Annotated in this window: 98 protein-coding genes, 1 tRNA gene, 1 pseudogene and 1 riboswitch (2 of these 101 only partly in view); of the genes and pseudogenes, 39 read left to right on the forward strand and 61 right to left on the reverse strand. The window is 68.9% G+C overall.

Annotated features, from left to right (window positions below; translation table 11 throughout):
* From ileS to murJ, 3 genes are all read right to left on the reverse strand, one after another.
* Nucleotides 1–1719, reverse strand: partial view of an isoleucine--tRNA ligase gene (gene ileS / locus VGU65_RS14045; RefSeq protein ID WP_327476720.1) — the 5' portion only. Its footprint begins 1143 nt before the window's first position; only the first 1719 of its 2862 coding nucleotides appear in the window; the start codon lies at nucleotides 1717–1719; its stop codon lies off the left edge, out of view.
* A gap of 136 nt (nucleotides 1720–1855) precedes the next feature.
* Entirely contained in the window at nucleotides 1856–2809 is a 954-nt protein-coding gene (locus VGU65_RS14050; RefSeq protein ID WP_327476721.1) for a bifunctional riboflavin kinase/FAD synthetase, read from the reverse strand.
* Between the two features lie 66 nt (nucleotides 2810–2875).
* Nucleotides 2876–4483: a murein biosynthesis integral membrane protein MurJ gene (murJ, locus tag VGU65_RS14055; protein WP_327476723.1), complete on the reverse strand. Its 1608-nt coding sequence runs from the start codon at nucleotides 4481–4483 to the stop codon at nucleotides 2876–2878.
* Nucleotides 4484–4678: 195 nt separating this feature from the next.
* Between murJ and rpsT the strand changes: the two genes are divergently transcribed.
* Nucleotides 4679–4942 carry a 30S ribosomal protein S20 gene (gene rpsT, locus VGU65_RS14060; RefSeq protein ID WP_017460878.1) on the forward strand — a complete coding sequence of 88 codons (264 nt, stop codon included), beginning with the start codon at nucleotides 4679–4681 and terminating at the stop codon, nucleotides 4940–4942.
* Nucleotides 4943–5045: 103 nt separating this feature from the next.
* On the opposite strand, the gene VGU65_RS14065 is transcribed toward rpsT, so the two are convergent.
* From VGU65_RS14065 to VGU65_RS14085, 5 genes are all read right to left on the reverse strand, one after another.
* The gene (locus VGU65_RS14065) at nucleotides 5046–6086 is read right to left on the reverse strand and encodes a glycosylasparaginase (RefSeq protein ID WP_327476731.1); all 1041 of its coding nucleotides are present in this window, start codon (nucleotides 6084–6086) and stop codon (nucleotides 5046–5048) included.
* 143 nt (nucleotides 6087–6229) lie between these two features.
* Nucleotides 6230–7300 carry an Obg family GTPase CgtA gene (cgtA, locus tag VGU65_RS14070; RefSeq protein WP_327476733.1) on the reverse strand — a complete coding sequence of 357 codons (1071 nt, stop codon included), beginning with the start codon at nucleotides 7298–7300 and terminating at the stop codon, nucleotides 6230–6232.
* Between the two features lie 165 nt (nucleotides 7301–7465).
* The gene (gene rpmA, locus VGU65_RS14075) at nucleotides 7466–7723 is read right to left on the reverse strand and encodes a 50S ribosomal protein L27 (RefSeq protein WP_091336927.1); all 258 of its coding nucleotides are present in this window, start codon (nucleotides 7721–7723) and stop codon (nucleotides 7466–7468) included.
* Nucleotides 7724–7746: 23 nt separating this feature from the next.
* Nucleotides 7747–8061, reverse strand: a complete 315-nt coding sequence (gene rplU / locus VGU65_RS14080) for a 50S ribosomal protein L21 (protein ID WP_327476740.1) — start codon at nucleotides 8059–8061, stop codon at nucleotides 7747–7749.
* A gap of 114 nt (nucleotides 8062–8175) precedes the next feature.
* Nucleotides 8176–8754, reverse strand: coding sequence for a DUF2059 domain-containing protein (locus VGU65_RS14085; RefSeq protein ID WP_327476742.1), 579 nt, complete (start codon nucleotides 8752–8754; stop codon nucleotides 8176–8178).
* A gap of 130 nt (nucleotides 8755–8884) precedes the next feature.
* Between VGU65_RS14085 and uvrA the strand changes: the two genes are divergently transcribed.
* From uvrA to VGU65_RS14100, 3 genes are read left to right on the forward strand one after another with little or no spacing between them, the layout of a single operon-like run.
* The gene (gene uvrA / locus VGU65_RS14090; RefSeq protein WP_327476744.1) at nucleotides 8885–11821 is read left to right on the forward strand and encodes an excinuclease ABC subunit UvrA; all 2937 of its coding nucleotides are present in this window, start codon (nucleotides 8885–8887) and stop codon (nucleotides 11819–11821) included.
* Nucleotides 11818–12282: an acyl-CoA thioesterase gene (locus VGU65_RS14095; RefSeq protein ID WP_327476745.1), complete on the forward strand. Its 465-nt coding sequence runs from the start codon at nucleotides 11818–11820 to the stop codon at nucleotides 12280–12282. Before uvrA ends, VGU65_RS14095 begins: the two co-directional genes overlap by 4 nt.
* Before the next feature lie 7 nt (nucleotides 12283–12289).
* Nucleotides 12290–12919: an AraC family transcriptional regulator gene (locus tag VGU65_RS14100; protein WP_327476746.1), complete on the forward strand. Its 630-nt coding sequence runs from the start codon at nucleotides 12290–12292 to the stop codon at nucleotides 12917–12919.
* On the opposite strand, the gene VGU65_RS14105 is transcribed toward VGU65_RS14100, so the two are convergent.
* The gene (locus VGU65_RS14105) at nucleotides 12905–13420 is read right to left on the reverse strand and encodes a GNAT family N-acetyltransferase (RefSeq protein WP_327476747.1); all 516 of its coding nucleotides are present in this window, start codon (nucleotides 13418–13420) and stop codon (nucleotides 12905–12907) included. The two genes, VGU65_RS14100 and VGU65_RS14105, sit on opposite strands and share 15 nt — an antisense overlap.
* Before the next feature lie 137 nt (nucleotides 13421–13557).
* On the opposite strand from VGU65_RS14105, the gene VGU65_RS14110 reads away from it, so the two are divergent.
* Both VGU65_RS14110 and VGU65_RS14115 read left to right on the forward strand, forming a co-directional pair.
* Nucleotides 13558–14997: a DUF4139 domain-containing protein gene (locus VGU65_RS14110; RefSeq protein WP_327476748.1), complete on the forward strand. Its 1440-nt coding sequence runs from the start codon at nucleotides 13558–13560 to the stop codon at nucleotides 14995–14997.
* Between the two features lie 121 nt (nucleotides 14998–15118).
* Entirely contained in the window at nucleotides 15119–15883 is a 765-nt protein-coding gene (locus VGU65_RS14115) for an enoyl-CoA hydratase/isomerase family protein (protein WP_327476749.1), read from the forward strand.
* 13 nt (nucleotides 15884–15896) lie between these two features.
* Here VGU65_RS14115 and VGU65_RS14120 read toward each other — a convergent pair whose 3' ends face one another.
* From VGU65_RS14120 to VGU65_RS14135, 3 genes and pseudogenes are all read right to left on the reverse strand, one after another.
* Entirely contained in the window at nucleotides 15897–16760 is an 864-nt protein-coding gene (locus VGU65_RS14120; protein ID WP_327476750.1) for a sulfurtransferase, read from the reverse strand.
* Nucleotides 16757–17571 (reverse strand): annotated as a pseudogene (locus tag VGU65_RS14125) (DUF1289 domain-containing protein). Before VGU65_RS14125 ends, VGU65_RS14120 begins: the two are co-directional and overlap by 4 nt.
* A gap of 61 nt (nucleotides 17572–17632) precedes the next feature.
* Entirely contained in the window at nucleotides 17633–18340 is a 708-nt protein-coding gene (locus VGU65_RS14135; protein WP_327476755.1) for an FKBP-type peptidyl-prolyl cis-trans isomerase, read from the reverse strand.
* Between the two features lie 146 nt (nucleotides 18341–18486).
* On the opposite strand from VGU65_RS14135, the gene VGU65_RS14140 reads away from it, so the two are divergent.
* The gene (locus VGU65_RS14140) at nucleotides 18487–19269 is read left to right on the forward strand and encodes an enoyl-CoA hydratase/isomerase family protein (RefSeq protein ID WP_327476756.1); all 783 of its coding nucleotides are present in this window, start codon (nucleotides 18487–18489) and stop codon (nucleotides 19267–19269) included.
* 21 nt (nucleotides 19270–19290) lie between these two features.
* Here the strand turns inward: VGU65_RS14140 and VGU65_RS14145 are convergent, their stop codons facing one another.
* From VGU65_RS14145 to VGU65_RS14165, 5 genes are all read right to left on the reverse strand, one after another.
* Nucleotides 19291–20214, reverse strand: a complete 924-nt coding sequence (locus tag VGU65_RS14145) for a DUF1684 domain-containing protein (protein WP_327476757.1) — start codon at nucleotides 20212–20214, stop codon at nucleotides 19291–19293.
* A 77-nt stretch (nucleotides 20215–20291) separates the two neighbouring features.
* Nucleotides 20292–22115, reverse strand: coding sequence for a DNA mismatch repair endonuclease MutL (mutL, locus tag VGU65_RS14150; protein ID WP_327476758.1), 1824 nt, complete (start codon nucleotides 22113–22115; stop codon nucleotides 20292–20294).
* Between the two features lie 135 nt (nucleotides 22116–22250).
* Nucleotides 22251–23744 (reverse strand): N-acetylmuramoyl-L-alanine amidase, encoded by a 1494-nt coding sequence (locus tag VGU65_RS14155; RefSeq protein ID WP_327476760.1) that lies wholly within the window; start codon nucleotides 23742–23744, stop codon nucleotides 22251–22253.
* A 154-nt stretch (nucleotides 23745–23898) separates the two neighbouring features.
* On the reverse strand, nucleotides 23899–24366 hold the full coding sequence (gene tsaE / locus VGU65_RS14160; protein WP_327476762.1) for a tRNA (adenosine(37)-N6)-threonylcarbamoyltransferase complex ATPase subunit type 1 TsaE: 468 nt from the start codon (nucleotides 24364–24366) through the stop codon (nucleotides 23899–23901).
* Nucleotides 24363–25853 carry an NAD(P)H-hydrate dehydratase gene (locus VGU65_RS14165; RefSeq protein ID WP_327476764.1) on the reverse strand — a complete coding sequence of 497 codons (1491 nt, stop codon included), beginning with the start codon at nucleotides 25851–25853 and terminating at the stop codon, nucleotides 24363–24365. Before VGU65_RS14165 ends, tsaE begins: the two co-directional genes overlap by 4 nt.
* A gap of 53 nt (nucleotides 25854–25906) precedes the next feature.
* On the opposite strand from VGU65_RS14165, the gene queG reads away from it, so the two are divergent.
* Nucleotides 25907–26980 (forward strand): tRNA epoxyqueuosine(34) reductase QueG, encoded by a 1074-nt coding sequence (gene queG / locus VGU65_RS14170; RefSeq protein WP_327476766.1) that lies wholly within the window; start codon nucleotides 25907–25909, stop codon nucleotides 26978–26980.
* 75 nt (nucleotides 26981–27055) lie between these two features.
* Here queG and pgi read toward each other — a convergent pair whose 3' ends face one another.
* Nucleotides 27056–28687, reverse strand: coding sequence for a glucose-6-phosphate isomerase (gene pgi / locus VGU65_RS14175; protein ID WP_327476768.1), 1632 nt, complete (start codon nucleotides 28685–28687; stop codon nucleotides 27056–27058).
* Nucleotides 28688–29078: 391 nt separating this feature from the next.
* Nucleotides 29079–29465 (reverse strand): aspartate 1-decarboxylase, encoded by a 387-nt coding sequence (panD, locus tag VGU65_RS14180; protein ID WP_327476771.1) that lies wholly within the window; start codon nucleotides 29463–29465, stop codon nucleotides 29079–29081.
* Nucleotides 29466–29685: 220 nt separating this feature from the next.
* Between panD and metG the strand changes: the two genes are divergently transcribed.
* From metG to nth, 3 genes are read left to right on the forward strand one after another with little or no spacing between them, the layout of a single operon-like run.
* Nucleotides 29686–31773 carry a methionine--tRNA ligase gene (gene metG / locus VGU65_RS14185; protein WP_327476773.1) on the forward strand — a complete coding sequence of 696 codons (2088 nt, stop codon included), beginning with the start codon at nucleotides 29686–29688 and terminating at the stop codon, nucleotides 31771–31773.
* Between the two features lie 24 nt (nucleotides 31774–31797).
* The gene (rsxB, locus tag VGU65_RS14190; protein WP_327476775.1) at nucleotides 31798–32415 is read left to right on the forward strand and encodes an electron transport complex subunit RsxB; all 618 of its coding nucleotides are present in this window, start codon (nucleotides 31798–31800) and stop codon (nucleotides 32413–32415) included.
* Nucleotides 32412–33053, forward strand: a complete 642-nt coding sequence (nth, locus tag VGU65_RS14195; protein WP_327476777.1) for an endonuclease III — start codon at nucleotides 32412–32414, stop codon at nucleotides 33051–33053. The genes rsxB and nth overlap by 4 nt, the downstream gene beginning before the upstream one ends.
* Nucleotides 33054–33075: 22 nt before the next feature.
* On the opposite strand, the gene VGU65_RS14200 is transcribed toward nth, so the two are convergent.
* From VGU65_RS14200 to VGU65_RS14210, 3 genes are all read right to left on the reverse strand, one after another.
* A complete protein-coding gene (locus tag VGU65_RS14200; RefSeq protein ID WP_327476778.1) occupies nucleotides 33076–33864 on the reverse strand; it encodes a sulfite exporter TauE/SafE family protein in 789 nt (262 codons plus the stop codon).
* A gap of 46 nt (nucleotides 33865–33910) precedes the next feature.
* The gene (locus VGU65_RS14205) at nucleotides 33911–34336 is read right to left on the reverse strand and encodes a protein tyrosine phosphatase family protein (protein ID WP_327476779.1); all 426 of its coding nucleotides are present in this window, start codon (nucleotides 34334–34336) and stop codon (nucleotides 33911–33913) included.
* Nucleotides 34337–34563: 227 nt separating this feature from the next.
* Nucleotides 34564–35820 (reverse strand): porin, encoded by a 1257-nt coding sequence (locus VGU65_RS14210; RefSeq protein ID WP_327476781.1) that lies wholly within the window; start codon nucleotides 35818–35820, stop codon nucleotides 34564–34566.
* A gap of 420 nt (nucleotides 35821–36240) precedes the next feature.
* Here VGU65_RS14210 and rnt point away from each other — a divergent pair, with 420 nt between their 5' ends.
* The 6 genes from rnt to phoU all read left to right on the forward strand — a co-directional run bounded on the left by rnt (nucleotide 36241) and on the right by phoU (nucleotide 41760).
* Nucleotides 36241–36900, forward strand: a complete 660-nt coding sequence (gene rnt, locus VGU65_RS14215) for a ribonuclease T (RefSeq protein ID WP_327476783.1) — start codon at nucleotides 36241–36243, stop codon at nucleotides 36898–36900.
* 136 nt (nucleotides 36901–37036) lie between these two features.
* On the forward strand, nucleotides 37037–38071 hold the full coding sequence (gene pstS / locus VGU65_RS14220) for a phosphate ABC transporter substrate-binding protein PstS (RefSeq protein ID WP_327476785.1): 1035 nt from the start codon (nucleotides 37037–37039) through the stop codon (nucleotides 38069–38071).
* A gap of 145 nt (nucleotides 38072–38216) precedes the next feature.
* Nucleotides 38217–39224, forward strand: a complete 1008-nt coding sequence (pstC, locus tag VGU65_RS14225; RefSeq protein WP_327476786.1) for a phosphate ABC transporter permease subunit PstC — start codon at nucleotides 38217–38219, stop codon at nucleotides 39222–39224.
* Nucleotides 39224–40087, forward strand: a complete 864-nt coding sequence (pstA, locus tag VGU65_RS14230) for a phosphate ABC transporter permease PstA (protein ID WP_327476788.1) — start codon at nucleotides 39224–39226, stop codon at nucleotides 40085–40087. The genes pstC and pstA overlap by 1 nt, the downstream gene beginning before the upstream one ends.
* 7 nt (nucleotides 40088–40094) lie before the next feature.
* Nucleotides 40095–40898 carry a phosphate ABC transporter ATP-binding protein PstB gene (pstB, locus tag VGU65_RS14235; protein WP_414655828.1) on the forward strand — a complete coding sequence of 268 codons (804 nt, stop codon included), beginning with the start codon at nucleotides 40095–40097 and terminating at the stop codon, nucleotides 40896–40898.
* Nucleotides 40899–41040: 142 nt separating this feature from the next.
* Nucleotides 41041–41760: a phosphate signaling complex protein PhoU gene (phoU, locus tag VGU65_RS14240; RefSeq protein ID WP_327476790.1), complete on the forward strand. Its 720-nt coding sequence runs from the start codon at nucleotides 41041–41043 to the stop codon at nucleotides 41758–41760.
* A 146-nt stretch (nucleotides 41761–41906) separates the two neighbouring features.
* Here the strand turns inward: phoU and VGU65_RS14245 are convergent, their stop codons facing one another.
* The 3 genes from VGU65_RS14245 to rnr are packed head-to-tail and all read right to left on the reverse strand — an operon-like array spanning nucleotide 41907 to nucleotide 45756.
* On the reverse strand, nucleotides 41907–42176 hold the full coding sequence (locus VGU65_RS14245; protein WP_327476792.1) for a CBU_0592 family membrane protein: 270 nt from the start codon (nucleotides 42174–42176) through the stop codon (nucleotides 41907–41909).
* Complete coding sequence (gene rlmB / locus VGU65_RS14250; RefSeq protein ID WP_327476794.1) at nucleotides 42173–42925, reverse strand: 23S rRNA (guanosine(2251)-2'-O)-methyltransferase RlmB; 753 nt, start codon at nucleotides 42923–42925, stop codon at nucleotides 42173–42175. Before rlmB ends, VGU65_RS14245 begins: the two co-directional genes overlap by 4 nt.
* Nucleotides 42922–45756 (reverse strand): ribonuclease R, encoded by a 2835-nt coding sequence (gene rnr / locus VGU65_RS14255; RefSeq protein ID WP_414655829.1) that lies wholly within the window; start codon nucleotides 45754–45756, stop codon nucleotides 42922–42924. The genes rlmB and rnr overlap by 4 nt, the downstream gene beginning before the upstream one ends.
* Before the next feature lie 136 nt (nucleotides 45757–45892).
* Here rnr and VGU65_RS14260 point away from each other — a divergent pair.
* Nucleotides 45893–45977, forward strand: a tRNA-Leu gene (locus VGU65_RS14260).
* Nucleotides 45978–46050: 73 nt separating this feature from the next.
* Here the strand turns inward: VGU65_RS14260 and VGU65_RS14265 are convergent.
* Nucleotides 46051–46470, reverse strand: a complete 420-nt coding sequence (locus VGU65_RS14265; protein WP_327476796.1) for a VOC family protein — start codon at nucleotides 46468–46470, stop codon at nucleotides 46051–46053.
* A 204-nt stretch (nucleotides 46471–46674) separates the two neighbouring features.
* A riboswitch (glycine riboswitch) is annotated at nucleotides 46675–46782 on the forward strand.
* Between the two features lie 38 nt (nucleotides 46783–46820).
* On the opposite strand from VGU65_RS14265, the gene gcvP reads away from it, so the two are divergent.
* The 3 genes from gcvP to VGU65_RS14280 all read left to right on the forward strand — a co-directional run bounded on the left by gcvP (nucleotide 46821) and on the right by VGU65_RS14280 (nucleotide 54111).
* Nucleotides 46821–49709 (forward strand): aminomethyl-transferring glycine dehydrogenase, encoded by a 2889-nt coding sequence (gene gcvP, locus VGU65_RS14270; RefSeq protein ID WP_327476798.1) that lies wholly within the window; start codon nucleotides 46821–46823, stop codon nucleotides 49707–49709.
* Nucleotides 49710–49940: 231 nt separating this feature from the next.
* Complete coding sequence (locus tag VGU65_RS14275; protein ID WP_327476800.1) at nucleotides 49941–51473, forward strand: ShlB/FhaC/HecB family hemolysin secretion/activation protein; 1533 nt, start codon at nucleotides 49941–49943, stop codon at nucleotides 51471–51473.
* 145 nt (nucleotides 51474–51618) lie between these two features.
* Nucleotides 51619–54111: a beta strand repeat-containing protein gene (locus VGU65_RS14280; protein ID WP_327476802.1), complete on the forward strand. Its 2493-nt coding sequence runs from the start codon at nucleotides 51619–51621 to the stop codon at nucleotides 54109–54111.
* On the opposite strand, the gene VGU65_RS14285 is transcribed toward VGU65_RS14280, so the two are convergent.
* From VGU65_RS14285 to VGU65_RS14340, 12 genes are all read right to left on the reverse strand, one after another.
* The gene (locus VGU65_RS14285; protein WP_327476804.1) at nucleotides 54108–54845 is read right to left on the reverse strand and encodes a response regulator; all 738 of its coding nucleotides are present in this window, start codon (nucleotides 54843–54845) and stop codon (nucleotides 54108–54110) included. The genes VGU65_RS14280 and VGU65_RS14285 overlap by 4 nt on opposite strands.
* Complete coding sequence (locus VGU65_RS14290) at nucleotides 54842–57535, reverse strand: ATP-binding protein (protein WP_327477256.1); 2694 nt, start codon at nucleotides 57533–57535, stop codon at nucleotides 54842–54844. Before VGU65_RS14290 ends, VGU65_RS14285 begins: the two co-directional genes overlap by 4 nt.
* Before the next feature lie 90 nt (nucleotides 57536–57625).
* Complete coding sequence (gene kdpC, locus VGU65_RS14295; protein ID WP_327476806.1) at nucleotides 57626–58204, reverse strand: potassium-transporting ATPase subunit KdpC; 579 nt, start codon at nucleotides 58202–58204, stop codon at nucleotides 57626–57628.
* A 10-nt stretch (nucleotides 58205–58214) separates the two neighbouring features.
* Nucleotides 58215–59534, reverse strand: a complete 1320-nt coding sequence (locus VGU65_RS14300) for an outer membrane beta-barrel protein (RefSeq protein WP_327476808.1) — start codon at nucleotides 59532–59534, stop codon at nucleotides 58215–58217.
* 208 nt (nucleotides 59535–59742) lie between these two features.
* Nucleotides 59743–61815, reverse strand: coding sequence for a potassium-transporting ATPase subunit KdpB (kdpB, locus tag VGU65_RS14305; protein WP_327476810.1), 2073 nt, complete (start codon nucleotides 61813–61815; stop codon nucleotides 59743–59745).
* Between the two features lie 3 nt (nucleotides 61816–61818).
* The gene (kdpA, locus tag VGU65_RS14310) at nucleotides 61819–63600 is read right to left on the reverse strand and encodes a potassium-transporting ATPase subunit KdpA (protein WP_327476812.1); all 1782 of its coding nucleotides are present in this window, start codon (nucleotides 63598–63600) and stop codon (nucleotides 61819–61821) included.
* Nucleotides 63597–63689, reverse strand: a complete 93-nt coding sequence (gene kdpF / locus VGU65_RS14315; RefSeq protein WP_327476814.1) for a K(+)-transporting ATPase subunit F — start codon at nucleotides 63687–63689, stop codon at nucleotides 63597–63599. The genes kdpA and kdpF overlap by 4 nt, the downstream gene beginning before the upstream one ends.
* Nucleotides 63686–63817, reverse strand: coding sequence for a hypothetical protein (locus VGU65_RS14320; protein ID WP_327476815.1), 132 nt, complete (start codon nucleotides 63815–63817; stop codon nucleotides 63686–63688). Before VGU65_RS14320 ends, kdpF begins: the two co-directional genes overlap by 4 nt.
* A 119-nt stretch (nucleotides 63818–63936) precedes the next feature.
* Nucleotides 63937–65814 (reverse strand): potassium transporter Kup, encoded by a 1878-nt coding sequence (locus VGU65_RS14325; RefSeq protein WP_327476817.1) that lies wholly within the window; start codon nucleotides 65812–65814, stop codon nucleotides 63937–63939.
* Between the two features lie 225 nt (nucleotides 65815–66039).
* Nucleotides 66040–68112 carry a putative bifunctional diguanylate cyclase/phosphodiesterase gene (locus VGU65_RS14330; RefSeq protein ID WP_327476819.1) on the reverse strand — a complete coding sequence of 691 codons (2073 nt, stop codon included), beginning with the start codon at nucleotides 68110–68112 and terminating at the stop codon, nucleotides 66040–66042.
* Nucleotides 68113–68215: 103 nt separating this feature from the next.
* Nucleotides 68216–69091 carry an SDR family oxidoreductase gene (locus tag VGU65_RS14335; protein WP_327477258.1) on the reverse strand — a complete coding sequence of 292 codons (876 nt, stop codon included), beginning with the start codon at nucleotides 69089–69091 and terminating at the stop codon, nucleotides 68216–68218.
* A 395-nt stretch (nucleotides 69092–69486) separates the two neighbouring features.
* Nucleotides 69487–70068 carry a hypothetical protein gene (locus tag VGU65_RS14340; protein WP_327476821.1) on the reverse strand — a complete coding sequence of 194 codons (582 nt, stop codon included), beginning with the start codon at nucleotides 70066–70068 and terminating at the stop codon, nucleotides 69487–69489.
* Here VGU65_RS14340 and VGU65_RS14345 point away from each other — a divergent pair.
* On the forward strand, nucleotides 70067–70573 hold the full coding sequence (locus VGU65_RS14345) for a cupin domain-containing protein (protein WP_327476823.1): 507 nt from the start codon (nucleotides 70067–70069) through the stop codon (nucleotides 70571–70573). The genes VGU65_RS14340 and VGU65_RS14345 overlap by 2 nt on opposite strands.
* Nucleotides 70574–70591: 18 nt before the next feature.
* Here the strand turns inward: VGU65_RS14345 and VGU65_RS14350 are convergent, their stop codons facing one another.
* On the reverse strand, nucleotides 70592–71410 hold the full coding sequence (locus VGU65_RS14350; RefSeq protein WP_327477260.1) for an NAD(P)H-hydrate dehydratase: 819 nt from the start codon (nucleotides 71408–71410) through the stop codon (nucleotides 70592–70594).
* Between the two features lie 47 nt (nucleotides 71411–71457).
* Nucleotides 71458–72231 (reverse strand): histidine phosphatase family protein, encoded by a 774-nt coding sequence (locus tag VGU65_RS14355; RefSeq protein WP_327476825.1) that lies wholly within the window; start codon nucleotides 72229–72231, stop codon nucleotides 71458–71460.
* 308 nt (nucleotides 72232–72539) lie between these two features.
* On the opposite strand from VGU65_RS14355, the gene VGU65_RS14360 reads away from it, so the two are divergent.
* A complete protein-coding gene (locus tag VGU65_RS14360; protein WP_327476826.1) occupies nucleotides 72540–72728 on the forward strand; it encodes a hypothetical protein in 189 nt (62 codons plus the stop codon).
* A 21-nt stretch (nucleotides 72729–72749) separates the two neighbouring features.
* Here VGU65_RS14360 and VGU65_RS14365 read toward each other — a convergent pair whose 3' ends face one another.
* Together VGU65_RS14365 and VGU65_RS14370 are read right to left on the reverse strand one after the other, a co-directional pair.
* The gene (locus VGU65_RS14365) at nucleotides 72750–73481 is read right to left on the reverse strand and encodes an anti-sigma factor (protein ID WP_327476827.1); all 732 of its coding nucleotides are present in this window, start codon (nucleotides 73479–73481) and stop codon (nucleotides 72750–72752) included.
* Nucleotides 73478–73969 (reverse strand): RNA polymerase sigma factor, encoded by a 492-nt coding sequence (locus tag VGU65_RS14370; RefSeq protein WP_327476828.1) that lies wholly within the window; start codon nucleotides 73967–73969, stop codon nucleotides 73478–73480. Before VGU65_RS14370 ends, VGU65_RS14365 begins: the two co-directional genes overlap by 4 nt.
* Before the next feature lie 118 nt (nucleotides 73970–74087).
* On the opposite strand from VGU65_RS14370, the gene VGU65_RS14375 reads away from it, so the two are divergent.
* Nucleotides 74088–75326, forward strand: coding sequence for a S8 family serine peptidase (locus VGU65_RS14375; protein ID WP_327476829.1), 1239 nt, complete (start codon nucleotides 74088–74090; stop codon nucleotides 75324–75326).
* 105 nt (nucleotides 75327–75431) lie between these two features.
* Nucleotides 75432–76457, forward strand: a complete 1026-nt coding sequence (locus tag VGU65_RS14380) for a hypothetical protein (protein ID WP_327476831.1) — start codon at nucleotides 75432–75434, stop codon at nucleotides 76455–76457.
* Nucleotides 76458–76562: 105 nt separating this feature from the next.
* On the opposite strand, the gene VGU65_RS14385 is transcribed toward VGU65_RS14380, so the two are convergent.
* The 7 genes from VGU65_RS14385 to miaA form a co-directional block, all read right to left on the reverse strand.
* On the reverse strand, nucleotides 76563–77855 hold the full coding sequence (locus tag VGU65_RS14385) for an adenylosuccinate synthase (protein WP_327476833.1): 1293 nt from the start codon (nucleotides 77853–77855) through the stop codon (nucleotides 76563–76565).
* A gap of 53 nt (nucleotides 77856–77908) precedes the next feature.
* A complete protein-coding gene (locus VGU65_RS14390; RefSeq protein WP_327476835.1) occupies nucleotides 77909–78094 on the reverse strand; it encodes a DUF2065 family protein in 186 nt (61 codons plus the stop codon).
* A 5-nt stretch (nucleotides 78095–78099) separates the two neighbouring features.
* Entirely contained in the window at nucleotides 78100–78966 is an 867-nt protein-coding gene (hflC, locus tag VGU65_RS14395; RefSeq protein WP_327476837.1) for a protease modulator HflC, read from the reverse strand.
* A complete protein-coding gene (gene hflK, locus VGU65_RS14400; protein ID WP_327476839.1) occupies nucleotides 78963–80003 on the reverse strand; it encodes an FtsH protease activity modulator HflK in 1041 nt (346 codons plus the stop codon). Before hflK ends, hflC begins: the two co-directional genes overlap by 4 nt.
* Before the next feature lie 304 nt (nucleotides 80004–80307).
* Nucleotides 80308–81615 (reverse strand): ribosome rescue GTPase HflX, encoded by a 1308-nt coding sequence (hflX, locus tag VGU65_RS14405; protein ID WP_327476841.1) that lies wholly within the window; start codon nucleotides 81613–81615, stop codon nucleotides 80308–80310.
* A 168-nt stretch (nucleotides 81616–81783) separates the two neighbouring features.
* On the reverse strand, nucleotides 81784–82053 hold the full coding sequence (gene hfq / locus VGU65_RS14410) for an RNA chaperone Hfq (RefSeq protein WP_327476843.1): 270 nt from the start codon (nucleotides 82051–82053) through the stop codon (nucleotides 81784–81786).
* A 141-nt stretch (nucleotides 82054–82194) separates the two neighbouring features.
* Nucleotides 82195–83133, reverse strand: a complete 939-nt coding sequence (gene miaA, locus VGU65_RS14415; protein ID WP_327476845.1) for a tRNA (adenosine(37)-N6)-dimethylallyltransferase MiaA — start codon at nucleotides 83131–83133, stop codon at nucleotides 82195–82197.
* A 180-nt stretch (nucleotides 83134–83313) separates the two neighbouring features.
* Between miaA and VGU65_RS14420 the strand changes: the two genes are divergently transcribed.
* The 3 genes from VGU65_RS14420 to kbl all read left to right on the forward strand — a co-directional run bounded on the left by VGU65_RS14420 (nucleotide 83314) and on the right by kbl (nucleotide 86068).
* A complete protein-coding gene (locus tag VGU65_RS14420; protein WP_327476847.1) occupies nucleotides 83314–83565 on the forward strand; it encodes a hypothetical protein in 252 nt (83 codons plus the stop codon).
* Between the two features lie 173 nt (nucleotides 83566–83738).
* Nucleotides 83739–84773, forward strand: a complete 1035-nt coding sequence (gene tdh / locus VGU65_RS14425) for an L-threonine 3-dehydrogenase, zinc-binding type (RefSeq protein WP_327476849.1) — start codon at nucleotides 83739–83741, stop codon at nucleotides 84771–84773.
* Nucleotides 84774–84874: 101 nt separating this feature from the next.
* A complete protein-coding gene (gene kbl / locus VGU65_RS14430; RefSeq protein ID WP_327476851.1) occupies nucleotides 84875–86068 on the forward strand; it encodes a glycine C-acetyltransferase in 1194 nt (397 codons plus the stop codon).
* Between the two features lie 45 nt (nucleotides 86069–86113).
* Here the strand turns inward: kbl and VGU65_RS14435 are convergent, their stop codons facing one another.
* The 3 genes from VGU65_RS14435 to VGU65_RS14445 form a co-directional block, all read right to left on the reverse strand.
* On the reverse strand, nucleotides 86114–86875 hold the full coding sequence (locus VGU65_RS14435) for a pseudouridine synthase (RefSeq protein ID WP_327476853.1): 762 nt from the start codon (nucleotides 86873–86875) through the stop codon (nucleotides 86114–86116).
* 135 nt (nucleotides 86876–87010) lie between these two features.
* Nucleotides 87011–88159: an OmpA family protein gene (locus tag VGU65_RS14440; RefSeq protein WP_327476855.1), complete on the reverse strand. Its 1149-nt coding sequence runs from the start codon at nucleotides 88157–88159 to the stop codon at nucleotides 87011–87013.
* Between the two features lie 332 nt (nucleotides 88160–88491).
* Nucleotides 88492–89943, reverse strand: a complete 1452-nt coding sequence (locus VGU65_RS14445; protein ID WP_327476857.1) for a bifunctional 2-methylcitrate dehydratase/aconitate hydratase — start codon at nucleotides 89941–89943, stop codon at nucleotides 88492–88494.
* 345 nt (nucleotides 89944–90288) lie between these two features.
* Here VGU65_RS14445 and VGU65_RS14450 point away from each other — a divergent pair, with 345 nt between their 5' ends.
* The gene (locus VGU65_RS14450; RefSeq protein WP_327476859.1) at nucleotides 90289–90969 is read left to right on the forward strand and encodes a TerC family protein; all 681 of its coding nucleotides are present in this window, start codon (nucleotides 90289–90291) and stop codon (nucleotides 90967–90969) included.
* Between the two features lie 130 nt (nucleotides 90970–91099).
* Here the strand turns inward: VGU65_RS14450 and prpC are convergent, their stop codons facing one another.
* Nucleotides 91100–92245, reverse strand: coding sequence for a bifunctional 2-methylcitrate synthase/citrate synthase (gene prpC / locus VGU65_RS14455; protein WP_327476860.1), 1146 nt, complete (start codon nucleotides 92243–92245; stop codon nucleotides 91100–91102).
* A 97-nt stretch (nucleotides 92246–92342) separates the two neighbouring features.
* Nucleotides 92343–93230, reverse strand: a complete 888-nt coding sequence (prpB, locus tag VGU65_RS14460; protein WP_327476862.1) for a methylisocitrate lyase — start codon at nucleotides 93228–93230, stop codon at nucleotides 92343–92345.
* Nucleotides 93231–93512: 282 nt separating this feature from the next.
* On the opposite strand from prpB, the gene ahpC reads away from it, so the two are divergent.
* On the forward strand, nucleotides 93513–94076 hold the full coding sequence (ahpC, locus tag VGU65_RS14465) for an alkyl hydroperoxide reductase subunit C (protein WP_327476864.1): 564 nt from the start codon (nucleotides 93513–93515) through the stop codon (nucleotides 94074–94076).
* A 225-nt stretch (nucleotides 94077–94301) separates the two neighbouring features.
* Complete coding sequence (gene ahpF, locus VGU65_RS14470) at nucleotides 94302–95882, forward strand: alkyl hydroperoxide reductase subunit F (RefSeq protein WP_327476866.1); 1581 nt, start codon at nucleotides 94302–94304, stop codon at nucleotides 95880–95882.
* A 53-nt stretch (nucleotides 95883–95935) separates the two neighbouring features.
* Here ahpF and VGU65_RS14475 read toward each other — a convergent pair whose 3' ends face one another.
* The 4 genes from VGU65_RS14475 to VGU65_RS14490 all read right to left on the reverse strand — a co-directional run bounded on the left by VGU65_RS14475 (nucleotide 95936) and on the right by VGU65_RS14490 (nucleotide 103227).
* On the reverse strand, nucleotides 95936–97594 hold the full coding sequence (locus tag VGU65_RS14475) for a M28 family metallopeptidase (protein WP_414655830.1): 1659 nt from the start codon (nucleotides 97592–97594) through the stop codon (nucleotides 95936–95938).
* A gap of 79 nt (nucleotides 97595–97673) precedes the next feature.
* Nucleotides 97674–100460, reverse strand: coding sequence for a PAS domain-containing hybrid sensor histidine kinase/response regulator (locus VGU65_RS14480; protein WP_327476867.1), 2787 nt, complete (start codon nucleotides 100458–100460; stop codon nucleotides 97674–97676).
* 122 nt (nucleotides 100461–100582) lie between these two features.
* On the reverse strand, nucleotides 100583–102532 hold the full coding sequence (locus VGU65_RS14485) for a hybrid sensor histidine kinase/response regulator (RefSeq protein ID WP_327476869.1): 1950 nt from the start codon (nucleotides 102530–102532) through the stop codon (nucleotides 100583–100585).
* A gap of 86 nt (nucleotides 102533–102618) precedes the next feature.
* Nucleotides 102619–103227 carry a class I SAM-dependent DNA methyltransferase gene (locus tag VGU65_RS14490; protein WP_327476870.1) on the reverse strand — a complete coding sequence of 203 codons (609 nt, stop codon included), beginning with the start codon at nucleotides 103225–103227 and terminating at the stop codon, nucleotides 102619–102621.
* Nucleotides 103228–103356: 129 nt separating this feature from the next.
* Here VGU65_RS14490 and VGU65_RS14495 point away from each other — a divergent pair, with 129 nt between their 5' ends.
* Entirely contained in the window at nucleotides 103357–103650 is a 294-nt protein-coding gene (locus tag VGU65_RS14495) for a hypothetical protein (protein WP_327476871.1), read from the forward strand.
* Between the two features lie 21 nt (nucleotides 103651–103671).
* Here the strand turns inward: VGU65_RS14495 and VGU65_RS14500 are convergent, their stop codons facing one another.
* Both VGU65_RS14500 and VGU65_RS14505 read right to left on the reverse strand, forming a co-directional pair.
* Nucleotides 103672–104589, reverse strand: a complete 918-nt coding sequence (locus tag VGU65_RS14500) for a sensor domain-containing protein (protein WP_327476873.1) — start codon at nucleotides 104587–104589, stop codon at nucleotides 103672–103674.
* Nucleotides 104589–104951 (reverse strand): PadR family transcriptional regulator, encoded by a 363-nt coding sequence (locus VGU65_RS14505; protein ID WP_231324850.1) that lies wholly within the window; start codon nucleotides 104949–104951, stop codon nucleotides 104589–104591. The genes VGU65_RS14500 and VGU65_RS14505 overlap by 1 nt, the downstream gene beginning before the upstream one ends.
* A gap of 232 nt (nucleotides 104952–105183) precedes the next feature.
* On the opposite strand from VGU65_RS14505, the gene VGU65_RS14510 reads away from it, so the two are divergent.
* Nucleotides 105184–106518 carry a carbohydrate porin gene (locus tag VGU65_RS14510; protein WP_327476880.1) on the forward strand — a complete coding sequence of 445 codons (1335 nt, stop codon included), beginning with the start codon at nucleotides 105184–105186 and terminating at the stop codon, nucleotides 106516–106518.
* Between the two features lie 77 nt (nucleotides 106519–106595).
* Nucleotides 106596–107882, forward strand: a complete 1287-nt coding sequence (locus VGU65_RS14515) for an NRAMP family divalent metal transporter (RefSeq protein ID WP_327476882.1) — start codon at nucleotides 106596–106598, stop codon at nucleotides 107880–107882.
* Here VGU65_RS14515 and VGU65_RS14520 read toward each other — a convergent pair.
* The gene (locus VGU65_RS14520; protein ID WP_327476884.1) at nucleotides 107857–108450 is read right to left on the reverse strand and encodes a phosphatase PAP2 family protein; all 594 of its coding nucleotides are present in this window, start codon (nucleotides 108448–108450) and stop codon (nucleotides 107857–107859) included. The two genes, VGU65_RS14515 and VGU65_RS14520, sit on opposite strands and share 26 nt — an antisense overlap.
* 264 nt (nucleotides 108451–108714) lie before the next feature.
* Between VGU65_RS14520 and VGU65_RS14525 the strand changes: the two genes are divergently transcribed.
* The 5 genes in view from VGU65_RS14525 to VGU65_RS14545 are tightly spaced (at most 27 nt apart) and all read left to right on the forward strand, a layout consistent with a single transcriptional unit that may run on beyond the window.
* Nucleotides 108715–109392: a response regulator gene (locus tag VGU65_RS14525; RefSeq protein ID WP_327476886.1), complete on the forward strand. Its 678-nt coding sequence runs from the start codon at nucleotides 108715–108717 to the stop codon at nucleotides 109390–109392.
* Nucleotides 109385–110791, forward strand: a complete 1407-nt coding sequence (locus VGU65_RS14530) for a sensor histidine kinase (protein ID WP_327476888.1) — start codon at nucleotides 109385–109387, stop codon at nucleotides 110789–110791. Before VGU65_RS14525 ends, VGU65_RS14530 begins: the two co-directional genes overlap by 8 nt.
* 27 nt (nucleotides 110792–110818) lie before the next feature.
* Complete coding sequence (locus tag VGU65_RS14535) at nucleotides 110819–112261, forward strand: efflux transporter outer membrane subunit (protein ID WP_327476890.1); 1443 nt, start codon at nucleotides 110819–110821, stop codon at nucleotides 112259–112261.
* On the forward strand, nucleotides 112261–113394 hold the full coding sequence (locus tag VGU65_RS14540; RefSeq protein ID WP_327476892.1) for an ABC transporter permease: 1134 nt from the start codon (nucleotides 112261–112263) through the stop codon (nucleotides 113392–113394). The genes VGU65_RS14535 and VGU65_RS14540 overlap by 1 nt, the downstream gene beginning before the upstream one ends.
* On the forward strand, nucleotides 113391–114097 hold the 5' portion of the coding sequence (locus VGU65_RS14545) for an ABC transporter ATP-binding protein (protein ID WP_327476894.1). It continues 43 nt past the right edge of the window; only the first 707 of its 750 coding nucleotides appear in the window; the start codon lies at nucleotides 113391–113393; its stop codon lies beyond the right edge, outside the window. Before VGU65_RS14540 ends, VGU65_RS14545 begins: the two co-directional genes overlap by 4 nt.

Below are 114097 nucleotides of genomic sequence, written 5' to 3' on the forward strand. Positions count from 1 at the left end.
CATCACCTTGTACTGCTCGGCATCGCCCTGCTGCAGCTCCGGCCGCTGACCGATCACGCAGAAATGGGTGACGCCCGAGTCGAACCAGACGTCGAGGATGTCGGTGACCTTCTCGTAGTCGCCGGCCTGGTCACCCAGCAGCTCGGCCGCGTCCAGCTCGTACCAGGCGTCGACGCCGCCCTGCTCCACTTTCTTCGCCACCTGTTCCAGCAGCGCGACGGAATCCGGATGCGGCTCCTGGCTGCCCTTGTGCACGAACAGCGCGATCGGCACGCCCCAGGTGCGCTGGCGGCTGATGCACCAGTCCGGGCGCCCGGCGACCATGCCGGCGATGCGCTCCTCGCCCCAGGTCGGCACCCAGCGCACATCCTTGATCGCCTTGAGCGCGGTCGCGCGCAGGTCCGCCTGCTCCATGCCGATGAACCACTGCGGCGTGGCGCGGAAGATCACCGGCGTCTTGTGGCGCCAGCAGTTGGGATAGCTGTGCTCGATCTTCGCGTGCGCCAGCAGCACGCCGCGGCCGCGCAGCAGTTCGACGATGGCGTCGTTGGCCTTCCAGATGTGCATGCCGGCCAGCGCGAGGCCGTCGGCCGCCGGCACGTCCTCGCGGTAGGCGCCGCGGGAACCGACATAGTTGAGCGTGCCGATGCCGTTGTCGCGGCCGACGATGAAGTCCTCCATGCCGTGGTCGGGCGCGGTGTGCACGGCACCCGTGCCGTCCTCGGCGGACACGTGCTCGCCGAGCAGGATCGGGACTTCGCGCGGGTAGAACGGGTGATGCAGCTTCAGGCCATTGAGGTCGGCCCCCTTGGCGTGGCCGAGCACGCTCGCGTTATCGACGCCATAGCGCTTGAGCGCCGGCTCGACCAGCGCGCTGGCGATTGCCAGCAGCACGCGCCGCCCCTCGCGTGCCGGGCCTTCGACCAGCGCATATTCCAGCTCGGCGCCCAACGCTACCGCCTGACTCGAGGGCAGCGTCCAAGGCGTGGTGGTCCAGATCGGCACAGCGACGATGGCATCGCCCGCGTCGACGCCGAACTTGCCCGCCAGCGCCTTCGGATCGATCGCGTCGTAGGCGACATCCACCGCGGGCGAGACCTTGTCGCCGTATTCGATCTCCGCCTCGGCCAGCGCCGAACCGCAGTCGAAGCACCAGTACACCGGCTTGGCGCCGCGCACCACGTGGCCGTTGGCGACGATGCGCGCCAGCGCGCGCAGCATGTCGGCCTCGTAGCGGAAGTCCATCGTCCTGTACGGATGCGACCAGTCACCCAGCACGCCCAGCCGCTTGAAGTCGGCGCGCTGGGCGTCGATCTGCTCCTGCGCATACTCGCGGCACTTCTGGCGGAACGCTCGCGCGTCGAGCTTCTCGCCCGGCTTGCCATACTTCTTCTCCACCGCGATCTCGATCGGCAGGCCGTGGCAATCCCAGCCGGGCACGTACGGCGAGCGATAGCCGGCCAGCAGCTTGGACTTGACCACCATGTCCTTGAGGATCTTGTTGACCGCATGGCCGATGTGGATCGCGCCGTTGGCGTAGGGTGGGCCATCGTGCAGCACGAAGGTCTGGTCGCGCCCGGCGGCGTGCTGCTGGATCTGAGCGTAACGGCCGGCCTGCTCCCATTCGGCCAGCCAGTGCGGCTCGCGCTTGGGCAGGTCGCCGCGCATCGGGAATTCCGTCTGCGGCAGGTTGATCGTGCTCTTGTAGTCGTGCGTCATGGTGGGTGTCCGTGGGTCGCGCGAGGCGCGACACGCGCTGGCGAACCATTAAAACTAGTGGAAATTGCTGCGCTGCGGTAGCAGCAGGCGAGACCCGAGGGCCTGGCCGCGCCCGAAGCGCACCGATCAAAGCGCGTCAGGCTTCGGCCAGCCGCGGGTTCATGCCCAGCAACTCGCGCGCCAGGCGGGCGTCGGCATGCATCTGCGAAGTGAGCGCCGTCAGGTCATCGAACTTCTGCTCGTCACGCAACTTGGCCACGAACTCGACCGCCATGCGACGGCCGTAGAGATCGCCCTCGAAATCGAACAGATGTACTTCCAGCAACGGTTGCGCGACCTGATTGACCGTGGGCCGCAAGCCCAGCGAAGCGACACCGGGCCAACTGCACGGGGCGTCCCCCAGGCCCACGCGCACGGCGAAGATCCCCTGCACCGGGCTCGCGCGCCCGCGCAGGTGGATGTTTGCGGTGGGAAACCCCAGCGTTCGCCCGAGCTGGTTGCCGCGCTCGACCCGGCCGTCGATCACGAACGGCCGCCCGAGCAGCGGCGCGGCGCCGGTGAACTCGCCCGCAGCCAGCAGTGCGCGCACGCGCGTGGCCGAAACGCGGGTGCCCTCGAGCAGCACCGGCGGCATCACCCGCACGCCGAAACCCAGCTCGACGCCCATGCGCTCGAGCAGGGCGACGTCGCCGGCCCGCTTGTGGCCGAAGCGGAAGTCCTCGCCCACCCAGACCTCGCGCGCGGCCAGCCGTTCGACCAGCACGCGGCGCACGAAATCCTCAGCCGATAGCGAAGTCAGCGCCGCGTTGAAGCGCAACAGCAGCACCCGTGCCATGCCGGCGGCGGCGAAGCCAGCGAGCTTCTCGCGCAGGCTGGACAGCCGCGGCACCGGTTCGCGCGAGAAAAAGGCCCGCGGCAGCGGCTCGAAGCTGATCACCGCCGGTGTCGCCTCCAGCGCCTGCGCACGGATGCGCACCTCGGCCAACAGGGCCTGGTGGCCCCGATGCAGTCCGTCGAAGGCGCCGATGGCCACCACGCTGCCCGCGGGGGCCAGGCAGGGGCCCATGAGGTCCCGGGAAAGTGTCGTCATCCGGCGAGTATACGAAAGCCGTGCCGTTGTCCTTGCGCCCATGCGCCCGCAGACGGGCCGCGAGCCTCAGACTCCGCGCAGCTCGCCGAGCCGGAAACCCATGGCGAACAGCGAAGCCACGTAGGCCAGCCCTCCCGCTCCGACCAGCACGGCCAGGTGCCAGACACGCGTGAAGGTCGATACCGTCGTCCAGTCGGGCCACAGCCAGCGCCCGAGCAGCAGCACCACGACCATCGCCAGGCAGGCGACCGCCAGGCGCACCGCATGACGCGTCCAGCCCGGCTGGCGTTCGTACACCCCGGCCCGGCGCAGCCAGTGCCACAGCAGGCCCAGGTTGATGTAGCTGGCCAGGGCGCTGGCCATGCCCAGCGCCATGTGCAGGCCGGGCACCTGCGCCAGCGCCTGCAGCCACGGCGCCTGCTTCTGCGCCGGGGTGGCCCACAGCGCGAACAGCAGCGTCACGAACAGCAGGTTGAAAACCATATTGGTGATGAGCGAAGCCACGCCGGCGCGCACCGGCGTGCGCGTGTCCTGCCGCGCGTAGAACGCCGGCAGCAGCACCTTGACCAGGGCGAAGGCCGGCAGTCCGAAGCTCAGCGCGGTGATCGACAGGGTGGCCATCCGCGTGTCGAACGCGTTGAAATGCCCGTGCTGGAACAGGGTGGCCACCAGCGGCTCGGCCAGCAGCATCAGCCCGAACATCGCCGGCACCGCGATCAGCAGCGTGGTGCGCAAGCCCCAGTCGAGCGCCTTGGAAAACCCCGCGTGGTCGGTCGCCACGTGGTGGCGCGACAGCGACGGCAGAATCACCGTGCCCAGCGCCACGCCGAACACGCCCAATGGCAGCTCGAGGAACCGATCCGCCTGCGACAGCCAGCTCTGCGACCCGGCGATCAGCAGCGAGGCGATCACCGTGTCCAGCAGCAGGTTGATCTGCGCCACCGAAGAGCCGAACAGCGTGGGTACCATCAGGCGCATGATCCGGCGCACCTGCGGATGGCTCCAGCCCCAGCGCGGCAGCGTGAGCAGGTCCAGCCCGCGCAGCGCCGGCAGCTGGAAGAGCAACTGCAGGATGCCAGCGACCAGGATCGCCCAGCCCATCGCCAGGATCGGCGTCTGCAGGCGCCGGGACAGCCACAACGCACCGGTGATCATGCACAGGTTGAGGATCACCGGCGTCAGCGCCGGCAGGCCGAATCGGTGGAAGCTGTTGAGCGCGCCGCCGCACAGCGCCGTCAGCGAGACGAACAGCAGGAACGGGAAGGTCAGCCGCAGCAGTTCGACCGTCAGCTGGAACTTCCTCGGCTCGTCGATCGCGCCTGGCGAGAACAGCGTGGTGACCTGCGGCGCGAAGATCAGGCCCAGCGCCGTCACCACCAGCAACACGCCGCCCAGCGTGCCGGAAACGCGGGACATCAGGTCCTTCAGCTGCGCGTGGCTGCCCTTCTCCTTGACCTCGGTGAACACCGGCACGAAGGCGGTGGAGAAAGAGCCCTCGGCGAACAGCCGGCGCATGAAGTTGGGGATGCGAAACGCCACCCAGAATGCGTCGGTCGCGGCATTCGCGCCGAAGGCGGCGTTGATCGCCATGTCGCGCACCAGCCCGAGCACGCGCGAAACCATCGTCATGCTGCTGAAGGAGAGCAGCCCGCGGAACATGCTGGGGGACTTCATGCGTGGAACGGAACCCGGGCGCGGCCAAAGCGCGTAGTGTGACAGCCTGCCGGGGCGCGCAGGTAGCGGCCGCGTGGCGGCGTGGTGGCTGGCGCGCCCTTGCCGCGGCGGAGGCCCTAAACAGTTGACCGGCCAACGCATTGGGCCCATAATTGCCCGTCTTTTTCCAACCCAAGCCTTCTCTGGAGTTCTACCTTGGCCAACATCAAGTCCGCGAAGAAGCGCGCGCGCCAGTCCGAGCAGCGCCGCCTGCGCAACGTCAGCGCCCGTTCCATGGTGCGCACCGCCCTGAAGAAGGTCGTCAAGGCCATCGAGGCGAAGGACAAGGCCGCCGCCGTGGAAGCCTTCGCCGCCGCGCAGCCGGTCATGGACCGCTACGCCGCGCGTGGCCTGATCCACAAGAACAAGGCCGCTCGCCACAAGAGCCGCCTGAACGCGAAGATCCGCGAGCTGGCGTAAGCCAGCGCCCCGTCCGGGTTGGTGGAAAGGCCGGCGCAAGCCGGCCTTTTCGTTTGCCCGGCAGAAAGGCAGGCGGCCCGACCGTGCCGCAGAGCCGGGGACTTCAGGAGAAGCTGGTCGTGTATACGCTGGGTGACGCGAACAGGCCGTCCTGCTTGCCCGCATCGCACACGGCGTAGGTGAAGCCGCGCTGGATCGCATGGGCGCCCACCGCGCCGTCGCGCCGCAGCGCAAGAAAACCGACCTGGATTTCCTTGGCCCCGTCGGGCCGCTTCTTGACGATGCGCCGCACGGCCTCCTCGCAGGCCTCCTGCGGGCTGCGCCCCTGGCGCATCAGTTCGACCACCAGGAAGCTGCCGGCGTTGCGGATCACCTCTTCGCCCACGCCGGTCGACGTGGCGCCGCCGACCTCGCCGTCCACGTAGAGTCCGGCGCCTATGATCGGGCTGTCGCCGACACGCCCGTGCATCTTCCACGCCATGCCGCTGGTGGTGCAGGCGCCAGCCAGGTGGCCGTGCGCGTCCACGGCGAGCATGCCGATGGTGTCGTGGTTGTGCCTGCCGCCCGGCAGCATGCTGCGGTGATAATCGAGGTTTTCGCTGTTGGCCACCGGCTTGTACTTCGCCGTCTTGAGCCATTCGTGCCAGGCCTGCTCGGCCTCGGGCGTGAGCAGGTTCTCCTCGTGGAAGCCTTGCTCGCGGGCGAACTGCAGCGCGCCGTCGCCGACCAGCAGCACGTGCGGCGTGGCCTCCATCACCCGGCGCGCCACGCGGATCGGATGTGCGATGTGTTCCAGGCAGGCCACCGCGCCGCAACGACCGTCACCGTCCATGATGCTGGCGTCCAGCGTGACGTGGCCGTCCCGGTCCGGATAGCCGCCCTTGCCGACGCTGTGGTTGTTGAGGTCGGACTCCGGCACCTGCGCGCCCCGCTCCACCGCATCCAGCGCCTTGCCGCCGGCGGCGAGCACGGTCCATGCCGCCCGGTTGGCCGGGATGCCGAAATCCCAGGTGGAGACCACGCGGGCGCCGCCCGCGCCCGGCAGGGCGCCCTTCGATGGTGCGGCGGCGGCCGCGAAGCGCGGCGCAGCGAGCGCACCGGCAGCCAGCACGGAGGTTTTCAGGAACTCACGGCGGGAGGGCATGGGCGGAGAACTCCTCGGACAGAGACCCGCATGATGCGCGATTGGGACTGGGCAGGCGAGCTTGGGGGTCCCTGCAAGGCTTCCCCGGCCGCCTGTCGGCACCTTCGCCCGTGGGACGGGGAAAGGCTCGCCAGAGAAGCCGCCTACGGCTCGCCACGCAGCCGCACGTCTCCCGGCAGCATGTCCGTGCGCTCCTCGCGCGCCTGGTGCTGCGCCTCGAAGAAGCGTTGCACCTGCTGGCACACCGCCATCGTGTTCTCGCGCGCGATCGCCGACACCAGGAACCAAGGTTCCTGCCAGCCGAGCCGCGTGACGATCTCCTGGGCCACCGCCTCCCGCTCGTCCTGCGGCAGCACGTCGGCCTTGTTGAGCACCAGCCAGCGCGGACGCTCCAGCAACTGCGGGTCGAACTTGGCCAGCTCCTGCTCGATGGCCCGCACCTGCTCCACCGGATCGGTGCCGTCGATCGGCGCGATGTCCACCAGGTGCAGGAGCAGCCGCGTGCGCGAAACGTGGCGCAGGAACTGGATACCCAATCCCGCACCCTCGGCGGCGCCCTCGATCAGGCCGGGAATGTCGGCGATCACGAAGCTTTGGTCGGTGCCCAGGCTCACCACGCCCAGGTTCGGGTGCAGCGTGGTGAAGGGGTAGTCGGCCACGCGCGGCGTCGCGGCCGATACGGCGCGGATGAAGGTCGACTTGCCCGCATTGGGAAAGCCTAGCAGCCCCACGTCCGCCAGCAGCTTGAGCTCGAGCTTGAGCTCGCGCACCTCGCCCGGCGTGCCCGGCGTGGACTTGCGCGGCGCACGGTTGACCGAACTCTTGAAATGGATGTTGCCCAGGCCGCCCTTGCCGCCCTCGGCCACCAGCAGCCGCTGGCCATGCTGGGTGAGGTCGCCGATGGTCTCGTCGGTATCCACGTTGGTGACCACGGTACCGACCGGCACGCGGATGGTGGTGTCATCGCCGCCCTTGCCGTACATGTCCGAGCCCATGCCGTTCTCGCCGCGCTGGGCCTTGAAGCTGCGCTGGTGGCGGAAATCGATCAGCGTATTGAGGCCCTCGTCGGCAACCAGCCAGACCGAGCCACCGCTGCCGCCGTCGCCGCCGTTGGGGCCGCCGAACGGAATGAACTTCTCGCGGCGGAAGCTGACGCAACCGTTGCCGCCGTCGCCGGCCTGGACTTTGATGATCGCTTCGTCGACGAATTTCATGGCGTTGGGGACCGGAAACAGGAATGGGGAGCTGGGAACGGGAAGAGCGTGAAAGCCAAGGTTAACCGGGAAGCTGCATGTTCCCCGTCCCTGCTCCCGCTTTTGCCGCCTTGCAAAACAAAAGCCCCGCCGAAGCGGGGCTTTCGCTGCAGCGTCGGGGGGCGATCAGCCCTTGACGACGCTGACGAACTTGCGGTTGTTCTCGCCGCGGGTCTTGAATTCGACCACGCCGTCGGTCAGCGCGAACAGGGTGTGGTCACGGCCCAGACCCACGCCGGTGCCGGCATGGAACTTGGTGCCGCGCTGGCGGACGATGATGTTGCCGGCCTCGATGGCCTGGCCACCGTAGATCTTCACGCCCAGGTATTTCGGGTTCGAGTCGCGACCGTTGCGGGACGAACCTACGCCTTTTTTGTGTGCCATGACTTAAATCCTCCGGCTCTGTATCAGGCGTTGATGCCCGTGATCTCGACTTCGGTGAAATGCTGCCGGTGCCCCATCTGCTTCTTGTGGTGCTTGCGGCGGCGGAACTTGATGATGCGGATCTTGTCCGCACGGCCGTGGCGGCGCACGGTGGCCGAGACGGTGGCGCCGGCAACGGTCGGCGCGCCGACGTTGACCGAATCGCCCGAGCCGACCAGCAGCACCTGGTCGAAGCTCACGTTGGCGCCTTCCTCGGCGTCCAGCAGCTCCACGCGCAGCACGTCGCCCTGCTGGACGCGGTACTGCTTGCCGCCGGTCTTGATGACTGCATAACTCATGGGAATGTCCCTTCTGTCGTTATTCTCTTGGGTTCCACCACGCGCGAACCGGCCGCGGTGAACGGCGGATTATAACGAGCCGGTCAACGCCTGGTCAATCTTTGAGCAGGCGGTTCACTGCCTGGCCGACGAGCTGCCCGCTGCGGGCGCGGCCAGCTTGGGCTCCGTACCGGCAGCCGGCGCCGCCGGGCAGCGACCCTGGGCGTCGATACGGCCGCTCTTGTGCAGGTCGGCCAGCATCGCCTGGGCCCGCTGGCGACCCCATTCCTGGCCCAGTTGCATGCCTTCGGCCATGGTCGCGGGCATTTCGGTGATCACCTTGCGGCCCAGCGGCGAGCGGTAGAACTTGAGCAGGCCCTGGATGTCGGCCGCGCTGAAGTGCCGCTGGTAGATCGGCACCATGCGCTCGGTCAGCTCCCGCACGCCGTTGGCGTCGATGAAGTTCTGCCAGTAGCTGGCCGGCACGCATGGGACCTGCTGCTGCATCATGGCCGCCATCTGCTTGTTCATCTGGCCGAGCATGCGATCGACGCCGGACGCTTCGATCAACTGGCGCACCTGCGCTTCGCTGGCTTCAGCCTGGATAGCCGGCTTGTGGGTGGCCGCCTTGTGGTGCTTGTGGGTGGCCGCCACGACGCTGCCGGCGCCTGCCGCCAGCAGCAGGCCCAGGCCCGCTCCGATCCACTTGCGCATCTGATCTCCGCCGCTTCGCGGCCCTTCGTACGAACAGCGCATTTAGCCACAGCGCGATGGCCGGCGGAATCTCAATTTCTGATCCGGCCAGGTTGCTATAGTGGCCGGTCTCCCCCATATCCCTGCGCGCATGGAAACCATACGCATCCGCGGCGCCCGCACGCACAACCTCAAGAACATCGACCTGGACCTGCCGCGCGATCGCCTGATCGTGATCACGGGCCTGTCCGGCTCGGGCAAATCCTCGCTCGCCTTCGACACGATCTACGCCGAAGGACAGCGCCGCTACGTCGAATCGCTCTCGGCATACGCGCGCCAGTTCCTTTCGATGATGGAGAAGCCCGATGTCGACCATATCGAGGGCCTCTCCCCGGCGATCTCGATCGAGCAGAAGTCGACCTCGCACAACCCGCGCTCCACGGTCGGCACGATAACCGAGGTCTACGATTACCTGCGCCTGCTCTACGCCCGCGTCGGCACGCCGCGCTGCCCGGACCACGGCATTCCACTGGAGGCGCAGACGATCAGCCAGATGGTGGACGCCACGCTGGCGCTGGACGCCGACAAGCGCTGGATGCTGCTCGCGCCGGTGGTCCGCGAGCGCAAGGGCGAGCACGTGCAGGTGTTCGACCAGCTGCGCGCGCAGGGTTTCGTGCGCGCCCGCGTCGACGGCGTGGTGTACGAGCTCGACGCCGTGCCTCCGCTGACCCTGCGCCAGAAACACACCATCGAGGTGGTGATCGACCGCTTCCGTCCCCGCGAGGACCTTAAGCAGCGCCTGGCCGAGTCGTTCGAAACCGCGCTGCGACTGGGCGACGGACTTGCGATCGTGGTCGACATGGACGACGACAAGGCGCCGGAACAGCTTTATTCCTCGCGTTACTCCTGCCCGGTCTGCGACTACTCGCTGCCGGAGCTGGAGCCGCGCCTGTTCTCGTTCAACTCGCCGATCGGCGCCTGCCCGAGCTGCGACGGCCTCGGCGTGACCCAGGTATTCGACCCCGCGCGCGTGGTCGGCCACCCGGAACTGCCGCTGTCCAACGGCGCGATCCGTGGCTGGGACCGGCGCAACCCGCACTACTTCCAGATGCTGCAGTCGCTGGCCGCGCACTACGGCTTCGACGCGGACACGCGCTGGCGCGACCTGCCGCCGCACATCCAGCAGGCGATCCTGCACGGCAGCGGCAAGGAAAAGATCGCCTTCCGCTACCTCACCGAGCGCGGCGGCCGGGTGACCCGCGAGCATGCGTTCGAGGGCATCCTTCCCAACCTCGAGCGGCGCTACAAGGAAACCGAATCGACCGCGGTGCGCGAGGAGCTGTCCAAGTACATCAGCGACCATCCCTGTCCCACCTGCGAGGGCCAGCGGCTGAACCGCTCGGCGCGCAACGTGTTCGTCGCCGACCACGCGCTGCCGGCGCTGACCAACCGCTCGATCGACGATGCGCTGGCGTTCTTCGACGAGCTCAAGCTCACCGGCTGGCGCGGCGACATCGCCGCGAAGATCGTCAAGGAGATCCGCGAGCGGCTGACCTTCCTGAACGACGTGGGCCTCAACTACCTCACGCTCGATCGCCAGGCCGACACGCTCTCCGGCGGCGAGGCCCAGCGCATCCGCCTGGCCAGCCAGATCGGCGCCGGCCTGGTCGGCGTGATGTACGTGCTGGACGAGCCCTCGATCGGCCTGCACCAGCGCGACAACGAGCGTCTGCTGGGCACGCTCACGCGCCTGCGTGACCTCGGCAACACGGTGATCGTGGTCGAGCACGACGAGGACGCCATCCGCATGGCCGACCACGTGCTCGACATCGGCCCCGGCGCAGGCGTGCACGGCGGCGAGGTGGTGGCGCAGGGCACGCTGAAGGACATCCTGGGCTCCGAGCGCTCGCTCACCGGCCAGTACCTGTCGGGCACCCGCAGCATCGAGGTGCCCACCGAGCGGCGCAAGCCGCTCGACGAGGACTCCTGGCTGCGCCTGAAGGGCGCGCGCGGCAACAACCTGAAGAACGTCGACCTGGCCATCCCGGCCAAGCTGTTCACCTGCGTCACCGGCGTGTCCGGCTCGGGCAAGTCCACGCTGGTCAACGACACGCTGTTCCGCCTGGCGGCTTCCGAGCTCAACGGCGCCAGCGCGCAGCCGGCACCGTTCGAATCCGTGCAGGGCATGGACCTGTTCGACAAGGTGGTCGACATCGACCAGTCGCCGATCGGTCGTACGCCGCGCTCGAATCCGGCAACCTACACGGGCCTGTTCACGCCGCTGCGCGAACTGTTCGCGCAGGTGCCCGAGGCACGCGCGCGCGGCTACACGCCGGGCCGCTTCAGCTTCAACGTGCGCGGTGGCCGCTGCGAGGCCTGCGAAGGCGACGGCATGATCAAGGTGGAGATGCATTTCCTCCCCGACGTGTACGTGCCCTGCGACGTCTGCCACGGCAAACGCTACAACCGGGAGACGCTGGAGATCCACTACAAGGGCAACACGATTGCCGACGTGCTCGACATGACGGTGGAGGATGCGCTCAAGCTGTTCGAGAACGTGCCGACCATCGCGCGCAAGCTCGACACCCTGCGCGCGGTGGGCCTGGACTACATCAAGCTCGGCCAGAGCGCGACCACGCTCTCCGGCGGCGAGGCACAGCGCGTGAAGCTCTCCAAGGAGCTGTCCAAGCGCGACACCGGCCGCACGCTCTACATCCTGGACGAGCCCACCACCGGCCTGCACTTCCACGACATCGAGCAGCTGCTGGACGTGCTGCACCAGCTGGTCGACCAGGGCAACACCGTGGTGGTGATCGAGCACAACCTCGACGTGATCAAGACCGCGGACTGGATCGTCGACCTAGGCCCCGAGGGCGGCGCCGGCGGTGGCCGCATCCTGGTCGCCGGCACGCCGGAGGAAGTCGCCGCCACGTCCGAATCGCACACCGGGCGCTTCCTGTTGCCGCACCTGAAGGCCCCGGCGCCGGTGCAGGAGAAGCCAGCGGCCAAGCGTGCGAAGAACACGCTCAAGCACATCGCCTCGGCCGACAAGCACCGGCCCATGCCGCGCAAGAAGAAAACCCCATGAGCCCGCGCAAATCGACCAGGAAGGCCCAGGCCGAAGCGCCTGCGGAGCAGCTTGCGCCGGCCCCGCCCGCGCCGCTTTTCACCGCGACGATCGACGTGCGCTGGCGCGACCTGGACGCGTTCAACCACGTCAACAACTCCAACTATCTCACCTACCTGGAAGACGCCCGGCTGCAATGGCTCAGCCACGTGCCGGGCCCCTGGTTCGACGACCACGCGATGCCTGTGATGGCGGCCGTCCAGCTCAATTACCGCCGCCCGATCGAATGGCCGGCGCAGCTGCGCGTCGAGCTCTTCTGCGAGCGGCTGGGTACCAGCTCGATGACCATCGGCCACCGCATCCTCGACGCGGGAGACCACGAACGCCTGTACGCCGACGGCCACGTCGTGATGGTCTGGATGGACCCGGCCAGCGGCAAGCCAGTACCCCTGCCCGACGCGATCCGCGCCGCCGCCGCGTAACTTCGCCATGCGTGCCCCGCTCGCCCGCACTTCGTTCGCCGTCTTGCCGACCGCTGCCAGGCCCGTCGAAACGATTGCCGGCGAATGCCGCTCCTGGCGCTTCCGGCCGCATTTCCATGCGGGCGACGAGGTCGTCGACATCCATGCCGGACGGGCACGCCTGCGCCTGCCGCAAAGCCAGCTGGAGGTCGCCGCCGGCGACACGGTCGTGGTGCCGGCCGGTACCGTCCACCGCTTCGAGCCGATCGATGGCAGCGGCTGGGCGTTCACGTCGCGCTTCGTGCCACCGGCTACGTGCAAGACGCCAACCGAACGGCCGTTCGGCGCGCGCGTGAAGGCCATGCTGATCGAGCGGGCCACGCTGCACACCGACATGGAGGCGCTGGCGCGGGCCTGCGCGGTATCCGTGGGCCACCTGGGGCGCATTTTCCGGCGCGAGACCGGCACCGGCCTGCACAACTTTCACGTCCTGCTCGCCCTGCATCGGGCCAAGGCGCTGTTGCGCGATCAGGCCGGGATCGCGGAAGCGGCGCTCGATGCAGGCTTCTACGACCAGGCGCACCTCAACCGCGAATTCGTCCGCACCTTCGGTATGACACCGGCGGCTTTCCGCGCCGGCTGGTCAGTCGCCGCCTAGTGCACCGCCCGCCTTGGTAAGCTCCAGCGCCATGTAGGCCGTGCCTGGCACCGGATTCTCGTAGTACGGCGCGACCGGCTGGAAGCCGAGCGCAGCATAGAGCTGGCGCGCGGCCTGCATCGAGGGAAGCGTATCGAGCAGCATGCGCTCGTAGCCGGCATGGGCGGCCCAGGTGATCACCGCTTCGGCAAGCTGGCGTCCCAGTGCGCGGCCGCGGGCCCTGGGCCGCACGTAGAGGCGCTTGATCTCGCATACCCCCGGCTGCCGCCAGGGCCGCAGCGCCACGCAGCCGACGCCGAGCGCAGCTCCATCGCGCGCCAGCAGGATCACCCCACGCGGCGACGCGTACTTACCCGGCAGGTGCGCCAGTTCGGCATCGACGTCCTGAAAGGACAGATCGACGCTTACCTGGCCGATGTACTCGGCAAACAGCGCGCGCACGGTCGCGAGGTCATCCGGCAGGCGGGCCGGGGCGATGTCGATGGCTAGGGACGCAGGCATGTGGGCAGCTCGAGGATCAGGCCCCAAGATAGCCGCCGGCAAAGCCCTGCGCTTGGATGAATCGAACCTCATGCGGTCTCGCGGGACGCTTCGCCCGAGCCTCTATGATCGCCTGACCACCCAAAGGAGCTCCGCCCATGCCCCTGCCCGCCCGAAGCACCTTCGCCTGCGCCGGCCTCATGCTGCTGTGCGCCGTGCCGCTGGCCCGCGCGAGCGATGCCGCGGAGCTGACGCTGTACCGCAGCGACAGTCCCGCGCTGTACGCCGCCTCCGGCGACGGCAGCGTCGGCGAGGGCTACGCCGTGGCGCGCGAACAGCGCACGCTGGCACTCAAATCCGGCATGCAGGACCTCACGCTGGGCGATCTGCCGCTGTATCTGGATCCGGAGGCGATCGCGCTGGCCCTCCCCGCCGGCCAGGCCAGGGTGGTTTCGCAGCGCCTGCTGCTTGGCCAGGGCAACGAGGCCGCGCTCACCGGCCTGGTCGGCCGCGAGGTGGACGTGCTCGGCGGCAGCGGCCAGTCGCTGGCCAACGGCACGCTGCTGCGCGCCGGCAACGGGTTGCTGGTCAGGAGTGCGCTCGGCACCACGCTGGTGCGCGACTATGCGGCGGTGCGCTCGTCCGGCGGCGAATTCCCCACCGGCGCCAGCCTGCGCCTGCGCGTGGATGCGGCCAGGGCCGGTCAGGCGGCCGCCACCCTGAGCTATCCCACCGCCGGCCTCGGCTGGCGCGCCGCCTACGTGGCCACGCTCGAGGCGGGGCAGGCCTGCCGCATGCGGTTCGAGTCACGCGCCAGCATCGCCAACCGCAGCGGGCGCGACTGGAACGGCGTCACGCTAAAGCTGGTCGCCGGCGAGCCCCGCTTCGCCAAGCCTTCGGGCCCGCAGCCGATGATGGCGCGCGCCTTCTCGGCCAAGGCCGAAGGCGCCATGCCTGAGCAGTCCTCGCTTGCCGATTACCGCCTGTACACCCTGCCGCACGCGGTCGACCTCCCTGACGGCAGCGTCAGCCAGGTGCCGCTGTATGCCGAGCGCGGCCTGGCGTGCGAGCGCACCGCGCTGTACGAGAACGGCAACCGCTGGACGCCGCCGCAACCGATGCTCGCGCCCGACTTCGATACCGGCGGCGGCAACGCCGTCGAGAGCACGCTGCGCTTCACCGCCTTCGACAGCCTGCCGGCCGGCTACCTGCGCGTGCTGGGCAGCGACAACGCCGGCACGCCGCAATTCCTCGGCGAAGGCCGCATCGACGACACGCCCAAGGGCAGCGATGCCTCGCTCACCCTGGGCACCGCGTTCGATCTGCGCGGCGAGCGCGAGCGCACGTCGTTCAAGCTGGACAAGGCCGCGCGCACCATGGACGAGGCCTTCCGCATCGCACTCACCAACGCCGGCCCGTCCGCGCGCGTGGTGACCGTGCGCGAGCATCCCAGTCGCTGGCGGGAGTGGGCGCTGGCGTCCTCATCGATCAAGCCCGCCAAACAATCGCCGGACCTGCTGGAGTTCAAGGTGAACGTGCCGGCCGGCGGCCAGGCGACGCTGGACTATGCAGTGCATTACCGCTGGAACGCGGAATAGGCTGCGCGCACGCTCCCTCCGCCATTCCGGCTTCCCGCAAACGGTGAAGGCGCTGGCGGCCAGTTGGGGCAAACTTGCAGCTGCGCCCGCCGCTCGCGCAATGACAACCAAGGACCCCGCCATGCTCGACATCCTTCCCCACGACGGTGACATCGCCGAGATCCGCCTGGCGCGGCCCCCGGTCAACGCGCTGAGCTTCGAGTTGCTCACGATGTTGCGCAACGCCATCGAACAGGCCCCGCGCAACGGCGCGCGCGGCCTGGTGCTGTCCGGCGCGCAGGGCATGTTCTCGGCGGGCGTGGACGTGCCGGCGCTGCTGCAGCGCGATCGAGCCGGCGTGCGCGAGTACTGGCACCAGTTCTTTTCCGTCGGTTGCGCGCTCGCGACTTCGCCGATCCCTGCCGTGGCGGCGATTACCGGCCACAGCCCGGCGGGCGGCGCGGTGCTTTCACTGTTCTGCGACTACCGCGTGATGGCCCAGGGGCCGTTCCGCATCGGCCTGAACGAGGTGCAGGTGGGACTGGTCGTGCCCGATTGCATCCAGATGGCGTTGCGCCGCGTGGTCGGACCCTACCGTGCCGAGCGGTTGATGGTGGGCGGCACCATGATCGAATCGGAACAGGCGCTGGCCTGCGGCTTCGTCGACGAACTGACCGGCGTGGACCAGGTGGTCACCCGGGCGCTGCACTGGCTCGGCGACCTGCTCGCGCTGCCGTCGCACGCCATGCTCAACACCCGCGAACTGGCCCGTGCCGACCTGCGCGCCACCTGGCGGGACGTCGATGCGCTGCCGCTCGATCAGTTCGTGGACGCCTATTTCCACCCGCAGACGCAGGCGACGCTGCAGCAGCTGGTCGCACGCCTCAAGGCGAAGAGCAGCGGCTGAGGCCGACGCCTCCTCAGCCAGTGGCCACCGGCCGCGAGGGGTCGCTCACCCAGCCGCTCCACGAGGGCGCGTACAGCCGCGATCCGTGCAGCCCGGCATGCTCCATCGCCAGCAGGTTGTGGCAGGCGGTGACGCCGGAGCCGCACATGTGCACTACCTTGTCCGGTGGCGTGTCGCCGAGCACCGCGGCGAACTCCGCGCGCAGTTGCGCGGGCGTCTTGAAGCGGCCCCCGGCGTCCAGGTTGTCGGTGTAGGGACGGTTCAAGGCGCCAGGCACGTGGCCGGCGGCACGGTCCAGCGGCTCGGTGTCGCCGCGGTAGCGCGCCGCCGCGCGCGCATCGACCAGCACCGGCGCCGACGCCGCATGCAGCGCGGCATGGTCGGTGATCGCCCCTGCGGCATCGAAACGCAGATCCACCTGCGTCGGCGTGCGCTCCACCGTGCCCGTTTCCAGCGGCAATCCGGCCGCGCGCCAGGCGGCAAGGCCGCCATCGAGCACGGCCACGTCACGCACGCCCGCCAGGCGCAACAGCCACCACAGTCGCGCTGCGGCCAGCGCGCTACTGCCCGCGTCATAGGCGACCACCTGCAGGCCGGGGCGCCAGCCCCAGCGGCCGAGCGTCGCCGAGAAGGCCTGCTCCAGCGGCAGCGGATGGCGGCCCAGACCCAGGCCCTGGCGGCCCAGGTCAGAGAGGTCATGTTCCAGGCTGGCATGCACGGCGCCGGGAATGTGGCCCTCGCGGTACTCACGCTCGGGCTTGCCCGGATCGGCGGCGCCGGCGCCCGCCGGATCGGCGCGGCAATCGACGATCAGCAGCTGGTCCGGCGGCAGCGCGGCCAGTGCGGCCGCATCGATCAGCGTGGTGTGCAGGCTCATGCGTATCCCATCCGTTCGAGCAGGTTGAGCAGCATCGCGGCGGTGGCGCCCCAGATACGGTGGCCGCCGTGGACGAACTCCACCATCGGGCGGCGATGGCCGCGATAGTCCATCACGTAGCGGCGCAGGTTCGAAGGTTCAAGGAAGAATGCGAACGGCACCTCGAAGACTTCCGCCACCTCGGCCGGCGTCGGATACAGCACCGCCGGTTCGGCGATGCGCGCCACCACCGGGGTCACGCAGTAGCCGCTGATGGTTTCGAAACAATCGAGGAACCCCAGCGGCGCCACGTGCGCGGGCGCCAGGCCGATCTCCTCTTCGCTCTCGCGCAGCGCAGTCGCGACGGCGTCGGTGTCTTCCGGGTCCTGCCGGCCGCCGGGGAATGCCACCTGTCCCGCGTGTGATTGCAGGTGCGCGGTACGCACGGTGAACACCAGCCGCGGCTGTACGCCCTCACGCACGCCGATCAGCACCGCGGCCGGCCGGCGGGGGGCGTCGCCGAGCAGATCGGCCATCTGGGCATGGTTCCAGCCCGGTCCTGCGGGCGGATCGGTGAGCGGCCGCAGCACGCCATGCAGCGCGTCGAACAGGCGCCCGGCCGGGCGGTCCGCCACGCCGTCCATCACGGCCTCGCGCGCGCGGGCAGGATCTCGCGCATGTAGCGCAGGCGTTCGGCTTCGTCCATGCCGCGCCAGCGCGCGATCTCCTCGCCGGTGCGCAGGCAGCCCTCGCACCAGCCGCGCGCGTCCAGCCGGCAGATGCCGATACAGGGCGTGAGGGGAGCGACGGTGGCGGGATCGTACGTGGGCATCGGCGGAATGGTAGCCGATGCCTGTCCCGGCGCCGTGGAGGATGCGTCGATCGGCAGCAGGCTACGGCTTGACGTCGAGCAGCTCGATCTCGAACACCAGCGCTTCGTTCGGCCCGATGCGCGGCAACTGCCCGCGCTCGCCATAGGCCAGTTGCGGCGGAATCACCACTTTCCAGCGGTCGCCCACGTGCATGCGCGGGATCACGTCCTGCCAACCAGGGATCACCTTGTCGACCTGAAAGGTCACCGGCGCACCATGCGCCCAGGAGCTGTCGAACTCGGTGCCGTCGACCAGCATGCCGCGATAGTTGACCGTCACCGTGCTGGTGACGGTCGGACTGGCCTTGCCCTTGCCCTGCGCCAGCACGGCGTACTGGATGCCCGACGGCAACTGCACGACGCCTGCGCGCTGGCGGTTGCGCGCCATGTAGTCCGCGCTCTTGCGCGCATTGGTGGCGGCGATGCGCTTGAACTCGGCCACTGCATCGGCGTGCATCTGCTGCTCCAGGTGCTGGAGCTGGTCGTGCATGTCCTGCATCGAGACGGCCGGATGGCGCTTGGCATAGGCGTCGGCCATCGCCTTCTGCACGGTGGCCAGGTCCACGTCCGGGTCGCCGCCGGCGAACTGGCTGCCGATCTGGTAGCCGATCGCGTAGGAAAGCTTGTGCTTGTCCAGCCTGACCTGCGAGGCGGGCGCGGCGCGGTCCTGCGCGTGTACGGCGCTTCCCAGCACCAACATGCCTAGCGCCAGCCCACCCAGTCGTGTCATGCCTTGCCTCCATCATGGACGGAACCGACATGCTAAGCGCAACGGCGGCTCCCTGCAGCGCCGCGGCCGGCGCGTGGCTTGGAAACCCGGATGCGGCAAAGGTTCCCGCTGCTACCATGCGCGTCTTCCCTTTCCGGAGCGCCTGTATGGCCTATCGCAACCTGGAAGTCGCCAACCGCGGCGCGGTGCGCATCATCACCGTCAACCGGCCCGACAAGCTCAACGCGCTCAACCGCGACACCCTCAACGAGCTGACCCTCGCCTTCACGCAGGCGGCCCAGGACGACGCGGTGCGCGCGGTGGTGCTCACCGGCGCGGGCGAGAAGGCCTTCGTCGCCGGTGCCGACATCGCCGAGATGAACGGCTACTCGAGCGTGCAGGCGCAGTCCTTTTCGCGCACCGGGCAGCGCCTGATGAGCACGATCGAACGGCTGGGCAAGCCGGTGGTCGCGCGCATCCAGGGTTTCGCGCTGGGCGGCGGCATGGAGCTGGCGATGGCCTGCCACCTGCGCGTGGCCAGCGAGAAGGCCAGGTTCGGCCAGCCGGAAATCAATCTGGGCCTGATCCCCGGCTTCGGCGGCACCCAGCGCCTGCTGCGCCTGGCCGGCCGCGGTGCGGCGCTGGAGCTGTGCCTTACCGGCGCGCCGATCGGCGCGCAGCGCGCCTACGAGTTGGGGCTGGTCAACCGCGTGGTGGCGCCCGAGGCGCTGGACGAAACCGTCGATGCGCTGGCCGACCAGTTGGCCGCCGCCGCGCCGCTGGCGGCCGCCGCCATTCTCGACGCGGTGCTGCAAGGTGGCGAAACCGCGCTCGACCAGGGCCTGGAGTTCGAGACCCAGGGCTTCGCGCTGATGTTCGCCACCGAGGACATGCGCGAAGGCACCCGCGCGTTCCTGGAAAAACGCAAGGCGGCGTTCAAGGGCACCTGAGCGGCGCGGAACTCCAGGCCTTCAGTGATGCCCGCCGGCGTACTTTTTCTCGCCGGCGGTCACCGCCACGTCCAGCCGGTTCTCCGGCGGCGCCAGCGGGCAGGTGGCGAACGGGGTGAAGGCGCAGGGCGGGTTGTAGGCCTGGTTGAAATCCAGCACCAGCTTGCCCGGCTTGTCCAGCCCACCCGCCGGCAGCGTGGCGTAGAGGAAGCGCGCGGCACCGTAAGTCTCCCTGCCGGAGGTGCGGTCGGCCAGCACGAAGAACAGTTCGCCGCCCGGCTCCTCCTGGTAGGGCAGCAGCTCGAGCGTGTGGCCGTCACGGTGGAACACCGCCTTGCCCGGCACCTTCACCGTGTCGATGGTGCCGATCACCGAGCCGATCTGAAGCTCGTGCGCCGGCACGAAGGGCACCCAGTCGGCCTCGATGCGCCAGGACGGATCGATCGGGAAATAATCGATGCCGGAGAACTCGCGGCGCGGCTCGGCGTCGGCGTCCTTCACGCGCAGCGCCTTGCGGCCGTCGCGCTCGATCATGTAGAAGCCGGCCTGGCCGAAGCGCACCGTGGTCGGCGCGGCGCCGGGGGCGGCATGCATGTCGTCGATCAGCGCGGCGCTCTCGACCGGCTTGCCATCGACGGTGGCGCCGCTGCCGCTGGCCAACACGATCTGCGTGGAGCCGTCCGCCGCCAGCGTCACCGTGCCAAGGTGCGCGGGGCCCGCCTTGAGCACGATGTCGTTGTCCGCCGCGCTGCCGACGCGGTTGGCGCCCTCCTTCAGCCACTCCAGGCCGATCAGGCTGAGCCAGCCGTCCGGCGCGGTCAGCAGCGCCACGCGGTCGGCGCGCCACTGCTCGATCTCATGGGTGTAGGACACGGGGGTTCGGGCGACGGACACGGTAGCGACTCCGGAAAGCGTGGCAAGGAGGAAAGCGGCGACTCGCAACATGGGGACGGTCCGCGCAGAGGGAAGCATCGACGAGTATGGGCGGCCAAACGCGCAGCCGGCAAGCGGCCGGCGGAGACTCAGCGGCCGCGCAGGAACAGCCTGTCCAACTCGCCCAGCGACAGTTGCGTCCAGGTCGGCCGGCCGTGGTTGCACTGGCCGGAGCGCTCGGTCGCTTCCATCTCGCGCAGCAGCGCGTTCATTTCCGGCAGGGTCAGCCGTCGCCCGGCGCGCACCGAGCCGTGGCAGGCCATGGTGGAGAGCAGCTCGTTCTCCAGTTCCTGCAGGCGGCGCGAGCTGCCGTGCTGCGCGAGTTCGGCCAGCACGTCGGTGGTGAGTCGGCCCACGTCGGCGCCTTCCAGCAGCGCAGGAATGCGCCGTACCACCACGGTCGAGGGTCCGCTGCGCGAAAGCTCCAGGCCCCAGTCGGCCAGCGCCTCGGCGTGCTCCTCCGCGGCAGCCGCCTCCTTCGCGCTCACGGACAGATTGAGCGGCACCAGCAGCAACTGCGAGCGCAGGTTGCTGCAGGCGCGCCCGGCCTTGAGCTTTTCGTAGGTGATGCGCTCGTGCGCGGCGTGCATGTCCACCAGCACCAGGCCGTGCGCATTCTCGGCCAGGATGTAGATGCTCTTGAGCTGGGCGATGGCGAAACCCAGCGGCGGAGCCTCGCCCTCATCCGCCGCGGGCATGGCCACCGGCATCGCCACGGCGGCTGCGGCACCGCGCGGCTCGCCCAGCAGCGTTGCGTACTCCGCCAGCGGCTCGTCGCGCACGCCGAGCGCCAGCCGGTTCTGCTCGGCGCGCAACGGCCACGAGGCGGCATGGGCGAGCGCCGGCGCGCCGGGCGCGGCGCCCATGGTCAGGCGGCCTTCCTCGGCATGCGCATGCGACTCCACCTGCCCCGCCCGCGTCTGCGCCAGCGCCTCGTGCAGGCTGCGGAACAGGAAATCGTGCACCAGCCGCTGCTCGCGGAAACGCACCTCGTGCTTGGCCGGATGCACGTTCACGTCGACCCCGGCCGGGTCCAGCTCCAGGTACAGCGCGAAGGCCGGATGGCGGCCGTGGAACAGCACGTCGGCGTAGGCCTGGCGCACCGCATGCGCCACGACGCGGTCGCGCACCAGCCGTCCGTTGACGTAGAAGAACTGGCCGTCCGCCTGCGCGCGCGAGGCGGTGGGAAGGCCGACCCAGCCCGAGAGCTGCATGCCGGCGGCCGCATGGGCGATCTTGAGGCTCTGCGCGGGGAAGTTCTCGCCCAGCACCTCGGCCACGCGCGCCAGCGCGGAGGCATCGTCGCGGCAGGCCTTGAACAGGCGCAGCGGCTTGCCGTTGTGGCTCAGACGGAACTCCACCGTGCGTCGAGCCAGCGAGAGCGACTTGAGCAGGTCGTCGATGTGCGCGAATTCGGTGCGCTCCGCGCGCAGGAATTTCCGCCGAGCGGGCACGTTGAAGAACAGGTCGCGCACCTCGACGCTGGTGCCGACCGGATGCTGCGCCGGCCTTGCCGGCTGCATGCGTCCGCCGTCGACCTCCAGCCGGAACGCGCTGTGGGCATCGCGTGTGCGCGAGGTCAGTGCGAAGCGTGCGACCGAGGCCACCGAGGCCAGCGCCTCGCCGCGGAAACCCATGCTGGCCACATGCTCCAGGTCATCGAAGCTGCCGATCTTGCTGGTGGCGTGCGAGGCCACCGCCAGCGGCAGTTCGTCCGGCGCGATGCCGCCGCCGTCGTCGCGCACGCGGATCAGTCGCGCGCCGCCCTGTTCGATGTCCACCTCGATGCGTGTGGCGCCGGCGTCGAGGCTGTTCTCGACCAGCTCCTTGACCACCGAGGAAGGCCGCTCGATCACCTCGCCGGCGGCGATCTGGTTGACGAGGTCGGGAGGAAGCTGGCGGATGACGGGCATCGCGCAAGCTTAAAGCGTGCAGCCGGCGATGCCCACCGATGCATCCCTGGAAATACCGACAACACGCGGGGTAACGGTTCTCCTTCTCCCGCGCGGCGGGAGAAGGCTCACGGACGAGGGCTTGCGGAGTGGCTGTCAGCCGGCCGGAATGGCCAGCACCATGCCCGTCTGCACCGAATCGCCGTTCATGCGATTGGCGCTCTTGATCGCGCGCACGCTCACGCCGTACTGGCGGGCGATGCTGCCGAGGCTTTCGCCGCGCGCGACCCGGTGCAGGTCGCGCACGTCGGCATCCGCACGCTCGGCGTCCGCGGCCTTGGCCGGCGTGGCGGGCCTGGCGGCTTCGGCCAGCATGCCGTTGCGACGCATCGCCTGTGCCGCGAACCAGGTACCCGGCGGCGGCGTGGATTCGAAGTAGTTGCGCACGCCGCCGGTCACCGCCGCCGCCAGCTGGCGCTGGTGCGCGGGATCGCGCAGCTTGCGCTCCTCGGCCGGGTTGCTGATGAAGGCGGTCTCGACCAGGATCGAAGGCACGTCCGGCGAGCGCAGCACGACGAAGTTGGCGTGCTCGACATAGCCACGATGGGTCGGCCCAAGCTGGCCCAGCGCCTTGAGCACGTTGCCGGCGATCGATTCGCTGGCCTGGATGGCGTAGCCCTGCTGCAGGTCCAGCAGCACCGCGGCGAGGCTGTCGTCCTTGTCGTCCAGCGTGACGCCGCCGATCAGGTCCGCGCGGTTCTCGCGATCGGCCAGCCAGCGCGCCGCCTCGGAGGTCTTGCCGCGCGGCGACAGCACCCATACCGACGAGCCGCGCGCGTCGCCGCTGGTGAAAGCGTCGGCGTGCACGGAAACGAACAGGTCCGCGTTCTGCTCGCGTGCGATCTGGTAGCGGCGCTTGAGCGGGATGAAATAGTCGCCGTCGCGGGTCAGCACCGCCTTCATGCCCGGCTGCTTGTTGATCTCCGCGGCGAGCGCCTTGGCGACGGCCAGCGTGACGTTCTTTTCCAGCGTGCCGCCCGGACCGTGCGAGCCGGGGTCCTTGCCGCCATGGCCGGCATCGATCGCGACGATCACCTTGCGCTCGCCGCCCAGCAGCATGGCCGCCTGCCTGGCGCCCTTGCCCACGCTGCCGGTCGGCTTGATCGCGGCCAGGGCGGTGGCGCGGCCGTCGTCCTCATCATCGGCCGGTTTTGCCGTGACCGTGGCCGTGACCGGCGCCGGCTTGTCGGCGCCCGCACCGGGGTAAAGGTCGAGCACCAGCCGGTAACCACGGTCGCCCTCGGGCTTGAGCAGGAAGGTCTTGGGCTGCGCGCCGGCCGCGGCATGCGCCACCAGTTGCAGCGCCTCGCCGTCGCGGCGGCTGTCCAGGCCCTTGAGCAAGCCCCGCGCCGCGGGCCGTTCGAAATCGCTGGCCAGGCTGCCCTTGCGCAGATCGAGCGTGACGGTGTCGCCGTCACGTCCGAGCTTGTAGTCGACCGGCCCGGACAGGTCGAACACCACGCGGGTGTAGGTGGGGCCGGCCCAGACGCGCGCCGACTCGACGTCGGCCGCGTGGGCGAGGCGCAGGGGCAGCATGGCGGCGAAGGCCACCAGACCGAGCGTTCCCAGGCGCGCGAGCGGACGTGTCATGGCGCCGCATTGAAACCCAGCAAAACCGCGATTGCAAGGGTTTTTCCCTTGGATTTCCATAACCTGCGCCGCATTCATCAGGATCGATCAAGGTCTTGCCAGCGAGCAGTGCCGTAGCGCGGCCTTGGCAGCGACAAGCTTTTTTCCTTTTGCGCTAGTGACTTAGGCCCGCACCCAGGCGCGCCAGCACCGCCTCTCCGCGGGCGTTGCGCACCTCCGCGCGAGCACGCCGTCCCAGGCCGGCGTGCTCCAGATGCAGCACCAGGTCTGCCGCCGGCAGGGCACCCGCGCCGCGCTCGGGCCATTCCACCAGCACCAGTGCGCTGGGGTCGCCCAGCGCATCCAGCCCCAGCCATTCCAGCTCGCCCGGATCGGCGATGCGGTAGAGGTCCAGGTGCCAGGCGGTCAGCGGGCCGGCACGGTACGACTCCACCAGGCTGTAGGTCGGGCTCTTGACCCGCTCGCCCACGCCCAGCGTGGTGAGCAGCGCGCGGGCGAAGCTGGTCTTGCCGGCGCCGAGGTCGCCATGCAGATAGATCACCAGGCCGCCGTCGATGGCGGCGGCGAAGCGTTGCGCCAACGCCGCGGTGGCGGTTTCGTCGGGAAGGGTCCAGTCGCTCATGCGTCCAGTCCGTTGAGCAGGCGGCGCAGTGGCGCCAGGAGATCGCTGGCGAGCAGGCCGCGCTCGCCTCCACGTGCGGCATGGTCGCCGGCACGCGCATGCAGGCCGACGCCCAGGCGGGCGGCGTCCCGGGCCGTGCAGCCCTGCGCCAGCAACGCCGCGACCAGGCCGGTGAGCAGGTCGCCCATGCCGCCGGAGGCCATGCCGGGATTGCCCCATGGACAGACGTCCAGACGTCCGTCCGGATCGGCGACCAGCGAGCCCGCGCCCTTGAGCACCGCCACGGCACCGAACCGCCGTGCCAATGCGCGGACGGCGGCAAAACGATCGCGCTCGATCTGGTCGATGGAGCAGCCGAGCAACCGTGCGGCCTCGCCCGGATGCGGCGTGAGGACCACCTGCCGCGCCGCATCGAAACGGCGCGGCTCGGCGGCCAGTAGGTTCAGGCCATCGGCATCGAGCACCAGCGGCAGAGGGGTGTCCAGCGCGGTCAGCCACAGCGCGTGGCCCCAGGCGCCCTGCCCCAGGCCCGGTCCGACCGCGAGCACGCTGGCGCGTTCCAGCAACGGTTCCAGCGCCTGCGGACCGTTGACCGCATGCGCCATCAGTTCGGGGCGTGCCGCGTTGAGCGCCACCAGGTGTTCCGGCTCGGTGGCCACGCTGACCAGGCCGGCGCCGCCGCGCAGCGCCGCTTCCCCGCACAGTCGGATCGCCCCGGCGGTGCCATGGTCGCCGCCGATGGCGAGCACATGGCCATTGCGCCCCTTATGTGCGTCGCGCGGACGCGGCGGCAGGCCGGCCGCCTTGAGCAGGCTCGCGTCGGGCAGCGAGTCCTGCCAGAGGCTATCGGGCAACCCCAGCGTGGCGAGCTCGATCCGCCCCGTGCAGGCGGCGGCCTGGCCGGTATGCAGCCCACGCTTGGCGGCGATGAACGTCACCGTGAGGTCGGCCCGCACCGCGGCGCCGGGACAATGGCCGGTATCGGCGTTCAGGCCCGAGGGCACGTCCAGCGCCAGCACGGGCACGCCGCTGGCGTTGATGCGCTCGATCAGGGCCGCTGCCGCCGCTTGCGGCGGGCGGTCCAGGCCCGTGCCGTAGAGCGCGTCGACGTATACGTCCGCCGCCGGCAGCGTGCCGTTTGCCTCCCAGTGCAGCAGCGGTACGCCGCCCTGCTCGCACGCCGCGCGTGCGCGCGACGCGTCGCCGCCATCCCCGCGGGCCTCGGCCAGCGCGAAGGCCATAGCGTCCAACCCCGCCTCCCGGGCGAGCAGCGCCAGCAGGAAACCGTCACCACCGTTGTTGCCCGGACCGCAGAACACGGCGACGCGCCGCGCCTGCGGCCAGCATCGCCGCAAACCGGCAAGTGCGGCCTCCGCCGCCCTGCGCATCAATTCGTAGCCGGGAACACCCAGCGCTTCGATCGCGTGCCGGTCGAGCGCCCGCACCTGGGCGACGGTATAGAGGGCCTGGCTGTGCGTCGAAGTCATCGGGGCGATTATAGGGTCGCGTCCGGACGCACGGCCGCACCTACAATGGGGCCATGTCCGTCCCCTCCCCCGACTACGCCGCGCTTGCCCGCGACATCAAGCAATGGGCGCGCGAACTGGGCTTCGCACAGACGGCCATCAGTGGCGTCGAACTGGGCGAGGACGAGGCGCACCTGGAACACTGGCTGGGCGAAGGCCACCACGGCGAGATGGAATACATGGCGCGCCATGGCACCCGCCGCAGCCGCCCGGCCGAACTCGAGCCGGGCACGCTCAGGGTGGTCTCGGTCCGCATGGACTACCTCGCGCCCGGCACCCGCCATGCCTGGGACGTGCTGGCCGACGGCGAGTCCGGCTACGTTGCCCGCTACGCCCTTGGCCGCGACTACCACAAGCTCATGCGCAACCGGCTGCAGAAGCTGGCCGAGCGCATCCGCGCGGCCATCGGCGACTTCGGCCACCGCGCCTACGTGGACTCCGCGCCGGTGCTGGAGAAGGCGCTGGCGCGCAACGCGGGGCTGGGCTGGATCGGCAAGCACACCGTGCTGATCAACCGCGATGCCGGCTCCTACTTTTTCCTCGGCGAGCTCTACACCGACCTCCCGCTCCCCGTCGACGTGCCGGCCAGCGCGCATTGCGGCAGCTGCAGCCGCTGCATCGACGTGTGCCCGACCCAGGCCATCCTCGGACCCTACCGGCTCGACGCGCGCCGCTGCATCTCCTACCTCACGATCGAACTGAAAGGCTCGATTCCCGAAGAGCTGCGCGCACCCATGGGCAATCGCATCTTCGGCTGCGACGATTGCCAGCTGGTCTGCCCCTGGAACAAGTTCGCGCAGGGCGCCGTCGAGCCGGATTTCGCGCCGCGCCATAGCCTGGACGGCGCGAAGCTAGTGGAGCTGTTCGCCTGGAGCGAGGAGGAATTCCTGCGCCGCACCGAGGGCATGGCGATCCGCCGCACCGGCTACGAGGGCTGGCTGCGCAACATCGCCGTGGCGCTGGGCAATGCGCCGTCGTCGGTGCAGGTGATCGCCGCGCTGGAGGAGCGGGCCGGCGATCCGTCGGCCGTCGTGCGCGAGCACGTCGCCTGGGCGCTCGCGCGCCACCATGAACGAGCCCACCGCTGAGTCGCTTCTCGCTCCTTTCCCCGCAGTGCGGGGAAAGGTATCCGACCTTGGCGAGAACTCCCGGATGCGCCGGCCTCAGCTGCGGCGGCGCTCGCGGATCGCACCGATCAACGCGCGGGTAGCCGCGTCCAGGGGCGGCACGTCCGAGGACTCGCCGCGCAGCGCCGGCAGGATCTGCCGCGCGATGCTCTTGCCCAGCTCCACGCCCCATTGGTCGAACGCGTTGATGCCCCACAGGTGACCGAGCAGGAACACCTTGTGCTCGTACAGCGCGATCAGCGCGCCCAGGCTCTCGGGCGTGAGCGCATCGAGCAGGATCACCGAGCTGGGACGATCGCCCGGGAAGGTGCGCTGCGCGGCAAGCGCGCGGCCACCGGCAGGCTGTTCGGCCAGCGCCTCGTCGGTGGTCTTGCCCAGCGCCAGCGCCGCCGCCTGCGCGAGCAGGTTGGACAAGAGCGCGTCGTGGTTACCGTGCAGCGGATGCGCCGGGTTGACGACGCCGATCAGGTCCAGCGGCACCACCTCGGTACCCTGGTGCAGTGCCTGGAAATAGGCGTGTTGCGCGTTGGTGCCGACGCTGCCCCACACCACCGGCACGGTCGGCTGGCCGACCGGCACGCCCTGCGGCGTCACCGACTTGCCCAGGCTTTCCATCTCCAGCTGCTGCAGGTAGCTCGGCAGGTCGGCGAGCAGGTCCGCGTACGGCACCACCGCGCGCGAGGGAAAACCCAGCACGTCGCGGTTCCAGATCTCGGTGAGCGCCAGCAGCGCCGGCAGGTTCTCCTGCCAGGGCGCGCTGCGGAAATGGTCGTCCATGCCTGCGCCGCCGGCCAGCACCGCGCGGAAACCCTCCATGCCGATCGCCAGCGCCAGCGACAGTCCCACCGCCGACCACAGCGAGTAGCGCCCGCCGACGAAATCCCACATCGGAAGGATCTGCTTCAGCGGCAAGCCCCAGCTGCCGGCCACCTCGGCGTTGGCGCTGACCGCCAGGAAATGGCGCGCCACCATGCGCTCGTCGCCGTTGCAGGCCTCGGAGATCCAGCCGCGCAGCACGTTGCCGTTGAGCAGCGTCTCCTGCGTGGTGAAGGTCTTGGACACCATCACCACCAGCGTGGTCTTCGGGTCCAGCCGGCTGATCAGGTCGTAGGCGGCCTGACCATCGACATTGGTCAGGAAGTGGCTGCTTACCCGTCGCGTGCGGAACGGCGCCAGCGCGGCGACGGCCAGGCGCGGTCCCAGATCCGAACCGCCGATGCCGATGTTGACGATGTCGGTCACGGCGTCGGGCAGGCCAAGGGCCGCCTGCTTGCCGGCGTGGACCGCGTCGACCAGCTCGCCGATGCGCTCCAGCGTCGCCTCGATCTCGCGCCGCGCCTCGGCCGGCGCGGGCGACGCCAGGGATGAGCCGCCGGCGCGCAGGGCCGTGTGCAGCACCGCGCGGTCCTCGGAGGTATTGATCGCCTCGCCGGCGAACATCGCATCGCGCGCCGCCTGCCAGCCGCTTGCCTCCAGCTGCGCGCCCAGCGCATCGAGCGCCTGGGCGTCGAGCTTCTGCCGGCTCAGGTCCAGCAGCAGCGGCCCTGCGCGATGGCGCAGCCGCTCGCCGCGCGCCGGATCGGCGATCAGCGTGCGCAGGTGCGTCTGCGCAAGGCGGCGGTGATGGTCGGCGAACAGCGAGGCATACGTCGGGACGTTGGCGGGCATGGGCTGGCGCGTCGGCTGGGGAAGCCTTGCATCTTAAGCCGAGCGGACGTTAGGAACACGTCGGGTAGCCACACGGGAAAGGCGGTCACCGAGCGCTCCCTGCGCCGCAGGAGGGTGAACAGAGGACGGGCCCTCGCCACGCAAGCCCCATCGCACGTACTTCCCCCGCGAACGCGGGGGGAAGGTGCCGACAGGCGGATGGGGCACTCTTGGGCGGGATATGCGGGTGGGCCTTTCGCGAGACCTCCCATTCGCCCCTTCGTGCCCGGTTTCGCCGTTCCGCCGGCGCTCCCGCACCGGCAAGTCGGGCACCTTGCCCCGTGAACGGGGAAGAATCGGTACCGCGTGGCCCCGTCGGCCCTCTCCCGCGAACGCGGGAGAGGGATCTGGATCAGGCCGCCGCCATCTGCTTGGGGATCGAGCGGTTGGTGTGCGAGATGCGGTTGGCCGCGTCCACGTACACCAGCGTGGGCTGGAACTTCTCCAGCTCCGCTTCGTTCAGCTGGGCGAAGGCAGCGATGATGATCAGGTCGCCCTTCTGCACGCTGCGCGCGGCGCTGCCGTTGACGGAGATGATCCCCGAGCCTTCCTCGGCACGCAGCGCGTAGGTGACGAAGCGCTGTCCGTTGTTGATGTCCCAGGCGTGGATCTGCTCGTACTCGCGGATGCCCGCGGCATCCAGCAACAGGCCGTCGATCGCGATCGAGCCCTCGTAGTGCAGCTCGGCATGGGTGACCGTAGCGCGGTGGATCTTGGCCTTGAGCATGTTCAGGTGCATGACGGATGTATTTCCAGCAGGAACAGCCTGCGAGCGCCAATTATCGAGCCGGCGACGCTGCATCGCAACATCGAGCGCTGTGACCGCGTTGGTCCTCACTTCGGATCGGGTGTCCCGGTCGCCGCAGCGCGGTCGCGGCCTTGCGTTTCGGCCATCCAAACACCGGGCGGCACGGTGCCGCATGCCATAATGTGCGATCCCGTCGCAACGCCCGCCTCCCATGACCCGCCGTCTCCTCGTCACCAACGCCCTGCCCTACGCCAACGGCCCGCTGCACCTGGGCCACCTGCTGGGCTACATCCAGGCCGACGTCTGGGTGCGGGCGCAGCGCATGGCGGGCAGCGAGGTGGCCTACGTCTGCGCGGACGACGCCCACGGCACGCCGATCATGCTGGCGGCGGAAAAGGCGGGCATGACGCCCGAAGCCTTCATCGAGGGCGTGCGCGCCGGCCACGAGGCCGACTTCGCGGCCTTCGGCGTGGCCTTCGACCACTACCACTCGACCCATTCGCCGGAGAACCGCGAGCTCGCCACGCTGATCTACACGCGCCTGCGCGATGGCGGCTTCATCGCGCGGCGCAACATCAAGCAGCTGTTCGATCCGGAAAAGGAAATGTTCCTGCCGGACCGCTACATCAAGGGCACCTGCCCCCGCTGCGGCACGCCCGACCAGTACGGCGACAATTGCGAGAACTGCGGCGCCACCTACGCACCCACCGACCTGATCGAGCCCTATTCGGTGGTCTCGGGCGCGGCACCCGTGCTGAGCGATTCGGAGCACTACTTCTTCGAACTGTCGAAGTTCGAGGCGCTGCTGCGCGACTGGTTCGCCGGCCGCTACACCGAAGGCCGGCCGGTGGCCAACGCAGGCGTGGCCGCCAAGCTGCGCGAATGGCTGGACGGTGGCCTGAAGGACTGGGACATCTCGCGCGACGCGCCCTACTTCGGCTTCCCGATCCCCGACGCGCCAGGCAAGTTCTTCTACGTGTGGCTGGACGCGCCGGTCGGCTACCTGGCCAGCTTCAAGGCGCTGTGCGACCGCACGAGCCTGAAGTTCGACGACTTCCTGGCGCCGTCCAGCCGCGCCGAGATGCACCACTTCATCGGCAAGGACATCATCAACTTCCATGGGCTCTTCTGGCCGGCGATGCTGCACGGCGCGGGCTTGCGCACGCCCTCGGCGCTGCACGTCAACGGCTACCTGACGGTCAACGGCGCCAAGATGTCCAAGTCGCGCGGCACCTTCATCCAGGCGCGCACCTACCTCGATGCCGGCCTGAATCCGGAATTCCTGCGCTACTACTTCGCCTGCATGCTGGACGACGCGCCGGTGGACGTGGACCTGGATCTGAAGGCCTTCGAGGAACGGGTCAACTCGCACCTGGTCGGCAAGTGGGTGAACATCGCCAGCCGCACGGCGGGCTTCGTCCACAAGTTCTTCGAGGGCCGCCTGGCCGAGCGCTTCGGCGCCGCCGAGCAGGCGCTTTGGCACACGCTGCTGGGACACTACGACGGCGTCGATGCGCTCTATGACGCTGGCGACTTCGCCGAGGTCAGCCGCCGTTTCGTGCTGATGGCCGACCTGGTCAACGGCCACATCGCCGCCACCGCGCCGTGGGCTATGGCCAAGGACGAGTCGCGCCGCCAGGAGCTGCACCAGGTGTGCTCCTTCGCCATCGCCGCTTTCCGCCTGCTGGCCGGCCTGCTCAAACCGGTGCTGCCGACCACCGTCGCCGCGGCCGAAGCCTTCCTCGACGCGCCCATCGCCAGCTTCGACGATGCGCGCGCCGAACTGCACAACCACGCGATCGGCGTCTTCGAGCCTCTGCTCGGCCGCATCGATCCCAAGCGCATCGAGGCGATGATCGAGGCCTCGAAGGAATCGCTCGCGCCCGCCCCGGCGGCCGCTCCCAAATCCATCAAGGAAACCCGCAAGCCCATGACCGAACCCGTCCTGCCTGCAGCCGATGCCACCGCCACCGTTTCCATCGACGACTTCGCCAGGCTCGACCTGCGCGTCGGCAAGGTGACCGCCTGCGAGTTCGTGGAAGGCTCGGACAAGCTGCTGCGCTTCGAGCTGGACGCCGGCCCGCTGGGCACGCGGCAGATCTTTTCCGGCATACGCGCCGCCTACGGCGAGCCGGACAAGCTGCTCGGCCGCAACGTGGTGTTCATCGCCAACCTGGCGCCGCGCAAGATGCGCTTCGGCCTGTCCGAGGGCATGATCCTGTCCGCCGGCGAAGGCGGCAGCGACCTGTTCCTGCTCGATGCCGACCAGGGCGCCAGGCCCGGCGCCACGGTGCGCTGAGCCGGCTAACCCCGCGACGTTCCAGTGGCCGATCGCTCCACCCTCGCCGACCGCATCGACGCGCTGCTGCCGCAGACGCAATGCGAGCAGTGCGGCTTTCGTGGCTGCCGCCCCTATGCCGAAGCCATGGCGCGCGGCGAGGCGCCGATCAACCGTTGCCCGCCGGGCGGCGCGGCAGGCATCGCGAAGCTGGCCGCGTTGCTGGGCACCCCGGTGCTTGCGCTCGATCCGGCCCATGGGGTGGAAAAGCCGCGCATGCTGGCGCGCATCGTCGAAGCCGACTGCATCGGCTGCACCAAGTGCATCCAGGCCTGCCCGGTGGACGCCATCGTCGGTGCGGCCAAGCTGATGCACACCGTCGTGCCCGACGACTGCACCGGCTGCGAGCTGTGCGTGCCGGCCTGCCCAGTGGATTGCATCGTGCTCGAGCCGATGCCCGCCGAGCAGGTTCAGAGCGCGGCGCACGCCGACGCGGCCCGCGCGCACTTCCAGCGCCGCGAGGCGCGCCTTGCACGCGAGCGTGCCGAACGCGAAGCGGAGCTGTCCGCGCGCAAGGCGGCGGTCGACGCGCCGGCCTCGCCGCAGAATCCGGTGCTGGCCGCGCTGGCCCGCGCGCGCGCCAGGCAAGGCGCCGGGACATGAAGCGCGCCGACGTCGTCGAGCTGTTCACGCGCCTGCGCGAGCTCAACCCGAATCCGACCACCGAACTCGAATACCGCACGCCGTTCGAGCTGCTGGTCGCCGTGGTGCTCTCCGCGCAGGCCACCGACGTCGGCGTCAACAAGGCCACGCGCAAGCTCTATCCGGTCGCCAACACGCCGCAGGCGATCCTCGCGCTGGGCGAGCAAGGCCTCAAGCACTACATCAGCACGATCGGCCTGTACAACGCCAAGGCCAAGAACGTGATCGCGCTCTGCCGCATCCTCGTCGAGCAGCATGGCGGACGGGTGCCGCGTACGCGCGAGGCGCTGGAGTCGCTCCCCGGCGTGGGCCGCAAGACCGCCAACGTGGTGCTCAACACCGCCTTCGGCGAACCCACCATCGCGGTGGACACGCACATCTTCCGGGTCTCCAACCGCACCAGCCTGGCACCCGGCAAGGACGTGCGCGCGGTGGAAGACAAGCTGGAGAAGGTGGTGCCGGCGGAGTTCAAGAAGGATGCGCACCACTGGCTGATCCTGCACGGCCGCTACGTGTGCAAGGCGCGCAAGCCGGACTGCCCGATCTGCCCGATACGTGACCTGTGCCAGTACAAGCACAAGACGCCGCCCACGCCCTAGCACGTCCCTTCCTCGGTCCCGCCTACCCCCGCAAGGCCTGCGCCGAGCGGTAGAGCATGTAGATCGCCACCAGCACGATCACGCCGGCGAACACCACGTTGAGCGCACCACGCGTGCGCGACAGGCGGTGCGCCCCCAGCGCGCCGAGCCAGCCGCCGATCACCCCGCCGCCGATGAACTCGGCCGCGATGCGCCATTCGACCAGGCCGGAGGCCGCGTAGTTGCCGGCCGTGGTCAACGCGAACGCCCCCACCGAGAACAGCGAGGTGCCGATCGCATTGATGATCTCCATGCCACTGGCGAACATCAGCCCCGGCACGATAAGAAAGCCGCCGCCGATGCCGAAGAAGCCCGACAATCCGCCCGCGGCGAGACCCACCGCGCCCAGCCGCGGTACGGCGTGTGGCAAGGGATAACGATCCGGGCCACCACCGCGGCGCCCGCGCAGCATCAGGAACGCCACCAGCAGCATCAGCAGCGCGAACAGCGCCAGCAGTCGGTGGCCGTCGATCGCCTTGCCCACGCTGGAGCCCACCCAGGCACCGACCACGCCTGCGGCGGCGAATACGAACGCCGCGCGCCAGCGCACATGGCCCGAGCGCGCGTGCGGCCACAGATTGGCGAAGGCATTGGCCGACACCGCCAGCGCGCTGGTGCCGATGGCCATGTGCGGATCCCGCACGCCCACCACGTAGAGCAGCAGCGGCGTGGCCAGGATCGAGCCACCGCCGCCGATCAACGCGAGCGAGAAGCCCACGGCCGAGCCGCACACCACCGCCAGCAGTTCGCCGGCGCCGGGGGAAAGGATCATGCCGCCACCCTTGCTCGACCCGATGCGCAGGCGAGGGCCAGGGTGGTCAAGCGCCCTGCTCCGCGTGCAGCTGCGGCATGAGACCGGCAAGGTCGTATCCCGCTTCGCCCGCGATACGCACCAGGTCGTCCACCGGGGCGTGCCGGGCGGCCTGCAGGGCCCACAACGACGTCGAGCGCGTGCCGGTGCGGCAGAAGGTCAGCACCGGTGGCGGCATCTCTCCTATCGCCTGCGCCATGGCGTCGATGGCGGCCAGGTCGTACCGGCCTGGCACGACGGGAATGTAGCGATAGGCCAAACCCTGCCGGGAGGCGGCTTCGGCCAGCGCAGCGTGCGTGGGCTGGTCGTCCGCTTCATGGTCGGGGCGATTGTTGATCACGCTGCGGAAACCGGCGGCGGCGATGGCCGGCAGTTCCTCGGGCCGGATCTGCGGCGCGACACTGACCTGGGCGGTGAGCTGGCGAATGGGCATGGCGGCGGCCTCGGACGGGACCGTCCGGACGATAGCAGTACTGCCGTGCGCGCCGCATGCGAAATCCCGAGCCGTGGCGGCGGGCAAAAAAATAACGGCGGGCTTGTGGCCCGCCGTCGTCCCTCCCTGGGTAGAACTCCATTCCGATAACCGCTCCTTGACGCGAAGCGAATGATCCACGCTCCGCGTGAAGGTTTGCTCAAGACTCGGCAGACGGCCGGCCCTGCTTAGAACGCGACCTCGCCGTAAACGCCGATCTCGTTGGTCTTGACGTTCTGTACATGCGGCGGCACCGGCGTGGTGACCGAGTGGTCCGCCTTCTCGTGCTTCCACACGCCGGCCAGCTTGAAGCCCTTGGTCACCTGGTACTGCAGGCCGAGGTTGTAGTAGACGTCCTTGGACTGGCGATCGATGTCGCGGCTCAGCTTGGCGTAGTCGTAGCGGGCGAAAAGCGCCAGGTCGTCGGTGAGCGCCACCGAACCCCACAGCGAGTAGCCGTCTGCCTTGTCCGCCACCGGGCTCAGCACCAGGTTGCCCCAGTTCTTGGCGGTGAAGTACTCGGCACCCACGCGCACGGTCTTGTCGGCGTAGGCAACCATCACGTCGCCGCGCTGCGCGGTATGCGGCGCGCTGATGTTCTGGGTTTCCTTGCCGAGGTGGCCGCTGTAGCCGCCGACCGCGACGATCATGCCCTCGAAGGGCACGAAGCCGACGCGGCCTTCGACGTCCACGCCCTTGCTGCGGCTGGGGTTCTTGTAGCCGCCGCCGTTGACCACGGACACCGCATAGTTGGCGTACTTGCTCTCACCGATGTCGCCGCCCAGGTGCAGACCCCAGTCGGCCGAGTTGGCGTACTTCAGGCGGTCGGTGATGGTGTTCTCGACGTAGCGGAAGCCGTAGTAGTTCTCCACGAACGGGATCCAGGGCATGTCCGCCGAACCGATGCGCAGCACCGCGGCCTGGTCGAACTTGCCCTGCACGTAGGCCTTCTTGACGAACAGGTTGGTCTCGCCGTCGTTGGCCACGTAGTTGAAGTCGGTGGTGAGGTTGGCCGACCAGATGTCGTTGAACTTGTGGTCCACGCCCAGGTAGAAGCGCTTGACGTCGATGCCGGTGCCCGAAGCGTCGGTCTTGCCGGTGTCGCTGTTCTTCTGGTTGATGTTGGAGAAGTCGAAGAACATCTTGCCGGAGAAGGTGGTGTTGGCCAGCGCCTTGTCCAGCGAGGAGGAAGCGGTGGTCTGCGCCTTCTGGATCGCCTCGATGTTCTGCCCCGTGCTCACATTGATGTCGGACTGCGCATCGGTGCGCTGCTCCAGTTCAGCCACCTTGGCCTGCAACGCGGCCAGCTGGGCCTTGAGCTGCTCGACCTCGGCGTTGCGCGCAGCCGACGACTGCGCATTCTGCGGGGCCGGTGCCGCATGCACACCGGCGCCTGCCAGGCCCAAACCGGCGGCGATCGCCACCACGAGCATCTTCGAACGCATGTTAATTCTCTCCACTGTTGGTAGAAATCACTCGACCGCCCCCTTCGATCCTGGATGGCCAAGCAGGGACGGGCGGCAGGATGCGGCACGCTCTTTACGGTTCGATGCCGTTTGCATTACAGGAATTTGACACCCTGTCATGGGCGGCCATGCCACCGGCCGGCAACGCCGGAGCGCTGAGCGGCTACACGTTCTGCTTCATCGGCACCCGCCCGCGAATGGCTGGCCATGCCCGGTCAAGAGAAACCTGCCGACGACGCCCGGGGGCCGCCGCGGATATGCCGGTAGGGACCCTGATGCGTCGGCGCAAATCCATGCGCTTGGCGTGAGGCCGGGCCCGCTTGGGCACACGCGGGCGCTTCGGCCGAGGATACGGATGCCAGGCGACGCTTACGTCAATACCGCTGTTATCCTTCCCGGATGGATTTTCCCAGCAACAGTATGGCCGCCCGCATGTGCGAGCGGTTTCGCGGCTTTCTGCCGGCCATCGTGGATGTGGAGACCGGCGGCTTCGATGCCGAGCAGGACGCGTTGCTGGAGATTGCGGTAGTGACGCTGGCGATGGATGGCGAGGGCTATCTGCACCCCTGCCCGGCGGTGTTCACCCATGTCGAGCCCTTTCCCGGCGCACGCATCGACCCGCGCTCGCTGGAGATCACCGGCATCGACCCGGACAACCCCCTGCGCGGAGCCCTTTCAGAGCGCCAGGCGCTGGATCACGTGTTCGCGCCTGTGCGCCGGGCAATGCGCGAGAGCGGATGCCAGCGCGCAGTGCTGGTCGGCCACAATGCCGCCTTCGACCTCGCCTTTCTAAATGCAGCAGTCCGCCGTTGCGACTACAAGCGAAATCCGTTCCATCCTTTCAGTTGCTTCGACACGGCAACGCTGGGCGGCCTGGCCTACGGCCAGACCGTGCTGAGCAAGGCGGTGCAGGCCGCCGGCCACTACTTCGATGGCCGCGAGGCGCACTCGGCCGTTTACGACGCCGAGCGGACCGCCGAGCTGTTCTGCTCCATCGTCAACCGCTGGCGCCGACTGGAAACGCTCGAGCGCGCCCAAGCCGGAGTGACGTTGCCTTGACGGGCGCCGGATGACGCTTGCAGGCGGCGTGTCATCAGGCTGAAACATTCATCTCATTTCATTGCAACACGCCTGACCTCAAATGCGCTCGCCGGGAATCCGCCCGCGACGCATACCTTCGAGAGGACCGACCGTGTTGAACGCAACCACTACCGTTACCCGCCTCGGCACGGCCGCCGTGCTGGCGGCCGCCACGCTGCTTGGCGCCAACGCCGCGCAGGCCACCGACATCACCGGCGCCGGTTCGAGCTTCGTTTACCCGGTGCTGTCCCGCTGGTCGGCGCAGTACGCGCAGGCCACCGGCAACCAGCTCAACTACCAGTCGGTGGGCTCGGGCGCCGGCATCGCGCAGATCAAGGAAGGCACCATCGACTTCGGCGCCTCCGACGCGCCGCTGAAGGCCGAGGACCTGGCCAAGTTTGGCTTGGGCCAGTTTCCGGTGGTGGTCGGCGGCATCGTGCCGGTGGTCAACATCGCCGGCGTGCAGGCCGGCCAGATCAAGCTCGACGGCGCCACGCTCGCCGACATTTTCCTGGGCAAGATCAAGAACTGGAACGACCCGAAGATCGCCGCGCTTAACAGCGGCCTGGCCCTGCCGGCCGGCAAGATCACGGTCGTGCACCGCTCCGACGGCTCGGGCACCTCGTTCAACTTCACCAACTACCTGTCCAAGGTGAGCCCGGAGTGGGCTTCGAAGGTCAAGTTCGGTACCGCCGTGGACTGGCCGGCCGGCGTGGGCGGCAAGGGCAACGAGGGCGTGTCGCAGTACGTCAAGCAGATCAAGGGCTCGATCGGCTACGTCGAATACGCCTACGCGGTGAAGAACAAGATCAGCTGGGTGGACCTGAAGAACGCCGCCGGCAACGTCGTGGCGCCCAGTGCCGAGAGCTTCGCTGCGGCCGCCAGCACCGCCGACTGGGCCAGCGCCAAGGACTTCAACCTGATCATGACCAACGCCCCGGGCGCTAAGGCCTGGCCGATCACCGCCACCACCTGGGTGATCATGTACAAGAAGCCCAAGAATGCCGAGCACAGCAAGGTCGCCTTCGACTTCTTCAAGTGGGCGCTGGAGAAAGGCCAGAGCCAGGCCAGCGCGCTCGACTACGTGCCGCTGCCGAACGAGCTGGTGCAGAAGATCGAAGCCTACTGGGCCTCGGAATACAAGCACTGACACCTCAACAACAGCAACGTGCAGACCGACCCTTCCCCCGCTCCGTGGGGGAAGGTGCTGTCGGACGGATGGGGGCGCCTCTCGCCGAGGGCCCCCATCCGTCCTTCGTACAGCATGAGCCCAGTTCCCTCACGCGAACCCATTGATGTCCACCATCCCAGCCGCCGACGTCCCTGAACAACGCGCCGCGCGCGACGCACGCCACGACCGCCTGTTCGCCGGCCTGCTGAAGACCTGCGCGCTGATCGTGCTGGCGGCGCTGCTGGGCGCCGCGTTCGCCACGCTGTGGGGCGGCCGCCATGCCTTCGGCACCTTCGGCTGGCATTTCCTGACCAGTTCCGCCTGGGATCCGGGCAACCAGAACTACGGCGCGCTGGTGCCGGTCTACGGCACCCTGGCCACCTCCTTCATCGCGTTGCTGATCGCCGTGCCGGTGAGTTTCGGCATCGCGCTCTACCTTTCGGAAGTCGCGCCGCGCTGGCTGCGCACGCCGGTGGCCTCGGCGATCGAGCTGCTGGCCGGCATTCCCTCGATCATCTACGGCATGTGGGGCCTTTTCATCTTCGCCCCGTTCTTCGCCGACCACATCAAGCCCTGGTTGACCAACTACCTGGGCAACAGCCCGGACGACGGCCACCCGTCGTGGGTGGCCATGCACGTGCCGTTCGTAGGCAAGCTGTTCGCCAGCGACTATCCCTTCGGCGCCAGCATCCTCACCGCCGGCATCGTGCTGGCGGTCATGATCATCCCCTTCATCTCCTCGGTGATGCGCGAGGTGTTCCAGACGGTGCCCACGCGCCTGAAGGAGTCGGCCTATGCGCTGGGCTCGAGCACCTGGGAGGTGGTCTGGGACATCGTGCTGCCCTACACGCGCTCGGCGGTGATCGGCGGCATCTTCCTGGGGCTGGGCCGCGCGCTGGGCGAAACCATGGCGGTGACCTTCGTGCTGGGCAACGCCATGGAGCTGTCCGCCTCGTTGCTCGATCCGGGCGCATCGATCGCCTCGACCATCGCCAACCAGTTCAGCGAAGCGGTGGGGCTGCAGAAATCCGCGCTGATGGCACTGGCCTTCCTGCTGTTCGTGGTGACCTTCATCGTGCTGCTGATCGCGCGGCTGATGCTGCGCCAGCTGGCCAGCCGGGAGGGCCGCTGATGAACACGCTGTACCTGCGCCGCCGGCTCACCAACGCCATCGCTTTGGCGCTCGGCACCGCCGCCACCTTGTTCGGGCTGGCCTTCCTGGCCTGGATCCTGTGGGCGACCCTGCGCCAGGGCATCGCGGCGCTGGATTTGAAGCTGTTCACCAAGATAACCGCCTACGGCGACCAGGGCGGCCTGTCCAACGCGATGGTCGGCAGTCTGATCATCAACCTGCTCGGCATCGCCATCGCCACACCGATCGGCGTGCTGGCAGGCACCTGGCTGGCCGAGTACGCCAACCGCACCAGGCTGGGCGAGAGCATCCGTTTCTTGAACGACATCCTGCTGTCGGCGCCCTCGATCGTGATGGGTCTGTTCGTCTACACCATCATCGTGCTGCCGAGCACGGCGCTGACCCACGGCAACACCACTTTCTCAGGCTTAGCCGGCGGCGTGGCGCTGGCGCTGATCGCGCTGCCGGTGATCGTGCGCACAACCGACGAGATGCTGCGGCTGGTGCCCTCGACCTTGCGCGAGGCGGCGCTGTCGTTGGGCGTGCCGCAGTGGAAGCTGACCTCGCAGGTGCTGCTGCGCGCGGCGCGCTCGGGGATAGTCACCGGCGTGCTGCTGGCGCTGGCCCGCATCAGCGGCGAAACCGCGCCGCTGCTGTTCACCGCCTTCGGCAACAACTTCATGACGCTCAACCCGCTGGACAAGATGTCCAGCCTGCCCCAGGTGATCTACCAGTACGCCAACGATCCGGGCGAGACCATGCACGCGCTGGCCTGGGCCGGTGCCTTCGTGGTCACGCTGTTCGTGCTGCTGCTTAGCCTAGCCTCCCGCCTGCTGCTGTCCCGCAAGGTGTCCCATGATTGACCGTTCCATGAATGCAGCCGCCCTCGCCCTGGCGCCGTCGATGGCTCCGCCCGCCACCGAGCCCAAGCTCAAGGTGCGCGACCTGCACTTCCACTACGACGGTTTCCATGCGCTCAAGGGCATCGGCATGGACGTGCCCGAGAAACAGGTGACTGCGATCATCGGCCCCTCCGGCTGTGGCAAGTCGACGCTGCTGCGCGTGTTCAACCGCATCTACGCGATCTACCCCAAGATGAAGGCCACCGGATCGATCGAGCTGGACGGCGAGAACATCCTCGATCCGGGCTACTCGCTCAACCGCTTGCGCAGCAAGGTCGGCATGGTGTTCCAGAAGCCGGTGCCGTTCCCGATGACCATCTTCGAGAACGTGGCCTACGGCATCCGCCACCACGAGCGCCTGTCCAAGGCGGACATGGAGGCCCGTGTGGAGCAGGCGCTGCGCGGCGCCGCGCTGTGGGACGAGGTGAAGGACAAGCTGAGGCAGAACGCGCTGGGCCTGTCCGGCGGCCAGCAGCAGCGCCTGTGCATCGCACGGGCGATCGCGCTCAAGCCTGAAGTGCTGCTGCTGGACGAGCCCACCTCCGCGCTCGACCCGATCGCCACCGGACGCATCGAACAGCTGATCGAGGATCTCAAGAGCCAGTTCACCATCGTGATCGTCACCCACAACATGCAGCAGGCGGCGCGCGTGTCTGACCGCACCGCCTTCATGTACCTGGGCGAGCTGATCGAGTTCGACGACACCGAGAAGATCTTCACCAAGCCAGGCAAGAAGCAGACCGAGGACTACATCACAGGGCGGTTCGGCTGATGCCCGGACCCGACTGCCTGCCTGGGGCGTCGTTCCCGCGAAAGCGGAATCCATCTTCTTCCTGCTGGCGAAAGCCACAGGGAATCCCGCGTTAGGCTAATGACGCCCAAGCAATGCCAAGCCGATACGAATTGAGGCACCCATGAGCGCCAAAGATCACATCATCAAGAGCTACGACAGCGAACTGGCACGCCTGACCGGCGAAATCGTTCGCATGGGCGAACTGGCGGCCACGCAGCTGGAAGCGGCCATCGACGTGGTCGAGCGGCGTGACGACCGCGCTGCACAGCGGGTGGTCGCCAACGACGATGCCATCGATGCGCTGGAGCAGGAGATCAGCCATGACGTAGTGCGCCTGCTGGCACTGCGCGCGCCGATGGCCGGCGACCTGCGCAACGTGTTCGCGGCTCTGCGCATCGCCTCGGACATCGAGCGCATCGGCGACTATGCCGCCAACGTGGCCAAGCGTTCGATCCCGCTCTCCATGGTCGCCCCGGTCGGCCCCACCACCGGGCTGGGCTACCTGGCCAAGCTGGCGGCGGCGGAGGTGCGCGAGGTGCTGGCCGCCTATGCCGCGCAGGACGCAGAACGCGGCTACAACGTGTGGAAGGGCGACGCGGAGCTGGACGAGGCCTATACGGGCTACTTCCGCCAGCTGCTGACCTACATGATGGAAGACCCGCGCAACATCACGCCGTGCACGCACCTGCTGTTCATGGCCAAGAACATCGAGCGCATCGGCGACCACGCCACCAACATCGCCGAGAACCTGTGGTTCCAGGTGTATGGCGAGCCGATGGACAAACAGCGCACAAAACGGGATTTCACGGCGAATCCGGAAATGCCCAAGCTGGGGGACTGAAGCCAGGGCGTTTCCAAGCGCCAGTCGGCATCCTTCCCCGTGAACGGGGAAGGCTCGAACGCGGAGCTTGGTTCCTGAGGGACGAGCGCCATGCGCCATGGACGAGGCAAGTGGATGCGGATGGAGGGCCCCGTGGCTACCTCTACCTACACGTCCTGCCGCATCGTCCGTCGCTTCATGCCGCGCACGATGCCGAAGATGCCGATCGCCATCCACGCCACCTCCAGCGCGAACGCCGAGACGTTGAAGCTGCCGAACAGCAGCGACAGCGTCACGCCGAAGGCACCGAGAACGTTCATCAACTGGTAGGTCAGCCCATTGCCGTGCAACCGGTGCGCCTGCAGCAGCAGGAACGCCAGCAGCACCAGCAGCACGCCGATGAAGCCGGCCCAGTCGTACCAGAACAAATGGCTCATCGCTTCCCCCCCCGTTGGCGCAGAGCCTCGAACAGCACCACTCCCGTGGCAACCGAGACGTTGAGGCTTTCCATCGCCCCCGGCATCGGAATCTTCGCCACGAAATCGCACAGCTCGCGGGTGAGCCGGCGCATGCCCTCGCCTTCGCTGCCGAGGACCAGCGCCACCGGGCCGCGGAAGTCGACCTCGTAGACGGACGTCTCGGTGTCGCCGGCCAGGCCGGTGATCCACACGCCGGCGTCCTTGAGCTCGCGCAGCGTGCGCGCGAGGTTGGTCACCGCGACCAGCGGCACGCGGTCCGCGCCGCCGGCCGAGGCGCGGCGCACCACCGGCGTCAGGCCGACTGCGCGGTCCTTCGGTACCACCACCGCGGTCGCCTTGGCAGCCGCCGCCGAGCGCAGGCAGGCGCCGAGGTTGTGCGGATCGGTCACGCCGTCGAGCACCAGCACCAGCGTTTCCATGCCGTCGCGCTCGATCAGGCCGGCCAGCTCGTCCTCGTGCGTCATCGGCGGCGGCTCGTACAGCGCCACGATGCCCTGGTGACGCGCCTGCCCGGCGAGCTTGTCCAACTGCTCGCGCGGTCGGTGGTGCACCGGGATGTGGCGGGCACGGGCCTGGTCGATGAGCTCCTTGATGCGCGCGTTGCGCTGCGCGGTGGCAATGTCCACCAGCAACTCGCGCACGCGCGAGGCATCGTTGGCCAGTGCACCCTCGACCGGGTTGATGCCGACGATCCAGCTTTCGCTCATGCCTTGCCCTTCGGTTTGCGTCGCCGGCCCGGCCGCTTGGCAGCGGCGGACGCGGCCTCCGGTGCCTTGCGCTTGCCGCCGCTCTCGGCCGGCCCGCTCGGGTTGTTCTTCGCGCGGCTGCCCTTCCGGTTGCCCGCCTGGACGCCGCGGGCCTGGTCACTCCGGGCGGGCGACCTCATTTCGGGCGGGATGGCCGGCCGGCCGATCGCTTCGGAAGCCGTCTTGCTTGCCTTGCTGCGCAGTTCCGGCAAGCCGGATCCCGAGGGAACCGCGGGCCGCCCTGCGGCCTCGGAAACTACCTTGGCCTTCCCACGAAGCGCGCGATTATCGCCCAAGGTGGCGCCGGCCGCCGCTGACTCCGCCGGCGCCGGTGCCGGTGCGCCGCGCCCGAACGCCCGCCCCACCGCCCGCGCGGCGCGTCCGAACATGCCGGGCGGCTTGACCGCCGGCGCGCCGGACGGCGGCCTGGGCAGCGAATAGCGTTCCCCGCTGGCGCCGTAGTCGTAGGCCTTGCGTGGCGACTTGGGCGGCGACGCCTGTTCGCGCCGCGGCACCAGCCGGAAATCGATCTTGCGATCCTCCAGGCTGGCGCGCAGCACCTGCACGCGCACGTGGTCGCCCAGGCGGAACTGCTCGCCGGTGCGCTCGCCCTTGAGCAGTTTGCGGACGGGGTCGAAGTGGTAGTAGTCGTTGGCCAACTGGCTGATGTGCACCAGACCGGACACACGCGACTCCTCCAGCTCCACGAACAGGCCGAACGAGGTGACCCCGGTGATCACGCCGTCGAACTCGCTGCCCACGTGCTTGGACATCCACGCGGTCTTGAAGCGCTCGTCGACGTCGCGCTCGGCTTCCTCGGCGCGGCGCTCGCGCTGCGAGCAGTGCACCGCCATCGACGCCATCTCCGTCGGCGTGTAGACGTAGTCCTTGGGCTTGCCGCCGGTGAGCGCGTAGCGGATCGCTCGGTGCACGAGCAGGTCCGGATAGCGGCGGATCGGCGAGGTGAAGTGCGCGTAGGCGTCCAGCGACAGGCCGAAGTGCCCGCGGTTCTCCGGTTGGTAGGCGGCCAGGCTCTGCGCACGCAGCAGCACCGACTGGATCAGCTCCCGCTCGGGGCGGTCGTGCACCATCCGCAGCACGTCGGCGAAGTCGCCCGGCGTGACCTCCTCCACCGGCGGCATGCGCAGCTTGAACTCGCGCAGGAACTGCTGGAGGTCCTCGTACTTTTCTGCCGGCGGCGGCTCGTGCGCGCGGAACAGCGCCGGGATCTTCTTCTTGCTGAGGAAGGTGGCCGCCTGCACGTTGGCGGCGATCATGCATTCCTCGATCAGCTTGTGCGCGTCGTTGCGCTCGGTGGCGCCCATTGCCTCGACTTCACCGCGCTGGTCCAGGCGGAACTTCACCTCCGGCGTCTCGAAGTCGATCGCGCCGCGGCGCTTGCGCTGCGCCGCCATGGCCTTGTAAAGCGTATGCAGGTGTTCGAGCTGGGGCAGCACATCGGCGACCTGGTCGCGCGCTTCCGGGTCGAGCAAGCCGACCGCCTGCCACACGATGTCGTAGGTCAACCGTGCGTGCGAGCGCATCACTGCGTCGTAGAACCTCGACTTGACCACTTCGCCGTCGTCGTCGACCACCATGTCGCAGACCATGCACAGCCGCTCGACCTTGGGGTTGAGCGAGCAGATGCCGTTGGACAGGGTCTCGGGCAGCATCGGCACCACGAAACCGGGGAAATAGGTGGAGGTGCTGCGCTCGTAGGCTTCGCGGTCCAGCGCGCTGCCGACCTCGACGTAGTGCGACACGTCCGCGATCGCCACCACCAGCCGCCAGCCGCCGCCGCGGCGCGGCTCGGCATAGACCGCATCGTCGAAGTCGCGCGCGTCGGCGCCGTCGATCGTCACCAGCGGCATTTTGCGCAGGTCGGTGCGGCCCGCACGCTCGGCGGCGGTCACTTCCGGCTCGACCTGCGTGGCGTCGCGCAGCACTTCGGGCGGCCATTCGTGCGGCAGGTCGTGGCTGGCGATCGCCATCTCCACCAGCAACGAGGGCTGCAGGCGCTCGCCCAGCACCGAGACGATCCGGCCCAGCGGACCGCGATGCACCGTGGGCGGATCGGTGATCTCGGCCACCACGATCTGGCCGGCGCGCGCGCCCTGTTCGTGCCCCGGCGGGATCATCACGTCCAGATGCAGGCGTCGGTCGTCGGGCGAAACCAGCGTCACGCCGTTCTCCACCACCACGCGCCCCACCAGCCGCGGCGAGCGGCGCTGCAGCACTTCCGCGATCGCGCCCTGGCGTCGCCCGCGACGGTCGATGCCGACCACGCTGGCCAGCACGCGGTCGCCATGCAGCACCATGCGCATCTGCTGCGGCGACAGGTACAGGTCGTCGCCGCCCTCGTCCGGGCGCAGGAAGCCGTAGCCTTCGGCGTTGGCCAGCACCACGCCGGGAATCAGGTCCAGCTTGCGCACCGGCGCGTAGTCGCCGCGGCGCCCCTGCAACAGCTGGCCATCGCGCACCATCGCGCCCAGGCGCTTGCGCAGAGCGCTGATGTCCTGCTCGTCATGCAACTCCAGCCCTTCGGCGATGCGCGCCTCGCTGAGCATCTCGCCGCGCTTGTCCAGCAGCTCCAGGATCGCTTCGCGGCTGGGGATTGGCCGCTCGTAGCGCTGCGCTTCGCGCGCCGCAAACGGGTCATGCCCACCGCCTTTCGCATGCGCTGGCGTCGGCTGCGAGCGGCGTCCGCTCGGCCTTGCGCGCGGTTTTGGTGCGCGCGTCTCTGCGCCGGTATCGCTGCGGTCGCCGGTGCGGGGAGTCTTCTTTCTGGTCACGAAATCGCCTTGTGTTGGAGTGCCGCGCAGCATGCCGCGCGACTCAATGAAATTCCTATCAACGAAGTGTTGACAAGCTTGGGGGAGGTGCCTACTCTACGCGGCTCGCGCAGCCCGAACGGCTCGCGCGACACCTGCCCAGGTGGCGGAATTGGTAGACGCACTAGTTTCAGGTACTAGCGGGTAAAACCGTGGAGGTTCGAGTCCTCTCCTGGGCACCAATTGTAGATGAAGCCCGCCGCAAGGCGGGCTTTTTCGTTTTCGGCGTTGCGCCGCTCCCTCCGTGGGGAAGGCTCAGTTCACGGCCACCGGCGGGCCCTTGAGCTCCACCCTATTGCCCTGCGGGTCGTAGCAGTAGATCGAGGGCCCTTCGCCCTGCGCGCCGTAGCGCGAACCGATCTCGCCCATGCGCACGCCGTGCGCCTGCAGGTGCGCGACGATGGCCGCCTCGTCGTAGTCCGCCACGCTCAGGCACAGGTGGTCCATGTTGTGCCCCTCCCTGCCAGGACCCGCGCCGCCCAGGCGGCCGAGTTCGCCATCCAGCGGCACCAGGTCGATCAGCGAGGCGCCGGCACGCAGCTGCACCAGGCCGATGGCGTCCTGCCGCCGCTCCTCGGTACAGCCGAGCACGCCGCAATAGAACGCCTGCATCGCCGCCAGGTCATGTACGCGCAGCACCACGTGGTCGATCTGTTGCAGCCGGAACGGGGGCATCGGAATGCTCCGCGGGGGATGGAGGAACGCCATCGTACAGGCGCCAGCCAGTGGGCCAACCCTCGGCTTTCGCGTTAAGCCGAACCGCACCTGCGGAGCGGTGGGCGCCGTATAATCGCCCCTTCGCACGCGGCGGGAGAAGCGGGGAACAGCCCGCTGCCGAAGACGCAACGCCCGTAATCGCTCAGGCCCGATACCGCCGCGTGCAAAAACTCTGGAGAGAGCGGTTGAATCCGCCGCCGAAGGGGCACGAAGCGACCGTCACCGACGAGCAGCTTCCAAACTCTCAGGCAAAAGGACAGAGGGGCGCCCCGCGTGCGGCACGCACGCGATGCCTTCGGACGCCCGTCATGAGCCAGACCAAGAACCCCTCGCTGCGCGACCTCGAACACCACGACGCCTTCATTGCGCGCCACATCGGCCCCAACGACGCCGAGATCGCGCAGATGCTGCGCACGATCGGCTACGACTCGCTGGAAGCGATGACCGACGCGATCGTGCCGGGCAAGATCAAGTCATCCAGCCCGCTCGACCTGCCGCCGGCGATGAGCGAGGTCGACGCGCTGGCCAAGATCCGCGCCATCGCCGACAAGAACCAGGTGTTCCGTAGCTTCATCGGCCAGGGCTACTACGGCACGCACACGCCCAACGTCATCCTGCGCAACATCCTGGAGAACCCAGCCTGGTACACGGCCTATACGCCTTACCAGGCGGAGATCTCGCAGGGCCGCATGGAGGCGCTGATCAACTTCCAGACCATGTGCGCCGACCTGACCGGCATGGAGATCGCCAACGCCTCGCTGCTTGACGAGGCTACCGCGGCGGCCGAGGCGATGACGCTGGCCAAGCGCTCGGGCAAGTCCAAGTCCAACGTGTTCTTCGTTTCCGAGCGCGTGCATCCGCAGACGCTGGAAGTGATCGGCACCCGCGCCGAGGCGATGGGCATCGAACTGCACGTGGGCAATGACCAGGATGCGGCCAGCGTCGACAGCTACGGCGTGCTGCTGCAGTACCCGGACACCCTCGGCCACATCGGCGACTACAAGGCACTTGCCGATGCGGTGCACGCGCGCGGCGGCATCGTCTGCGTGGCCACCGACCTGCTGGCGCTCACCCTGATCGCCGCGCCCGGCGACTGGGGCGCGGACATCGTGGTCGGCAACACCCAGCGCTTCGGCGTGCCCTACGGCTTCGGCGGCCCGCACGCTGCCTTCATGGCCTGTCGCGACGCCTACAAGCGCTCGATGCCCGGCCGCCTGATCGGCGTCTCCATCGACACCGAGGGCAAGAAGGCCTATCGCCTCACCCTGCAGACGCGCGAGCAGCACATCCGCCGCGAGAAGGCCACGTCCAACATCTGCACCGCACAGGTGCTGCTGGCGGTGATGGCGAGCATGTACGCCGTCTACCACGGTCCCGAAGGCCTGACCCGCATCGCCCGCCGCGTGCACCGCCTGGCCGCGATCCTGACCGACGCGCTGCGCCAGGCCGGGGTGAAGGTGGGCGACGGTTTCTTCGACACGCTGCACGTCACGGGCATCGACGCCAAGGCCGTCCTGGCCAAGGCCGAGGCGGCGCGCATCAACCTGCGCGGCGTCGACGAGGCGAGCGTCTGCATCAGCCTCGACGAGACCACCACCCGCGACGACGTCGTCGCACTGGCAGGCCTGTTCGGCGCGAAGGCCGACATCGACGCGCTCGACGCCTCCGTCCACGATGCGCTGCCCCGCGCGCTGCTGCGCCAGAGCGCCTTCCTCACCCATCCGGTGTTCAACAGCCACCACAGCGAGCACGAGCTGCTGCGCTACATGCGCGCGCTGGCGGACAAGGACCTGGCGATGGACCGCACGATGATCCCGCTGGGCTCGTGCACCATGAAGCTCAACGCCACCGCCGAGATGATCCCGGTGACCTGGCCCGAGTTCGGCCAGATCCATCCGCTGGCGCCGGCCTCGCAGACCCGGGGTTACAAGGAGTTGATCGACGGCCTGGAAGCCATGCTGGTGGAGTGCACCGGCTATGACGCGGTGAGCCTGCAGCCCAACTCCGGCGCGCAGGGCGAATACGCCGGCCTGCTCGCGATCCGCGCCTACCACCGCTCGCGCGGCGAAGGCCACCGCGACGTCTGCCTGATCCCCGAGTCGGCCCACGGCACTAACCCGGCCTCCGCGCAGATGTGCGGCATGCACGTGGTGGTGACCAAATGCGACGCCAACGGCAACGTGGACGTGGAGGACATCCGCCGCAACGCGGAGAAGTATTCCGGCCGCCTCGCCGCGCTGATGATCACCTACCCCTCCACCCACGGCGTGTTCGAGGAGGACGTGGTCGCCATCTGCGACATCGTCCACCAGCACGGCGGCCAGGTGTACACCGACGGCGCCAACATGAACGCGCTGGTCGGCGTGGCCAAGCCCGGCAAGTGGGGCTCGGACGTCTCCCACCTCAACCTGCACAAGACCTTCTGCATCCCGCACGGCGGCGGCGGCCCGGGCGTGGGCCCGTGCGCGGTGAAGTCGCACCTGGCACCCTTCCTGCCCGGCAAGCTGGGTACGGACAGCCCGGTCGGCATGGTGGCGGCCGCCAACTTCGGCAGCGCGAGCATCCTTCCGATCAGCTGGATGTACATCACGCTGATGGGCCGCGAAGGCCTGCGCCGCGCCACCCAGGTCGCGCTGCTCAACGCCAACTACATCGCCAGGCGCCTGGCCGATCACTACGAGACGCTCTACACCGGCCGCAACGGACTGGTGGCGCACGAGTGCATCCTGGACCTGCGCCCGCTCAAGGACGCGACCGGCATCAGCGCCGAGGACGTGGCCAAGCGCCTGATCGACTTCGGCTTCCATGCCCCGACGCTGAGCTTCCCGGTCGCCGGCACCCTGATGGTCGAGCCGACCGAGAGCGAGTCGAAGCAGGAGCTGGACCGCTTCATCGACGCGATGATCCAGATACGCGACGAGATCCGCGCGGTGGAAGACGGCCGCCTGGACCGTGAGGACAACCCGCTCAAGCATGCCCCGCACACCGCCACCCAGGTTTCGGCCAGCGAGTGGGGCCACGCCTACCCGCGCGAACTGGCCGCCTTCCCGCTGCCCAGTCTGAAGCTGCAGAAGTACTGGTCGCCGGTAGCCCGCGTGGACAACATCTACGGCGACAAGAACGTGTTCTGCAGCTGCGTGCCGATCAACGACTTCAAGGAAGAGATCGAGGCCTTCAGCGAACCGAACGTCTCCTGACCTACCGACCATCTGGACAGCAAGAGCCCCGCCGATGCGGGGCTCTTTCGTTTTGAAGCCCTCGCTGCGTTCACGCCGCGGCGACACGCCAAAGCCCTGCGTACGCAGCACAGCTGCGGCACGCGGCGCCGCGTCTCTACGCGTTTTGCACACATGCCGGCTGGCTAAATCCGCGCCTCGCCGGGTGTCATGGGCATTCCGGCCCCAACGAAACGGACCGCCGGAGCTTCCATGTTCGCGATGCCTGCCATTCCCGCCCACATTCCTGCGTCCGCCGGGCTTGCGGCACGCCAGGCTTCGCTGGTGCTGGAGAGCCACGGCTACCGTTACACCGTCGATGGCAACACCTTGCTCGGCGACGCCGAGATCCGTTCCGTACTGCTAAGTGCCGACACGCCGGAAGCTGCCGTCGCCGCGCTCAGGCGTGCGTATACGGGCAAGGGCTACTTTCTGGTGGCGGTGGTCGCCGGCGTGCAGGGGCACGAGGTGCGGATCGGAGTAACGCAGGGGCGACTCGCGCACGTGGAAGGGCCGCCGGAACTGGCGGCCTACTTCGATGGCCTGATCGGCCGCGACGCGCTGCGCACGCCGGAAGTGGTGCGTCGCGAGCTGCTGGCCCAGGCCGATGCCGCCACCGACGGCGAGCAACCGAAGATCAGCTTCGAGCCGGCCGCCGAGCACGGCGCGAGTACGCTGCGCATCGACACCACGCCGCTCAAGGACAGCCACACCGCCAGCGGCAGCGTGACGGTCGGCAACCTCGGCAACCGCTATGCGGGGCACGACCTGGCGCAGGTGCAAGGCCAACTGCAGGGCCACGGCTATATGCTGCAGGCCACCCACACCCGCGCCCTGACCGGCATCGACCAGGACAGCCGAGGCGCCTACTACGCGGCGACCGGCGCGATCCTCTCCAAGGTCACACCGGCCGGCTGGTTCCAGCTCGACGGCAGCACTACCCGCTACCGCCTGGGCGTCGCCTTCGCGCCGCTGGATCCAGGCGGCACGGTGAAGGTGTACGGCGCTGGCGCCACACAGCTGCTGTTCGCCGACGATACGCGCCGCTGGACGCTGGCCGAGGGCCTGCATCGCATTCGCGATCGCCAGACGGTATTCAACGGCGCCTACGCATTGCGAGACCAACGCTACGACGTGCTCGACCTGGGCACGCAGGGCTCCTGGCGCATGGGTGGCCTGGCCGGCCGCAATGCCACGATCAACCTTGGGGGCAGCCTGAAGTTCGGTGGCGTGGGCTCAGGCCGGGGCCTCGGCGGCGGTCCAGGCACCGCCGCCGAACACTTCACCATCTACACCGCCCGCGCGGGCATCGAGCAGGCGCTGGCGGGTGGCTACACCGTGCAGCTGGACCTCAGTGCGCAGACCACGCCCAAGACCCTGCCGTCCTACGAGCAATGGGTGCTCGGCGGCTGGAACGCGCTGTCCGCCTGGCTGCCCGGAACGCTGGTCGGCGATCGCGGCTACCAGGGCCGCCTGACCCTGCAGGCGCCGGCGTGGCGACTGGGCGTCCTGAAGCTGCAACCGGCCGTGTTCGCCGAACAGGGCGCCGCGCGCTATCACGTCGACGCCGGCCAGGGCTGGCAACGGCTCAGCGACGCCGGCGCCAGCATCGGGCTGGATCTGCCGGCCCTGGGCGCCCATGCCCTGCTCGCCTACGCCCATCCGCTGGACAGCTCGCGCGTGTCGCCCGAACAGCGCCGGCGGCAGCGGGCGCACGCCTTCTTCTATCTGCAACTGGGGATCTGACGGCACGGCACTTCACGCCGCCACGACAAAAGAATTGTGCGGCCACCCGAATTCGCGCCACTCACGAGTCCGCTACGAACGCATGCGTAGCCTGCCGCGCGCACCACCCACAACACCCACACAACTTCACTCGAGGGTTTCCTTCATGCACAGGATCAGTGGCTTTACTGTGGCCGCCATGGCCGCTGCGGTTTCGCTCGCCCTCGCCTCCTCGCCGGCCCGCGCTAATGTGAGCCAGGGCCAGCTGCCAGGACAAGGCACCATCGTCAGCGGCCACGTGTCGGCAGGAGCGGCCGGCGTCGGCACGCAAACCATCGTGATCGGCAACGCCAGCGACACGTCCGGCGCCAATGCCGTGATCAACTGGGGCTCGGGCGGCCCCATCAACCCGACGGGCCCCGCGGGCTTCAACCTGGGCCCGGGTTCGCAGCTGACCTTCAACGACGGCACCGGCGGCTATGGCGCCGCCGTGCTCAACATCGACAGCAGCGGCAATCCCTCGCAGATCTTCGGCCAGCTGATCGGCAATGGCACCAGCATCTTCGTGGCCAATTCCAACGGCATCATCGTCGGCGCCGGCGCGAAGATCTCCTCCACCGCGGGTGTGGGCCTGATCGGCAACACCACGCTGTCGGGCACCGGCAGCGATTTCGGTGGCACCGCCGGCTCGATCGCCTATACCGGCACGGGCGGCGACGTCACCGTGCTCAAGGGCGCCAGCATCAGCGGCACCAGCGTGCTGATCGCCGGCGGCGGCAACGTCAACGTGGACCTCAGCGCGTTCACCGGCGCCAGCGGCGGCACCAGCCTGAGCGCGGGCCTGGCCTCGTCCAACGCGGGCGCCGCCGGCGTGAACAACGCCAACGCGTCATTGACCACCAGCGGCGCCATGCCCTCCGGCCGCACCCTCGGCGGCTTCGACTCGGGCGGCTCCGCCCTGAACACCGGCACGCTGGTGCTGGGCAACTACAGCGTGGCCGGACTGTTCACCAACCAGGGCAAGCTGACCATCCCCACCACCAACGGCGCGATGTGGAACCAGGGCACGCTGACCAGCACGGTGTCCACGACCTTCACCTCGCTCACCAACGACGGCACCTTCAACACGCTCCACGGCATCACCGTGCAAGGCGGCGGCAACCTGGCCAACACCGGCACCATCACCGGCGCGCAACTGATCAATGTGATCGACGGCAGCGTCAACAACAGCGGCAAAATCAGCGGCGTGGTGGGCCTGAGCACCTCCTCCGACCGCAACTGGCAACCGGGTGCGTATTACTCGATCACCAACAGCGGCACCATCACCAGCTACGGCCAGCTGACCATCGACGCCAACCGCGCCAGCCACTACGGCGGCAGCGCCAATACCTCCACCGGCAGCCTGGTCAACACCGGCACGCTGCAGCTGGCGCAGGGCTCCAAGCTGCAGGTCAAGGGCTGGCAGGACGTCTACCTCGGCGGCACGGTGCAGACCGGCCATGGCAGCAGCGCGGCCGACCTCTCGCCCACCAACACCATCGGCCAGCTGGTGAGTTCCTCCGCCGGCTACAACGCCACCGACAACACGCCCACTTTCTGGACAAACGGCGTGCTCACGCTGGCCACGCCGCTGTACGTGACCGGCGCGATCGTGCACGGCCGCCAGGTGAAGGTCCTCAGCAACCTGATGAGCGTGGGCAGCAACGGTGGGCAGGCGGGCAACATCACCATCGCCGCCGGCAGCGAGATGGCCAACGACTACGCGGTGACCATCGGCGACGGCGCCACCGTCTCGGCGCACCTGGTCAGCATCAAGGGGCCGACCTACACCGTGCTGCCGACCGATGGCCGCGTAGTCGATCCCAACGTGCTGCTCAACGGCACGCTGTCCGCCGGCTGGATCTACCTGGGCGACTCGGGCCAGCCGCTCAGCAGCGTCTACAACGGGCCCAACGGCAACCTGTCCTTCACCGGCACCGATCCTCGGCTTACCGTCGCCTTCACCGGCACCGTCGGCGCGCTGCCCTCGGCCGGTACGGACTTCCGCCAGGCCTACCTGCCGGCGCGCTCGGTGCGTGCGCCACTGCGGCTCTCGCTCAAGCCGGTGACCTACAACAAGGCGGCCGGCTCGGTGAACCTGCTGGTGAACGGCAGCGTGCTGCTGGTGCCGCCGGGTTACACCCGGTCCCCGGCGATCTACGGCAACGGTTCGGCAAACGTGTCGAGCGGTCTTCCCAACACCCGTCTGGTGTTGCAGGCTTCCGGCAACATCGCCACCGGCACGGGCAACTTCTACTGGCCGGGCTACGTTTACCTGGGCACGGTGGGTACCAACGCCGGCGGAGCGGCTGCGGGGACGTTGGGCAGCGGCACCATCACGCTCGGCGGCAACTTCAGCAACGTGCTGCCGGGCAGCACGGGCAGCGACGGCGGCATCGAGTTCATCACCGCAAATCCGCTCAACCTGGGCAGCTACACCGTCACCACCAACGCCAACAGCCCGATCAGCTTCGGCACCAGCGCACTGAGCCAGCAGTACGCCAGCGGCGCGCTGGGCGCCGGGGCTTTCTTCGGCGGCCAGCAGAGCGGCAGCAAGGTGATCTATGCCGCGCTCGATCCGTCGATGTATCAGGCCGATACGCCTCCGGCGGCGAACTAGGCGCCCTGACCCGGGCGATGCAGGCCGTCACCGCGGCCGGCATCGCCCTCCAGGAAGCGGTAACCCACGCCCGGCTCGGTCTTCAGCCAGCGCGGCGCGGCCGGGTCGTCGCCCAGTTTCTGGCGCAGCTTGGCGACGACGATGCGCAGGTAGTGCGTGTCCTGCACGTGGGTCGCGCCCCAGATGTCGCGCAGTAACTGTTGCTGGCTCACCACGCGCCCGGAATAGCGCAGCAGCATCGACAGCACGGCGTACTCCTTGCGGGTCAGCGCGACCGGCTGGCCATCCAGGCTGACCTCGCGGCGCAGCAGATCCACTGCGAGGCGGCCGTCGTCATAGTGCGGCGCGCGCTCGGCGGAAGCCGTGACGCGGCCCCGCAACAGCGCACGCAGGCGCGCCATAAGCTCCTGGATGCCGAACGGCTTGGTCATGTAGTCGTTGGCGCCGGCATCGAGCGCGCGCACCTTCTCGTGCTCCGCCTCGCGCACGGAAAGCATCAGCACCGGCACCTGGCTCCACTGGCGCAGCTCGGCGAGCACCTCGTGGCCCTCGCGGTCGGGCAGGCCCAGGTCCAGGATCACCACGTCCGGCGAGTGCGTCGCCGCCAGCGCCAGGCCTTCGGCCGCGGTGGCCGCGAGCGATACCTGGTAGCCCTCGGCGCGCAGGCCGATGTCGAGGAAGCGGCGGATCTGTACCTCGTCATCGATCACCAGTACACGCGGCGCGTTGCTCATGGGTTGGTATCGGGTGCAGGTGGCAGCGGCAGGGAGACGCGGATGGTCGTGCCTGTGCCTTCGCCGGGCAAGGCTTCCACGCTGCCGCCGTGGGCACCGACCATGCCGCGGCAGATCGCCAGGCCGAGGCCAGTGCCCTGTGGCGCGCGATCGCCGCGCGCCACCGAGTAGAACATGTCGAAGATGCGGGCGCGTTCTTCCTCGGGAATGCCGGGTCCCTGGTCGGCCACGTCGATCAGCAGCTGTGCGCCCACGCGGCGCACGCTGACGCGGACCGGCGCGCCGGGCGGCGAGAACCGCGCAGCGTTCTCCAGGATGTTGAACAGGGCCTGCTCCACCAGCGCCGGATGTACGTACAGCAGCACGGTATCCTCTGGGCCGGCGATGTCCACCGTCACGCCTGGGAACAGCTTGCGCAGGCGCGCGACCGCCGCACCCACCACCTCGCCCGCATCGACCCAGTCGCGGTTGAGCTTGAGCGTGCCGTGGCCCAGGCGGGTCATGTCCAGCAGGTTCTGGATGTAGCGGTCCAGGCGCTGGCCCTCGGCCAGGATCGCCTCCAGCAGTTGGCGCCGCTCCTCGCGCGGCAGCTGTTCGTCATAGCTGGCCAGCGTACCGGCCGAACCGATCATGGAGGCCAGCGGCGAGCGCAGGTCATGGGATACGGACGAAAGCAGCGCGCTGCGCAGCCGTTCGGTCTCGCCCTGCACGCGGGCACCTTCCAGTGCATCGGCCAGCCGCGCGCGTTCGAGCGCGAAGCCGATGTCCTGCGCCATCGCCAGGGCCAGGCTGCGTTGGTCCGGGTCAGGCTCGCCCACGCCGTGGTCGAAGCGCAGTGCCGCCACGCCCAGCGGGTTGTCCTCGCCGCCCAGCGGCAAGGTCCAGCAGCTGGCTGCGTTGATGGTGTCGGTGTAGCGCCCGGCCGGCTGTGCGTGCCGATCGCTCCAGTCGGCGGCCGCCAGGTCCTGCGGGGACAACTCCAGGCCAGGCGGCGAGGACGCGGCCGGCTCCAGCTGCTGGGATGGGCCGCGGGCCAGGATGGCGGCGCGTACGCCCAGCGCCCGCGCCAGCGCCTGTGCACCCACCTGGCGCACGGCCTGCGCATCGGTGCTGGCGGAAAGCTGGTGCCCCAGGTCCAGCAGCGCCCTCGACCGCAGCTGTGCCGCGCGCAACGATTCCACCTGGCTTGCCAGCCGCGTCGCCAGCCGCCCGCACACCAGAGCGACGACGAGGAACAGCACGACGGCCAGCAGGTCGTCCGCATTCGCCACCGCCAGCGTATAGCGCGGCGAGGTGAAGAAGAAGTTGTAGCCGAGGAAGCACAGGATGGCCGTATAGATGGCCACCGCCATGCGTGTACGCACCGCCACTACCAGTACCGCCGTGAGGAAGATCAGCGACAGGTTTGCGACCGATAGGAAGCGGTCGCCCACGAAGGCCAGCGCGAAGGCCACCAGCGTCGCGAGCGTGGCGAACACGTACTGGCGGCGGCCGCCCCGCCAGCCGCCGGATGCCAGCCAGCGGCGGGCCCGCGCGCGCTCCATCGGCGTGGCGACGATGGCCAGTTCAAGATGCGCGCCCCGGCGCAGCAGTTGCTGGGTCAGGGAACGCCCGAGCATGCGCGCGAGCGGCCGCTCGCGCGTGCGGCCCAGGATGATCTGCCCGACGCCTTCGCGATCGGCGTGGGCCAGCAGTTCGTCGGCCACGGCGTAGCCGCGCAGCATGACGGCGTCGCCGCCCAGCCGGCGCGCCAGGCGCATGGCGGACTCCACGCGCTCGCGCCGCATCGCGTCGGCCGGGCCGCCGGTGTCGACGTAGGCGACGCTCCACGGCGCGCCGCGCCGCTCGGCGATGCGCCGGGCGACGCGCACCAGGTATTCGCTCTGCGCATGGCCGTCGATCGCCGCCAGCACGCGGCGTCGCACCGGCATGGTGCTGCCGCGCGCCAGCATTTGCTCGCGCAGGTCGCTTTCGACATGGCTGGCGACCGTTTCGACGGCCAATTCGCGCAGGGCCGCCAGATTGCCGGGGGAGAAGAACGCATCCAGCGCGGCCGCCGCGGTTTCGGGAACGTAGACCTTGCCCTGCCGCAGGCGGTCGATCAGTTCGCGAGGAGGCAGGTCGACCAGCATGATGTCGCGCGCTCGGTCCAGGAAGGCGTCGGGCACGGTCTCGCGCACGGTGATGCCGGTGATACGCCGCACCTGGTCGTTGAGGCTTTCCAGATGTTGCACGTTGAGCGCGGTGTAGACCTCGATGCCCGCATCGAGCAGTTCGGCGACGTCCTGCCAGCGTCGCCCATGGCGCCCGCCCGGGAGGTTCGTGTGCGCGAGCTCGTCCACCAGCATCACGGCGGGCTTGCGCTCGAGCGCGGCGTCCAGATCGAACTCGACGAACTCGCGCCCGCGATGGCGCACCGCCCGCGGAGGCAGTACTTCCAGCCCTTCCATCAGCGCCGCCGTTTCGGCGCGCCCATGCGTTTGCGCGAGGCCGACCACCACGTCGACGCCACGCCGCTTGAGCTCGCGCGCCGCCGAAAGCATGGCGTAGGTCTTGCCGACGCCAGGAGCGGCGCCGAGGAACACCTTGAGCCTGCGATGCGAGGCCTCCTGCGTGGTGCCAAGGAGCGCATCCGCGCGGGCATGCCGCGGGTCGACCGGCGATGGGACCGTCGGGGCTGGCGCACTCAGCGCAGGGGCAGTCGGAGCTGGCTCGACTGGAACTGGATCAATCGGACGTGGATCGGTCATGCTGCTGCCGCCGACAGGGGACGGCCTACGTTAGCGCGCCTGCAGGCCATCCAGTGCGAGATTGAGCTCCAGCACGTTCACGCGGCGCTCGCCGAAGATGCCCCATTGGCGGCCCGCAGTATGGGCCGCGACCAGAGCCTGCACCTGGCCCAGCGGCAGGCCGCGCGCCCTGGCCACGCGGGCGACCTGGTATTGCGCTGCCGCCGGGCTGATGTCCGGATCCAGACCGCTGGCAGAGGCGGTCACCAGGTCCACCGGTATCGGCGCGGCATTGCCCGGATCGGCCGCACGCAGCTGCGTGATGCGCTGCTTCACCGCCTGCCGTAGCGCCGGATTGGCCGGCCCAAGATTCGAGCCGCCGGAAGACGCACCGTTGTAGGGATTGGGCAGGGTCGCCGACGGGCGTCCCCAGAAATAGCCAGGCGCGGTGAACGCCTGCCCGAGCAGGGCCGAACCGATCGGCCTGCCGTCCTTGAGCACCAGGCTGCCGTTGGCCTGGGCGGGAAAGAGCAGCTGCGCCATACCGGTCACCAGCAGTGGATAGATCACGCCGGTGACGAACGTCATCACCAGCAGCATGGCCAGCGCATTGCGGAATATTCTGCCCATGACCGTGCCCTCAGAAGTGCAGGATGGCATCCACCAGCGCGACAAGCTGGTAGTTCTTCTTGCCGCCGTCGTAGGCATTCACGTCGTAGGAGCGCTCGTAGCGCAGCTCCGGGCGGATCTCGAAATCCGGTGAAACCCAGTGCGTGAGCCCCAGCGTATGGCTGCTGTATCGCGTCGCGTAGCCTGTACGCTGGCCTTTGGTGTCGTCGTAGAACTCGTTTCGGAACGACAACATGTTGCCGGAGTCCATTTCGACGTTGAGGTAATTGACCACGCCATACTCGGCCGCCTTGCCCGGATAAGGCGAGGACCCCGGCACACCGGGCTCGCCGCCGGGACCGAATCCGGCGATGTTGCGGCCATACATGTAGTAAGCCTCGGTCTGCGTGTGCACATGGGCACTGAAGCGGTGTCCCCAGGTCACCACGTACATCTGCACGTTGTTGTAGTTGTAATCGAAGGTGTTCCAGCTGTTGACGCACGGATAAAGCATGTCGTCACCGCTTGCCGATACCCAGCGCACGCAAGCCTGCAGCGTGGGGCGTGCCGAACGGTTCCAAGGCGCGGTGTCGTTGCCTGCATTGATGCCCAGTTGGAGCGTCCATTGCCGGCCCAGCCGCGTAGTGGTCAGGATGCCGGTCTGGGTATATGGATCGACCGTGTACAGGATCGAATGCGTGACCAGGTAATTCTGGGGCGAGAACTGCGCCTCGATGTCCGGCAATGACAGGTAGCGTCCCATGCGGATCACCATGCCCTGCGCGACCGCCGGCAGGTACAGATCGACGTAGAACAGCATCGGGTCGATACCGTAGACCTTGCCCGGCAATGGCTGGTTCGCGTCGGGATGGTCCAGCAGCTGGCCGCTGAAGACGCCCTTGGTGACGGTGTAGTGGTAGTCGTAGCCGTATAGCGTGGAAAGGTTGAAGCCCCAATCCACGTGGTCTTGCTGCACGGTGTCTTCGACGCGCGTGATGTTGAACACCAGCTGGTCGAACTCCGCGCGATTGGGGCGCGTCGCATAGGCCAACGGATAGTTGCTGAAGCTCGACGAGCTCAGGTTGACCGAAGGATTGATCCAGCCGTTGATTTCGATGCGCCTGCGCTGCATCCAGGAACCGAGCCTGGTGCACGACAGCGCTTTCTGCAGCGGAAATTGGCCATACGCCACCGGCACGCCGACGGGCGCGGCCACGCCGCCGAGTTGCCACTCGCCGTCGGGAAAAGGCGGCGAATCGAGCGGGGAAACCATCGCCCGGCGCGGCGCTTCGGCCGCGTTCGGATCGGCGGGGCGCGCGTCTTCGCGGTAGGCCGTCTCCAGGCGCGTCAAGAATCCCTGCGAGCACCCATTGTTCCCGGCAGGCGCCGGTGCGCTGGCCTGCAGGCTCGAACCCGACGGCCCGGTCGATGCCATGGCCGCGCCCGGCCACGCCAGCGCGAACAGGAGCACAACCGGAAGACTGTTCCTTTGCATCATGGGTCGCTCCCGAGATAGCTATCGGCTCGACCACGGCCCTCGCCGCGGCATCGCAACCGGATCATGCAAGGCCGCCGAGAACCAGCAGCAGGTCGATGAGCTTGATGCCGACGAAGGGCGCGATCACGCCGCCCAGCCCGTAGATCAGCAGGTTCCGCCGCAATAGCGCGCCGGCGCCCAGCGCGCGGTACTTCACGCCCTTCAGCGCCAGCGGGATCAGGGCGACGATGATCAGCGCGTTGAAGATCACTGCCGAGAGAACAGCGCTTTGCGGCGTGGCCAGGCGCATCAGATTGAGCGCGTCCAGCGCGGGGTACGTGGTGGCGAACGCGGCCGGGATGATCGCGAAGTACTTGGCGATGTCGTTGGCGATCGAGAACGTAGTCAGCGCGCCGCGCGTGATCAGCATCTGCTTGCCGATCTCCACCACTTCGATCAGCTTGGTCGGATTGGAATCCAGGTCGACCATGTTGCCGGCCTCCTTCGCCGCCTGGGTGCCGGTGTTCATGGCCACCGCGACGTCCGCCTGTGCCAGCGCCGGCGCGTCGTTGGTGCCGTCGCCGCACATCGCGACCAGGCGGTTCTCCGCCTGGATCTGGCGGATCAGCTTCAGCTTCGCCTCCGGCGTGGCCTCGGCCAGGAAGTCGTCCACGCCGGCCTCGGCGGCGATGGCCGCCGCGGTGAGCGGGTTGTCGCCGGTGATCATGACGGTCTTGATGCCCATCCTGCGCAACTGGGCGAAGCGCTCCTTGATGCCGCCCTTGACGATGTCCTTCAGCTCGATGACACCCAGGCTGGCCGCGCCATCCACCACCACCAGCGGCGTGGCGCCCCGGCGGGCCACCTCTTCCGCCGCGCGCCTGACCGGCGGCGGCAACTGGCTGCCTTGGGCCTGCAGATGGTGTTCGAGCGCATCCACCGCACCCTTGCGGATCTGCCGGCCGCCGGTGTCCACGCCGCTCATCCGGGTCTGTGCGGTGAACGGCTCGAACTGCGCCTGCAACGCTTCCAGCGAGTGTTCGCGCAAGCCGAAGCGTTCCTTGGCCAGTACCACGATGCTGCGACCTTCAGGCGTCTCGTCGGCAAGCGAGGCCAGCTGCGCCGCCTCGGCCAGCGCGCGTTCGTCCACGCCGGGTGCCGGGTGGAACGCGACTGCCTGCCGGTTGCCAAGGGTGATCGTGCCGGTCTTGTCCAGCAGCAGCACGTCCACGTCCCCGGCAGCCTCCACCGCGCGGCCGGAAGTGGCGATCACGTTGGCGCGGATCATCCGGTCCATGCCGGCGATGCCGATCGCCGAGAGCAGCGCGCCGATGGTGGTGGGAATCAGGCACACCAGCAGCGCCACCAGCACTGTCAGCGTGATCGGCCGGCCCGCGCCGGAGACATGCACGCTATACATCGAGTACGGCAGCAGGGTGGCGCAGGCGAGCAGGAAGATCAGCGTGAACTTGGCCAGCAGGATGGTCAGCGCGATCTCGTTGGGCGTCTTGCGCCGCGAGGCGCCCTCGACCATCGCGATCATGCGGTCCATGAAGCTCTCGCCCGGGTTGCGGGTGATGCGCACCACCAGCCAGTCCGACAGCACCCGCGTGCCGCCGGTGACCGCGTTGCGGTCGCCGCCCGACTCGCGGATCACCGGCGCCGACTCGCCGGTAATGGCACTCTCGTCCACGCTGGCCGCTCCTACGACCACCTCCCCGTCGCCCGGAACGATCTCGCCCGCCTCGATCAGCACATGGTGGCCCGTGCGCAACTCGTTCGACGGCACGTAGGTGACGAAGGCCGTGCGCTCCGGTGCCGAGAGCTTCCGCGCGACTACGTCGCGGCGCGAGCTGCGCAAGGCCTGCGCCTGCGCCTTGCCGCGTCCTTCGGCCAGCGCCTCGGCGAAGTTGGCGAACAGCAGGGTGAACCACAACCACAGACCGATCCAGAAGATGAAGGCGGTAGGCGCCTCGCCGTGGCCGGCCAGTGCCTGGCCCCAAAGCAAGGTGGTCAGCACGCAGCACACGTAGACCACCAGCATCACCGGGTTTCGCAGCTGCAGCCGCGGCGAAAGCTTGCGAAGCGCATCGGCGGCAGCCTTCAGGATCATCCCGCGGTCGAAGCTGCGCACGGCAGATGTCTGCGACGTCATGGCTCAGGGTCCCCTGGAGGTCATCAGGCCGGATGTCGTCAGGCTCGACGTCATCAGGTATTCCGCGATCGGCCCCAGCGCCAGCGCGGGCAGGAAGGTCAGTGCGCCGACCACGATCACCACGCAGGCCAGCAGGCCGATGAACAGCGGCGTGTGGGTGGGCAAGGTGCCGGCCGAGGGTGGTACATGGCGCTTGGCGGCCAGCGAGCCTGCCATCGCCAGCATCGCGATGGCCAGCGGGAAGCGCGCAAGGAACATGCACACCGCCAGCAGCACGTTCCAGAACGGCGTGTCGGCGGACAACCCGGCGAAGGCGCTGCCGTTGTTGTTCGAGGCGGAGCTGAGCGCGTAGAGGATCTCGCTGAAACCATGCGGCCCAGGGTTGGCCACGCCGGCGACACCCGCCGGCGCCGCGACCGCGATCGCCGTGCCGACCACCGCCAACGCGCATGGCAGCAGTACGGCCAGGGCGGCCATCTTCATCTCGTAGGCCTGGATCTTCTTGCCCAGGTATTCGGGCGTGCGCCCGACCATCAGCCCGGCGATGAACACCGCCACCACGGCAAAGGCGAGCATGCCGTACAGGCCGCTGCCGACGCCGCCGAAAACCACCTCGCCAAGCTGCATGAGCCACATCGGCACCAGCCCGCCCAGTGCGGTGAAGGAGTCGTGCATGGCGTTGACCGCCCCGCACGAGGCTGCCGTGGTGACGGTAGCGAACAACCCTGACGAGGCGATGCCAAACCGCGCCTCCTTGCCTTCCATGTTGCCGCCCGCCTGCAGCGCCGAGGCCTGCGCGTCCACCGCCAGACCGTGCAACGCCGGGTTGCCCGCCTGCTCGGCGGCGATCGTCGCAAGCGCGAGCGGCACGAAGATCAGCAGCATCGTGGCGAGAATCGCCCAGCCCTGGCGCCGGTCTCCCACCTGCTGGCCGAACATCAGGCACAGCCCGCCGGGAAGCAGGAAGATCGCCAGCACCTCGATGAAGTTGGATAGCGGCGTCGGGTTCTCGAACGGATGCGCCGAGCTGGCATTGAAGAAACCCCCGCCATTGGTGCCCAGCTGCTTGATGGCGACCTGGGAGGCGGCCGGACCCATCGGCAGCACCTGAATCGGATCTGCCGACCGGGACTCGACATGTTCGGTCGCCTGCACTTGCGGCACCGTGGCATACGACCTGAAGTTCTGGACCACGCCTTGGGAAACCAGCACCAGTGCGATCACCAGCGCGAACGGCGCCAGCACGTAAAGCGTGCCGCGCGTCAGATCGACCCAGAAGTTGCCTACGCCCTGTGCGCTGCCGCGGCTGAAGCCGCGCACGACGGCGACCAGTACGGCGATGCCGGTGGCCGCCGAAAGAAAGTTCTGCACGGCCAGGCCGAGCATCTGGCTCAGATAGCTCATCGTCGACTCGCCGGCGTAGGCCTGCCAGTCGGTATTGGTGACGAAACTCACCGCGGTGTTCATCGCCAGGTCCGGCGGCACCGCACCGAAGTGCCCCGGGTTCAGCGGCAGCCGCGCTTGCAGCCGCTCCAGCGCATATAGCCACAACACGCCCAGCACATTGAACAGCAGCATGGCCGACGCGTAGCGTACCCAGCCCATGTCCTCGCCGGGGTGGATGCCACACAGGCGGTAGACGGCGCGTTCGACCGGTCCGCCGAAGCGGGTGACGCGGTTGGGCTGGTCCGCGAACACGCACGCCAGATAGCTGCCGACCGGCCGGACCAGCAGCAGCAACACGCCCACGAAGAGCGCCACCTGGAGCACGTCGTTGGTGGTCATTCGAACCACTCCGGCTTGAGCAGGGCCACGCACAGGTAGCCGGCAAGCGCCACCACCACGACCAGGGCCAGGGCATGGATGAGGCTCATGGCACGCACTTTTCGTCGGCAACGCCAGGGCGGGGATCGCGCTGGCGGCCGAGCCGGTCGCACAACCGCAGGAAGCCCGCGGTGATCAGCGCCAGCAAGAGCGCCAGCAACAGATAGACGATGTCCACGCTCGCCTCCGGATTCGCACGGAGCGCACTCTAGGAATCGGCCCATAAAAAAGGGGCAAGGAATTCCCCCGCCGCCGTATAGAGCTCGTAAAAATTGCCGCGCGCGTGGAAAGCGGCGCCTAGATTTCCACCTGCGCGCCGAGCTCGATCAGTCGGTTGCCGGGGATGCGGAAGAACGCGGTGGCCGGCAGCGTGTTGCGCGCCATGAAGGCGAACAGCTTGTCGCGCCAGGACGCCATGCCGGGCCGCTGCGCGGCGACGATGGTTTCGCGCGAGATGAAGAAGGTCGTGTCCATCATGTCGAACGAAGGGCCGCCGCGGCCGGCGCAATACGCCATGGCGCGGGGCACGTCCGGATCCTCGGCGAAACCGAAGCGGAACAGCAGCCGCCCGAAGCCGCCGTCCAGGGCGTGCCACTCGAAACGCTCCTCGGCATCGGCCACCGGCGTTTCCAGCGTCTCGACCGTCAGCAGCACGTTGCGCTCGTGCAGCACCTTGTTGTGCTTGAGGTTGTGCAGCAGTGCATGCGGCACCGCACCGGGGTTTGCGGTGAGGAACACCGCCGTACCCTGCACGCGCACGGGCGGGTAATCGACCATGCTGCGGATGAACGGCGCGAGCGCCAGGCCGCCGTGCTTGAGTTCCAGCACCACCAGCTCGCGGCCGCGCCGCCAGGTGGTCATGGCCACGAAGATACTCAGCCCCAGGACCAGCGGAAACCAGCCGCCTGATTCGATCTTGATGACGTTGGCGCTGAAGAAGCCCAGGTCCACGGTCAGCAAGCCCAGCCCCGTGGCCAGCACGGCGGGCAGGCTCCAGTGCCACTGGTAGCGGGCCACGATCAGCGCCAGCAAGGTGGTGATCACCATCGTGCCGGTCACCGCGATGCCATAGGCGGAGGCCAGGTTGTTGGACGAGCGGAAGCCGAGCACCGCCGCCAGGATCAAAATCAGCAGGACGCGGTTGATCCATGGCACGAAGATCTGCCCGGACATCTCGCGCGAGGTGTGCACCACCCGCATGCGCGGCACGTAGCCCAGCTGCATGGCTTCGCGCGTCATCGAAAAGGCCCCGGAGATCACCGCCTGCGAGGCGATGACGGTGGCCGCACAGGCCAGTGCGATAATCGGATAGAGCAGCAGCCGCGGCACCAGCAGGTAGAACGGGTTGGCCACGGCGGCCGGATCGCGCAGCACCAGTGCGCCCTGGCCAAAATAGTTGAGCACCAGCGCCGGCAGCACGAAATTGAACCAGGCCAGCTGGATCGGCCGCTTGCCGAAATGGCCCATGTCCGCATACAGCGCCTCGGTGCCGGTGACCGCCAGCACCACGGCGCCCAGCGCGAAGAACGCCTGCGCGTGGTTGTGCAGGAAGAAGCCGATCCCGTAGGTCGGGCTGAGCGCCACCAGCACCGCCGGGTAGCGCACGATCCCGTGGATGCCCAGCGCGGCGATGACGATGAACCACAGCCCGCACACCGGCCCGAACAGCGCGCCGATGCGGTCGGTGCCGCGCTTCTGCAGCCAGAACAGCGCAAGGATCACCACCACGGTGATAGGCACCACCCAGTGCGCCAGGCGCGGTGCGGCCACTTCCAGGCCTTCCACCGCCGACAGTACCGAGATGGCCGGAGTGATCACGCCGTCGCCGTAGAACAGCGCCGCGCCGAAGATCGCCAGCAGCGCGATCACCAGGCGCAGGCGCGGGATCGAACGCACGCTGCGCTGGGCCAGCGCCATCAGCGCCATGATGCCGCCCTCGCCCTTGTTGTCCGCACGCATGATGAACAGTACGTACTTCACCGACACCACGATGATGAGCGACCAGAAGATCAGGCTCAACGCGCCCAGCACGTTCGCCGGGTCCGGCGCCACGCCATGCTCGCCGAAGACCTCCTTCAGCGTGTAGAGCGGACTGGTGCCGATGTCGCCGTAGACCACCCCCACGGCGCCCAGCGCAAGTGCCGCCAGCCGCGACTTTGAATCGGAAGTCGCCATGGCGGCTCAGCAGCGGCGGCGCAAGGCCGGCGGCGTGCCGGTCAGACGCGCGGCAGCGGAAGGACAAACCCGGGGATGGCTGTGCACGGGGGTGGGAGGCGTGGAAACGGAGACGCTCATTTTAGTTGCAGAGACAGCACGCGTGTCGATGCACCGCGGACGGCAGCGTAAATTCTGCGTAAAAAGTTCGTGCACGCCAGCTGGCGGTCGTTGGCTTCCCCACGGCTAGGCCGCCGCCCCGGCCAGGCACTGCCGCTCGAACTCCACCGCAGGCATCGGCCGCGCCAGCAAGTAGCCTTGCACCTGGTCGCAGCCGAGCTCGCGCAGCACGTGCGCCTGTCCGGCGGTTTCCACGCCCTCGGCCACCACTTCCATGCCCAGCGTGTGGGCCAGTTCGATGATCGCCGCGATGATCGCGCGCGGTTCGTGGCCGCCCTCGTCCAGCGCCTGCACGAAGAACTGGTCGATCTTCAGCTGGCGCACCTGGAACTTCTGCAGGTAGGCCAGGCTGGAATAGCCGGTGCCGAAATCGTCGATGGCGAACTCGAACCCATGCGCGCGGAAGTCGCGCAGGATCGCGGTGGTGCGCTCCGCGTCGCGCATGGCCATGCTTTCGGTCACCTCGAACATGATCTGCGAGGTGTTCAGGCCGGCTGCGCCGACGATGCCCGCGGCCACGTCCACCAAACCCGGCTGCTGGATCTGCAGCGGCGAGAGGTTGATGGCGATGCGCACGGTGGACAACCCCCGGTCGTGCCACTCGCGCAGCTGGCGGCAGGCCTCGCGGATCACCCATTCGCCCAGCCGTGCGATCTGCCCGCTGCGCTCGGCGACAGTGATGAACTCAAGCGGCGAGACCGTGCCCAGCTCGGGATGGCACCAGCGCAGCAGGGCCTCCGCGCCGACCAGCGCGCCGGTGTTGCCGCAATGCTTGGGCTGGAAGTGCAGCGACAGGCTGCCGTCCTCCACCGCCGTCTGCAGGCCGCGCTGAATCGTCAGCACGCGCACCGCCCGCTCGCGCATCGAAGCGTCGTAGCAACGGTAGCCGTTGCGGCCGCCGTCCTTGGCTTCGTACATCGCCGCGTCTGCGTGTGCGACCAGGTCCTCCACGCTTTCGCCGTCGCGCGGATAGAATGCCACGCCAATGCTTGGGGTCACCCGCAGCTCGGTCCCGCGCACGGCGAAGCTTTCCTCCATCAGTCCGATCAGTTGCCGGGCGATGCGCAGTGCCGAGTCCGGACCGCGCATGTGCTCGAGCACCGCCACGAATTCGTCACCGCTCATGCGGGCCAGGCTGTCCACGTGCAGCACGCCGGCCAGCCGTTCGGCCACCCCACGCAATAGTTCGTCGCCGAAGGAGTGGCCCAGCGTGTCGTTGATGGTCTTGAAGCCGTCCAGATCGATGTACAGCACCGCCAGGTGCCCGTGGCCGGCGCGCGCACGCGCCAGCGCACGCTCCATGCGTTCGGCCAGCAGATGCCGGTTGGGCAGGCCGGTCAACGGGTCATGCGTGGCCAGATGGTGCAACTGGTTGTTGAGTTGGTCCAGGGAGCCGGACAGGCGCTGAGTGCGCACGTACAGCCGCACCACCAGTTCGGACAGCGCAAGCGCCGCCCCCATCGACAGCACCGCGGCCAGGCTGACCACGCTGCCCAGCCAGAGCGCTCCTGGCGAGGTCTCTGCCGGCAGCACGGTGTCGCCGCCGTGCGACAACCGCGTGGAGAGTTCCAGCAACACGCAGATGAGCGCGCCCATCGCAACCGACAGCAACGCCCGCAGGCCCCACCGCCGCCGTCTCGCCCGCGAGCGGAACGCATGCATCAGGCGCAGGCCGCTGGCCACCCCGAAGGTGCACAGCAAGACCCACCACAGCCACACCTTCGGCTGGTAGCGGGTGCCACCGGCGACGTGCATCGCGCCTTCGCTGAACATGTGGATGAAGGCCACGCCGACACCCAGCGCCAACGAGCCGGCCAGCCAGCGCGCGTGTCCCAGCGACGGGCAATCGGCCACCCGCAGCAGGCCCAGACCCACCGCCAAGGCCGCCAGCCCCGAGGCGACGCTCAGCGCGGGATCGAACGCGCCCACTTCCTGCGGCAGCCACGCGAGCATGCCGACGAAGTGCACCGACCAAAGTCCCGCACCGATCATCCAGCCGCCGACGCCGTACCAGATCCAGCGATGCACGGGCAGGCGCGATGCCGCGATACGGCCGGTGGCGTCGATCGCCTGGTACGCGATCAGGCTCCCGATCAGCAGCGAGAGCAGTTCCAGACTGAGGTGGTAGCTGCCGACCATGAATTACCTGCAGCCGCCACCCGTGACAGCCATCCCCGGCGTTATCGGCCGCGGCTGGCCGTCCTTTAGGTGCTGTGGACGCATGGCAGAGGACGCGGGCCGCTCAGGGCTCGCCCCTGCCGCCGGACGCTCCGAACACCTGCCCGGTAACGTAACTGGCCTCGCTGGAGGCGAGGTCGACGTAGACGTGGGCGATTTCCGCCGGCTGCCCAGGTCGCTCCATCGGCGTGTTGGCGCCAAATTTCTTCACCTTGTCCTCGGTCTGCCCGCCGCTGATCTGCAGCGGCGTCCAGAACGGCCCGGGCGCCACCGCATTGACGCGGATGCCCTTGCTGATCACCTGCTTGGCCAGGCTCTTGGTGAAGGCCACGATCCCGGCCTTGGTGGTGGCGTAGTCGAGCAGGTTCTGGTCGGGGCTGTAGGCCTCCACCGAGGCGGTGTTGATGATCGCCGCGCCGGCCGGCATGTGCGCCAGCGCCGCCTTGGTGATCCAGAACATCGCGTAGAGGTTGGTCTTGAGCGTCCAGTCGAACAGCTCGGTCGTGAGCTCGTCGATCGAGTCGTGGCTCTGCTGGCGGCCGGCGTTGTTGACCAGCAGGTCCAGCCCGCCCAGGCCCGCGACCGCCTTGTCGACCAGCGAACGGCAGAAGCCCTCGTCGCGGATGTCGCCCGGCAGCGCCACAGCCTTGCGGCCGGCAGTGCGGATCAGCTCGATCACTTCGCGCGCGTCTTCTTCCTCGGCGGGTAGGTAGTTGATCGCCACGTCCGCACCCTCGCGCGCGAAGGCGATCGCCGCAGCGCGGCCGATGCCCGAATCGCCGCCGGTGACCAGCGCCTTGCGGCCGCTCAGCCGCCCGTGACCCTGGTAACTCTGCTCGCCGTGATCGGGCTTCGGGTGCATGCGCGCGGCCAGGCCCGGCCAGGGTTGCGGCTGCGCATCGAACGGCGGCTTCGGATAGCGCTTGGTCGGGTCGAACATGGGCGGCACGCCGCCCTTGGTCACCGCGGCGCCCACGGTCCTGGTCCAGGCCGGCGCCGCCAGCGTGGCGGCCAGGCCCACGGACGCGCCCTGCACCAGGCGGCGGCGCGAGGAAGAAAAATCGTCTTTTTGCATGACCGGCCCTCGCGCAAGCCGGGGCCAGCAGGCACACCGGCGACAAGTCGCGGGACTATGCGGTGGCGCGGGTGCACCTGGCGTGTGCGTGAGGACAAGGGGAACGCCACGGTTGCGACGCATTCCACCATGGCCGCACGCGGCTACGTCCGCGATGCGGCGGTCGTCCGTGAACCCTCGCAAGATGAAGAGGAGCCGTGGGAGAGGAACACCACCTCGCCCATCCCACGGCACGTGCGAGCCTCGACAGGACGGGGCGGTTAACGTCCGCCACTGGAGGGCGCGCCCGGCGGCGGGTCGAAACCACCGCCCTGCCCGTCCGCGCCGTGGCCCTTGGTCGAACCCACCCCGCTTTCGCGATGCTTGCGCTCCTCGATGTGCTGCGCGCGGTCCAGGCCGACACCGCCGGTCTGGTAGGTAGGGCCATTCTCGGGCAACGGCAGGATGGCATCCGGATCTTCCGGCTCGCCCAGCGCACCATGGCCACGCCGGTCACTGAAGCCATGGTGCGGCCGCATCTGGCCGGTGCCGCTGGCGCCGCCCGTGCCACCGGCCGGCTCGACCGTTTCGCGCTCCTCGCCCTCCAGCTTGACTTGCGATTGCTCGGCCCGCTTGCCGATGGCGTCCTGGAGGTTGGCGTTGGTTCGCCCGCGCGGATCGTCGATGCTGCCCATGGAAATCTCCCGTTCGGGTTGGTCGTGCACGATCCTGCCGCAGCGAAGGTCTGCGGCGCGTGCAGCGGCGATTCGGGGCGCGTTAGAGGCGCGAGCGATCAGCGCCTCGTACACATCGGGCGGCGCAAGCTTGGTCCGCGGTTTGCCCATGACGAAGCCCGACACCATGCGAGTACAAGCTTTCCTGCTCTCACCCCACGACTGGGTCCCCAACCATCCAAGGCTGCCCGTGCTGCTCTATCGCCAGGCGCTTGCCGGCGGGAGCGGGGAAGACGCCGCGGTGACTTTCGAGCTGCGCTTCCGTTCCAACGGCTGGCCGCCGCGATGGCGCGCCGGCGTCTACGATTTCCACCACTACCACTCCACGGCCCATGAAGTACTCGGCGTGGCGAGGGGAACGGCGCGCCTGATGCTGGGTGGGCCAGGCGGCCGCGAGGTCGAGGTCGAGGCGGGCGACGCGGCATTGCTTCCGGCGGGCACCGGCCATCGCAGCCTGGAGTCGAGCAACGACTTCCTGGTGGTGGGCGCCTATCCGCCCGGACAGGAATGGGACGTGTGCCGCGATGCGCCCGATGCGCAGATGCTCAAGCGCATCGACCAGTTGCCCTTCCCGCACAGCGATCCGGTGGCCGGCGAACAAGGTCCGCTGATCACGCGATGGAGCCCCCCCTAACCGGCGCGCGCCAAGGCACTACCCGCGGACGCGGTCGAGGATGCCGGGCACTCCATCGGCGATCTCGCGGGCGAGAAAGCCCAGCGAGCCGACCGATCCCTCCAGCAGGCGACCGGCCTGGGCGTGCGCGAACACGCCCCAGAGCGCCGCCTGCAGGGCATCGGCACCGCGCGCCGCCAGCCCGGCGATGAGGCCGGCCAGCACGTCGCCCGAACCGGAGGTACCCAGCCCGTGGCAACCGCCCGGGTGAACCCACAGGCGTCCGTCCGGCGCGGCGACGAAGGTGGTTGCCCCCTTGAGCACCAGCACGCTGCGAGTACGCCGCGCGAAGGCCAGCGCCAGGTCCTGCGGCTCGCGCTGCACGCGCGCCTTTTCCATGCCCGACAGCTTGGCCATCTCGCCCGCATGGGGCGTGAGCACGAAGGGGGCGCCGGGACCCGCGCGCAGGTCCGGGGCGAGCGCGCCGGCGTCGATCACCAGCGTGCACCGCGCGTGCCTGATGGCCCGCTGGACCAGCGTGGCGGTGGGCGGCAGCGGACGCATGCCCGATCCGATAAGTACCGCGTCCGTGCACTGCAGCGTCTGGTCCAGCGCGCTGCTGCCGCGCGCAATCTCGCCCTGCGCATCGGCAGGCAGGCCCAGCACCAGCGCCTCGGGCACCGCCAGGGCCAGGCCCGGCGCCACCGCCTGCACGGTGGCCAGCTGCAGCTTGCCGGCGCCGGCCCGCAAGGCCGCCACGCCGGCAAGCAGCAATGCGCCGGGCACCGTGGCGGATCCGCCGATGGCCAGCACACGGCCGCGTTGTTCCTTGCCGCCGTCGGGCGCGGGCAGCGGCATGCCGCGCAACAGCCGCGCGGTCAGGCGTTGCGGCGCGGGCGAGGCTTTCACCGCGCCCCCTTGGGCCGGTCCGACTCCAGCGTCACCGGCGAGCCGGCTTCGACCAGCGGCGCGACGAAGTTGGTGCGCTCCAGCAGCAGGCCGCAACCGTCGGGCGCCACGCAGTACTCGGTGATGCCGCAGTTCGGCACGTCGCCCTCGCGGTCGATCGCCAGGATGGTGCCCTCGTCCATGCGCTCGAGCAGGTAGCGGAAACAGTTCACGATGACCTGGTGGCCGACGATCACCACCCGCTCGCCCGAATGGTTGCGCTGCAGGTCGCCGAGCATGCTGCGCAGGCGCAGCACCACGTCGCACCAGCTCTCGCCGCCGGGTGGGCGGAAATAGAACTTGCCCACCAGCCGCCGCTGCTCGGCCAGCTCCGGAAACTTTTCGCGTATGCCGGCGCGCGTGTAACGGTCGAGCACGCCGAACTCCTTCTCGCGCAGGCGCTCGTCAACCAGCACGTCCTCGTCGGTACACCCCATCGCACTGGCCACCGCGTAGCTGGTCTGGCGCGCGCGCTTGTAGGGCGAGGCGAGGAACGTGGTGGGCCGGCTCTCCTCCGGCAATGCACGCATCCAGGCGCCGAGCGCCTGGGATTGCTCCAGACCCAGTGGCGAGAGCGGCACGTCGGCGTCGCGATGCTCCAGTTCGATCAACGACGCGCCGGAAGCTTCGGCGTTATCGCGCGCCAGGTTTCCCGCGCTCTCGCCGTGGCGGATGATCCACAAGCGTCGTGGCCAACCCACCTTGGCTTGCCTGATTACCGCTTTCGCCACAAAAGCTCTCCCGCTTCGCAAGAAACGAGCTTTCGCACGGCCGGCGTGAATGACCGGTCGACCAGGCCGGGGCGGCCGAAGCGGGCCTTGGGGGCCGACCTCCAACGCGCCCGCCTGAGCTTTTTGCTAGCGACTGCTAGACGGCGGCCTCACGGTCGTCGGGCCAACATCACCACCGGCGAAAGGCGACGCATCGCCGATCACTCGCCCCCCCGCGTGTCCTTCCCCATCCCGCGACCGACTGCAGACCGAGAACGCCCGCCATGCCAAACGCACTGAAACTGCGCTGCAACCAGTTGGAGCGCTCCATGCGCACTCTCCATGACGAATGCGAGCGCCTGATGCGCGAGAACGCGATGCTGCGCGAACGCATGCAGGGCTACGGGACCGGCCGGACCGCACAGCGCATCGACGACGAACTGGCCCGTATCGCCGCCGGCCCCGAGCACGACGCCGATACGTACGTCATCCGCGCCTCGTCGATACGGATGTACTAGGAACTAAGCCTTTTCGCCCGGCTAGCGCCAGCCGGCATCGCGCGCCGCACGCTCCTGCCGCGCATCGAAGACCTCGCCGCTCAGGCGCGCATCCACCGCGGCCTGCACCTGCGGCGACAAGCCGCTCGCAGCCTGGCGCAGCTCGCCGCCCTGCGGCCGGGCGGCCGGGACGAGCACCGGCAGCGACCAGCCCGCGTCGCCGCGACAGGCCAGCCCGGCACGTGCGGGCGGAGTGCGCAGGACGAACGTGCGGCAGACCTGTCCATCGGAGCTGCGGAAGCTCAGGCCTATGGCGACGGCGGCGCGTGCGTCCGGCTCGCTCGCCAGTGCGTGGTCGAGCGCGCGCTCCAGTCCGCCGGCGGCAAACGCGCGGCCGTCCTGCATGCGTACCATCGCACTGCCGGTTCGCCACCACCACAGGATTGCGGCGGCAAGCACCACCGAGGCGGCCAGCGCGACACTGGCCGCGCGCCAGCGGTGCCCGCGCCGACGCATGGCCTCGGCGCGATGCCCGCCCCCGGAACGAACGCGTTGCCCGCGCGGCTGCAAAAGCGCGGACAGCCGCTCCGGCACCGGCTCGTCCAGCACAGGGTCGAACGCGTCGCGCAAACGCGCGCGCACGGCGCGCGCCTCGCGCACGCGTCGGGCAAGTTCCTCATCGTGGCCCAGCGCGGCGTCGATGCGCGCTGTCGCCGACGGGTCAAGTTCGCCGTCCACGTAGGCCTGCAGCGTTTCTTCGTCGATCCGGTTCATTCGTCGTTCCCCAGATGGGCCTGCAAGGCGGCGCGAGCGCGCGCCAGGCGGCTGGTGACGGTGCCCACCGGCACCTCCAGCAAGGCCGCGGCCTCGCCGTAGGACATGCCCTCGACCAGCACCAGGGCCACCACTTCGCGCTGGTCGGGTGGCAACGTGGCCAGGGCCATCGCCAGTTCCAGCTGCTGCGCGGGCTGCATACCGGTGCCGTCGGCCACCAGCTCGCCTTCATCCTCCGGCACGAACAGCCGCTGCGAACGGCCACGCGCGCGCAGTTCGTCCCGCCAGGCGTTGCGCGCTATCGCGAACACCCATTTGTCCAGCGCGTCGCTCGGGCGCCACTGCGCGGCGCGGGCCAGCGCGCGTTCCAGCACCAGCTGGACCAGGTCGTCGGCGTCGGGGCCCCGCCCCGCCAGCGCGCGTGCCAGCCGGCGCAGGCGCGGCAGCAGCAGGATCAATCCTTCGCGCACGGCGTCGTCCGAAATCACGCATCACCTTCCATTACGTCCAGGGAGACCGATTCCTTCCCTCGCTCACGTCTGCGCGGTTCGAGGGCGTAAAGCGCGGCAATGCTAGCATCCGGCTCCACCGTTCCCGGGGCCGGCCGTGTACACGTATCGCCATTTCGTCATGCTCGTCCTGCTGCCGGCCGTCGCGATGGCGGCGATGCGCCCGCAGCCTGCGCAGGCGCAGGTGCACGGCGTGCTGCACGATCTGCCGGGCGTGCAGGGCGCGCCGTTGCCCGGCGCCCTTCCCGGATCCGGCCTGCAGGGTGTCGATGATCTGCTGCGCCATCCGCTGGCGGGCACACGGCGCCTGCAGATCGATGCGCTGCTGCACAAGCAATCCAGGCGCGTCGATGTCGACGCGCAAGGCGCACCTGTGCTGCGCGGCGAGTTCCTCGCCCTGGGCCTCTCCGGCTCGCAGCTCGATGCGGTGCAGGCACAGGGCTTCACGGTGGCTCGCCAGACATCGGCCGACACGATGCTCGGATTGGACCTGGTGGTGCTGCACGACACCCGCGAACGCAGCACGACCAGGGCCATGCGCGCCCTGCAGCAGGCCGCGCCAGGCGCGACGTTCGCCTACCAGCACCTCTACCTGCCCGCGGGCACGGACGCGCCCGTACAGGCGCTGCCCTCCCCGCCGTCCTCCGACAAGGCGCTTCGACGCATAGGGCTGGTCGACGCGGGCATCGACCCGGCCGATCCTGCCTTGATCCACGCGCGCGTCGAACAGCATGGCTGCAAGACGGCGAACGTCTCGCCGCACGGCACCGCGGTCGCCGCCCGCCTCGTCGCCGGCGACACGGACACGCTGTACGCCGCCGACCTGTGGTGCGGCGACGCGGTCGGCGGCGCCACGTCGAACCTGGTGGAGGCGTTGGCATGGATGGCGCGCGAGCAGGTGCCGGTGATCAACATCAGCCTGGTCGGTCCGGACAACCCGGTGCTGGCGCGCGCGGTGCAGGCGATGCTCGCGCGGGGGCACGTGCTGGTCAGCGCGGTCGGCAATGACGGGCCCGCTGCGCCGCCGCTGTATCCGGCGGCCTACCCGGGCGTGATCGGGGTCGGTGGCGTCGACGCGCGCGGCCGCGTGCTGCCCGAATCCGCCGCCGGCGAACAGGTGGACTTCTGCGCCTCGGGCATCGTCGGCGAAGGCCGCGACGCGCTGCGCGGCACCTCGTTCGCCTCGCCGATCGTGGCGCGCATGGCCGCCCGGCTGCTCGATGCGCCCCACGCAGGCGCGGCCGCCGAGGTCCAACAGCAGTTGATCGGGCAGGCCCACCATCTGGGCACGCCGGGCCATGACCCTCGCTGCGGCTACGGCGTGCTGTCGCCCTGAAGCTGAACGAACGCCGAGGGTCGGCGGACGCCAGGGAAGGATCGCCCCGCCGCGGACGTAAAGGACCCTGGAAGCCGCGGATCGGCCGCAGGCAGGAGGTCCACCATGCGCAACACGACCCTCAGCAACACGACCCTCAGCAGCAGGCCCCTCGTCACAGCCCTGGTCGCCGGCGTGTTCGCCCTCGCCGCGACGGCGTCGGCGCACGCCCAGGTGCTGGGCCGCGGTTCGCTCGCCGGCGGCCTCGCCGGCGGGCTGGGCGGCCAGGTCCGGTCCACCATGGGCCAGATGGATGGCCAGATCGGCGGCTCCATGCACGGCACCGGCATGGGCGACATCGGCCCCGGCTTCGACCCGCGGGCCGCCGAGCGGCGCGCGGAGCGCCTGCACCAGCGGGCCGCCGCCACGGCCGCTTCGGCGACGGGCGTTGCCGCGCACGCTACCGGCCCGCTCGATGACCAGACGGCCGCCCACGCCGCAGCCGGCCTCGCCGGCGCCACCGGAGCCACCGGAGCCGGCGCAGACAACCAGGCCGAGTTGGATGGGACGGCGAAACTCGCTTCGTCCGCGGCCGGCGCAGTGGATGCCTCGGGCGTGCGCCGGACGCTGACGGACACGGCGGGTCAGGCAGCCGGCCAGGGGCGTTCGGGCGTCTCGACGGCCAAACGCGATGCTCATGGCACCCTGGCCAGCGCGCGCCAGGGCGCCGGCAACGCCTACGCCGCGGCCAAGGGTTCGGCCGAACATGCCGCCGATGCCGGCCTGGGGGAAGTTCGCCACGCCGACGACGTTGGCGCGCAGCCGTCCCTGACGGCCGGCGCGCTCGGCGCGAATCTCGCGAACGATGCATCCGGAACGGCACCGGCCGGTCAGACGGCCAGCAAGCCCGGCTCGCTGCCGAAGCTCCCAGGCATGACGCGCAATGTGGGCGATATCCCGGCCGGCGCATCGGGGGCGGCCAACGGCGATGCGAACGCCAAGGCGGGCTCGGATGAATCGACCCGCTCGACCCACGCCCGCGGTCACGCGGCTGCTCAGGCCAGTGCCCAGGGCTCGACCCGCGATGGCCTAGCCACCTCGGCCCACGCCGATGGCTCAGGCAGCGCCAGCGTGAACGCGCGAGGCCATTGACCGCGGACTGCGCAAGTCGGCGACCTGATGCCAAGGACGGCACCGGCCCCGTGCGACGGGAAAAAAGAAGGCCCCGCTGAGCGGGGCCTTCTTCGTCGCTTGCGATCAGGCGAATGGATCGTCCAGCACGATGGTGTCGTCGCGGTCGGCGCCCGTGGCCACGATGGCGAGGCGGCAGCCGGACAACTCCTCCACCGCGCGCAGGTAGGCGCGCGCCGCGGCCGGCAACCTGTTCCAGTCACGGATGCCGGCGGTGGATTCCTCCCATCCCGGGAACTCCAGGTACACCGGCTTGCACTCGGCCCAGCCGTCGGCGTCCAGCGGAGCCAGCTCGCGGCGCTTGCCGCGGTACTCGTACGCCACGCAGACCTTGATGCTGGGCAGGCCGTCGAGCACGTCCAGCTTGGTGATGGCCAGGCCGTTGATGCCGTTGATCTGCACGGCGCGCTTGAGCGCCACCAGATCGATCCAGCCGCAGCGGCGCGGACGGCCGGTGCTGGCGCCGAACTCGTTGCCGACCTTGCGCAGGCGCTCGCCCATCTCGTCCTCGAGCTCGGTGGGGAACGGTCCCCCGCCCACGCGCGTGGCGTACGCCTTGCAGATGCCCAGCACGTAGTCGATGTCGCCCGCGCCCACGCCGGTGCCGGCCAGCGCGCCGCCGACGGTGGTGTTGGACGAGGTGACGTACGGGTAGGTGCCGTGGTCGATGTCCAGCAGTGCGCCCTGCGCGCCCTCGTACAGGATGTTGCCGCCTTCGCTGCGCACGTCGTGCAGGATGGTGGCCACGTCGTCGACCAGCGGACGGATGTACTCGCCCCAGGCCAGCGCGTCCTCGAGCACCTTCCGGTAGTCGACCGGCTCGGCCTTCAGCCACTGGGTCAGGATGAAGTTGTGGTACTCGACCGCGGCCTTGATCTGCGCCGGCAATTCGTGTGGATACATGAGGTCCGCCACGCGGATCGAGCGGCGGGCGACCTTGTCCTCGTAGGCCGGACCGATGCCGCGGCCCGTGGTGCCGATCGCGCTCTTGCCGGCGGCGGCCTCGCGCGCCTTATCCACGGCGATGTGGTAGGGCATGATCAGCGGCGTCGCCGGGCTGATCTTCACGCGCGAACGCACGTCCACGCCCTGCCCTTCGAGCTCGGCGATCTCGTTGATCAACGCCTCGGGCGAGAGCACCACGCCATTGCCGATCAGGCACAGCGCGTCGTCGCGCAGGATCCCCGAGGGGATCAGGTGCAGCACCGTCTTCTTGCCCTTGATCACCAGCGTGTGGCCGGCGTTATGGCCGCCCTGGAAGCGCACCACCGCGCTGACCCGCTCGGTCAGCAGGTCGACGATCTTGCCCTTTCCTTCGTCGCCCCACTGGGCTCCAAGAATGACGACTGACTTGCCCATGAAAGTTCTCGCTCGTTGGGTGCTCCACGCAGGAGCCGTGGGTTAGGAAAAAATCAGCGGATCAGCTGCAGCGCAGCCAGACCGGCAATGACCGCGACCGCACCGCCCAGGCGCAATGTGCGTGGCCTCAACTCCAGCGCCTGGCGCACCATCGACTGCCACTGGCGCGGCGCCGCGAACAGCACCAGGCCCTCGAGCACCAGCACCAGGCAAAGCGCGACGAAGAGGTCGTGCGGCATGGCTTTCAGCGCTTGCTGGCGCTGTCATTGAAATAACGCAGCAGCTCCGAGTCGGGCTTGAGCACGAGCGTGCCTTTGCCGTCGGCGAAACCCTTCTTGTACGCCGACAGGCTTCGATAGAACGCGAAGAACTCCGGATCCTGACCATAGGCCTGCGCGTAGACGCCCGCCGCTTCGGCATCACCCTGGCCGCGCACCGTAGCCGCATCGCGCTCGGCGTCGGCGCGCAGCACCTGGCCCTGGCGGTCGGCGTCGGCGCGGATCTTCTCCGCCTGCTCCTGCCCGGTATAGCGCAGTTCGTTGGCCAGCTGCAGGCGCTCGGCGCGCATGCGCTTGTACACCGACTCGCTGACCTCCTCGGGCAGGTCGATGCGCTTGATGCGCACGTCGACCACGGCGATGCCGAGGTTCTTGCGCGCGGCGGCGTCGGTCTGCCTGAGCACGCGCTCGGTGATGTCCTTGCGGCCGCCGGCGATCAGGTCCTGCAAGGTGCGCGAGTTGAACTCGAAGCGCAGCGCATCCTTCACCACCGGCGCGAGGCGCTGCGCCGCCTGGTTGGCGTCACCGCTGGTGGCGCGGTAATAGGCGGCGTTGTCGGCCACGCGCCACTTCACGTAGAAGTCGACGTTGACGCTCTTCTTCTCTGAAGTGAAGTAGCGTTCCGGCGGCGCGTCCAAGCCCTGGATGCGGCTGTCGAAACGCACCACCTGCTGGATCAGCGGCGCCTTCACGTGCAGGCCGGGCGCGTAGTCGGTCTGCACGATGCGGCCGAACTGCAGCAGCAACGCGCTCTGCCCTTCGCGCACCACGAACGCGCTGTTCAGGCCCAGCAGCAACACCAGCACAGCGATCACGAGCCAGACGTACTTCATGGCTGGTTCTCCTTGCCGGCGCCGTCATCGGTCGCGGCGGTGGCGGCGGTCGTCGTGCTGGCCGCCGGGGCCGGCGGGAGGTTGACGATGGTGCGGCCGTTGGAGGCGTCGATCACCTTGCGGTTGCCGGCCATCACCTGCTCCATCGTTTCCAGCCACAGACGCTTGCGGGTGACTTCCGGCGCCGCCTTGTACTGCGCCAGCAACAACTGGAACTGCTGCGCATCGCCCTGCGCATGGGCGATGCGCGCAGCCTTGTAGCCGGCCGCCTCCGCGGCGATGCGCGCGGCGTCGCCGCGGGCCACCGGGATCACCTTGTTGGCGTAGGCAAGGGCGCCGTTCTCGATGCTCTGCTTGTCCTCGCGTGCCTTGTTGACGTCGTCGAAGGCGTCCTTGACCTCGGCCGGCGGCGCCACGTTCTGGAAGCTCACCGCGGTCACCTGCAGGCCGCAGTGGTAGCTGTCGAGGGTCTTCTGCAGGGCCTTGCCCGCCTCGTCGACGAGCGCGGCGCCTTCGCCGGAAAGGATGGTGTCCATGTCGCTGCGGCCGATCACCGAGCGCACCGCGGCCTCGGCGGCCGCGGCGATGGTGCTGTCCACGTCGTCGACCGCGAACAGGTAGGCGCGTGCGTCGCTGACCTGGTACTGCACGGTGAAGTCGATGGTGATGATGTTCTCGTCCCGCGTGAGCATCCGCACGCTGTCCTGCAGCGAGCGCACGCGCGTGGTTTCCACCTTGGTCACCGTCTCGACCGGCTGGGGCAGCTTGAAGTGGAAACCGGGCGGCAGCGTGCGTGCGTACTGACCGAAGCGCAGCACGACGCCGGCCTGGCGGGCATCGACGATGGTGTAGCTGCTCAGCAGCAGCCAGGCGAGCACCAGGGCGAGCACGATGGTGACGATGCCACCCGGGCCGCCGTGCTTGCCCAGTCGGGCGCGCAGGCGCCTGAGCGCATCCTCCAGGCCGGGCTTGTTGCCGCTGGGGCGCTTGGTGTTCCACGGATCGCGTTGGCCGCTGCCGGGCTCGTTCCAGGCCATGTCAGTCTCCTCGGGACAAGGGGCGGGCCGGCAGCGGGCGCCGGAAATCGCGTTGCAGGGGATGGGGCATGGAAGGCGTTCGTCCGGTCGTTGGGCCGCGGCGTCGGCTGGCGCGCGCGGTGTGGCCACGTGCGCGCGTTGACGCCGCACAAACGCTGCGTAGTCTAGCAGAGGCTGTTGCGCCGGGCTTCCCGCAAGACTGAGCCGTTCGCCTTCGGGAGAGCAATCGACGCAGCGGCCGACATGGATCTCGCCATCGGAGCGCGCGCAGACGTGCCGACACACGGAGCGGAGCCCCGTTTCGCTAGGGCGAGTCCGGCGAGCCCAGCAATCCGCGCAACAACGCCGCTTCCTGCGGGCTGCCGCCGCCCAGCGGGGCGATCACGCTGCGTGGTGCGTCGATCTGCAGGTGCCAGCCATGTTCGTCGACCGATTCCCTGGCAATCGCACCGGCAGCACGCAGGCGTGCGTGCAGGCGTCCGGCCGACAGCGGCAACTGCAGCTCGGTGCGCACGCGCTCGCCGCCAAGCAGCTCGCCCAGCGCCTGGCGCAGCAGATCCAAGCCTTCGCCGGTGGCCGCACTGAGCCAGACCTGCGCCGGCCGACCCTCTCCGTCGCGCACGATCTTCGGGACCGCGCCGGCCAGGTCGATCTTGTTCATCACGTGCAGCTGCGGCACCCCGCCGGCGCCGATCTCGTCAAGCACGCTGTCGACCACGCGATGCAGGCGCTCGCGCTCCTCGTCGGCGGCATCGCTGACGTGCAGCAGCAGATCGGCATCGCGCGCCTCGGCCAGGGTCGCGCGGAAGGCCGCAACCAGGTCGTGCGGCAGCTCGCGGATGAAGCCCACGGTATCGGCCAGCACGGCCGGACCGCAGGACAGGTCCTCGATCTTGCGCACGGTCGGATCGAGCGTGGCGAACAGCAGGTTGGCGGCGAACACCTCGCCTTCGGTCAGCGCATTGAACAACGTGGACTTGCCGGCATTGGTGTAGCCCACCAGCGCAACGCGCGGCACCGTGTTGCGCAGGCGCGCGCGACGCTGCTGGGTGCGCTGGGTCTGCACCTTCTCCAGCCGTTTGGTGAGCATCTTCACGCGCTCGCCCAGCAGGCGGCGGTCGGTTTCCAGCTGGGTCTCGCCCGGGCCGCGCAGGCCGATGGCGCCGCCGCGCTGGCGCTCCAGGTGGGTCCAGCCGCGCACCAGGCGGGTAGCCAGATGCTTGAGCTGGGCCAGCTCCACTTCCAGCTTGCCTTCGTGCGAGCGGGCGCGTTGGGCGAAGATGTCCAGGATCAGTCCGGCACGGTCGACCACCCGCACGGCCAACAGCTTCTCCAGGTTGCGCTCCTGCACCGGAGTCAGCAGATGGTCGACCAGCACCACGTCCGCCTCGGTGGCGCGCACCGCCTCCGCCACTTCCTCCGCCTTGCCGGTGCCGATGTAGTAGCGGGGATTGGGGTCTTCCATCCGCGCGCTCACGCTGGCGAGCACTTCGGCGCCGGCGGAGCGCACCAGCTCGGCGAACTCCTGCGCACGGCGAACCGTGTCGCCGTCGCCCCGGCTGTGCGGCAGGACCAGTACGGCGCGCTCGCCCTTCTTTTGTCTATCGAACACTAGGTAGGAATGGCCTGGCGGAAACGATTCAGGCCGCCGGCGCCATGCCCGCGGCAAAGAGGCGACATTGTATGCCGATCACCGTATGCGCAAGGCATGCGCCCAGGACGGCGTGACGGGCCGCTGGCGGGCGAGGCAGCCCGCCGGCGACGCGGCATGCATACACCTTCAGTCGTCGCCCTCGGCCTGTTCAGCATGCGCGTCGGCGTGCGCGTCATGGCCGTTGCCCATGCGCACGTTGCGGCTGGGCACCACGGTGGAGATGGCGTGTTTGTAGACCATCTGGCTCACCTGGTTGCGCAGCAGCACCACGAACTGGTCGAACGATTCGATCGTGCCCTGCAGCTTGATGCCGTTCACCAGGTAGATGGCGACCGGAACGCGCTCGCGGCGAAGCGCATTGAGAAACGGATCCTGCAAAGACTGCCCTTTGGACATGTTGTTTTACCCCCTCGCGAACCATCGCGGGCCGGAGAAAAGACGCGCTAGCGGCGACCGGCCCAAGTCGACGGGATATTAACCGCTTTTAAATGGCGGGCGGAAGCCAGGCGCCGGGACGTACATCGCAGTTGGCGGGCTCTACAGAAAAAGTTCCAGGGCATCGCTCGCGCGCTCGACCAGATCAGGAAGCTCCGGGTCCAGCACGCGCGCGTCCATCTCCGAACGCAGCCAGGTGATTTGCCGCTTGGCCAACTGGCGGGTGGCGAAGATGCTCTTGTCGCGGAACGCCGACGTGCCGGTGGCAGCCTCCAGATGCTCCCAGGCCTGGCGGTAGCCGACGGCGCGCAGGGCCGGCAGGTCCGGATGGAGGTCGCCGCGCCCGCGCAACGCACGCACTTCGTCCAGGAACCCGGCGGCCAGCATGGCATCGAAGCGCCGCGCGATGCGCGCATGCAGTTCCTGTCGCTCGGTCGGCACCAGCGCGAGCTTGAGCACGCGCCACGGGAACGGGCCGCCGGTGCCGCCGGTCTGCTGCTCCGACAACGGCCGGCCGGTCAGTTCGATCACCTCGAGGGCGCGCTGAAGGCGCTGGGCATCGTTGGCCCCGATGCGGGCAGCGGCAGCCGGATCGAGCCCCGCCAGCCGGGCATGCAAGGCCGGCCAGCCGCGGGCGGATGCTTCGTCGGCCAGCCTGGCGCGGATGGCCGGCGCGGCATCGGGCAGCGCCGAGAGGCCGCGCTGCAGCGCGCGGAAATACAGCCCGGTGCCGCCGACCAGCAGCGGCACACGGCCTTGCGACCGGATGCGCCCCATCGCCTCGAGCGCATCGGCCCGGAAATCGGCAGCCGAGTAGGGTTCGGACGGATCACGCAGGTCCAGCAGCGCGTGCGGATGCCGTGCCCGCGTTTGTGCATCCGGCTTGGCCGCGCCGATGTCCAGTCCGCGGTAGACCAGCGCGGAGTCCACGCTTACCAACTCCAGCGCGAAGCGCTCGCGCAAAGCGCAGGCCAGCGCGGTCTTGCCCGACGCCGTCGGGCCCATCAGGAACACGGCTAGGGGGCGCGCATCGGCAGGCATCGGTCCATTGTAGGCGGCACGGGCGCGCGCTCCAGCGCGACGCGGCTGTGGCGGGCGGTTCGAACCGGGTGACCCCGGTCACGTTCCCGGGGGTACTTCGCCCACTGCCCCGGCGGCGGCTTGCCTGCGCGCTGCCGCTGGCGCACCATCGGCATACAGCGACCACATAGAATTCACGCAATGGCGCACCCTATCGACGCCGAACACGACCATGAAGGTGGGCCAGGGGCCGTCGTCAGCCTGCGACCGCAAGCCACTCAGCCCACGTCACGTACCCGACCGGCGTCGCAACCGCTTCCCATCGATTCCGCGCAGGAAGCGCCGCAGCCCGGCGGCAAGCGCCTCTGGGACAAGAACAATTTTGGCTTCTGGCTGGCGGTGTGCATCGCGATCAGCCTGGTCTTCTCCATCGTTTACCACGCGCTGGCCTGAGGCCAGGCGCAACCAACCAAGCCGCGCCTCGGGGGGCGGCTTTTTTGTGCCCGGCGAACGCTCGCGGCCCTGGAACCATGACTCGCGGCGTCGCATTTGAGCCGCCGCCGGATGCACCGGCATATAATTGCCGTTTCCCCTACCGCATCCGGCCCCTGGCCGATGGATAACCCATGCAGCAGACGATGAAGGCCCTGGTCAAGCGCAAGCCCGAGCAGGGCATCTGGATGGAAGAGGTAGCGGTCCCGCAGATAGGCCCCAACGAGGTGCTGATCAAGGTGGAGAAGACCGCCATCTGCGGCACCGATCTGCACATCTACAAGTGGGACGAATGGTCCCAGCGCACGATCAAGCCTGGCCTGACCATCGGTCACGAGTTCGTCGGCCGCATCGCCGAACTGGGCACCGCCGTCACCGGCTATAAGGTCGGCGACCGCGTTTCCGCAGAGGGCCATATCGTCTGCGGGCATTGCCGCAACTGCCGCGCCGGGCGCCAGCATCTGTGCCCCAACACCGTGGGGATCGGCGTCAACCGCAACGGCGCATTCGCCGAGTACGTAGCGGTGCCGGCATCCAATCTGTGGCCGATCCCGGACCAGATCCCCAGCGAGCTGGCCGCGTTCTTCGATCCTTACGGCAACGCGGCGCACTGCGCGCTGGAGTTCGATCTGATCGGCGAGGACGTGCTGATCACCGGCGCCGGCCCGATCGGCGTCATCGCAGCGGGCATCGCCAAACACGTGGGCGCGCGCAACGTGGTGGTCACCGACGTCAACGACTACCGCCTCAAGCTCGCCGCCGACATGGGTGCCACCCGCGTGGTGAACGTGTCCAACCAGTCGCTCAAGGACGTGGTCAAGGACCTGCACATGGAAGGCTTCGACGTGGGCCTGGAGATGAGCGGCAACCCGCGCGCCTTCAACGACATGCTCGAAGTGATGTACCACGGTGGCAAGGTGGCCATGCTCGGCATCATGCCGCGTGGCGCGGGCATCGATTGGGACAAGGTGATCTTCAAGGGCCTCACCCTGCAGGGCATCTATGGCCGGCGCATGTACGAGACCTGGTACAAGATGACCCAGATGGTGCTGACGGGCTTCCCGCTGCAAAAGGTGCTGACCCACCAGATCGCCATCGACGACTTCCAGAAGGGCTTCGACCTGATGGATGCCGGACAGTGCGGCAAGGTGGTGTGTTCCTGGACCTGAGCCGGGCTAACTACCCCGCCCGCCTTGTCCTTTAGCCGGACGGCATTCCCGCGAAAGCGGAACGCCGCGGCTCTGTCGCTGCCCTCAAGTTGGAGACCACCGTGACCTACACCGCCCGCGACCGTTACGCCACCGAACTGGACGCCATCCGCGACCAGGGACTGTTCAAGGGCGAGCGCATCATCGTTTCGCCGCAGTCCTCGGAAATCGAGCTGGCGGACGGCCGCAAGGTGCTCAACTTCTGCGCCAACAATTACCTGGGCCTGGCCGACCACCCGGACGTGATCGCGGCCGCCAAGGAGGCGCTGGACACGCACGGCTTCGGCATGGCCTCGGTGCGCTTCATCTGCGGTACGCAGGACCTGCACAAGCAGTTGGAGGCGAAGATCGCCGAGTTCTTCGGCACCGAGGACACCATCCTCTACGCCGCCTGCTTCGATGCCAACGGCGGCCTGTACGAACCGCTGCTGGGCGAGGAGGACGCGATCATCTCCGACGCGCTCAACCACGCCTCGATCATCGACGGCATCCGTCTGTGCAAGGCCAAGCGCTTCCGCTACGCCAACTGCGACATGGCCGACCTGGAGAAGCAGCTGCAGGCTGCCGACGCCGCCGGTGCGCGCACCAAGCTGATCACCTCCGACGGCTCGTTCTCGATGGACGGCTTCATCGCGCCACTGGACAAGATCACCGCGCTGGCCGAGAAGTACGGCGCCATGGTGCACATCGACGAATGCCACGCCACCGGCTTCCTGGGCGCCACCGGTCGCGGCTCGGCCGAGGTGCACGGGGTGATGGACAAGGTCGACATTTTCACCGGCACGCTGGGCAAGGCGCTCGGCGGTGCGCTGGGCGGCTTCACCACGGGGCCCGCGGAGGTGATCGAGCTGCTGCGCCAGCGCTCGCGGCCGTATCTTTTCTCCAACTCGCTGCCGCCACACGTGGTGGCCGCAGCGATCAAGGTGTTCGACATGCTGGTCTCCGCCGGCGAACTGCGCACCCGCGTGCAGGAGAACACCGCCTACTTCCGCGAACGGATGACCGCCGCCGGCTTCGACATCAAGCCGGGCGTGCACCCGATCGTGCCGGTGATGATCTACGACGCGCCCAAGGCGCAAGCGATGGCCACCGCGCTGCTGGAGGAAGGCATCTACGTCACCGGCTTCTTCTATCCGGTGGTGCCGCAGGGTCAGGCGCGCATCCGCACGCAGATGAGCGCGGCGCATACCCGCGAGCATCTGGACCGGGCGATCGCAGCGTTCACCAAGATCGGCAAGAAGCTGGGCGTGATCTGAATTCACGGCCCCCTTCCGCTCCGGGAGGGGGCCGATCCTGCGGGATCAGGGCGCAGCGCGCAACGCCTCGACCTCGTCCGCGGCGAGGTGGCGCCATCGGCCCTTGGCGAGGTCGCCAAGGCGCAGTCCGCCGATGGCTACGCGCACCAGCCTCAATACGCCGATGCCGTGCGCAGCGAGCAGGCGCCGGATATGCCGGTTGCGCCCCTCGTCCAGCACGATCTCCAGCCAGGCGTTCTTCTCGCCGGCGCGCAGCAGCGCTACCCGACGTGCGGCCAGCCATTCGCCCTGATCTGACACGCCGTCGCCGAGCCCGGCCAACAGCCGCGCGTCCGGCACGCAATCCACCTGCACGTGGTAGGTCTTCTCGCGATGCGTGGCCGGATCGGTGATGCACGCCGCCCATACCGTGTCATTGCTTAGCAGCAGCAGCCCTTCGCTGGCCTTGTCCAGCCGCCCGACCGGCCCCAGCCACGGCAATCCCGCCTCGGCGAGGGCGTCATAGACGGTGGCGCGGCCACGCTCGTCGGCCGCGCTGACCACCAGGCCACGGGGCTTGTTGAACATCAGGTACACCGGCGCGGTGTCGCCGACCGGCTGGCCGTCGACGGTGATCCCGCCCTGCCCTTGCGCGACCGGGTATTCGGGATTGCGCATCACACGCCCATCCAGGGCCACGCGGCCTGCCCGGATCCACTGCTCGGCCTGGCTGCGCGAGCACACGCCCCGCTTGGACAGCACGCGCGCCAGGCCGTGGCGTGCTGCGCCACGTGCGGGAGCGGATGGGGGGCGGGGCGGCGTAGGCATCGGGCAAGCGTATCGGCCGCAGCCGAACTGCGGCAAGCGTTTACCACTGATGCACCGCTTGCCGGTCGCCTGGATGCCGACAAAGAAAAAGCCCGGCCGGAGCCGGGCTTTTCCGTGTTGCTGGTGCCGGTCCGGTTACTGCTGGACCTGCAGCTCCGTGCGGCGGTTGCGCGCGCGGCCCGAGTCGGTGTCGTTGCTGTCGATCGGGTCGGCCTTGCCGTGGCCGATCGGGCCTTCCAGGCGGCTGGCGTCGATGCCGTGCGAGGTCAGGTAGTCGTACACGATCTTCGCGCGACGCTCGGACAGCGACTGGTTGTAGGCGTCGGTGCCTACCGAGTCGGTGTAGCCGGCGACGGTCACGTGCACCTGCGGGTAACGCTGCAGGGTGTCGACGGCCTGGTCGAGGATGGCGATCGAATCGGAGCTCGGCTCGGCAAGGGCCTTGCCGATCTCGCTCGCAGCCACGTGCCCCTTCTTCGGATAGTCGAACTTGAAGTTCACGCCACGCAGGTCGATCACGACCTTCTGCGGGCAGCCGTCCGGACCGACGATGGTGCCGGCCGGGGTGTTCGGGCACTTGTCCTCGCAGTCGTTGACGCCGTCGTGGTCGCTGTCCTTGGTGGAGCAGTCGTTGGCGGGCGCCGGCGGCGGCGCCGCGGCAGGCTGCGGGGCAGCAGCCGGCTCGCCGAAGCGCGAGACGATGCTGAAGCCAAGGAACCAGTCGCCGTAACCGCTCTTGGCCGGCTGGCTCTTGTTGTCCCAGTCGTAGCGGTAACCGGCTTCGACGCGTACGTCGGAGCTGTCGGTGATGGTCTTGGACACGCCGCCGCCCAGCTCGGCCGCCGGCGCCCAGCCGTGATCGCCCAGGTTCTGGTGATGGCTGCCCATCAGGCCGGCGAGCAGGTACGGACGCCAGGCATTCCATTCACCCGCATAGAAACGTGCGGCCACGCCGACATTGTTGTTGGACCACTTGCCACCGCCCACCGCGGTGTCGCGGGTACGCTTGGTGCGATCGACGAACAGGTCGATCGAAGCATTAGGAGCGATGAAACGGCCGACACCCAGGCCATAGTAGAACTGGCGGCTGTTGGTGTTGCGATCGGTATCGTTGTAGTAGCCGCCGATGGTCGGAGCGATGTACCAGCGGCCGTCATAATTGCCGGTGCTGGTGGTGGCGGCAGTGTCGCTGGCGGGAGCAGCAGCAGTGTTGTCCTGCGCGTGAACGGCACCTACGCCGCCCAGGGCCAAGGCAATAAGAAAATACAAGCCCTTACGTTTCATCAGGTGTCTCCTTCATTTATTGGTGTTCGCAGCCGTTTCACCTCGCACGGACCGCGCGTCAAACTCACTTTGACTTTCGGAAGCTTGAGCCGCCCCCTCGCTTTCGTCCCTACGGGCAAGCGGCAGGATTGTAGCAAAACCGTTAAGTCGTTCACGAGTGTCCGGGTTCCCTGGTGAGGCCTTGTTCAGCAAAGCCCTGACTCCCATTGCCGCCCGAACGGCGTGGAAACAGCGTGAAAACGAGAAAACCCGGCGTGGAAGCCGGGTTTTCGCTGAGAATTGCAAACACCAGCCTGGCTGCATTGCAGGCGGTGGCCGGTGCCTATTCGTATTTAAAGCGTGAATAAGCCCAGGAAGCGCTGGATGGGCATGGCATCCAAAGTGGCAGGATCGGCCGTCGCTTCCAATATCGCCTTGACCCGGTGCGCCGGTAGATGGCCTCGCAGCGCCGCCTCGAATTTCTTCAGCAGCACCGGGATGCCTTCGGCGCGGCGCTTGCGGTGACCGATCGGGTAATCGATCGAGACCTTTTCGGTGGAAGAACCATCCTTGAAGAACACCTGCAACGAATTGCCGATGTAGCGCTTGTCCGGGTCGAAATAATCCTTGGTGAACTGCGGGTTCTCACGTACTTCCATCTTCTCGCGCAGCGCATCGATGCGCGGATCGGCGGCGACGTCGTCGTTGTAGTCCTCCGCGGTCAGGCGGCCGAAGATCAGCGGCACGGCGACCATGTACTGGATGCAATGATCGCGGTCGGCGTAGTTGGCCAGCGGGCCGGTCTTGTCGATGATGCGCACGCCCGCCTCCTGCGTCTCGATCACGATCTTCTCGACCTGGTCGAGCTTGCCGGCCACCTGCGCGTGCAGTTGCATGGCGCACTCCACCGCGGTCTGCGCGTGGAACTCGGCGGGGAAGCTGATCTTGAACAGCACGTTCTCCATCACGTAGCTGCCGAAGGGCCGCTCGAATTCGAACGCGTTGCCCTTGAAGGCGACGTCGTAGTAGCCCCAGGTCTTGGCGGTCAGCGCCGACGGGTAGCCCACCACGCCGCGGTAGACCGCGTTGATCGCATGGGTCACCGCGCGGCGGCAGGCGTCGCCGGCGGCCCAGCTCTTGCGCGGCCCGGTGTTGGGCGCATGGCGGTAGGTGCGCAGTGCGCCGTTGTCGATCCAGCTGTGCGACACGGCGGTGGTGATCTGTTCCTTGCTGCCGCCGAGCATGGCGGTGGCGACCGCGGTGGAAGCCAGGCGCACCAGGATCACGTGGTCCTGGCCGACGCGGTTGAAGCTGTTCTTCAACGCGTAGCAGCCCTGGATCTCGTGCGCCTTGATGGCATAGCCGAGCACGTCGCGCACGGTGAACGGCTGGCCGCCTTCGCGTTCGGCCTTGCGGCTGAGGTAGTCGGCCACCGCGAGGATCGCGCCCAGGTTGTCCGACGGGTGGCCCCACTCGGCGGCCAGCCAGGTGTCGTTGAAGTCCAGCCAGCGGATCTGCGTGCCGATGGCGAAGGCGCCCTGCACCGGATCGAGCTCGTGGCTGGTGCCCGGCACGCGGGTGCCGCCAGGCAGGTTCGCGCCCGGCACCAGCGGGCCGAGATGCTTGACGCACTCGGGAAACTTCATCGCCAGCATTGCCGTGCCTAGCGAATCAAGCAGCATGTAGCGCGCGGTGTCGTAGGCCTCCTTCGACTCGATCCGGTGGTCGGCCACGTAGTTGGCGATGTCGACCATCGGCTGGTCGGGATCGGGACGGACGGCGGAACGGATGTCGTGCGCACTCATGGAGGCTTCTCGCGGGAGGAAAAACCGCGATTGTATCCGCCCTCCGCGCGACTGCTCCATCTTCCCTCCACGAACGGGACGGGAGGGGGGAGGCGCGCCCGAAGCCCTGGCAGGCAAAGTCTTGCGCTTGACCGCTATCGGCATCGCCCCGACAATTCCCGCACACCCAAAGGGGAGTAGTTCCGAAGCCGCGCTTGCGCGCGCTTCGTGCGGTGATCGTCATCACGGGCCGCCCTTCCGCCCCGGTCACCACGGCGAACATTCGCGAACGAGACTTTTGCGGTGGCGACGGACCCTTGCGCGTGTCCGCCGCCATCGCCATGAGTCACGCGCGACGGAACCCCCATGGACCTCAGCGGCACCGACTTCCTTTCCGGCCTCGCGGCCATCGTCCTGCTCGACCTCGTCCTCGCCGGCGACAATGCGATCGTGATCGCGCTTGCCGCGCGCAACCTGCCCCGCTCGCTGCAGCGCAAGGCGGTGTTCTGGGGCACCTTCGGCGCGGTTGCCGTGCGGGTGGCGCTCACCGCGATCGTGGTCTATCTGCTCAAGCTGCCGGGCCTGATGCTGGCGGGCGGCCTGCTGCTGCTGCCGATCGCCTGGAAGCTGCTCAAGCCCGAGGGCGACTCCGGACATGCCGTCGACCCGGCCGACAGCTTCTGGGCAGCGCTGCGCACCATCATGGTGGCCGACGCGCTGATGGGCCTGGACAACGTGCTGGCCATCGCCGGCGCGTCCAAGGGCCACCTGGGCCTGGTCGTGCTGGGCCTGCTGATCAGCGTTCCGCTGGTGGTGTGGGGCTCGACGCTCATCCTCAAGCTGATCGAGCGCTTTCCAGTGATCGTCTACCTGGGCGCGGCAGCGATCGCGTGGACCGCAGGCCGCATGATCGCCCACGACCACCTGCTCAGCGGCTGGTTCGATGCGCGGCCTGCCCTCGGCTACGGGCTGGACGCGCTGCTGATCGTGGCCATCTGCGGTGGCAGCTGGCTGGCACGGAGCCGCAAAGCGCGCGCGCGCGGATAGGCGGACGAAGCGAGCGCTGGAAGCGCTGCTTCACCAAGGCCGATCGTCCGCTGCTTCGTCCAGCCGCGCGCGCAGCGGAACGAAAGAGGGAGCCTCGCGGCCCCTCTTTCGTTCCAGCGCGGCGTGCGGCTCAGCGCTTCTCGATCGGCACGTAGCTCTGGTCTTCCGGACCTGTGTAGTTGGCGCTCGGGCGGATGATCTTGCCGTCCTGGCGCTGCTCGATCACATGCGCGCTCCAGCCGGAGGTGCGCGCGATCACGAACAGCGGCGTGAACATCGCCGTGGGCACGCCCATCATGTGGTAGGCGCTGGCCGAGTACCAGTCGAGGTTGGGGAACATCTTCTTCAGTTCCCACATCAGCTTCTCGATGCGCTCGGATACCTCGAACAGGGTCGGGTTGCCGCCTTCGGTGCAGAGCTTGCGCGAGATCTCCTTGATGATCTCGTTGCGCGGATCGGACACCGTGTACACCGGGTGGCCGAAGCCGATGATGATTTCCTTTCTCTCCACCCGCGCGCGGATGTCCGCCTCGGCATCGGCCGCGCTGCGGTAGCGGGCAATGATCTCCATCGCCACCTCGTTGGCGCCGCCATGCTTCGGACCGCGCAGCGCGCCGATCGCGCCGGTGATGGCCGAGTACATGTCCGAGCCCGTGCCGGCGATCACGCGCGCAGTGAAGGTGGACGCGTTGAACTCGTGCTCGGCATAGAGGATCAGCGACTTGTCCAGCGCCTGCGCGTGCAGTTCGCTCGGCGTCTTGCCGTGCAGCACGTGCAGGAAGTGCGCGGCGATCGAGTCGTCGTCGGTCTGCGTCTCCACGCGCTTGCCGTTGTGGCTGAAGTGGTACCAGTACAGCAGCATCGAGCCGAAGCTCGCCATCAGGCGGTCGGCGATGTCGCGTGCGCCGGTGAGGTTGTGATCCTCCTTCTCCGGCAACACGGTGCCCAGCACCGAGCAGCCGGTACGCAGCACGTCCATCGGGTGCGTCGCGGCAGGCAGCAGTTCCAGCGCACCCTTGACCGGCGCCGGCAGGCCGCGCAGGCGCTTCAATCTGGCCTTGTAGTTCTGCAGCTCGGTCCAGTTGGGCAACCTGCCGTACACCAGCAGGTAGGCCACTTCCTCGAAACAGCCCTTGGCGGCCAGGTCATGGATGTCGTAGCCGCGATAGTGCAGGTCGTTGCCGCTGCGGCCGACCGTGCACAGCGCGGTGTTGCCGGCCGGCACGCCGGACAGCGCCACGGATTTCTTCGGCTTGGGGAGGGTTTGCTCGCTCATCGGGAATCTCCTTAAGACTTGCGGATGCGGGCGGAGCCTGCAGCCCGCCCACGCGAATGGCTGCAGGCCGGCTGACGGCCTGCGGGTGAATGGCCGGTCAGCCCTTGCCGTCGGCGAACAGCGCGTCGAGCTTGTCCTCGTAGGCGTGGTAGCCGAGAAAGTCGTACAGCTCCTCGCGCGTCTGCAAGGTATCGATGATGCCCTTCTGCGTGCCTTCGCGACGCACGGTCTCGTAGAAGTTGAGCGCCGCCTTGTTCATGGCGCGATAGGCGCCGCAGCAGTACAGCGCGATGTCCACGCCAGCCGAGCCCAGCTCCGCGGTGGTGAAGAACGGCGTGGAGCCGAATTCGGTGAGGTTGGCCAGAATCGGCACCTTCACCGCCGCCTTGAAGCGGCGGTAGTCCTCCAGCGTCTTCATCGCCTCTGGAAAGATCATGTCGGCGCCGGCCTCGACGTAGGCGCAGGCGCGTTCGATCGCCGAGTCGATGCCTTCCACCGCGGCTGCGTCGGTGCGCGCCATGATCACGAAGCCCGGGTCGGTGCGCGCGTCGACCGCCGCCTTGACGCGGTCGACCATCTCAGCCTTCTGCACCACTTCCTTGCCCGGCCGATGGCCGCAGCGCTTCTGGCCGACCTGGTCTTCCATGTGCACGGCGGCTACGCCGATGCGCTCGAAGCTCTTGATGGTGCGCGCGATGTTGAAGGCGCCGCCCCAGCCGGTATCGATGTCCACCAGCAACGGGAGCTGCGTGGCATCCACGATGCGGCGCGCGTCGGTGAGCACGTCTTCCATCGTGCTGATGCCCAGGTCCGGCATGCCCAGCGAGTTGGCCGCCACACCGCCGCCGGAGAGGTAGAGCGCTTTGTAGCCGACGCGCTTGGCCATCAGGCCGGCGTAGGCGGTGATCGCGCCCATCACCTGCAGCGGCTGCTCGGCGGCGAGGGCGGCGCGGAAACGTGCGCCGGGGGATGCTTGGCTTGCCATGTCGCCTCCGTGGGGAAAAGGCGCATTTTAGCCTAGTGGCAGGCCGGGCTCGTCCACGCCCAGGCAGGGGAACCGGCGAAGCGGCGGCGGCTCGTTGCCGCGAACGCAACGCCGCCGGCGATATCGTGGCCCCCGTGACGCTGCCCGCCACCACGGCACGCTGGCGCCTGGCCGTGTCGCCGATAGCCTACGTCAATCACTACGATCCCGACAATCAATTGGATCGATCGGTCCGGGTGCCCTACCCTTGCCTGGTCAACCAACCCAAACGAGGAGACAGCGATGTCCTTGATCAACACCGAAGTCAAACCCTTCAAGGCGCAGGCCTTCAAGAACGGCAAGTTCATCGAGGTGACCGATGCCGACCTGAAGGGCAAGTGGTCCATCGTGTTCTTTTACCCGGCCGACTTCACCTTCGTCTGCCCGACCGAGCTGGAAGACCTGGCCGACCATTACGCCGAGTTCCAGAAGCTGGGCGTGGAAGTCTATTCGGTGTCCACCGACACCCACTTCTCGCACAAGGCATGGCACGACACGTCCGACGCGGTGAAGAAGATCCAGTACACCATGATCGGCGATCCGACCCACGCGATCTCGCGCAACTTCGACGTGCTGATCGAATCCGCCGGCATCGCCGACCGCGGCACCTTCGTGATCGACCCGTCGGGCAAGATCCAGATCGTCGAGCTCAATGCCGGCGGCATCGGCCGCGACGCCTCGGAGCTGCTGCGCAAGGTCAAGGCCGCGCAGTATGTCGCCGCCCATCCGAACGAGGTCTGCCCGGCCAAGTGGAAGGAAGGCGAGAAGACCCTGGCGCCGTCGCTGGACCTGGTCGGCAAGATCTGATCGGCCTGATCTGATCAAGTCGATCGACCGGCACATCCTGGTCGACCGCACGACCGGAGTCCGGGCGTCCGCGCCCGGACTCCCCAGGCGGCACCCGACCGGGTGCTTGCAGCAGCGGCCTGGGCCGCATGGTGCCTGTCCCGGCGCCTCCCCCTCCCCGCCCGTGACTCGAGGCCGCTCCTGCAAGCGCCCGCTTTCATCCCATTCGACGTCTGGAGCCCCGCCATGCTGGACACCAACCTCAAGACCCAACTCCAGGCCTACCTCGAAAAGCTCGTCCAGCCGATCGAACTGGCCGCCTCGCTCGACGACGGCGCCAAGTCGGCCGAATTGAACGAACTGCTGTCCGAAATCGCCTCGCTGTCGGACAAGATCAGCCTGGTACGGCGCGACGACGAGGCGCGCAAGCCCACGTTCGCGATCAACCGCATCGGTTCCGACGTGAGCGTGCGCTTCGCCGGCATCCCGCTGGGCCACGAGTTCACCTCGCTGGTGCTGGCGCTGCTGCAGGTCGGCGGGCATCCGTCCAAGGCCGCGGCCCAGACCATCGAGCAGGTGCGCAATCTCGACGGCGACTACCGCTTCGAGACCTATTTCTCGCTCTCCTGCCAGAACTGTCCCGACGTAGTGCAGGCGCTCAACCTGATGAGCGTGCTCAACCCGCGCATCCAGCACGTGGCCATCGACGGCGCGCTGTACCAGGACGAGGTCGAGGCCCGCCAGGTGATGTCCGTGCCCACCGTGTTCCTCAATGGCGAACTCTTCGACCAGGGCCGCATGAGCCTGGAACAGATCGTGGCCAAGCTCGACACCGGCTCGAGCGAGCGGGAAGCCGAGAAAATCAGGACCAAGGAGGCCTTCGACCTGCTGGTGGTGGGCGGCGGCCCGGCCGGCGCCGCGGCGGCGGTGTACGGCGCACGCAAGGGTATCCGCACGGGCCTGGCAGCGGAGCGCTTCGGCGGCCAGGTGCTCGACACCATGGGCATCGAGAACTTCATTTCCGTTTCCTACACCGAGGGTCCCAAGCTCGGCACCGCGCTGGAGCAGCACGTGCACGACTACGACGTCGACGTGATGAACCTGCAGCGCGCGCAGGCGCTGATCCCGGCCAGCGACGAAACCGACGGCCTGATCCAGGTGCAGCTGGCCAATGGTGCAACGCTGAGGTCCAGGACCGTGGTGCTCTCCACCGGCGCGCGCTGGCGCCAGATGGGCGTGCCCGGCGAGGACGAGTACCGCAACAAGGGCGTGGCCTATTGCCCGCACTGCGACGGCCCGCTGTTCAGGGGCAGGCGCGTGGCGGTGGTCGGTGGCGGCAACTCCGGCGTGGAGGCGGCGATCGACCTGGCCGGCCTGGCCAGCCACGTCACCTTGATCGAGTTCGACAGCAAGCTTCGCGCGGACGACGTCCTGCAGCGCAAGCTGCGCAGCATGCCGAACGTGGACATCGTCGTCAGCGGCCAGACCACCGAGGTGCTGGGCGATGGCAAGCGGGTGACCGCGCTGGTTTACAAGGACCGCGTGAGCGGCCAGATGCGCACGCTGGAGCTGGAAGGCATCTTCGTGCAGATCGGCCTGTTGCCGAACACCGAATGGCTCAAGGGCACGCTGGAGCTGACCCCGCGCGGCGAGATCGTGATCGACGACCGCGGACAGACCTCGCTGCCGGGCGTGTTCGCCGCCGGTGACGCGACCACGGTGCCGTACAAGCAGATCGTCATCGCCATGGGTGCCGGCTCGACCGCCGCGCTGGCGGCCTTCGACCACCTGATCCGCACCTCGGCGCCGGCGGCCGTGGCGGCCTGAACCCGATCCTTCCCCCGCTTGGCGGGGGAAGGCGGCCTTGCGGCGATCCCGCGTTACTTGCGCTGGTCGGCCGTCTTCTCGCGCACCGCTCGGAACTCCGAATCCTTCGACCATTCCGGCCACGCGCCGGAGTTGGCCAGCTCGTCGCCCAGCTGGTAGAGCATCGCCAGGTCGTGCGTCATGCCGGCGAAGGTCCAGCTGGCCTGCCATTCGTCGGAGGGCTGGTGGTAGTGGTCGCGGGTGTATTCCCTGGCCGCGGCCTCGCCGGCCGCTTTGCCGCCCTTGACCAGGTCATCGCCCGACTCGTAGGAGATCGCCGGCACGCCCTGCTTGGCGAAGGAGAAATGGTCCGAGCGGAAGAAGCTGCCCGCCTCCGGATGCGGATCGGGCGCGTAGCTCATGCCGTAGGTCTTGGCCAGCGCGATCAGGCGGTCGAGCAGGCCGAGCCTGGCGTTGCCGGAAATGGTGAAGTTGCGCGCCGGGCCGTTGGGGTCGAGCGCGTCGAGGTTGATGTCGGCCACCGTCTTCCCGATTGGATAAAGCGAATGCGTGGCGTAGTACTCCGAGCCGAGCAGGCCCTTCTCCTCGGCCGTGACGTTGAGGAACACCACCGTGCGCTCCGGCCGGGACGCGTGCGCGAAGGCGCGGCCCAGCTCGATCAGCGCGGCGGTGCCGGTGGCGTTGTCGACCGCACCGTTGTAGATGCGGTCGCCCTTGGCGTCGGGCGCGCCGACGCCGAGGTGGTCCCAGTGCGCGCTGTAGATCACCGTCTCGTCCGGGCGTTTGCTGCCTTCGACGCGGCCGACCACGTTCTGCGAGGTGATCACCTTGGAGTCGATGTCGTATTTGGCCGAGAAGGTCACGCCCTTCAGTTCGACCGGCTTGAACGCGCGCGTCTGCGCCTGCTTCTTGAGCGTGTCGAAATCCAGCCCGGCGGCCTTGAACATCTGCACGGCGAGGTCGCGCTGGATCCAGCCTTCCAGCGTCGGGTGCGAGGCGGCGGGCTTGTCGCGCACGATGTCGAACTGCACGTTGGTGTTGGAATTCTTCACCGTGGCCCAGCCGTAGGAGGCCGGCGCGGTCTCGTGCACCACCAGCATGCCCAGCGCGCCCTGGCGCGCGGCTTCCTCGTACTTGTAGGTCCAGCGGCCGTAGTAGGTCATCGCCTTGCCGCCGAAGTCGCCATGGCCGGTCTCGAAATCGGGATCGTTGACCAGCACCACGCCGATCTTGCCCTTCAGGTCCACACCCTTGAAGTCGTCCCAGTGGCGCTCGGGCGCCTCGACACCGTAGCCGACGAACACCAGCGGCGCGTTCTGGATGTCGACCCTGCGACTGCCGTCCATCGCCGCGCGCACGGCGATCTGCTCGCCCTGGGTCAGCGGCAGGCTCTTGCCCTGCTCGGTCAGCGAGAAGCTGGGCGTGCCGACGATCTCGAAACGGCCCAGCGGCACCGGCTGCGTCCAGGTGCGCTTGCCGTCGACGACGGCGCCGCCGGGCTCGAGGCCAGCGGCCTTGAACTGCGCGATCACGTAGTCGACCGTCCTGGTCTCGCCTGGCGTGGCCGGCCCGCGCCCCTCGAAGGCATCGGAGGAGAGCGTCTTGACCTCCTGCGATAGCCGGTGCGGATCGAACGTCGGCCGCTCGACGGCGGCGGCCAGGACGGGAACAAGCAGGGCCGCGGCGATGGCGGCAGCGAGCGGTCGGTTCACGGGATACCTCGGTGGGGGACAACCCCTGCATGGTAAGCATGAGGCCGCCCGTTTTCCCACCAAGGCCGCACGACGCGGCTCATCCGCCGGCGGCGGCCAGCACCATGCGTTCGAGTTCGTCGTCGCGGAAGGGCTTCTGCACCACGCGCTCGTCGCCCACGACGGCCAGCGCGGCCTGGTCGGCGTAGCCGGTGACGAACAGCACGGGGAGTTCCGGCCGGCGCGAGCGCGCCTGGCGCGCGACCTCGGCACCGTTCATGCCCGGCATGGCGAAGTCCGCCACCAGCAAGTCGACCTGCGGCGCCCGGTCGAGCAGGTCCAGAGCGGCGCCGCCGGAACCGGCCTCGAGCACGTCGAAGCCCAGGCGACGCAGCCGCGCGGCGGTTACGTCGCGCACGGCGACGTCATCGTCCACCAGTAGCGCGAGCCGGCGCCCGCGATGCGTCGGGGCCCGGTGCCGGGTCGCCGGCGCGGCGTCCTCCGCTACGGCCAAGGCGCGGGCGCGCGGCAGGTAGACGCGCACCGTGGTGCCGGCGCCGGGCGCGCTCTGGACGCGCACGCCGCCTCCGGACTGCTGCACGAAGCCGAGCACCTGCGCCAGTCCCAGCCCCGATCCCTTGCCGACGTCCTTGGTGGTGAAGAAGGGCTCGAACACCCGCGCGCGCACCTCGTCGGTCATGCCGGTGCCGGTATCGGCCACCGCGATGACCACGTAATCGCCCGGCCCCGGCTCGCCCGGCTGCTGCGGCTCCTCGGCCAGACTGGCGTTGGCGGTCTCGATGGTGAGGCTGCCGCCGACTGGCATGGCGTCGCGCGCGTTGATCGCCAGGTTGAGGATCACCAGCTCGATCTGGGTGGGATCCACCAGCGCGCTCCACAGTCCCGGCTGCAGCCGCGTGGTCACCTCGACGCTGCCGCCCATCGTGCTCTTGAGCAGTTCGCTCATGCCATGCACGGTGCCGTTGAGGTCGAGCGCCTTCGGCTCCAGGCGCTGGCGGCGCGAGAAGGCAAGCAGCTGCGAGGTCAGCGTGGCGCCCCGCAGGGCGGCCTGGCGCATCAGTTCCAGCCGACGGCGCACCTTCGGCTCCTGCACGACCATCTCGAGCAGGTCGATGTTGCCCAGCACGATGGTCAGCAGGTTGTTGAAGTCGTGCGCCACGCCCGAGGTGAGCTGGCCAACCGCCTCCAGCCGCTGCATCTGGCGCAGCGTGGCCTCCACCCGCTCGCGGCCCTCGATCTGCTGGCGCAGTTGCCGATTGGCCGCCTCCAGTTCCTGTGCGGCAAGCTTCTCGTGGGTGGCATCGCGGCCGACGAGGTAGACCAGCTCGTCCTCGGCGACGGCGGTCCAGGCGATCCAGCGCCAGCCGCCGTGGCTGGTCTGCATGCGGCTTTCGAACGGCGGCACCGGCTCGCCGCGTTCGAGCCCGTCCATGACCGCGGCGGCGGCCATGCGGTCTTCGGGATGGATCCACTCCAGGAACGGGCGTGCGAACAGGCTGGCCTCGTCGTGGCCCAGGATGCGCGACCACGCCGGGTTGGCGGCCCTGAAACTGCCGTCGAAGCCGAGCACGCCGAACATGTCGCGGCTCAGTTCGAACAGCCGCTCGCGCTCGCGCCCGATCTGTACGGCCTGTTCCTGCAGCGCGCGGTTGCGGTCCTCCAGCGCGAGCTTCTGGCGGTGCGCGCGGGTCACGTCCTGGTTGACGCCGATCATGCGGACGCGGCCGTCGGGCGTGGTGACCGGCGTGCCCTTGGAGCGCAGCCAGCGCGTTTCGCCATGGACCCGGATGCGGAACTCGATGTCCAGCGGCCGGCCGCCCTCGGTGCTGCGGCGCACTGCTTCGTCGACGGCGGCACGATCCTTCGCCAGGACCCCTTCCCGCCAAACTTGCTCTGGACTGATTCCGGCCTGCGGATCGACGCCGAACAGCATGTACATCTCGGGTGACCAGCGGGCGTTGCCCGAAGACAGCTCCCACTCCCACACGCCGATGTCGCCCACCCGCTGGGCCAGTTTCAGCCGGGCCTCGCTGGTGCGCAGCTTCTCTTCGACGCGGTGGCGCGCGGTGACGTCCATCAGCACGCCGACGGCGCGCGAGGGCTGGCCGTCCTCGAACAGGGTCTGCGCGCGCAGCAGCAGCCAACGCAGCTCACCGCTAGGCCAGCAGTAGCGGTACTCGGTCTCGAAAAAAAGCTCGCCCCGGGCGAGCGCTGCCCGGCCCTCCTGCTCCACGCGCTCCCGCTCGCCGGGCGGGTAGCCGGCGCGGATCTGCTCCATGGTCGGACTGGCGTCCTCGGGAAAGCCCAGCAGGCGGTTGAACTGGGCCGAGCCGTGTATCACGTCATTGCGCAGGTCCGCTTCCCATACCGCCATCCGCCCGGCATCGAGCGCCAGTTGCAGCCGCGCGCGGCTCGATTCCAGCGCCTCGCGCAACTGGCGCTGTTCGGTGATGTCCTGCAACGTGCCGGTGTAGCGAACCGCGCGCTCGGCGCCATCGACGGGCGCGAACTCCACCGCGCCGTGCGCCAGCACCCAGCGCACCGTGCCATCGGCGTGCACCACGCGGTATTCGTAGGGCACGTTCTCGCGGATCGCCGGGTCGAGCGCGCGCTGGAGCATGGCGCGGGTGCGCGGCAGGTCGTCCGGGTGGGTGCAGGCCTGCACCTGTTCCAGCCGCAGCGGCTCTTCGCCTGGCGGCAGGCCGCAGATCTCGCGGGCGCGGTCCGAGTAGACGAAGGTGCCATCCAGCAGGTTCCAGTCCCAGATGCCGAGCCTGGCCGCGCGCGTGGCCAACTCCAGCCGCGCCTGGCTGTTGGAGGGCGCCCTTGCCGAGGCCGGCAGGGGGAAGTCCGCGGGGTGCTGCATGCAACGTCCCTCGATCCTGGACGGGCGGCACTGTAACTCTGCGGATGTGTCGCACCCATGCACGCGCATGGCGCCCGCGGCAGCCCTCCCGATGGCAGGTGAAGAGGGCCGCCGGGGCCGGCTCAGCGGTTGTCGTCGGTCACGCCCTCGCGCGCCAGCGACTCGTCGATGGACCGCCGAAGCTCGCGCCTGGTGAAAGGCTTGCCCAGCCGCACCAGTCCCGGCACGGGCACGCCGGGCAACTCGGCATAACCGGACGCCAGCACGATAGGCAGAGTCGGGCGGCGCTCGCGCAGCAGCCGCGCCAGGCGCGCGCCGGTCATGCCAGGCATAGCCTGGTCGGTGACCACCACGTCGATCTCGCTGCCGCTCTCGACGTAAGTCAGCGCTTCCTCGGCCGAGGTCACGCCGTGCACCCGGCAGCCCAGGTCCTCGGCCATGGCCACCGTGCTCATCAGCACGAGCTCGTCGTCGTCGACCACCAGCACGGACAGCGGTGCGCCCATGTGCAGGTCGATCTTCAGACCGTCCTTTTCGGGCACGGCCGGCGGCGCGGTGGCAGCTACCGCCGGAGCGGGAGCGACCGGCAACCAGATCTCCACCGTGGTGCCCTTGCCCGACTGGCTGTGGAGCAGCAGGCGCCCGCCGGACTGTTCGGCCAGGCCATAGGCCATCGACAGGCCCAAGCCGGTGCCCTTGCCCACGCCCTTGGTGGTGAAGAACGGCTCGGTCGCGCGCTTGATGGTTTCCTCGTCCATGCCGTGGCCTTCGTCGGCGATCCACAGGCAGACGTACTCGCCCGGCGCCAGCGCGGTGGCATGCCCCGCGGGGACGTGCTCGGCCTGCGCACCGATCTCCAGCCGGCCGCCCTGGGGCATCGCGTCGCGGCCGTTGACCGCCAGGTTGAGCAGGGCCAGCTCCAGCTGGTTGGGATCGATCAGCACGTGCGGCAGTTGCAGCGGGAAGCGAGTGCCCACTCTCACCTCCGGGCCCAGCGAACGCCTGAGCAGGTCGGCCATGCCATGCACCAGCAACGGCACGTCCACCGGCCGTGGATAGAGTTCCTGCCGGCGGGCGAAGGCCAGCATGCGCCGGGTCAGCGCCACGCCGCGCTGCGCGCCGGCCATGGCGTTGTCCAGCAGCGACTGCGGCCGCGGCGCATCCGGCAGCCACTTGCCCAGCAGCTCCAGGTTGCCCATCACGGCCATCAGCAGGTTGTTGAAGTCGTGCGCCACGCCGCCGGTGAGCTGGCCGATCGCCTCGGTCTTCTGGGCCTGGAACAGGGCCTCGCGCGCCACCGCCAACTCGTGCTCGGCGCGCTTCTTGTCGGTCACGTCGCGGGTGATCTTGGCGAAGCCGACGATCCGGCCATGCTCGTCGGTGAGCCGGTCGATCACCACGTGGGCCCAGAAGCGCGAGCCGTCCTTGCGCACGCGCCAGCCCTCGCCCTCGTACATGCCCTCCTTGCGCGCGATCTCCAGGTTGATGGCCGGCTTGCCCGCGTCCGCATCCTCTTCCGAATAGAATTGGCTGAAGTGCCTGCCCAGCACTTCGTTCTCGCGGTAGCCCTTGATGCGCTCGGCACCGGCGTTCCAACTCGCCACATGGCCCTGCGGATCGAGCATGTAGATCGCGTAGTCGCGCACGCCCTGCAACAACAGGCTGAATTGCTTTTCGTTGCTGCCGCGCATCTCGTCCTGGCTCGGCCAGGGAATATCGCGGGCCACGTAGGCATAGCCGATCTGCTGGCCGGTGTCGTCACGCACGGCTTCCAGGATGGTCCGCGCCCACACTCGCCGGTCCTGCTTGCCCAGGAGCCAGCCGGTTTCCTCCTCGCTCCCCTGCTGCCTCGCGGCGTCCAGAGCCTGCGCCGCGCGCCCGGCGGCGCGGTGCTCGGGCATGCGGAGCGTTTCGAACGGTCGGCCGACGATCTCGTCGGCGGTGTAGCCGAAGATGCGTACGGCGCCCGCGTTCCAGCTGCTGATCCGCCCTTCCGGATCGAGGAAGGCCATCGCAAACGTATCCAGCGCCTGCATCATCCGGCCGTAGGTGCTTTCCCCGCCTGTCGTCATGTCCACCTCTTGAAGGAACGATCGGCCCGCAGCGACAGCGGGCAGGCGACGATTATCCGGGCTGCCTCCATCGGCGCCGTGAATGCCTAGCCCGCGATCTGCGCGCGCTCCAGGGCGGCGACGTGCCGCTCCAGCCGTGGCCCCAGGTAGCCGTGCGAGCCGCAGGGAAGCAGGCCAGCCTGCGCGAACTGGCGAAGGTACCAAGAAGGCGGGCGCGAGAAAAACCCTTCGCGGTCGCCCACCACATCGTCGTGACTGGTGAACGCCTCGAGGAAGGCCACGCCTTCCAGCATTTCGCCGATGCCCGCCAGGCCCGCGCGGATTTCCGCCGGCTTGAGGTAATGCAGTACGTCGGTGCAGACGATCAGGTCGAAGCGCGTGTCGAAGCGCAGTTGCTCGAGCTGCCCGAAGCGCGCCAGCCCGATGTTGCGGCTGCGTCCGTAGCGGGCGACGACGTAGGGGCTCGCATCCAGGCCGCGGTAAGCCACGCCCGGTCGCAAGGCGCGCAGCGGCGCGCGCCAGGGCGCCTCGCCGCAGCCGACGTCCAACACGTTGCGCAGCGGCCGGCCCAGGTAGTACTCCGCCTGCGCCACCGCCAGCGCGACCTTGCGCTTGAGTTCCGTCGGGGAGGCCACGGCATGACGCGGGTCGCGGTACCACTTGTCGAAATAGGCGCGGTCGTAGGACTTGGGCATGGCGTGCATCCGCAAAAGGCCATGGTAAGCCCTCGCGGCCCGCCAGCCCCAAGGACAGGCCGCGCCCGATCACCGAGTGCACACATGGCCGGCCCCAGCATTTTCCGGACGTCCCCGCCGGAGCCCGCCATGTCCATGATCCGCCTTCGCCTGATCGGCAACCGCGAGACCGCCGACTCCATCATTTCCGTGCTGCACGGTATCGACGGCATCGAGCACGTCGAGGAAATCGAAGACCTCATGCTGGGCGTGCGCGACGACTCCAGCTCCGCCCAGCTCGTCGACGACAACGAGGGCCGCGTGTTCATGGTCGAAGTCGACGCGCCCGACGACATGCGCGCCGACGCTGTGCGCGCGGTCGCCGAGACCGAGGCCCGCCGCCTGGATGCCGGCCTGGAGATCGTCGACGGCGAGGATTTCTAGCGCTCCGCGGGAGGCTGCGCCTCAGCTCCCGCGCACCAGCAGGTGTCGCGCCAGGTGCCCATGCATGCGGCCCAGCCCGCGCGCCAGATGCAGCGTGGCGAACAGCAGCAGCACGCCCAGCACGCACAGCACGATCGCGTCGCCCCAGCCGGGCATGTGCTGGCCGAAGCCCCAGTCGATCATGGGCTGGCCGTTGACGTACGCGTCCGACATCCAGCGCGGCGCGAACGCCCAGGCGATCGGTGCGCCGATGAAGCCCGCCGCCAGCGCGACCAGCGTTACCGCGAGAGTGAAGTAGACGATGCCCAGCGGTAGCATCAGCAGCATGTAGAGCAGCGTGCTCCAGGTGCGCGCATCGGTGAACATCGCCCCGATGCGCTTCATCAGCGTCAGCCCCTGCGTGGGATACGGCGGGCGCCGCGGCATGCGTGCACCGAGCATCGCCTCGACGATGCGCCCCTCCACCAGCGAAAGCACGCGCACCGAGCCGAAGAACAGCACGATGAAGGGCAGGCCGACGATCAGTACCGAAAGCCCTGCCGACAGCGAGATGCCGGTCACCGCCCAGGTGAAGTAGAAGATGCCGGTGGCCAGCGCCAGCACCATGTAGAACAGCGCGCCATAGGTGCGCGGGTCGGCCGCCACGCCGAAGAAGCGTCCGGCCAGCGAGCGACGCTTCGGCGGTGGCGGCGGACGCAACGCGCGCTGGATCCTGATCTCCTGGTCGCGGTAGAGCTCGGCCACCTCGTCCGGCGCGCCGTAGCTGCCCACCACGTGCGCCAGCATGTCCGCCTCGCCGCGCCCGGGCTGTTCGGCCAGCTCCGCGCGCAGGTGCTCTTCCGCGTCGTAGAGCGCATCCTGCACCAGCGCCGGGTCGGCGCCGCGCAGGGCCTCCCGCAGTTGGTCCAGGTATTGGTTGATCGTGCGCGGTGCGTTCATCACACCTCTCCTTGAAGGACCTTGTCGACGGAATCACGCGTGGCGTTCCAGGCCGCGACCCATTCGCGCAGCACGTCCCGCCCCGGCTTGGTAACGCGGTAATAGCGGCGCGGCGGCCCGCTCACCGAAGGCTCCACCTCGCTGGCCAGCAGCCCGGCCGCCTCCAGGTTGCGCAGCACCGGGTACAACGCACTCTGCTTGCCCGCCAGCACACCCTCGCCCAGCTCTTCCAGCCGCTTGGCGATCTGGTAGCCGTACAGCGGCTGGCGCGATTGCCCCAGCACCGCCAGCAGCACCAGCGAGACGGTGCCCGCGGAGAGCTCCTTCTGGAACTTCTTCAAATGGCCGACGCGATCGTCCACTCAGCTTGCCTGCACCGCCGCCTGGGTCGATCTGAAGGTTAGTGTGAAGTTCGCACTAGTACATGGGCCTGAAGTCACGCGTGTGGGCAGCAACCGCTGGTTTCATACCCCCTTGCTCGAGTCCGAATGGACGCCCGCGACATCGCCGCGTCACGGCATTGACGCTATCTGGACATCGAGGCGCAGCGATGTCGGTCATGCTAGCCGTGCAGCCATCCCCGGAGCCGTCCGAATGAAGCGTTCCAGCCTCCGCGCAAGCGCCCTGGTCCTCGCTACCGCGTTCTTCGCCCCGCCTGCCATGGCCGACGAGCAGCCCCGCCTCTGGGTGCCGCAGTTGCTGGGTGCGCAGTACACCTTCATCGACCAGCACCAGGGCCGCGTGCATTCGCCCTATGCCGGGCCGCTGAGCCTGCGCGCGCAAGCCAACCAGGCACGTTCCCACACCTTCGGCGTGTACTTCGGCATGCCGGTGGCGCCGCATGCGGCGGTCTACCTGGACGTCGAGATGTTCCGCGGACAAGGGGTCAGCAACGGCACCGGTCTGGCCGGCCTGACCAACGGCGACGTGATCCGCGGCGGCGGCTCGCTGAGCCGCAATGCCTACGTGGCGCGGGCGTTCGTCACCTACGACGTCCCGCTGGGAACCGACACCACCGTACTCGAGCGCAAGATGGACCAGCTTCCCGGGCCGCAGGCCGACCACCGGCTGAGCTTCAAGGCCGGGCTGCTCGCGGTGAACGACGACTTCGACCAGAGCCGCTACGCGAACTCCACCCGCACGCAGTTCCTCAACTGGGGCCTGCTCAACGACCTCGCATGGGACTTCGCGGCCGACACGCGCGGCTACACGGTCGGCGGCGTGGTCACCTATGCCAGCGGGCCGTGGACCTGGCGCTACGGCGTGTACCAGATGCCGACGCGGGCCAATGGGCAAAAGCTGGAGGGTCCCATTTCCCGCGCTCGCAGCGAAAACCTGCAACTGAGCTGGCAAGCCGGCGCCCATGGCCCCTCCGCGTGGCTGCTGGCGTTTCGCAACAAGGCACGCATGGGCATCTATCGCACGGTCCTCGCGCGCGCGGCACGGCAGGGAACCACACCGGACATCCGCTCGGACGACCGCGACGGGCGGCACAAGTACGGCATCGCGGCGGGCTTCGACCTGCCGCTGGCCGACGACGGCGACACGGGGCTGTTCGGGCGATGGGGCTGGAACGATGGCAAGACCGAATCGTTCGCCTTCACCGAGGCGGACCGCAGCGCAAGCTTCGGCGGACAGATGGCCGGCGCGCGCTGGAACCGGCCCCGCGACAAAATCGCCCTGGCCTTCGTGGTGAACGGCCTCTCGCCCGACCACCGGCGCTACCTGGCCGCCGGCGGCTCGGGCTTCGTACTGGGCGACGGGCGTCTGGACTATGGCGCGGAGCAGATCGCCGAGGCCTACTACGAACTCGCCGCGACGCCGTTCGCATCCGTCACGGCGGATTTCCAGTTCATTCGCCATCCGGGCTACAACCGCGACCGCGGACCTGCCCGTTTCATCGGCCTGCGTGTGCACCTGGAATATTGAGCGGCGCCCGTTTCACGGCTCCCATGCGCGGGTACCCGGATGCTTTTTGCATCCGTCGGTAGGGAGGTTGAAGCGGCATGGCCAGGCAAGCCGATAGCGATCGTCCACCCACCCCGCCCCCCCTCTGGCGCCGGTTCAGCGCAGGCCTGATCACCGGCGCCGCCGATGACGATCCGAGCGGTATCGCGACGTATTCCCAGGTCGGTGCCGCCTTCGGCTACGGGATGCTTTGGTGCATCCTGCTGACCATCCCGCTGATGATCGCGATCCAGGGGATCAGCGCGGGCATCGGGCGCGTGACCGGCCACGGATTGATGGACGGCATCCGCCGGCATTACCCCAAGCCGCTGGTCTACGGCCTGGTCGCATCCATCGTCGTCGCCAACGTGATCAATCTGGGCGCCGACATCGGCGCCATGGGAGCGGCGTTGCAGCTCCTGATCGGCGGCCCGGCCCTGGTCTATGCGTCCTTCTTCGCGGTGCTGTCGCTTCTGCTGCAGGTTTTCATACCCTTTTCGCGGTATTCGCCGATCCTGAAGGTGCTTACGCTGAGCCTGTTTGCCTACGTTGCCACCGTGCTGGTGATCCACGTGCCCTGGCGGGATGTCATGCGGAGCATCGTGCATCCGCCGATAGCCTGGAACGCCAAATATGCCGTAGGCCTGGTCGCGTTGCTGGGAACCACCATAAGCCCTTACCTGTTCTGCTGGCAGGCCTCCCAGGAAGTGGAAGAGATCCGCGCCAGCCAACGGCGCATCCCGCTGAAGAAGGCCCCCTGGCAGGCGCCGCAGGCGCTGAGCCGGATCGGCATCGATACCACCGTGGGCATGCTCTTCTCGAACCTGATCGCGTTCTTCATCATCCTGACCGCTGCCGTGGTGCTGCATGCGCACGGCAAGACCGACATCCAGTCCTCCGCCGAGGCCGCCGAGACCCTGCGCCCGCTGGCGGGGCGGCTGGCGTTCGTGCTGTTTGCCGCCGGCATCATCGGCACCGGCTTGCTGGCCGTGCCGGTGCTCGCCGGCGCCACCGCCTACGCTGCCGCCGATGCGATCCACAAGCCGGCGGGGCTCGAATACACGCCCAAGCAGGCCAAGTTCTTCTACGGCGTGTTGGTGGCGGCCAGCCTCATAGGCGTCGCGCTCAACCTGACGCCGCTCGACCCGGTCAAGGCGCTGTACTGGAGCGCCGTCATCAACGGGGTGGCCGCCGTCCCGCTGATGGTCGTGATGATGCTGATGGGCTCGCGGCGCAAGGTCATGGGACAGTTCACGATGCCCTGGGTGCTGAAGGTTGCCGGCTGGGCGGCCACGTTGGCGATGGCAGCCGCGGCGATCGTCATGTTCGCAACGTGGGGCCAGTGAGATCTCCCGCAGAAGCGGATCGCGGGGCGCCCGCCCGCTGCCGGCCCAGCACGCCCCTGCCGGCCACCGTGGCCAAGGCAGCCATGCCCAGGGCGCCGACCATGTCGCTCGGATAGTGCACGCCCAGGTAGACGCGCGCCCAGGCCATGGGCAACCCCAACACGGCGATCGCCGCACCCCACGGCCGCGTGCGCCCCTCCAGCAGCAACATGCCGGCGACGGTCCATTGCAAGCTCAGGTGGTCGCTCGGAAAGCTTCCGGTCGCCGCATGGGCGATCCACGCCTGGCCGACGCCCGCCACGAAGGGCCTGGGCCGGTCCCAGGCCAGGCCGATCAGGCCGTTGGCCGCGAGGGCCAGCATGGCCGCGGCGAAGGCCCGGCAGGCAGCCGTACGCATCGACAGCCGAGGCAGCAGGATCAGCACGCCCAGCAAGCCCGCCGTCAGCACCAGGGGAGCGTCGGCCAGCGCGCGGGCCCATGCCAGCATGGCATGCGATGGCGGCGCGCCGGCATGGATTGCATGGAAGAGGCCGAGGTCCCAGCGGTAGGGGTCCATAGGGGCCGTCATGATGGCGATCCAGTGGAAAGGAACGCACGAAGCATGACGCCCGGCACCGCAGTCGCGCGGTGAAGTCCAACCTGAAGCCGCATTCAACGGCCGTCTCGCCTCGCGCCTCTGCGAGGCCGAGTGTAAGGTCAGACTAAGTGTCCCGGCACAGCATGCCGACGCTGTGCCTTATCCCAGGCGACTTCGGCACTGCCTGCCGAGCGATAACGCCCCCCGTAGCCCATAATGGGCCCCTATGGACCCCACCTGCCCCGTGCCCCGGCCATGCGCGTTCTGATAGCGGAAGACGATACGGCGATTGCCGCCGGCGTCGCGGCGGCGCTGCGCGATGGGGGGCACGCCGTGGACGTGGTCGAGGACGGCGCGCGGGCCGACGCCGCCCTGCACGACACGCCCTACGACCTGCTGGTGCTGGACCTGGGTCTGCCCAAGCTGGACGGCAGCGAGGTGCTGCATCGCCTGCGCAGGCGCGGCGGCGAGATCCCGGTGCTGGTGATCACCGCCCGCGAGGGCCTGCACGAACGCGTGCGCGTGCTCGACCTGGGCGCGGACGATTACCTGATCAAGCCCTTCGCGCTGGACGAATTCAAGGCGCGCGTGCGCGCGCTGCTGCGCCGGGTGACCAGCAAGGGCACGCCGGAACTGAAGCTCGGCCGCCTTCGCGTGGACCTGCCCGGGCGCCGTGCCTGGATCGACGAGTCGCCGCTGGAACTGACCGCCCGCGAATTCGGCGTGCTCGCCGCGCTGGCGACCCGGGTCGGGCGGCTGACCAGTCGCGCGCAGCTGGTCGAGTCGCTGTGCAGCTGGGACCAGGAACTGACCGACAACGGCCTGGACATCGCCGTGCACCGGCTGCGCCGCAAGCTGCACGGCTGCGGCACCGGCGTGCGCACGATCCGCGGACTGGGCTACATGCTCGAAGAGGGCCAGGACGGTGGCTGAGCCGTCAACGCCCCCAAAGCGCTGGGCGCAGCCGAGCCTGCGCCGGCGCCTGCTGGCCTTCCTGCTGATCCCGGTGGGATTGCTGCTGGTGCTCGACGCGCTGCTCACCTACGGTGTGGCGCTGGCTTACTCGAACCGCGTGCACGACCGCGACCTGAGCGACAACGCCTTGTCGCTGGCGCAGATGCTGCGCAAGGGCAGCATCGAAGGCCACCTGTCGCGGCAGGCGCGATTCCTGCTCGAGTACGACCCGGAAGGCCCGAGCTATTTCAGCGTGGACAGCCAACGGCATGGCCGGCTGGCGGACAATGCGCAGTTCAACCAGATCGCTCCCCCGGCGGCGGATGGGCCGCCGGTGCTGTACAAGTCCACGCTCGGCGCGCACACCCTGCGCGCGGCAACCATCAGCATCCATCCGGATGCCGAGCCGACCGACACGCTGACCGTGACCGTGGCCGAAACCCTGGGCGACCGTCGCCGCCGAGCGCGCGAGATCCTGCTGATGGCGGTGCCGCTGCAGACGTTGCTGCTGCTGGGCGTGCTCTCGCTGGTGTGGTTCGGCGTGAACTACGGGTTGCGCGTGCTGCAGCCGCTCACCGCGCGGCTGGCCGCGCGCGAGCAGGAGATCACGCCCATCGGCGAGGCCGACGTGCCGCAGGAGATCCTGCCGCTCACGCGCACCATCGATGCGCTGTTCGCGCGCCTGCGCGATGCGCTGGCGCTGCAGGAGCGCTTCATCGCCGACGCCGCCCACCAGTTGCGCACGCCGCTGGCGGGCCTGAGCCTGCACGTGGAGCGTGCGCTGGCGGACGACAGTCCGCAGAACCTGCGCGACGCGCTCACCCACATGCGCCAGCTGACCCTGCGCACGGCGCGCACCTCGGCGCAACTGCTTGCGCTGACGCGCGCGCAGTCGCCGCTGGCGACTCCGACCCGGCACGCGCCGGTGGACCTGGCCCGGCTGGTGCCCGAAGCGGTGAGCCTGCGCGTGCCCGAAGCGCTGGCCGCGGGAATCGACCTGGGCTATCAGGGCGTACAGGGCCCGTTGCGGGTGATGGGCGACGCCGCCAGCCTGCACGAGCTGCTCGACAACCTGGTCGACAATGCCCTGCGCTACGCGGGCCGCGGCAGCAACGTGACGGTGAGCCTCGCGCCGCTGCCGGGTGGCGGCGCCCGGCTGCGGGTGGAGGACGATGGTCCGGGCGTGCCCGACGAATGGCTCGCGCGCCTGGGCGAACGCTTCTTCCGCGTGCCCGGCAGCGCCGAGGCGGGCACCGGACTGGGGCTGGCGATCGTGCAGCGCATCGCCGAGCGCCATGGCGCAAGGGTCCATTACCGGCGCGCCGCACAGCACGGCCTGAGTGTGGACGTGCACTTTCCCCCCGCGGCGGTAAGCTGAACCGCCGTGCCCTGCCCACATCGCCACATGCTTCCAGCTTTCCTTTCCCGTAACCCCGCTCCATGGCGCGGTCGCAGCCCGCGAGGGTTCGCGCTCGCCGCCCTGTGCACCCTCCTGGTCGGCTGCGCCACTGCGCCGCTGCCGGATCTGCATGCCCCGGCGCCCGCCCAGTGGCGCCATGCGGCCGCCGATGCCGCAGGCGCCGCGCCGGTGGACCTGCACGGCTGGTGGCACGCGTTCGGCGATCCGCAGTTGGACGCGCTCGTCGACAAGGCGCTGGCGCGCAACCTCGACGTGGCACAGGCGGTGGAACGCCTGCGCGCTGCACGCAACCTGCATCGCAAAGTCGGCGCGCGCTACCTGCCCCAACTGCACGCCCGGACCGAGGATGCGTTCGATCCCGATGCCAGCGCCTCGTTCTTCCTGGCCGGCTTCGACGCGTTGTGGGAATTGGACTTCTTCGGCCGCGGCGCCGCCGACAAGCGCATGACGCGCGGCGACCTGGAGGCCGCCGCGGCCGACCTGCGCGGCGCCCGCGTCTCGCTGGTCGCCGAAGTGGCGCGCGACTGGCTCGACCTGCGCGCGGCACAGCAACAGGTGCTGTGGCTGGAGCGCATCCGTGACGCACGGCGCGGGCAGTGGGACGTCGCGCAGGCGCGCCAGCGCCTGCGGCTGGCCAGCGCACTGGACGTGGAACAGGCCAGAGCCACCCTCGCACAGGCGGAAGCGGCCCTGGCCGAACCGCGCCAGGCGGTGGACGCCAACGCGCAACAGCTGGCGATCCTGCTCGGCCAGGCCGAGCCAGACCCGGCATGGCTCCAGGCCGGCCCCATGCCCTCGCTCGGCCCCTGGCGCCTCGAGTCCGCGCCGGCCGACCTGCTGCGCTCGCGCCCGGAAATCCTGCGGGCCGAGGCCGAGGTCCTGCACGCCGCCGGCGAGGCCGGGATGGCGCACGCCAACCAGTACCCCAGCCTGGCCCTCGGCGGCTCGCTGACCTGGTCCACCGGCCTGCTGTCGCATCGGCCCACCAACGACAACGCGATCCTCTCGCTGGGCCCGTTGATCGACATTCCGCTGTTCGACTGGGGCATGCGCAGGGCGCAGGCGCACGCCAAGGAACACGAGTTGCGGGCCAGCGTGCTGGCCTATCGGCAGTCGGTGCTGCAAGGCGTGGCCGAAGTGGAGACCGCGCTGGGCCAGCTCAAGCAGCAGGCCGACTACGAAAGCCGCTGCGCCGATGCGGCAAGTGCGCTGGAGAAGGCCGATGCCGCCGTCGAACAGCGCGTGGCGCTCCGCCTGGCCGGACCCGCGGACCGCGCCGACAGCACGATCGCCCGCGATCAGGCGGCGCTCGCGCTGGCCCAGGCCCGCGCCAGTCGCGGACTGGCCTTCGTCGCCCTGTTCAAGGCCCTGGGCGGCGCGCCGCTGCCGGCCCGCGATCAGGGCGCGCTTGCGAAGGGCCACGACTGATGGTCGCCCTGGCCCGCAAGACGCTGGTGCATGAATGGCGGCGCTTCCTGCCGGCGATCCTGGCGGTCGGTTTCGCCGGCCTGCTGCAGCTGCTGCAGGCGGCGCTGGTGCTGGGCATTTTCGGCAGCGCCAGTGTCTACGTCACCGGCTCGGCCGCCGACCTGTGGGTCGGCTACCCGGGTACGCAGAGCGTCAACCTGGGTCGCCCGATCGATCCGAACATCGAGGCGCGCCTGCTGATGGACCCGGCGGTGGCGGCGGTCGAGCCGTTCCTGTGGCTGGACGCGGACTGGCGCGGCGGCGGCGGCACCGGTGGCGAGTCGGTGTACGTCTCGGGGATCGATCCATCGCCCACGGGCATGATGTTCGCGCACGCGCTCTCGCCCGCGCTGCGCGCGCGGCTGGAAGAGCCCGACGCGGTGATCGTCGACCGCGCGGACATCGGCAAGCTCGGCGTCGCCATCGGCGGCACCGCGGCGATCAACGGACATACCGTGCGCGTGGTCGGTGTCAGCAGTGGCCTGCGCGCACTGGGCGGCGTCAACGTGGTCAGTTCGCTGGCCACCGCGCGGGAGCTGGACACCGATCCGGCCGACACCGGTCGCCCGACCTACCTGGTCGCCCGCCTCAGCGACCCTACAGAGGCTGACGCAGTGGCTCGGCGCCTGCGCGGCGACGGTGCGTTCGGACCCTACGAGGTGTGGACCGCCCATGCGTTCGCGCGGCGTTCGGTGCTCTACTGGATGCTCGACACCGGCGCCGGCGCGGGTGTGCTGTTCCTGGCCGGCATCGTGTTCCTGGTCGGCGCGGTGATCACCAGCCAGACCCTGGTCGCGGCGGTGGCCGGCTCGGTGCGCGAGTACGCCACCCTCAACGCGCTCGGCGTGGGCGTGGGCGCGCTGCGCTGGGTGGTGCTGGAGCAGGCGTTCTGGGTCGGCGCGCTCGGCCTGCTCGGCGCCACGCTGCTTGGCACGGTGCTGCTCATGCTGGCGCGCGGCCAGGACGTGCCGGTGGTGCTCAACGTGCCGGCGACGCTGGCCTGCGTGGTGCTGGCGCTGGGCCTGGCCGGCGTGTCCGGCCTGGCGGCGGTCCGCAGCCTGCGCCACGCCGATCCTGCGAGCCTCCTGCGATGAATGCCCAGGCCAGCCCCACCCCTGCCCCTGCCACCCTGCGCGCCGAACACGTCGCCAAGTCGTTCGTGTCCGGACGCGTGCGCACCCAGGTGCTCGACGACCTCTCGCTCTCCATCGACCCGGGCGAGCTGACCCTGATCTCCGGCCCGTCCGGCTGTGGCAAGAGCACCCTGCTGGCGATCATGAGCGGCCTGCAGAAGATCGATTCGGGCCGCGTCTTTGCGCTGGACAGCGAACTGAGCCGCCTGGACGCCCGCGCGCTGGAGCGCTTCCGGCTGCTGCACACCGGTTTCGTGTTCCAGGGCTTCAACCTCTTTCCCGCGCTGAGCGCGCGCGAACAGGTGGAGCTGCCGCTGCATTACCTGGGCCTTACCCGCCGCCAGGCGCGCGAGCGGGCCGAGCGCTCGCTGGAGGAGGTGGGCCTGGCGCACCGCATGGGGCTCAAGCCGGCCGAACTCTCCGGTGGCGAGAAACAGCGCGTGGCGATCGCCCGCGCGCTGGCCAAGCAGCCGCAGCTGCTGTTCGCCGACGAGCCGACCAGCGCACTGGACGCAGCCAGCGGCCAGGTCATCATCGACATCCTGCATCGCATTGCCCGCCATCACGGCACCACCGTCCTCTGCGTCAGCCACGACCCGCGCCTGATCGGCCATGCCGACCGCGTGCTGGCGATGGAAGACGGCCGCATACTGAGCGATGTGCG

This window comes from Frateuria sp. (assembly GCF_035943815.1).
GTDB lineage: Bacteria > Pseudomonadota > Gammaproteobacteria > Xanthomonadales > Rhodanobacteraceae > Frateuria_A.

Coding starts and splice junctions, on each gene's coding strand:
- VGU65_RS14050 (WP_327476721.1), bottom strand. CDS start 2,809: ATGACGACACTTTCCCGGGACCTCATGGGCCCCTGCCTGGCCCCCGCG.
- murJ (WP_327476723.1), bottom strand. CDS start 4,483: ATGAAGTCCCCCAGCATGTTCCGCGGGCTGCTCTCCTTCAGCAGCATG.
- VGU65_RS14065 (WP_327476731.1), bottom strand. CDS start 6,086: ATGCCCTCCCGCCGTGAGTTCCTGAAAACCTCCGTGCTGGCTGCCGGT.
- cgtA (WP_327476733.1), bottom strand. CDS start 7,300: ATGAAATTCGTCGACGAAGCGATCATCAAAGTCCAGGCCGGCGACGGC.
- rpmA (WP_091336927.1), bottom strand. CDS start 7,723: ATGGCACACAAAAAAGGCGTAGGTTCGTCCCGCAACGGTCGCGACTCG.
- rplU (WP_327476740.1), bottom strand. CDS start 8,061: ATGAGTTATGCAGTCATCAAGACCGGCGGCAAGCAGTACCGCGTCCAG.
- VGU65_RS14085 (WP_327476742.1), bottom strand. CDS start 8,754: ATGCGCAAGTGGATCGGAGCGGGCCTGGGCCTGCTGCTGGCGGCAGGC.
- uvrA (WP_327476744.1), top strand. CDS start 8,885: ATGGAAACCATACGCATCCGCGGCGCCCGCACGCACAACCTCAAGAAC.
- VGU65_RS14095 (WP_327476745.1), top strand. CDS start 11,818: ATGAGCCCGCGCAAATCGACCAGGAAGGCCCAGGCCGAAGCGCCTGCG.
- VGU65_RS14100 (WP_327476746.1), top strand. CDS start 12,290: ATGCGTGCCCCGCTCGCCCGCACTTCGTTCGCCGTCTTGCCGACCGCT.
- VGU65_RS14105 (WP_327476747.1), bottom strand. CDS start 13,420: ATGCCTGCGTCCCTAGCCATCGACATCGCCCCGGCCCGCCTGCCGGAT.
- VGU65_RS14110 (WP_327476748.1), top strand. CDS start 13,558: ATGCCCCTGCCCGCCCGAAGCACCTTCGCCTGCGCCGGCCTCATGCTG.
- VGU65_RS14115 (WP_327476749.1), top strand. CDS start 15,119: ATGCTCGACATCCTTCCCCACGACGGTGACATCGCCGAGATCCGCCTG.
- VGU65_RS14120 (WP_327476750.1), bottom strand. CDS start 16,760: ATGAGCCTGCACACCACGCTGATCGATGCGGCCGCACTGGCCGCGCTG.
- VGU65_RS14135 (WP_327476755.1), bottom strand. CDS start 18,340: ATGACACGACTGGGTGGGCTGGCGCTAGGCATGTTGGTGCTGGGAAGC.
- VGU65_RS14140 (WP_327476756.1), top strand. CDS start 18,487: ATGGCCTATCGCAACCTGGAAGTCGCCAACCGCGGCGCGGTGCGCATC.
- VGU65_RS14145 (WP_327476757.1), bottom strand. CDS start 20,214: ATGTTGCGAGTCGCCGCTTTCCTCCTTGCCACGCTTTCCGGAGTCGCT.
- mutL (WP_327476758.1), bottom strand. CDS start 22,115: ATGCCCGTCATCCGCCAGCTTCCTCCCGACCTCGTCAACCAGATCGCC.
- VGU65_RS14155 (WP_327476760.1), bottom strand. CDS start 23,744: ATGACACGTCCGCTCGCGCGCCTGGGAACGCTCGGTCTGGTGGCCTTC.
- tsaE (WP_327476762.1), bottom strand. CDS start 24,366: ATGAGCGACTGGACCCTTCCCGACGAAACCGCCACCGCGGCGTTGGCG.
- VGU65_RS14165 (WP_327476764.1), bottom strand. CDS start 25,853: ATGACTTCGACGCACAGCCAGGCCCTCTATACCGTCGCCCAGGTGCGG.
- queG (WP_327476766.1), top strand. CDS start 25,907: ATGTCCGTCCCCTCCCCCGACTACGCCGCGCTTGCCCGCGACATCAAG.
- pgi (WP_327476768.1), bottom strand. CDS start 28,687: ATGCCCGCCAACGTCCCGACGTATGCCTCGCTGTTCGCCGACCATCAC.
- panD (WP_327476771.1), bottom strand. CDS start 29,465: ATGCACCTGAACATGCTCAAGGCCAAGATCCACCGCGCTACGGTCACC.
- metG (WP_327476773.1), top strand. CDS start 29,686: ATGACCCGCCGTCTCCTCGTCACCAACGCCCTGCCCTACGCCAACGGC.
- nth (WP_327476777.1), top strand. CDS start 32,412: ATGAAGCGCGCCGACGTCGTCGAGCTGTTCACGCGCCTGCGCGAGCTC.
- VGU65_RS14200 (WP_327476778.1), bottom strand. CDS start 33,864: ATGATCCTTTCCCCCGGCGCCGGCGAACTGCTGGCGGTGGTGTGCGGC.
- VGU65_RS14205 (WP_327476779.1), bottom strand. CDS start 34,336: ATGCCCATTCGCCAGCTCACCGCCCAGGTCAGTGTCGCGCCGCAGATC.
- VGU65_RS14210 (WP_327476781.1), bottom strand. CDS start 35,820: ATGCGTTCGAAGATGCTCGTGGTGGCGATCGCCGCCGGTTTGGGCCTG.
- rnt (WP_327476783.1), top strand. CDS start 36,241: ATGGATTTTCCCAGCAACAGTATGGCCGCCCGCATGTGCGAGCGGTTT.
- pstC (WP_327476786.1), top strand. CDS start 38,217: ATGTCCACCATCCCAGCCGCCGACGTCCCTGAACAACGCGCCGCGCGC.
- pstA (WP_327476788.1), top strand. CDS start 39,224: ATGAACACGCTGTACCTGCGCCGCCGGCTCACCAACGCCATCGCTTTG.
- pstB (WP_414655828.1), top strand. CDS start 40,095: ATGAATGCAGCCGCCCTCGCCCTGGCGCCGTCGATGGCTCCGCCCGCC.
- phoU (WP_327476790.1), top strand. CDS start 41,041: ATGAGCGCCAAAGATCACATCATCAAGAGCTACGACAGCGAACTGGCA.
- VGU65_RS14245 (WP_327476792.1), bottom strand. CDS start 42,176: ATGAGCCATTTGTTCTGGTACGACTGGGCCGGCTTCATCGGCGTGCTG.
- rlmB (WP_327476794.1), bottom strand. CDS start 42,925: ATGAGCGAAAGCTGGATCGTCGGCATCAACCCGGTCGAGGGTGCACTG.
- VGU65_RS14265 (WP_327476796.1), bottom strand. CDS start 46,470: ATGCCCCCGTTCCGGCTGCAACAGATCGACCACGTGGTGCTGCGCGTA.
- gcvP (WP_327476798.1), top strand. CDS start 46,821: ATGAGCCAGACCAAGAACCCCTCGCTGCGCGACCTCGAACACCACGAC.
- VGU65_RS14275 (WP_327476800.1), top strand. CDS start 49,941: ATGTTCGCGATGCCTGCCATTCCCGCCCACATTCCTGCGTCCGCCGGG.
- VGU65_RS14280 (WP_327476802.1), top strand. CDS start 51,619: ATGCACAGGATCAGTGGCTTTACTGTGGCCGCCATGGCCGCTGCGGTT.
- VGU65_RS14285 (WP_327476804.1), bottom strand. CDS start 54,845: ATGAGCAACGCGCCGCGTGTACTGGTGATCGATGACGAGGTACAGATC.
- kdpC (WP_327476806.1), bottom strand. CDS start 58,204: ATGGGCAGAATATTCCGCAATGCGCTGGCCATGCTGCTGGTGATGACG.
- kdpB (WP_327476810.1), bottom strand. CDS start 61,815: ATGACGTCGCAGACATCTGCCGTGCGCAGCTTCGACCGCGGGATGATC.
- kdpA (WP_327476812.1), bottom strand. CDS start 63,600: ATGACCACCAACGACGTGCTCCAGGTGGCGCTCTTCGTGGGCGTGTTG.
- kdpF (WP_327476814.1), bottom strand. CDS start 63,689: ATGAGCCTCATCCATGCCCTGGCCCTGGTCGTGGTGGTGGCGCTTGCC.
- VGU65_RS14325 (WP_327476817.1), bottom strand. CDS start 65,814: ATGGCGACTTCCGATTCAAAGTCGCGGCTGGCGGCACTTGCGCTGGGC.
- VGU65_RS14330 (WP_327476819.1), bottom strand. CDS start 68,112: ATGGTCGGCAGCTACCACCTCAGTCTGGAACTGCTCTCGCTGCTGATC.
- VGU65_RS14335 (WP_327477258.1), bottom strand. CDS start 69,091: ATGTTCGACCCGACCAAGCGCTATCCGAAGCCGCCGTTCGATGCGCAG.
- VGU65_RS14345 (WP_327476823.1), top strand. CDS start 70,067: ATGCGAGTACAAGCTTTCCTGCTCTCACCCCACGACTGGGTCCCCAAC.
- VGU65_RS14340 (WP_327476821.1), bottom strand. CDS start 70,068: ATGGTGTCGGGCTTCGTCATGGGCAAACCGCGGACCAAGCTTGCGCCG.
- VGU65_RS14350 (WP_327477260.1), bottom strand. CDS start 71,410: ATGCCGCTGCCCGCGCCCGACGGCGGCAAGGAACAACGCGGCCGTGTG.
- VGU65_RS14360 (WP_327476826.1), top strand. CDS start 72,540: ATGCGCACTCTCCATGACGAATGCGAGCGCCTGATGCGCGAGAACGCG.
- VGU65_RS14365 (WP_327476827.1), bottom strand. CDS start 73,481: ATGAACCGGATCGACGAAGAAACGCTGCAGGCCTACGTGGACGGCGAA.
- VGU65_RS14380 (WP_327476831.1), top strand. CDS start 75,432: ATGCGCAACACGACCCTCAGCAACACGACCCTCAGCAGCAGGCCCCTC.
- VGU65_RS14385 (WP_327476833.1), bottom strand. CDS start 77,855: ATGGGCAAGTCAGTCGTCATTCTTGGAGCCCAGTGGGGCGACGAAGGA.
- VGU65_RS14390 (WP_327476835.1), bottom strand. CDS start 78,094: ATGCCGCACGACCTCTTCGTCGCGCTTTGCCTGGTGCTGGTGCTCGAG.
- hflC (WP_327476837.1), bottom strand. CDS start 78,966: ATGAAGTACGTCTGGCTCGTGATCGCTGTGCTGGTGTTGCTGCTGGGC.
- hflK (WP_327476839.1), bottom strand. CDS start 80,003: ATGGCCTGGAACGAGCCCGGCAGCGGCCAACGCGATCCGTGGAACACC.
- hfq (WP_327476843.1), bottom strand. CDS start 82,053: ATGTCCAAAGGGCAGTCTTTGCAGGATCCGTTTCTCAATGCGCTTCGC.
- miaA (WP_327476845.1), bottom strand. CDS start 83,133: ATGCCTGCCGATGCGCGCCCCCTAGCCGTGTTCCTGATGGGCCCGACG.
- VGU65_RS14420 (WP_327476847.1), top strand. CDS start 83,314: ATGGCGCACCCTATCGACGCCGAACACGACCATGAAGGTGGGCCAGGG.
- tdh (WP_327476849.1), top strand. CDS start 83,739: ATGCAGCAGACGATGAAGGCCCTGGTCAAGCGCAAGCCCGAGCAGGGC.
- VGU65_RS14435 (WP_327476853.1), bottom strand. CDS start 86,875: ATGCCTACGCCGCCCCGCCCCCCATCCGCTCCCGCACGTGGCGCAGCA.
- VGU65_RS14440 (WP_327476855.1), bottom strand. CDS start 88,159: ATGAAACGTAAGGGCTTGTATTTTCTTATTGCCTTGGCCCTGGGCGGC.
- VGU65_RS14445 (WP_327476857.1), bottom strand. CDS start 89,943: ATGAGTGCGCACGACATCCGTTCCGCCGTCCGTCCCGATCCCGACCAG.
- VGU65_RS14450 (WP_327476859.1), top strand. CDS start 90,289: ATGGACCTCAGCGGCACCGACTTCCTTTCCGGCCTCGCGGCCATCGTC.
- prpC (WP_327476860.1), bottom strand. CDS start 92,245: ATGAGCGAGCAAACCCTCCCCAAGCCGAAGAAATCCGTGGCGCTGTCC.
- prpB (WP_327476862.1), bottom strand. CDS start 93,230: ATGGCAAGCCAAGCATCCCCCGGCGCACGTTTCCGCGCCGCCCTCGCC.
- ahpC (WP_327476864.1), top strand. CDS start 93,513: ATGTCCTTGATCAACACCGAAGTCAAACCCTTCAAGGCGCAGGCCTTC.
- ahpF (WP_327476866.1), top strand. CDS start 94,302: ATGCTGGACACCAACCTCAAGACCCAACTCCAGGCCTACCTCGAAAAG.
- VGU65_RS14480 (WP_327476867.1), bottom strand. CDS start 100,460: ATGCAGCACCCCGCGGACTTCCCCCTGCCGGCCTCGGCAAGGGCGCCC.
- VGU65_RS14485 (WP_327476869.1), bottom strand. CDS start 102,532: ATGACGACAGGCGGGGAAAGCACCTACGGCCGGATGATGCAGGCGCTG.
- VGU65_RS14490 (WP_327476870.1), bottom strand. CDS start 103,227: ATGCCCAAGTCCTACGACCGCGCCTATTTCGACAAGTGGTACCGCGAC.
- VGU65_RS14495 (WP_327476871.1), top strand. CDS start 103,357: ATGTCCATGATCCGCCTTCGCCTGATCGGCAACCGCGAGACCGCCGAC.
- VGU65_RS14500 (WP_327476873.1), bottom strand. CDS start 104,589: ATGAACGCACCGCGCACGATCAACCAATACCTGGACCAACTGCGGGAG.
- VGU65_RS14510 (WP_327476880.1), top strand. CDS start 105,184: ATGAAGCGTTCCAGCCTCCGCGCAAGCGCCCTGGTCCTCGCTACCGCG.
- VGU65_RS14515 (WP_327476882.1), top strand. CDS start 106,596: ATGGCCAGGCAAGCCGATAGCGATCGTCCACCCACCCCGCCCCCCCTC.
- VGU65_RS14520 (WP_327476884.1), bottom strand. CDS start 108,450: ATGACGGCCCCTATGGACCCCTACCGCTGGGACCTCGGCCTCTTCCAT.
- VGU65_RS14525 (WP_327476886.1), top strand. CDS start 108,715: ATGCGCGTTCTGATAGCGGAAGACGATACGGCGATTGCCGCCGGCGTC.
- VGU65_RS14535 (WP_327476890.1), top strand. CDS start 110,819: ATGCTTCCAGCTTTCCTTTCCCGTAACCCCGCTCCATGGCGCGGTCGC.
- VGU65_RS14540 (WP_327476892.1), top strand. CDS start 112,261: ATGGTCGCCCTGGCCCGCAAGACGCTGGTGCATGAATGGCGGCGCTTC.